Source organism: Kitasatospora sp. NPDC048662, assembly GCF_055587065.1.
Genome location: NZ_JBVJHA010000004.1, coordinates 172,679 through 288,021, shown reverse-complemented (window position 1 = coordinate 288,021; position 115,343 = coordinate 172,679). Strand labels below are relative to the sequence as shown.

The 115,343-nt window shown below is 73.4% G+C and carries 84 protein-coding genes (2 of these 84 running past the window's edge); 40 read left to right on the top strand and 44 right to left on the bottom strand.

The window, feature by feature from the left end; translation table 11 throughout:
- Positions 1-291, top strand: the final stretch of a protein-coding gene (locus ACZ6R9_RS14590) for an acetate uptake transporter family protein (RefSeq protein ID WP_380478085.1). The gene continues 417 nt to the left of window position 1, outside the view; 291 of the gene's 708 nt are visible here — the last part of the coding sequence; its start codon lies off the left edge, out of view; it ends in the stop codon at positions 289-291.
- Positions 292-355: 64 nt separating this feature from the next.
- Here ACZ6R9_RS14590 and ACZ6R9_RS14585 read toward each other — a convergent pair whose 3' ends face one another.
- Positions 356-904: a Dps family protein gene (locus tag ACZ6R9_RS14585; RefSeq protein ID WP_380478086.1), complete on the bottom strand. Its 549-nt coding sequence runs from the start codon at positions 902-904 to the stop codon at positions 356-358.
- Between the two features lie 260 nt (positions 905-1,164).
- Here ACZ6R9_RS14585 and ACZ6R9_RS14580 point away from each other — a divergent pair, with 260 nt between their 5' ends.
- Positions 1,165-2,001: an alpha/beta fold hydrolase gene (locus ACZ6R9_RS14580; RefSeq protein WP_465538409.1), complete on the top strand. Its 837-nt coding sequence runs from the start codon at positions 1,165-1,167 to the stop codon at positions 1,999-2,001.
- Between the two features lie 323 nt (positions 2,002-2,324).
- Here the strand turns inward: ACZ6R9_RS14580 and ACZ6R9_RS14575 are convergent, their stop codons facing one another.
- On the bottom strand, positions 2,325-3,443 hold the full coding sequence (locus ACZ6R9_RS14575; protein ID WP_465538408.1) for a helix-turn-helix domain-containing protein: 1,119 nt from the start codon (positions 3,441-3,443) through the stop codon (positions 2,325-2,327).
- A 446-nt stretch (positions 3,444-3,889) separates the two neighbouring features.
- Between ACZ6R9_RS14575 and ACZ6R9_RS14570 the strand changes: the two genes are divergently transcribed.
- A complete protein-coding gene (locus ACZ6R9_RS14570) occupies positions 3,890-4,339 on the top strand; it encodes an SsgA family sporulation/cell division regulator (protein ID WP_380478089.1) in 450 nt (149 codons plus the stop codon).
- Between the two features lie 3 nt (positions 4,340-4,342).
- Here the strand turns inward: ACZ6R9_RS14570 and ACZ6R9_RS14565 are convergent, their stop codons facing one another.
- Entirely contained in the window at positions 4,343-5,299 is a 957-nt protein-coding gene (locus ACZ6R9_RS14565) for an AraC-like ligand-binding domain-containing protein (protein WP_380478090.1), read from the bottom strand.
- 155 nt (positions 5,300-5,454) lie between these two features.
- The gene (locus tag ACZ6R9_RS14560; RefSeq protein ID WP_465538407.1) at positions 5,455-6,594 is read right to left on the bottom strand and encodes a DUF3103 family protein; all 1,140 of its coding nucleotides are present in this window, start codon (positions 6,592-6,594) and stop codon (positions 5,455-5,457) included.
- Positions 6,595-7,018: 424 nt separating this feature from the next.
- On the opposite strand from ACZ6R9_RS14560, the gene ACZ6R9_RS14555 reads away from it, so the two are divergent.
- Positions 7,019-7,921, top strand: coding sequence for a RimK family alpha-L-glutamate ligase (locus tag ACZ6R9_RS14555; protein ID WP_380478092.1), 903 nt, complete (start codon positions 7,019-7,021; stop codon positions 7,919-7,921).
- Positions 7,922-8,024: 103 nt separating this feature from the next.
- On the opposite strand, the gene ACZ6R9_RS14550 is transcribed toward ACZ6R9_RS14555, so the two are convergent.
- From ACZ6R9_RS14550 to ACZ6R9_RS14535, 4 genes are all read right to left on the bottom strand, one after another.
- Positions 8,025-9,347, bottom strand: a complete 1,323-nt coding sequence (locus ACZ6R9_RS14550; protein WP_465538406.1) for a glutamate-cysteine ligase family protein — start codon at positions 9,345-9,347, stop codon at positions 8,025-8,027.
- On the bottom strand, positions 9,347-10,879 hold the full coding sequence (locus tag ACZ6R9_RS14545; RefSeq protein WP_380478094.1) for a flavin monoamine oxidase family protein: 1,533 nt from the start codon (positions 10,877-10,879) through the stop codon (positions 9,347-9,349). Before ACZ6R9_RS14545 ends, ACZ6R9_RS14550 begins: the two co-directional genes overlap by 1 nt.
- Before the next feature lie 161 nt (positions 10,880-11,040).
- Complete coding sequence (locus ACZ6R9_RS14540; protein ID WP_465538405.1) at positions 11,041-11,346, bottom strand: hypothetical protein; 306 nt, start codon at positions 11,344-11,346, stop codon at positions 11,041-11,043.
- The gene (locus ACZ6R9_RS14535; protein ID WP_380478096.1) at positions 11,343-12,113 is read right to left on the bottom strand and encodes a gamma-glutamyl-gamma-aminobutyrate hydrolase family protein; all 771 of its coding nucleotides are present in this window, start codon (positions 12,111-12,113) and stop codon (positions 11,343-11,345) included. The genes ACZ6R9_RS14540 and ACZ6R9_RS14535 overlap by 4 nt, the downstream gene beginning before the upstream one ends.
- 56 nt (positions 12,114-12,169) lie before the next feature.
- Between ACZ6R9_RS14535 and ACZ6R9_RS14530 the strand changes: the two genes are divergently transcribed.
- Positions 12,170-12,904 (top strand): FadR/GntR family transcriptional regulator, encoded by a 735-nt coding sequence (locus tag ACZ6R9_RS14530; protein WP_465538404.1) that lies wholly within the window; start codon positions 12,170-12,172, stop codon positions 12,902-12,904.
- Positions 12,905-12,983: 79 nt separating this feature from the next.
- Here the strand turns inward: ACZ6R9_RS14530 and ACZ6R9_RS14525 are convergent, their stop codons facing one another.
- The 3 genes from ACZ6R9_RS14525 to ACZ6R9_RS14515 are packed head-to-tail and all read right to left on the bottom strand — an operon-like array spanning position 12,984 to position 15,436.
- Positions 12,984-13,376, bottom strand: coding sequence for a PIN domain-containing protein (locus ACZ6R9_RS14525; RefSeq protein WP_465538403.1), 393 nt, complete (start codon positions 13,374-13,376; stop codon positions 12,984-12,986).
- Complete coding sequence (locus ACZ6R9_RS14520; RefSeq protein ID WP_380478099.1) at positions 13,373-13,663, bottom strand: hypothetical protein; 291 nt, start codon at positions 13,661-13,663, stop codon at positions 13,373-13,375. Before ACZ6R9_RS14520 ends, ACZ6R9_RS14525 begins: the two co-directional genes overlap by 4 nt.
- A gap of 60 nt (positions 13,664-13,723) precedes the next feature.
- Entirely contained in the window at positions 13,724-15,436 is a 1,713-nt protein-coding gene (locus tag ACZ6R9_RS14515; protein WP_465538402.1) for a sialidase family protein, read from the bottom strand.
- A 110-nt stretch (positions 15,437-15,546) separates the two neighbouring features.
- Here ACZ6R9_RS14515 and ACZ6R9_RS14510 point away from each other — a divergent pair, with 110 nt between their 5' ends.
- Entirely contained in the window at positions 15,547-17,343 is a 1,797-nt protein-coding gene (locus ACZ6R9_RS14510; protein WP_465538401.1) for a zinc-ribbon domain-containing protein, read from the top strand.
- Between the two features lie 133 nt (positions 17,344-17,476).
- Positions 17,477-18,049, top strand: coding sequence for a MarR family winged helix-turn-helix transcriptional regulator (locus ACZ6R9_RS14505; protein ID WP_380478102.1), 573 nt, complete (start codon positions 17,477-17,479; stop codon positions 18,047-18,049).
- Here the strand turns inward: ACZ6R9_RS14505 and ACZ6R9_RS14500 are convergent, their stop codons facing one another.
- The 10 genes from ACZ6R9_RS14500 to ACZ6R9_RS14455 all read right to left on the bottom strand — a co-directional run bounded on the left by ACZ6R9_RS14500 (position 18,050) and on the right by ACZ6R9_RS14455 (position 28,090).
- Complete coding sequence (locus tag ACZ6R9_RS14500) at positions 18,050-18,772, bottom strand: gamma-glutamyl-gamma-aminobutyrate hydrolase family protein (protein ID WP_380478103.1); 723 nt, start codon at positions 18,770-18,772, stop codon at positions 18,050-18,052.
- Positions 18,769-20,250: an aldehyde dehydrogenase gene (locus ACZ6R9_RS14495; protein ID WP_465538400.1), complete on the bottom strand. Its 1,482-nt coding sequence runs from the start codon at positions 20,248-20,250 to the stop codon at positions 18,769-18,771. Before ACZ6R9_RS14495 ends, ACZ6R9_RS14500 begins: the two co-directional genes overlap by 4 nt.
- Positions 20,251-20,314: 64 nt before the next feature.
- Positions 20,315-21,763 (bottom strand): APC family permease, encoded by a 1,449-nt coding sequence (locus ACZ6R9_RS14490; RefSeq protein ID WP_380478105.1) that lies wholly within the window; start codon positions 21,761-21,763, stop codon positions 20,315-20,317.
- A gap of 181 nt (positions 21,764-21,944) precedes the next feature.
- The gene (locus tag ACZ6R9_RS14485; RefSeq protein ID WP_380478106.1) at positions 21,945-22,556 is read right to left on the bottom strand and encodes a TetR/AcrR family transcriptional regulator; all 612 of its coding nucleotides are present in this window, start codon (positions 22,554-22,556) and stop codon (positions 21,945-21,947) included.
- Positions 22,557-22,584: 28 nt separating this feature from the next.
- Positions 22,585-23,430: a fumarylacetoacetate hydrolase family protein gene (locus ACZ6R9_RS14480; protein ID WP_380478107.1), complete on the bottom strand. Its 846-nt coding sequence runs from the start codon at positions 23,428-23,430 to the stop codon at positions 22,585-22,587.
- A gap of 14 nt (positions 23,431-23,444) precedes the next feature.
- On the bottom strand, positions 23,445-24,380 hold the full coding sequence (locus tag ACZ6R9_RS14475; RefSeq protein ID WP_380478108.1) for a 3,4-dihydroxyphenylacetate 2,3-dioxygenase: 936 nt from the start codon (positions 24,378-24,380) through the stop codon (positions 23,445-23,447).
- Complete coding sequence (locus ACZ6R9_RS14470; protein WP_465538399.1) at positions 24,373-25,836, bottom strand: aldehyde dehydrogenase; 1,464 nt, start codon at positions 25,834-25,836, stop codon at positions 24,373-24,375. The genes ACZ6R9_RS14475 and ACZ6R9_RS14470 overlap by 8 nt, the downstream gene beginning before the upstream one ends.
- A 30-nt stretch (positions 25,837-25,866) precedes the next feature.
- Positions 25,867-26,676, bottom strand: coding sequence for an acetoacetate decarboxylase family protein (locus ACZ6R9_RS14465; protein ID WP_380478110.1), 810 nt, complete (start codon positions 26,674-26,676; stop codon positions 25,867-25,869).
- A 9-nt stretch (positions 26,677-26,685) separates the two neighbouring features.
- Positions 26,686-27,897, bottom strand: coding sequence for an NAD(P)/FAD-dependent oxidoreductase (locus ACZ6R9_RS14460; RefSeq protein WP_380478111.1), 1,212 nt, complete (start codon positions 27,895-27,897; stop codon positions 26,686-26,688).
- 4 nt (positions 27,898-27,901) lie between these two features.
- Positions 27,902-28,090 carry a ferredoxin gene (locus tag ACZ6R9_RS14455; protein WP_043910603.1) on the bottom strand — a complete coding sequence of 63 codons (189 nt, stop codon included), beginning with the start codon at positions 28,088-28,090 and terminating at the stop codon, positions 27,902-27,904.
- Positions 28,091-28,421: 331 nt separating this feature from the next.
- Between ACZ6R9_RS14455 and ACZ6R9_RS14450 the strand changes: the two genes are divergently transcribed.
- From ACZ6R9_RS14450 to ACZ6R9_RS14440, 3 genes are read left to right on the top strand one after another with little or no spacing between them, the layout of a single operon-like run.
- Complete coding sequence (locus ACZ6R9_RS14450) at positions 28,422-29,777, top strand: glutamine synthetase family protein (RefSeq protein ID WP_380478112.1); 1,356 nt, start codon at positions 28,422-28,424, stop codon at positions 29,775-29,777.
- 16 nt (positions 29,778-29,793) lie between these two features.
- Positions 29,794-31,083, top strand: a complete 1,290-nt coding sequence (locus ACZ6R9_RS14445) for a cytochrome P450 (protein WP_465538398.1) — start codon at positions 29,794-29,796, stop codon at positions 31,081-31,083.
- Positions 31,080-31,472 (top strand): trehalose-6-phosphate synthase, encoded by a 393-nt coding sequence (locus tag ACZ6R9_RS14440; RefSeq protein WP_465538561.1) that lies wholly within the window; start codon positions 31,080-31,082, stop codon positions 31,470-31,472. The genes ACZ6R9_RS14445 and ACZ6R9_RS14440 overlap by 4 nt, the downstream gene beginning before the upstream one ends.
- A 5-nt stretch (positions 31,473-31,477) precedes the next feature.
- On the opposite strand, the gene ACZ6R9_RS14435 is transcribed toward ACZ6R9_RS14440, so the two are convergent.
- A complete protein-coding gene (locus tag ACZ6R9_RS14435) occupies positions 31,478-32,503 on the bottom strand; it encodes an alcohol dehydrogenase catalytic domain-containing protein (protein WP_380478114.1) in 1,026 nt (341 codons plus the stop codon).
- Positions 32,504-32,537: 34 nt separating this feature from the next.
- The gene (locus ACZ6R9_RS14430) at positions 32,538-34,379 is read right to left on the bottom strand and encodes a glycoside hydrolase family 15 protein (RefSeq protein ID WP_465538397.1); all 1,842 of its coding nucleotides are present in this window, start codon (positions 34,377-34,379) and stop codon (positions 32,538-32,540) included.
- A gap of 385 nt (positions 34,380-34,764) precedes the next feature.
- On the opposite strand from ACZ6R9_RS14430, the gene ACZ6R9_RS14425 reads away from it, so the two are divergent.
- The 4 genes from ACZ6R9_RS14425 to ACZ6R9_RS14410 all read left to right on the top strand — a co-directional run bounded on the left by ACZ6R9_RS14425 (position 34,765) and on the right by ACZ6R9_RS14410 (position 41,695).
- Positions 34,765-35,682: an ABC transporter ATP-binding protein gene (locus ACZ6R9_RS14425; protein ID WP_465538396.1), complete on the top strand. Its 918-nt coding sequence runs from the start codon at positions 34,765-34,767 to the stop codon at positions 35,680-35,682.
- Positions 35,679-37,025 (top strand): ABC transporter permease, encoded by a 1,347-nt coding sequence (locus ACZ6R9_RS14420; protein ID WP_465538395.1) that lies wholly within the window; start codon positions 35,679-35,681, stop codon positions 37,023-37,025. Before ACZ6R9_RS14425 ends, ACZ6R9_RS14420 begins: the two co-directional genes overlap by 4 nt.
- A gap of 5 nt (positions 37,026-37,030) precedes the next feature.
- Complete coding sequence (locus ACZ6R9_RS14415; RefSeq protein WP_465538394.1) at positions 37,031-39,769, top strand: alkaline phosphatase family protein; 2,739 nt, start codon at positions 37,031-37,033, stop codon at positions 39,767-39,769.
- 105 nt (positions 39,770-39,874) lie between these two features.
- Complete coding sequence (locus tag ACZ6R9_RS14410) at positions 39,875-41,695, top strand: acyltransferase family protein (RefSeq protein WP_465538393.1); 1,821 nt, start codon at positions 39,875-39,877, stop codon at positions 41,693-41,695.
- 30 nt (positions 41,696-41,725) lie between these two features.
- Here ACZ6R9_RS14410 and ACZ6R9_RS14405 read toward each other — a convergent pair whose 3' ends face one another.
- The 3 genes from ACZ6R9_RS14405 to ACZ6R9_RS14395 form a co-directional block, all read right to left on the bottom strand.
- Positions 41,726-44,635 (bottom strand): AfsR/SARP family transcriptional regulator, encoded by a 2,910-nt coding sequence (locus ACZ6R9_RS14405; RefSeq protein ID WP_465538392.1) that lies wholly within the window; start codon positions 44,633-44,635, stop codon positions 41,726-41,728.
- A 68-nt stretch (positions 44,636-44,703) separates the two neighbouring features.
- A complete protein-coding gene (locus tag ACZ6R9_RS14400) occupies positions 44,704-45,279 on the bottom strand; it encodes a hypothetical protein (protein ID WP_380478122.1) in 576 nt (191 codons plus the stop codon).
- 1,030 nt (positions 45,280-46,309) lie between these two features.
- Positions 46,310-47,572, bottom strand: a complete 1,263-nt coding sequence (locus tag ACZ6R9_RS14395; protein ID WP_465538391.1) for an AfsR/SARP family transcriptional regulator — start codon at positions 47,570-47,572, stop codon at positions 46,310-46,312.
- A 239-nt stretch (positions 47,573-47,811) separates the two neighbouring features.
- On the opposite strand from ACZ6R9_RS14395, the gene ACZ6R9_RS14390 reads away from it, so the two are divergent.
- The 4 genes from ACZ6R9_RS14390 to ACZ6R9_RS14375 are packed head-to-tail and all read left to right on the top strand — an operon-like array spanning position 47,812 to position 50,477.
- A complete protein-coding gene (locus tag ACZ6R9_RS14390) occupies positions 47,812-48,417 on the top strand; it encodes a VOC family protein (protein WP_465538390.1) in 606 nt (201 codons plus the stop codon).
- A gap of 14 nt (positions 48,418-48,431) precedes the next feature.
- Positions 48,432-49,226 carry a helix-turn-helix transcriptional regulator gene (locus tag ACZ6R9_RS14385; RefSeq protein WP_465538389.1) on the top strand — a complete coding sequence of 265 codons (795 nt, stop codon included), beginning with the start codon at positions 48,432-48,434 and terminating at the stop codon, positions 49,224-49,226.
- 28 nt (positions 49,227-49,254) lie between these two features.
- On the top strand, positions 49,255-50,298 hold the full coding sequence (locus ACZ6R9_RS14380) for an alpha/beta fold hydrolase (protein WP_465538388.1): 1,044 nt from the start codon (positions 49,255-49,257) through the stop codon (positions 50,296-50,298).
- Entirely contained in the window at positions 50,295-50,477 is a 183-nt protein-coding gene (locus ACZ6R9_RS14375; RefSeq protein ID WP_380478127.1) for a hypothetical protein, read from the top strand. The genes ACZ6R9_RS14380 and ACZ6R9_RS14375 overlap by 4 nt, the downstream gene beginning before the upstream one ends.
- Before the next feature lie 73 nt (positions 50,478-50,550).
- Here ACZ6R9_RS14375 and ACZ6R9_RS14370 read toward each other — a convergent pair whose 3' ends face one another.
- The 12 genes from ACZ6R9_RS14370 to ACZ6R9_RS14315 all read right to left on the bottom strand — a co-directional run bounded on the left by ACZ6R9_RS14370 (position 50,551) and on the right by ACZ6R9_RS14315 (position 78,395).
- Positions 50,551-50,910 (bottom strand): hypothetical protein, encoded by a 360-nt coding sequence (locus ACZ6R9_RS14370; RefSeq protein WP_465538387.1) that lies wholly within the window; start codon positions 50,908-50,910, stop codon positions 50,551-50,553.
- Positions 50,911-51,065: 155 nt separating this feature from the next.
- On the bottom strand, positions 51,066-52,301 hold the full coding sequence (locus ACZ6R9_RS14365) for a biotin carboxylase (protein WP_380478129.1): 1,236 nt from the start codon (positions 52,299-52,301) through the stop codon (positions 51,066-51,068).
- A gap of 11 nt (positions 52,302-52,312) precedes the next feature.
- Positions 52,313-53,470 carry a hypothetical protein gene (locus tag ACZ6R9_RS14360; RefSeq protein WP_380478130.1) on the bottom strand — a complete coding sequence of 386 codons (1,158 nt, stop codon included), beginning with the start codon at positions 53,468-53,470 and terminating at the stop codon, positions 52,313-52,315.
- A 58-nt stretch (positions 53,471-53,528) separates the two neighbouring features.
- Positions 53,529-55,130 (bottom strand): tannase/feruloyl esterase family alpha/beta hydrolase, encoded by a 1,602-nt coding sequence (locus ACZ6R9_RS14355; protein WP_465538386.1) that lies wholly within the window; start codon positions 55,128-55,130, stop codon positions 53,529-53,531.
- A gap of 195 nt (positions 55,131-55,325) precedes the next feature.
- Positions 55,326-58,040: an AAA family ATPase gene (locus ACZ6R9_RS14350; RefSeq protein WP_465538385.1), complete on the bottom strand. Its 2,715-nt coding sequence runs from the start codon at positions 58,038-58,040 to the stop codon at positions 55,326-55,328.
- A 75-nt stretch (positions 58,041-58,115) separates the two neighbouring features.
- Complete coding sequence (locus ACZ6R9_RS14345; RefSeq protein ID WP_465538384.1) at positions 58,116-59,954, bottom strand: hypothetical protein; 1,839 nt, start codon at positions 59,952-59,954, stop codon at positions 58,116-58,118.
- On the bottom strand, positions 59,947-65,232 hold the full coding sequence (locus ACZ6R9_RS14340) for a hypothetical protein (RefSeq protein WP_465538383.1): 5,286 nt from the start codon (positions 65,230-65,232) through the stop codon (positions 59,947-59,949). The genes ACZ6R9_RS14345 and ACZ6R9_RS14340 overlap by 8 nt, the downstream gene beginning before the upstream one ends.
- Positions 65,214-68,441 carry a hypothetical protein gene (locus ACZ6R9_RS14335; protein ID WP_465538382.1) on the bottom strand — a complete coding sequence of 1,076 codons (3,228 nt, stop codon included), beginning with the start codon at positions 68,439-68,441 and terminating at the stop codon, positions 65,214-65,216. Before ACZ6R9_RS14335 ends, ACZ6R9_RS14340 begins: the two co-directional genes overlap by 19 nt.
- The gene (locus tag ACZ6R9_RS14330; protein WP_465538381.1) at positions 68,438-69,598 is read right to left on the bottom strand and encodes a Kelch repeat-containing protein; all 1,161 of its coding nucleotides are present in this window, start codon (positions 69,596-69,598) and stop codon (positions 68,438-68,440) included. Before ACZ6R9_RS14330 ends, ACZ6R9_RS14335 begins: the two co-directional genes overlap by 4 nt.
- 253 nt (positions 69,599-69,851) lie before the next feature.
- Positions 69,852-74,543, bottom strand: a complete 4,692-nt coding sequence (locus tag ACZ6R9_RS14325; protein ID WP_465538380.1) for a DUF6603 domain-containing protein — start codon at positions 74,541-74,543, stop codon at positions 69,852-69,854.
- Complete coding sequence (locus ACZ6R9_RS14320; RefSeq protein ID WP_465538379.1) at positions 74,536-77,088, bottom strand: hypothetical protein; 2,553 nt, start codon at positions 77,086-77,088, stop codon at positions 74,536-74,538. The genes ACZ6R9_RS14325 and ACZ6R9_RS14320 overlap by 8 nt, the downstream gene beginning before the upstream one ends.
- A gap of 143 nt (positions 77,089-77,231) precedes the next feature.
- A complete protein-coding gene (locus ACZ6R9_RS14315) occupies positions 77,232-78,395 on the bottom strand; it encodes a cytochrome P450 (protein WP_465538378.1) in 1,164 nt (387 codons plus the stop codon).
- Between the two features lie 156 nt (positions 78,396-78,551).
- Here ACZ6R9_RS14315 and ACZ6R9_RS14310 point away from each other — a divergent pair, with 156 nt between their 5' ends.
- The 7 genes from ACZ6R9_RS14310 to ACZ6R9_RS14280 are packed head-to-tail and all read left to right on the top strand — an operon-like array spanning position 78,552 to position 94,757.
- Positions 78,552-79,448 (top strand): sterol desaturase family protein, encoded by an 897-nt coding sequence (locus ACZ6R9_RS14310; RefSeq protein WP_380478140.1) that lies wholly within the window; start codon positions 78,552-78,554, stop codon positions 79,446-79,448.
- 60 nt (positions 79,449-79,508) lie between these two features.
- Positions 79,509-88,790 carry a non-ribosomal peptide synthetase/type I polyketide synthase gene (locus ACZ6R9_RS14305; protein WP_465538377.1) on the top strand — a complete coding sequence of 3,094 codons (9,282 nt, stop codon included), beginning with the start codon at positions 79,509-79,511 and terminating at the stop codon, positions 88,788-88,790.
- A complete protein-coding gene (locus tag ACZ6R9_RS14300; protein WP_380478142.1) occupies positions 88,777-90,411 on the top strand; it encodes a phytoene desaturase family protein in 1,635 nt (544 codons plus the stop codon). The genes ACZ6R9_RS14305 and ACZ6R9_RS14300 overlap by 14 nt, the downstream gene beginning before the upstream one ends.
- A gap of 20 nt (positions 90,412-90,431) precedes the next feature.
- On the top strand, positions 90,432-92,066 hold the full coding sequence (locus ACZ6R9_RS14295; protein WP_465538560.1) for a phytoene desaturase family protein: 1,635 nt from the start codon (positions 90,432-90,434) through the stop codon (positions 92,064-92,066).
- Positions 92,067-92,086: 20 nt separating this feature from the next.
- On the top strand, positions 92,087-93,142 hold the full coding sequence (locus tag ACZ6R9_RS14290) for an MDR family NADP-dependent oxidoreductase (RefSeq protein ID WP_465538376.1): 1,056 nt from the start codon (positions 92,087-92,089) through the stop codon (positions 93,140-93,142).
- A gap of 27 nt (positions 93,143-93,169) precedes the next feature.
- Entirely contained in the window at positions 93,170-94,294 is a 1,125-nt protein-coding gene (locus ACZ6R9_RS14285; RefSeq protein WP_465538375.1) for a Rieske 2Fe-2S domain-containing protein, read from the top strand.
- Positions 94,257-94,757 carry a peroxiredoxin gene (locus tag ACZ6R9_RS14280; protein WP_465538374.1) on the top strand — a complete coding sequence of 167 codons (501 nt, stop codon included), beginning with the start codon at positions 94,257-94,259 and terminating at the stop codon, positions 94,755-94,757. The genes ACZ6R9_RS14285 and ACZ6R9_RS14280 overlap by 38 nt, the downstream gene beginning before the upstream one ends.
- 19 nt (positions 94,758-94,776) lie before the next feature.
- Here ACZ6R9_RS14280 and lysA read toward each other — a convergent pair whose 3' ends face one another.
- Complete coding sequence (gene lysA / locus ACZ6R9_RS14275) at positions 94,777-96,129, bottom strand: diaminopimelate decarboxylase (protein ID WP_465538373.1); 1,353 nt, start codon at positions 96,127-96,129, stop codon at positions 94,777-94,779.
- Between the two features lie 260 nt (positions 96,130-96,389).
- On the opposite strand from lysA, the gene ACZ6R9_RS14270 reads away from it, so the two are divergent.
- Both ACZ6R9_RS14270 and thpR read left to right on the top strand, forming a co-directional pair.
- Positions 96,390-96,743: an SAV_915 family protein gene (locus ACZ6R9_RS14270; protein WP_465538372.1), complete on the top strand. Its 354-nt coding sequence runs from the start codon at positions 96,390-96,392 to the stop codon at positions 96,741-96,743.
- A 188-nt stretch (positions 96,744-96,931) separates the two neighbouring features.
- Positions 96,932-97,522 (top strand): RNA 2',3'-cyclic phosphodiesterase, encoded by a 591-nt coding sequence (gene thpR / locus ACZ6R9_RS14265; protein WP_380478147.1) that lies wholly within the window; start codon positions 96,932-96,934, stop codon positions 97,520-97,522.
- 152 nt (positions 97,523-97,674) lie between these two features.
- Here thpR and ACZ6R9_RS14260 read toward each other — a convergent pair whose 3' ends face one another.
- Positions 97,675-98,340, bottom strand: a complete 666-nt coding sequence (locus ACZ6R9_RS14260) for an ABC transporter ATP-binding protein (protein WP_380478148.1) — start codon at positions 98,338-98,340, stop codon at positions 97,675-97,677.
- Entirely contained in the window at positions 98,337-99,446 is a 1,110-nt protein-coding gene (locus tag ACZ6R9_RS14255; protein ID WP_465538371.1) for an ABC transporter permease, read from the bottom strand. The genes ACZ6R9_RS14260 and ACZ6R9_RS14255 overlap by 4 nt, the downstream gene beginning before the upstream one ends.
- A gap of 103 nt (positions 99,447-99,549) precedes the next feature.
- Here ACZ6R9_RS14255 and ACZ6R9_RS14250 point away from each other — a divergent pair, with 103 nt between their 5' ends.
- The 6 genes from ACZ6R9_RS14250 (at position 99,550) to ACZ6R9_RS14225 (ending at position 105,609) form a co-directional block, all read left to right on the top strand.
- Positions 99,550-100,146, top strand: coding sequence for a TetR/AcrR family transcriptional regulator (locus ACZ6R9_RS14250; RefSeq protein WP_380478150.1), 597 nt, complete (start codon positions 99,550-99,552; stop codon positions 100,144-100,146).
- 44 nt (positions 100,147-100,190) lie between these two features.
- Positions 100,191-100,751: an SUKH-4 family immunity protein gene (locus tag ACZ6R9_RS14245; RefSeq protein ID WP_465538370.1), complete on the top strand. Its 561-nt coding sequence runs from the start codon at positions 100,191-100,193 to the stop codon at positions 100,749-100,751.
- A gap of 332 nt (positions 100,752-101,083) precedes the next feature.
- Positions 101,084-101,725: a hypothetical protein gene (locus ACZ6R9_RS14240; RefSeq protein WP_465538369.1), complete on the top strand. Its 642-nt coding sequence runs from the start codon at positions 101,084-101,086 to the stop codon at positions 101,723-101,725.
- Positions 101,722-103,680, top strand: a complete 1,959-nt coding sequence (locus ACZ6R9_RS14235; protein ID WP_380478153.1) for a GMC oxidoreductase — start codon at positions 101,722-101,724, stop codon at positions 103,678-103,680. Before ACZ6R9_RS14240 ends, ACZ6R9_RS14235 begins: the two co-directional genes overlap by 4 nt.
- Positions 103,677-104,861 carry a ferritin-like domain-containing protein gene (locus ACZ6R9_RS14230; RefSeq protein ID WP_380478154.1) on the top strand — a complete coding sequence of 395 codons (1,185 nt, stop codon included), beginning with the start codon at positions 103,677-103,679 and terminating at the stop codon, positions 104,859-104,861. The genes ACZ6R9_RS14235 and ACZ6R9_RS14230 overlap by 4 nt, the downstream gene beginning before the upstream one ends.
- Positions 104,862-104,940: 79 nt before the next feature.
- Positions 104,941-105,609, top strand: a complete 669-nt coding sequence (locus ACZ6R9_RS14225) for a ribonuclease H family protein (RefSeq protein ID WP_465538368.1) — start codon at positions 104,941-104,943, stop codon at positions 105,607-105,609.
- Between the two features lie 9 nt (positions 105,610-105,618).
- Here the strand turns inward: ACZ6R9_RS14225 and ACZ6R9_RS14220 are convergent, their stop codons facing one another.
- Both ACZ6R9_RS14220 and ACZ6R9_RS14215 read right to left on the bottom strand, forming a co-directional pair.
- Positions 105,619-106,110: a flavodoxin family protein gene (locus ACZ6R9_RS14220; protein ID WP_380478156.1), complete on the bottom strand. Its 492-nt coding sequence runs from the start codon at positions 106,108-106,110 to the stop codon at positions 105,619-105,621.
- A gap of 168 nt (positions 106,111-106,278) precedes the next feature.
- Positions 106,279-108,702, bottom strand: coding sequence for a glycoside hydrolase family 65 protein (locus tag ACZ6R9_RS14215; protein WP_465538367.1), 2,424 nt, complete (start codon positions 108,700-108,702; stop codon positions 106,279-106,281).
- A 156-nt stretch (positions 108,703-108,858) separates the two neighbouring features.
- On the opposite strand from ACZ6R9_RS14215, the gene ACZ6R9_RS14210 reads away from it, so the two are divergent.
- Positions 108,859-109,902, top strand: coding sequence for a zinc-dependent alcohol dehydrogenase family protein (locus ACZ6R9_RS14210; RefSeq protein ID WP_465538366.1), 1,044 nt, complete (start codon positions 108,859-108,861; stop codon positions 109,900-109,902).
- A gap of 20 nt (positions 109,903-109,922) precedes the next feature.
- A complete protein-coding gene (locus ACZ6R9_RS14205; RefSeq protein ID WP_380478159.1) occupies positions 109,923-110,606 on the top strand; it encodes a pyridoxamine 5'-phosphate oxidase family protein in 684 nt (227 codons plus the stop codon).
- 52 nt (positions 110,607-110,658) lie between these two features.
- On the opposite strand, the gene ACZ6R9_RS14200 is transcribed toward ACZ6R9_RS14205, so the two are convergent.
- Positions 110,659-111,531, bottom strand: coding sequence for a universal stress protein (locus tag ACZ6R9_RS14200; RefSeq protein WP_465538365.1), 873 nt, complete (start codon positions 111,529-111,531; stop codon positions 110,659-110,661).
- A 222-nt stretch (positions 111,532-111,753) separates the two neighbouring features.
- On the opposite strand from ACZ6R9_RS14200, the gene ACZ6R9_RS14195 reads away from it, so the two are divergent.
- The 5 genes from ACZ6R9_RS14195 to ACZ6R9_RS14175 form a co-directional block, all read left to right on the top strand.
- Positions 111,754-111,909, top strand: coding sequence for a hypothetical protein (locus ACZ6R9_RS14195; protein ID WP_465538364.1), 156 nt, complete (start codon positions 111,754-111,756; stop codon positions 111,907-111,909).
- Between the two features lie 84 nt (positions 111,910-111,993).
- Complete coding sequence (locus tag ACZ6R9_RS14190) at positions 111,994-112,152, top strand: hypothetical protein (protein WP_380478162.1); 159 nt, start codon at positions 111,994-111,996, stop codon at positions 112,150-112,152.
- Positions 112,153-112,252: 100 nt separating this feature from the next.
- The gene (locus ACZ6R9_RS14185) at positions 112,253-113,416 is read left to right on the top strand and encodes a radical SAM protein (protein WP_465538363.1); all 1,164 of its coding nucleotides are present in this window, start codon (positions 112,253-112,255) and stop codon (positions 113,414-113,416) included.
- A gap of 69 nt (positions 113,417-113,485) precedes the next feature.
- On the top strand, positions 113,486-114,289 hold the full coding sequence (locus tag ACZ6R9_RS14180) for a class I SAM-dependent DNA methyltransferase (RefSeq protein ID WP_380478164.1): 804 nt from the start codon (positions 113,486-113,488) through the stop codon (positions 114,287-114,289).
- A 15-nt stretch (positions 114,290-114,304) separates the two neighbouring features.
- Positions 114,305-115,343 carry the 5' portion of an MFS transporter gene (locus ACZ6R9_RS14175; RefSeq protein ID WP_465538362.1) on the top strand. It continues 272 nt past the right edge of the window, so only the first 1,039 of its 1,311 coding nucleotides appear in the window; its start codon is at positions 114,305-114,307; its stop codon lies off the right edge, out of view.

Here is a 115,343-nt window from a genome sequence, read left to right as displayed (position 1 = left end):
CCGAAGAAGGCCCTGTGGGCGGTCCTGCTGGTCGCCACCCCGCGCTACCTGGTGGCCGGCCTGGCGGGCGTCACCGGCGTCGAATGGCTGGGCCGCGCCGCCGGCGGGCTCGGCATGCTCCTCACCCTGGTCGCGATGTACACGGCGTACGCCCTGATGCTGGAGGAGCTGCGCGGCCGCGACGTCCTGCCGATCGGCCGCAGCGGCCCCGTCGAGCACGCCATGCACGCCGAACTCGCCGAGCAGTTGCACCGTTTGGAGCGCCAGGCGGGTGTCCGCCGCACCCTCTGACCCGGACAGCGGAGAAGGGGCCGTCGAAAGACGGCCCCTTCTCGGTGTGTGCACCGGCGCGTGTCTACAGCTCCGGGGTCTCGACCAGGTGCTCGGCGAGGAACCACACCTGGGTCTCGCCGCCGCGGATGATCTGCGAGACCAGCAGGTCCTGGGTGCCGTCGTCGCCGAGCTCGGCGGTGCGGGTGGCGGCGTCCCGGGCGTCGGTGAGGATGCGCTCGTGCGCGTCCAGCAGCCGGGAGAGCATCGAACGCACGTCGTCGATGCCGTCCGGGGGCCGCGGCACCCCGGTGATCTCGGCGGCGTGCCGCAGGTCGCCGACCGCGACGCCGCCGAGGGTCTGCACCCGCTCGGCGAGCGCGTCGATCAGCTCCAGCTGCTCCTGGGCGTGCTTGTCGAAGAGCAGGTGCAGCTGGTAGGCCGTCGGGCCGCGCATGCCCCAGTGGTACTTCTTGTACAGCCCGTACAGGAACTGGGTGTCCGCGAGGACGCGGTTGAGGCGCTGCGTCGAGTACAGGCGGGCGTCGTGCGACAGCGCGATCGGCAGCTGCGTGACGGTGCCGAACTCCTGGACGGCGGGCCCGCGCTGGTGCAGGCGAGGCTGGCTGGACATGGTGCTCCTGGGGAATCGTCTCGGGGTCGGAAGGGCATCAGCGTAGGAACCCCGCGGCCCGCGGCCTGTCCTGACCGCGCACCGGTCGCAGCCGCTGAGCGCACCCGCCGGGGAAGTTGACGGCCGGTCGGCGAGGAAGGCGCTCTGGGACGACCGGATGTGCTCTCCTGGACGAGCCACCGCCTCCCGGCACTCCTAGCGTGTGACTCGTCAACAGCCCGCCAGCCGGGCCGACTTCCCCCGAACGAGAGTGAACTGCCATGCCGTACATCACCGTTGGCCAGGAGAACACCACCTCCATCGACCTCTACTACGAGGACCACGGCACCGGCCAGCCGGTCGTCCTGATCCACGGCTTCCCGCTCAACGGCCACTCCTGGGAGCGCCAGGAGGCCGCGCTGCTGGAGGCCGGCTACCGGGTCATCACGTACGACCGCCGCGGCTTCGGCCAGTCCTCGCAGACCACCACCGGCTACGACTACGACACCTTCGCCGCCGACCTGAACACCGTGCTGGAGACCCTCGACGTCCGGGACGCCGTCCTGGTCGGCTTCTCGATGGGCACCGGCGAGGTCGCCCGCTACGTGTCGACCTACGGTTCGGCCCGGATCGCCAAGGTCGCCTTCCTGGCCTCGCTGGAGCCGTTCCTGCTGCTGACCGACGACAACCCGGAGGGCGCGGCCCCGAAGGAGTTCTTCGACGGCGTCATCGCCGCGGTGAAGGCCGACCGCTACGCCTACTACCGCGACTTCTTCGAGAACTTCTACAACCTGGACGAGAACCTCGGCTCCCGGATCAGCGAGGAGGCCGTCCGCAACAGCTGGAACGTCGCGGCCGGCGGCGGCGCCTTCGCGGCCTCGGCCGCGCCCGCCACCTGGTACACGGACTTCCGCGCCGACCTGCCCAAGATCGACGTCCCGGCGCTGATCCTGCACGGCACCGGTGACCGCATCCTGCCGGTCGAGAACACCGCCCGCCCGTTCCACCGCGCGCTGCCCGCCGCCGACTACGTCGAGATCGAGGGCGCGCCGCACGGCCTGCTCTGGACCCACGCCGAGGAGGTCAACACCGCGCTGCTGGCCTTCCTGGCCAAGTAGTCCGGCCCGACCGCGCCAGACCCGCGCCCGGCATCCGCATCCCGCGGACGCCGGGCGCGAACCATTTCCCGACAGCCCGCCACCAGCCGCCCGCCACTTCGCGGATCGGCTCGCCCGACGGCGCCCGGCCACGGCGTGCGAGGCGACGGCGAGTTCCCCACCCAGGCACCGACCCGCCCGGCGGCGAAACGGGCACCATCCCGTGGCGGCGCCCGTCACCAGCCGCCCGCCGCTTCGCGGATCGGCTCGCCCGACGGCGCCCGGCCACGGCGTGCGAGACGACGGCGAGTTCCAACACCCGGGCGCCCGCCGGAGGGGGCCGGTCAGGCGGGGTGGGTGCCGTCGGCGCGGGCGGCGGCGTAGGCCTGCCACTGCCGGGGGGAGACGCCGTAGGTCTCGCGGAACGCGCGGGAGAAGTGCGAGTGGCTGACGAAGCCCCAGCGGTGCGCGACGGCGGAGACGCTGGTCTGCCGGCGCGAGGGGCGTTCCAGTTCGCGGCGGCAGGCGTCCAGGCGCCGCTGTCGCACCCACTGGCCGACCGTCGTGCCGTCCTGCTGGAACAGCTTGTGCAGGTAGCGCACCGAGATGTGCTGCGAGCGGGCGATCGACTCGGGCGACAGCTCCGGGTCGGCGAGGTTCTCCTCGATGTGCTCGCGCAGCCGCGCGAGCATCTCGCCCGCGCCGGACGGCTGTTCGGCGCTCTCGCGCTCCAGCAGTTCGGTCACCAGGATCGCGATGATGTCGGAGACGCTGCGCGCCAGGTGGTTGCCGGGCCGCGCCCGGTGGGCCCGGGACTGGCCGGCCAGGGTGCGCAGGAACTGCGAGGCGAGCGCGCCGACGCCCGCGTCGCCGCGCGCCAGCAGTCCGCCGGTGCGCCGTACGTCGGCCTGCCGGACGCCCAGGTAGAAGCACGGGACGCGGAACCGGAGCATCCGGCACTCGGCGTCGCGCAGCAGGCCCGCCGGGTGCGGGGTGGTGCCGATCAGCAGGTCGCCGGGCGCCAGCACGGTGCAGACTTCGCCCTTCCGCAGCGAGGCCGTGCCCTGGAGGTGCAGGGCGAGGTACAGGCAGTCCTCGGGGTCGCTGCCGGGCGGCGGGGCGAGGATGTCTGTGACGCCGCCGAGGAGGGCCTGGTCGAGCAGCGAGCAGTCTTTTTCGGGCATGGGTGAGGAACCCGAGGGGATCACGGGAGTCTCCGACCGGTCGATGGTGGTGCGAATTGCCGGGCCGGGCAGGCCCGGGGAGAGGAACTTCTCCACGGCGGCGTTGACCTCGTCGGGGTTCTCCGGGAACGGGAAGTCGCCGGAGTACCGGCTGGTGCGGATCAGCCGCACCAGCGGGTCGTCCGGGACGACGGAGCGGCCCGGTTCTTCGGCCGGCCCGTCCAGCGGGGCCCCGAGTGCCTCGCCGCCAGGACGAGCGCGATGGATCAACCTCGTCATGATCAAGCCTCCCGCCGCATTCATACAAGAAGCCAAACTCGATGGCCAAACGTTCAACAAACCGAGAAAACCACCCCGCCGACCGCCCCCGACACCCTTCCGCAGCCCGCAGCGAAAGCGCGAAGTCCACTTCGCCCCAAGTGAGTTGACGATCGCCTCCGCTCTCGCGTGCCGCTGCCGCGCCGGGCGGTCCCGCCCCCGGCGGCGGGCGAACGGTGCACGGATCGTCACGTCGCCGTGCATCTCCGGAACATCCGCGCGACCAGCCCGCGCGTAACCTGCCGGAAGGCTCCACCCCCCTCTGACTCCCCGCAGGCAGCTCCAGGACCAGGGGGCGAGAGCACCTCGCTGCCGCCGACCGGCCGCACCTTCGCCCGCGCGCAGCCCGGACGGCCCCGCCCGTCCCCCGCGCCGGGCCCGTCCCGACACCGATCCAGGAGAACCCCATGCCCGCCCCCCACCCGCTGTCCGACCCGCAGCCGGAGGCCATCAGCACCGACCTCGCGCTCGACGCCCGGATCGTCCTCGGCGAGCAGCAGTCCATCGACGTCCCCGTCCGCCTCGGCTACTGCGCCGACGACCCGTACGCCGTCGCCCTTGAATTCCTCGGCCAGGCCGCCGAGGCGGGCGTCTGGCAGTTCTCCCGCGACCTGCTCTGGGACGGCCTGCAGAAGCCCGCCGGACTCGGCGACGTGCGCATCTGGCCGCCCTGCCCCTGCCACGGCCGCACCGAGCTGCGGATCATGCTCCAGGGCGAGGACGGCAGCGTGCTGCTCGACCTGCCGGCCCGCCAGATCCGCCGCTGGCTGCGCCGCGACACCTTCACCCTCGTCCCGCCCGGCACCGAGGACACCCGGATCGACTGGGACGCCGAACTGCACAGCCTGACCGGCTGACGCTCAGCCCTCCGACCGGCCGAGCAGCTGCCACTCCCGCGGTGTCATCCCGAAGGACTCCCGGAACGCCCGGCTGAAATGGCTGGAGTTGACGAAGCCCCAGCGCCGGGCGATCGCCGCCACGCCGAACTGCCCGGCCGTCGGCCGGCGCAGATCCCGGCCGCACCGCTCCAGGCGCTGCGCGCGGATCCATGCCCCGACCGTGGTCCCCTCCTGCTGGAACAGCTTGTGCAGGAACCGCACCGAGACCTGGGTGGCCTCCGCGATGGCGGACGGCGACAGGTCCGGGTCCGGGAGGTTGCGCAGGATGTGGTCCTTGATCCGCTCCAGCGAGGCGGCGCTGTGCGCCTGCTTCGGCCGCCGGCGCCCGCACCGGTCCTCGACCAGCAGCGCCAGCAGGTCGAGCGCGGTCGCCGCGGCCCGCCGCCCGACCGCCTCGTCCAGCGCCGGCGCCTCGCGGGCCATTCCCGCCAGGTAGGTCGCCACCAGTGCGGCGCTGCCCTCGGCGGGGTTGAAGGCGGTCGCGGTCAGCGCGCGCAGATCCCGTTCCTGGACGTCGAGTTCGGCGCGCGGGAACTGGAAGGACGTGAACACGAAGTCCTCGTCCACCCGCTTGCGGAAGGTCCGGGACGCGTCGGTGATCGAGAACGCCCCGGGCCGGATCAGCGACTCCCGGCCGTCCTGCTCCTTGAGCGCGGTGCCGCGCTGCTGGAGCGTCAGGATCAGCGCGGCGGAGTCGTCTTCCGCGATCATGCGCCGGGTGCGGGTCACCGTCTGCGGCCCGGCCTGCACCTGGAGGATCCGCACCGGACCGAGCCGGTGGCAGACGATCGTCCCCGGCGACGGCTCCGCCTCCAGGAACTCCACGGCCATCGGTACGAACGCGGTGGACACCGCCTCGTGCCAGCTCTCCGCACGCTCGGCGGCGGACAGCGGTCCGGTGGAGAGTTCGGCGGGCACGGGGAATTCCTCTCGTTTCGGCGCCGGCCCGTCGGGAGCCGGCGTCGAAATCACACCATCTCCGCACGCCCCGGCCCAATTCGGGGCCCCTGCACGCCAGGGCGCCGGCGGGAGCAGTGCCTCCCGCCGGCGCCCGGCTCACACCTGTCGGCCGGTCAGAGTGCGGACACCCAGTACCGGTCGAAGGTCATCGTCCCGTTGCCCGAGGCGCCGGTGCGGGTACCGGTCGTGGTGGTGGCCAGGGTGTACCAGGAGTCGGCGTAGTCCGGGTCATCGGTCCACCAGGAGGACGGCATCGCGTCGATGACCGCGTTGACCAGCGGGATGTACGCGCCCTGGTCGGTGATGGTCAGCAACACGGCCGCGAGCGCCTTGGCCAGCGAGGAGTAGTTGGTGTCGCCGTCGTCCTCCATCATCACGACGTCGGCCAGGTTGTACTTGTACAGCGACCAGTTCACCAGGATCTGGTTCGGGTAGTACGTCTTGTTGGCGTCGTCCAGGTACGGCATGGTCACGGTGTCGACCCGCACCTTGCCGTCCAGGCCGAAGCCGGTGACCAGGTCGAAGATCTCCGCGGAACCCTTGAACCAGGGCTCCTTGACGTCCTTGACCGTGACGGCGGTGACCCGGCTGGTCCAGAAGCCGGTGGCGGCCGCGGCGCTGTTCACCGGCGCGCTCACCGGCGCTCGGAGACCGGCGGCGGCGAGCTCCTGCTGGAGCACCTTCATGCCGGCCTCGGTGGCCTTGTCGGTGTCCACGTCCACCAGGATGACCGGGCGGTCGGGGGCGTGGTCGGCGGCCAGGTTGTACGCCTTGCCGGTGCTGTCGTACGCGAGGACCACGGCGGCGTTGTCGTCCGAGGGCGAGGAGGCCACCAGCGGCTCCATGCCCTCGACGGCGGCGCCGACCAGACGGGCCTGGAGCAGCGGGCCGACCTCCGCGCCGAGCCCCTTGGCGTCGGCGACCTGACGGTCCGCCTTCGCGAGGTGCGCACCGAGACCGGCCGCGGCGGCGGTCGCCGACCCGGCGGTGAGGCCGCGCAGGCCGACCGCCTTGCCCTCGGCGAGAGCACCGGAGACCTGGCGCTGCCAGGCCTTGTCGCCGAGCGACAGCGCGAGGGAACGCGCGGCGCCGTCCTCGATGGCGTCCACGGCCGAGACGCGCGCCGCGTGCCGCTGGGGGGCGGGAACGGGGGCCGCGGCCGCCAGGCCCGGTGCGGCGGTGACGGCGAGGCCGGTCAGCGTGAGACCGGTCAGCACCGCACGGAACCGCTGTGCAGAGTGCAGGGAGAACATGGGGGAGCCTCCACCTGTGGTGGCCGCCCGGTTCCGGGCAGGCCATGAACGCCGGCCCCGGGTCGGGTCCGGCGTGATGGTTCCAGGAGCGGCACCATGGTGGGGTATCGGACGTCTACGCGAATAGACCCCGCGCGACCGTCCAGTACGACCGGTCACGAAGTGTCCGTAATGTCTGTGCCAAATCGTGACCGTGTCTGCTCAAAATCTCCCGCGGGGCCGCGAACAAAGTGGACGCGAAACCAGGGAGAGCACCACCAGAGGCACGGGAACCGCGCGACGAGGCACACCCGTCCGCAAGGGTCGCGATCACGTGCGAGCGCCCCTGTTTTCGCACCCGATCTGCGTTTCGCACCCGCCGGGACAGCTTCTGCACGGATGATGGGGGCCGCCCGTGCGCCCGTCGATACCAGGAGACCGTCCCGTGCCCGAAGAGCCCCTCCCCGAGGCCGAGTTGTGGCTGCTGCTCGGCCCCGCCGTGCTGGAATCCCCGGTGGCGAAGCGGCTGGCCCGGGATTTCGCCGCGGCGTTCGGCCCGCGGTTCGCGGTCGTGCCGACCGATCGCCTGCTGCTCGGCGTGACGGGCGGGAAGCTGACCCTGTACGACTTGACCGGGCGTCCGGTCACCCCGCCCCGGGTGGCCGTGGTGCGCCTGGCGATGACCTCGCTGAGCAGCGACCGGGAGATCACCCTGCTGCGTCAACTCCAGGCGATGGGGACCGAGTTGATCAACCCGGCGGAGTCGATCCTGACCTGCGTCAACAAGTTCTGGCAGCTCCAGCGACTCGCCGGGGCCGGCCTGCCCGTCCCCGACACCCGCACCTACACCGACACCCGGCCGGACCGGGCGCTGGTCGGGATCCCCGAGCCGTGCGTGGTGAAGGCCGTGCGCGGCAGTGGCGGCCACCAGGTCTTCCTGGCGCGGGACGCCGCGACGGTGGCCGACGTCCAAGGTTGCCTGCGCCCCGATGTGCCGTTCCTGTTCCAGCGCTACGTCGCACATTCGCACGGCCGCGACCTGCGGGTGATCGTGGTGGACGGCCGTCCGGTGGCCGTCGGGCTGCGCAGCTCCGCCAACGGCCTGATGCAGTCGAACGTTTCGCTCGGCGGCACCGTCGAGCCGTGCCCGGGCCGCTACCCTGCGGCGGAGCAACTGGCGGTGCGGGCCGCCGAAGAAGTCGGCCTGGTGCTGGCCGGCATCGACCTGCTCTTCGAGGAGGACGGTACCTTCACCGTGTGCGAAGTGAACGCCAACGTCCGCTGGGGCGAGCGGGTCACGCAGGTGACCGACGCCCTGATCGCCGCGTGCGCGGGCAGGCTGACCTGACGTCCGCCGCGAGCAGACCGCCCTGGTGCCAGACCTGGGGCGAGTGGGTCACACAGGCGACCGACGCTCTGATCGCCGCGTGCGCGGCCACATTGAGGCTGCGTCAGATCCGGAAGGCGGCGATGTACCGGCCCGGGTCGCCGCGCAGGTCGCCGTCCCAGCGGGTCAGGGTCTGTTCGGCGAAGGTGCGGCCGGTGGCGAGGATCTCGTCCAGCGGGTCGAGGTAGCCGGGCACGTGCGGGGGTTCGAGTCCGGCGGCGACCCGGGCGTCCAGGCCGGCCCGGGCCAGGCGCAGCAGTTCGGCGGCGAGCGGGCGGACGGGGGTGTCGCCGAGGCGGGTGGCCAGGCCGTGGACGGGGAGTTGGGTGCGGGCCGCGCGGTGTTCGGCGGCGCTGTGCCGGCCGGTCAACTCCCAGGCGGCGTCGCAGGATTCGCGGTGGTAGCCGAGGCCGGTCCAGAGCGCGGGCAGGGCGGTGAGGTGGGGGTGGGGCGGGCCGTCGGCGCCGCGCAGTTCCAGGGTGCGGCGTACCCGGGTGTCGGTCCACAGCTGGTCGAGGTGGGCGGCCCAGCGCCGGGGGGCGTCGTCGAGGCCGTGGCGCAGCAGTTCGGCGAAGCTGCCGTCGGGGGCGCTGTGGTGGCGGCCGTCGCGGGTGCGGTAGTGGATGAGGGGGATGCCGAGCGCCCAGTCGACGATGTCCTCGGCGGCGACGTCGGGCCGCAGCGCGGGCGGCAGCAGGCCGGTGCGGCGCGGGTCCATCCGCAGCCAGGCCCAGGAGCGGTGGGACAGCAGGCCGCACGGGCGGCCTTCGTGCAGCGGCGAGTTGACGAGCAGGGCGGAGATCACGGGGGCGACGGCGGTCTGCATCCGCAGTTTGCGGGTGAAGTCCTCGGGGCCGAGGAAGTCGAGGGTGGCCTGGGTGGACAGCGACAGGCCCATCACGTGCGGGGCGCGGGCCCCGCCGGGGCCGAGGTCGGCGAAGTACTGGCGCATCAGGGCGCCGCGGGACATCGGCACCCATTCGACGTCGGCGAGCCGTCCGAAGGGCAGGTTGCCGCCGGGGACGAGGGCCAGGCCGTGGCCGGCGGCCAGGTCGGCGAGCCGGGCCAGCGCGGCCCGGACTTCGTCCATGGTCTTGCCGACGCCGGGCCCGGGGGTGGAGGAGTACTCGATCTGCCCGCCGTGTTCGAGCGTGACGGTGGCGCCGTCGGGCAGCCGGACGCCCGTCAGGCAGTCGGCGTCCCACTCGGGTTCGCCGCCCCAGTGGTGGAGCACCGTCTCCAGGACGGCCCGGACGCCGTGCGGGCCCGAGTAGCGGGCGCCGATGCCGGTGGCGGGGTCGAGCAGGCCGCACTCGACCTCGACGCCGACCTGCTCGGTGGTGCCCGGGGCGGGCGTCAGTGGGGCGAGCAGCTGCGCCCGGTCCATCACGGGGCGCTCACCGGGGCGGCGGCACATGCCTGTCGGGCGTGGTCGAGCAGCGCGCCGACGGCGCCGAGCGCGGACTGGGCGGCGCCCTGGCACCAGGCGTGCGCGCCGGACAGGTGCTCACCGGCGAAGAAGATCCGCGGCCGGTGCGCGGGGTGCGGCGCGCCGAGCACCGACAGGTAGCGGGTGTGTTCGCCGGGGGTGAGGTGGGCGAAGGCGCCGCCGCCCATGCCGGTCTGCACGTCCCAGTTGCAGTGCACGATGTCGTCGACGTCGCCGGTGATGCCGGGGTGCAGCTGCTCCAGGCATTCCAGTACCAGCGCCTCCCGGTCGGCCTGTTCCAGCGCGGCGAACCGGCGCGCGTTGGCCCCCCACAGGTAGGCGCCGAGCAGCGCGGCGGGTTCGGCGGAGCGCAGCCGGTCGAGGGCGTCCCAGCGGGGGGTGCCGGAGCCGTTGACGCCGCCGTCGGTGCGCACCGCGTTGTCGGACGGGTACCAGCACTGCTGGATCGGCAGGTCGGTGAAGCTGCCGCCGCCGTGGATGCCGTCCTCGATCTCCCAGCGGCGGCGGGTCACGTGCAGCACGGTCTTGGCGCTGGACGCGTAGCTGATGCCGCGCACCGCGTGGCGCTGCGCGTGCGGCAGGCCGGGGGTGAGGGTGATCTGGTCGAGCGCGGGGGCGGGGACGCAGCAGACCACGAAGTCGGCGTGCTCGTCGAGCCGGCCGCCGATCCGCCGGCCGCCCACCCGCACGCCGTCGGGGCGCAGCGCGAGTTCGTCGATCCGGGTGGACAGCCGCAGGGTGCCGGGGCGCAGCGCCCGGACGAAGGCGTGCACCAGGGAGTCCATGCCGCCGGTGAGTTCGACCTGGCCGCGGTGGAACAGCCCGAAGTAGTCGACGAGTACTTCCAGCAGGGAGGACTGTTCGTAGTGGGCGAGGCCGCTGGCGTGGCCGAACAGGTCCCAGGCGTCCTGGGAGAGGTGCTCGTGGACGAACTGCCACAGCGACACCGAGGCGGCACGTTCCAGGGCCGGGTCGTCCCACCGGCCGTCCAGCGCGCGGCGCTGCTGTTCGACGGTCAGGGCCCGCCAGACGGGGGCGAGGATCCGCTCCAGCAGGGCGGACGGTGCGTGGCGTTCCTCGGGGCGGAGGGCGAAGGCGGGGAACAGCGAGGCGACCTCGCGGACCCGGACCCGGCTGCCGCGCAGGTGGTAGTAGGCCTGCGGGTTGGTGTTGACGAAGGGCCGGGTGGCCAGCCGGAAGCTGGTCACGTAGTGCAGCACGCAGTGGTGGTTGGCCGGGATCCGCATCGCGCCGAGGTCGGCGTGGGTGCCGTCCCAGAACCGGTGGGTGCGGATCCGTCCGCCGGGCCGGTTGCCGCGTTCGTACACCGTCACGTCGAAGCCTCGCCGCTGCAGCTCGTACGCGCACACCAGGCCGGCGATGCCGGACCCGATCACGGCCACCCGGCCGCCCGGGCCGGCCGTCGGCGTCAGCAGGGCGCGGGGGAACGCAAAACTGGTGTCGAACATCGGGACCCCTTCGGTGCGCGAGCCGCACGGCGCCCCCGCCCTGCCCTGCTCGCACCTTCCCCCGACCAGGCGTTGCCGCGTCTTCGGAACACGCTGCCACCGGCCCGCCCGGTTCGCATCCGCACCGTCGGCCGGCCCCCCACCGGCCGCGCTGCGGGTCCTCAGTTCGAGGACGGTGCCTGCCGGTGCTGGAGCCACCGGCCGGCCAGGGACACGGCCACGGTGAGGGCCAGTGCCAGCAGGGTGTCCACGCGGGAGTCGGCGAGTGCGATCAGCACGCCCGGGCCGGCCTGCTGGATGCTCACGCCGGAGCCGACGAACAGCCCGGCGCCGACCGCGCCGCCGATGCTGATCACGGTCATGTGGCGGCTGAGCAGGCTCCGCGACAGCTGGGCCCCGCCGGCCGCGACGGCCGTGTCGTGGGCGTCCAGCAGCTGTGTCCCGGTGTTTCCTGTTGCGTCGCTCACGACCGCAGCTCCACTCCGTGCCGGGCCTCGACCTGGTTCAGCAGCGCGCGGAACAGCGGCAGGCGCAGCTCCTCCACGGGCTCCAGCGCCTCGGGGTGCCACTGGACGCCGACCGTCCAGGCGGCGTCCGCGAGCAGCTCGACGGCCTCCACGCAGCCGTCGTCGGCGCGGGCGGTGACCTTCAGGCCCTCGCCCACCCGGTCCACGGCCTGGTGGTGCCCGGACGCCACCGCGATCCGGCCCTGGCCGAACGCCTGGGCGACCGCGCTGTCGGCCGACAGCGCGACCTCGTGGGTGGCCCACTCGATCCCGGGCTCCGGGTTGTGCGGGACGCCGGTCGGCGCCAGGTCCACGTGCAGGGTGCCGCCCCGGACGATGTTGAGCAGCTGCATGCCCCGGCAGATGCCGAGCATCGGGCGGCCGTGGTCGAGCGCGTACCGCACCACGGCCTCGTCGAGCCGGTCCTGCACGGGGTTGACGTCGTACAGCGACGGGTGGTGGGCGTCCGCGCCGTACCGGGCCGGGTCGACGTCCCCGCCGCCGGGCACCACGAAGCCGGCGCAGTCGGCCAGTTCGGCGTCCGACGGGTTGCCCTCGGCGTCCGGCCGGAGCAGGACGGGGCGGGCGCCGGCGGCCCGGATCAGGTCCACGACCTGGTCGAAGATCCGGTTGGCCTCGCCGATGCGCACGTCGGCGCCCGGAGCGTCGCCGTCGCTGAGGCGGACGGGTATCCCGATGAGGGGTTCCGGGTGATCGGTGACGCTCATAAGCTCTCTCCCTGCTCGGCTTGCGGATGAGATGCGAAATCTAGAAGATAGATTTCATGGATGGCAAGGGGTGGACCCAACACATCGAGCCGGTGCGTGCGGCGGGAGCCGCCGAGGCGATCGCACGCCGGCTCGGCGAACTGATCGGCGCCCGGATCCTGGTCGGGGGTGACCGCCTGCCACCGGAGAAGACCCTGGCCGAACTGTTCGGCGTCGCCGTGATGACGGTCCGGCACTCGATGGCGGTGCTCCGCGAGGACGGCCTGATCGAGACCCGGCGCGGCCGCGGCGCGGGCACCTTCGTGGTCCCCGGCATCCTCACCCGGATCGGCGAACTGACCGCCCTGCACCCGTACACCCGGGCCGACATCGAGGAGTTGACGGCCTGGCGGATCGCGATCTCCGGCGAGGCCTCCGCCCGCGCCGCCCTGCGCGCCTCCGAGGCGGGCCTGGCCCGGATGCGCGGACTCGAGGCCGCCGCCGACGCGGTCGTCGCCGACGCCGAGGCCTACCGCACCGCGGACGCCGGCCTGCACCTGTACATCGCCGAACTCTCCGGCTCCAGGCGCCTGTTGGAGGCCGAACAGGGCATCCAGCACGAGCTGACCCGGCTGCTCGCCGGCCACCCCGGCGGCACCGAATCCCGCAGCACCCCCTCCCAGCGCCACCGCGCCCTCGCCGGCGCCATCGAGGCCCGCGACCCGGCCCGCGCCCGCAAACAGTTCACCATCCACGCGCAGGCCACCGCAGACCTCTGCCTCCCCTTCGCCCAGGAGCCGACCGAGTCCTGAACTCCCCACCGCTTCAGGGGACTTCGGACCTCCCGGGCGCGCCCGGCCGGGCGCCCGCGGCCCGCGGCGGTCGCGGCCCCTACGGCTCCAGCCGGGGGTCGTCGATGCCGACGGTGACGACCCCGGGCGGATAGAGCTCCGGACAGGCCGTCAGGATCAGGTGCTGCTGCGGGCGCACCGGGGTGGGCAGACTCGCGGCGATCGCGTGCGCCAGGCCCTGGCTCCCGTATCCGTCACGGACCATCGTCGCCACCACCACGGCGGTACTCGCATCGAGTGGCTCGAACTCCAGTGAGGGCAGCGCCAGGACCGCGCGAGCGGCACCCTCGTCCTTGATCTCGGCCTCGACCAGGCACAGCACCGGCACCAGCAGGTGCTGGAACGGGCTGTGCAGCGCGGCATCCACGACCCGGTGCAGACGCGGGTGGCCCGCGGCCAGCGCGGCCAGAGCGCCGGAATCCAGAATGATCACGCGCTGCGCCTGGGGGCGACCTTGGCGCGCGCGTCCTGCGCGGCGATGCCGTAGACCCGCTGCAACAGGTCCGGCCCCTGGTCCAGCTCCGTGTCGGTGAGGGCCATCCCGAAGTGCTCCCGCAGCAGCCGGCGGCCCTCGGCAACCCGCTCGGCGATCTGCTCCGCGGTGGGCTGCCGCTCCACCAGCAGCGCCACCTGGGCGCCGATCGTGGTGCCGCCGGCCGCCGCGAGAGCGGCCAGCCGGTCACGCGTCTCGGCGGAGACCTTGATCGTCGCATCAGCCATACCACGAGCGTACACCGGCGGTGTACCGCCGGTGTACGACGAGGGGCCCAAGGGCGGGGCCTAGAAGCCGAGCGGGGTGTACGTGGACATCGTCTGCGCGAACTGCTGCCCGTTGGTGGGTGCGGCAGCGACCGGGAAGACCGGTACCGCGCTGCCGTTGGCGGTCGAGAGGCCCAGGTATTCGCCGAGCATGCGGCCGTGGCTGGTGTCGGGCATGGCGGTCAGTGCCATCCCCTCCGCGAGCGGGGTGGTCCGCTTCTTCCAGGTCAGGCCGCCGTCGGTGGAGGAGAGGTAGTTGACCGAGACGGCGCCGTTCCACAGCTCGTTGTAGACGATCGCGAAGCGCCCGGGGTTGAACGGGTCGGCCGTGATCGACGGGGCGAACTGGTTGGTGGCGGCACACAATGCCTGGTCCGGGCAGGTGTCGATCTCGGTGACCGTCCAGTTCTGCCCGTCGGTCGAGGTGGCCTTGACGAGGTTGTTCCAGGCGCAGCCGGTCGCGGCCCGGCAGCCGTGCCAGACGGCGTTGATCCGGCCGGTGCTGTCCACGTCGGCGGAGACCACGGAGACGTCGCGCAGGCCCGGAACGTCGTACTGGCTGCCGTTGTTGACCGTCACCGGCGCGGTCGAGCCGGTGCCGCCGCCGGTGAGGGTGAAGGCGCCGACGGTGCCGGCCGCCCCGTACAGGACGACCACGCTGCCGTCGGGCCGGACCACCGGGTGGCTCCCGGTGTCGGCCGGCCAGGAGCCGTTGAGACGCGCCCAACTCAGGCCGCCGTCCGTGGACTTGGCAATGTCGATCCGGCCGGTGTCGAACCTGGTGACGGTCAGGTAGCAGGTGCCGTAGTACGGGCTGGAGGTCCAGTTGTCGCAGGTCATCCACTCCTTGTCCCACTCGACGCCGTCGTTGCCGATCGCCCAGGTGGGGGCGGACCAGTGCGCGGCGGCGTCGGTGGAGCGGTTGATCATGATGCCGGCACCGGCGCCCGCGTCGACCGGCAGGCTGGCCACCATCCAGGTGTCGTGCCGGGCGCTGTACGCCACCACCGGGTCGCTGGCGCGTCCGTGGGTGCCGCCGGCCGCGACGGTGATGCCCGGCAGGGTGCCGGACGTCCAGGTGAGCCCGCCGTCCCGGGAGGCCGCGAAGCCGGTGTTGGTCGAGCCGCCGCTGAAGCTCCGGCCGACCTGGTAGGCGCTGACGACCGTACTGCCCCAGCCGAAGCTGTCCGCCTCGACGGCGGTCGAGTGCTGGGTGTCGGCGGTGGTGTACGGGTCCGCGCCGACCGTCTGGAGGCCGCCGGTGAAGGTGCGGCACCCCAGGTTGGTCTCGGCCGACCGGTGCGGCGAGCCGCCGTAGACGTTGACGGCGGCCAGGCAGATCGTCTGCGGGCCCGCCGGGACGGACGTCAGCGTCTGCCAGAAGCCGTGGGCGCCGACGTCGGAGCGGTAGAGACTCGCGGCGAACTGCTGGACCACCGTGCCGTTGCGGCGGACTCTGACCTGCACCGAGCCGCCCGTGTCCGGGTCCGTGGCCCAACCCGACACCACCACGCCGCCGTTGGCGCCGATCATCGCGTCGAACGCGCCTTCGGCGGGCCGGTCGGGATCGGGGTCCGGATCCTGGGAGCAGATCGGCGGCGGATCCGGCTGGTCGCAGAGCGGGGACGCCTGCGCGTGGCCCGGTGCGACGAGGACGGACGCGACGGCGGCGACGCCGGCCAGCAGCAGCGCCACCGACCGGCCGACGCGCGGAAAAACGGAACGTGTGGACAAGGTGGCCCCCTTGTTGTCGGTTGCGATACCCCAGAGAGTGGCAAGCGCGAGTAAACAGTCCATCAACACCCAATCGGCGTCGCGCACCGAGCCTGTGGGAAGATCCGCAGGTGAGTGCCATATCGTCGCCCCCCAAGCCCGTCCAGTTGTGCGCGGCCCCAGGCTGTTCGCAGCCCACCGCCTACCGCACGCGTTCACGCGACGCCTGGTGCGACGAGCACATCACCGAAATCCTGCGCACCGGTGGCCTGGAGCCGCTGGAGCCGTTCCAGAAGCCGACGGCTTGGCGGCTGACCAGGTGTCTGAACTGCGGCTGCGAGGCGCACTACCGCCTCGAGTACACGCTCGACCAGAACGCGGCGGGCCAGGCCACCTGCCGGGCCTGCTACTGGCGGCAGTGGGCGCTGGACGCACGCCGGAACCAGGGCCCGTACGCGGACCTGACGCCCGTCCCGGTGGAGCAGGCGCGCGCCCACGCGGAGCAGCACGGCTACGACTACCTCACCCCACTCACCGACCCGTCGCTCGCGGACGACCCGCACCACGTCCGCTGCCGGTACTGCGGGCGGCAGAGCGCCGAACGGCTGGGCGACATCGCGTTCGGCTGCCGGTGCGGAACCAACCCGAGCCGGGCCCGGCAGACCTCCAACGCCCCGGGCGAGAAGAACCGGGAACTGCTCAAGGACTCGGGGCTGCCGGTCCTCGCCTGGTGGGACCACGAGGCCAACGAGGCCGCGCAGTGGGAGACCGTCACCGTCACCGCCCTGCGCGAGGTGGCCTGGCGCTGCCCCGACTGCGCGCTGCGCTTCACCGCCCGGGTCAGCCACATGCTGCACAACCAGCAGTGCCCGGCGTGCGAACCCCGGCACCGCGCCGAACGGGAGGCCGAGCTGGCGCGGCTGGAGGTGACGCCGGTCGCCGACGTCCCCGAACTCCTCGAAGCCTGGGCCGACGAGGAGGACCCGCACACGGTGTTCGTCGCCGCCGACCTGACGCTGCGCCGCTTCCGCTGCCCGCAGGGCCACCACCCGCGGGTGTCCCCGCTGCGGTACCTGCGTTCGGGCTGCCCGTCCTGCCGGAGCCTGAAGACCTCGGCGGCCCGGCAGGAGATCGAGGCCGTCGAAGCGGCCCCGTTCCGGCTGAGCCCGGAAATAGGTGCCCAGTGGCACCCGACCCGCAACGGCCGGATCAGCCTGGCCAAGATCTCGCCCAAGTCGCGCCGCACCGTCTGGTGGCAGGACCCGGTCTGCGGCCACGAATGGCAGGACACCCCCGAGCAGCGCGACAAGGGGCAGCGGCTGCGCTGCCCCGAGTGCCGCACCATCCTCGACTCGCTGGCCTTCCACTTCCCGGACCTCGCCGCCGAATGGTCCCCCGCCAACCCGCTCTCCCCCTGGCAGGTGCGGCCGACCGCGCAGACCGCGTTCGTCCCCGCCTGGGCATGCCCCAGCGGGCACACCTGGCAGGCGCCGCTCGCCTCCCGCACCAATGGCAGCGGCTGCCCCGAGTGCCGCGAACACGGCAAGTCGCAGGTGGAACTGAGCCACCATCGGGCCGCCGAACGCGCCTTCGGCACCGCCGCGTCCGGCCAGTCCGTGCGGCACAGCGCCTTCGCCCGCCGCGCCCAGTGGTCCATCGACATCACCACCGTCCTGCCCGACGGCCGCAAGCTCGCCATCGAGTACGACGGCGCCTACTGGCACGCCGACAAGACCGCCCTGGACGCCGACAAGTCCCGCGACCTCCTCGCAGCCGGCTACCTGGTCGCCCGCCTCCGCGAACACCCCCTCCCCCCGCTGCCCGTCGAGCACCCCGACTACGCCGAGTTCACCGTCCACTCGACCGCTCCCCGGCCCGAGGAGGTCATCGAGCGGGTGAAGAACTGGGCGACGGGCCAACGGAGTTGAGACGGTTCACGGCGGGAGGGCCGGGTCGCGCTCCGGGCGCCCGTACAATGCGACACCGACAGTGCTTGCGACAGCGAACGGTCGCGGGCCCGGTGGGCCCCGGCCGGTGACGACACGGACGGAGGGAGCGCCGATGCCCAGCCAACGGTCCATCAACGAGGCGGAGCGGCTCGTCGGGGCGAAGCTCGGCGGCATCCCCGTCCGTACGGAGCGGATGGCGGCGGTGGCCAACATCTACCGGGCCGCCTCCGCGGTGCGGCAGCACCTGGAGAACTCGGTGCTGCGCGGCTCGGACCTGACCTGGACCGCGTTCGTGGTGCTGTGGGTGGTGTGGGTGTGGGGCGAGTCGGAGACGCGGCGGGTCGCCGAGGAGGCGGGCATCTCCAAGGGGACGCTGACCGGGGTGTCGCGCACCCTGGAGTCGCGCGGCCTGCTGCGGCGCGTCGACCACCCGACCGACGGCAGGCTGGTGCTGCTCGCGCTCACCGCGGAGGGTGAGGAGTTCATGCGCCGGGTGTTCCCCGCGTTCAACGAGGAAGAGTCGTTCGTCACCGCGCAGTTGAGCGACGAGGAGTGCCACAGCCTGGCCGACGGGCTGCGCCGGGTGGTGCTCCAGGTCGAGGAGCACGGCGAGGACCGGCGCCGGTCGCTGCTGAACGGCGAGGAGCCGGCCCCGCGCCGCAGCGGCCGGCGTCCTCGCGGCTGATCACCCGGCGGCCTCCCGCACCAGCGCGTCGAAGATGCCCTGCTGGACGGGGTCCTGGTCCGCGGTGTCCTCCGGGTGCCACTGCACGGCCACCAACCAGCCGTCGTGGCCCGCGAGTTCGAGGGCCTCGGCGGTTCCGTCGGCGGCCCGGGCGGTGACGGTCAGGCCCTCCCCCGGCCGGTCCACGTGCTGGTGGTGGTAGCAGGACGCCTCCACCACGGCCGCACCGCCGGCGGCCTTCGCGAGCGCGGAGCCGGGCGCGAGCGAGACCGGGTGGCGCAGGTGGCGGTGCTCGCGGCCGGGCCCGCCCATGTCCTGGTGGAGGGTGCCGCCCAGCACGGTGTTGACCACCTGGAGGCCGCGGCAGATCGCCAGTACCGGCAGCCCGCCGCCGATCGCGGCCCGGGCGAGCTCAAGGTCGAAGGCGTCCTGCTCCTCGTCCACGTCGTACACGGCCTCGTGCACCTCGGCCGACCCGTACCGGTGCGGAGCCAGATCCCCGCCGCCGGGCAGCAGCAACCCGTCGAAGCGCGCCAGCCGTTCCCGCACCCCGGCCGGGTCGGCGACCCCGCCGGGCGCATGCGGGTGCAGGCCGACGGGCTCGCCGCCGGCCCGCCAGACGGCCTCGATCAGGGCCCGGGCGTTGACCTCGGCGGCGTACCGCAGCGCGGAGGTGCTGGCGGCGAAGCGGGCGGGTATCGCGATCAGCGGGCGGTGGCTCACAGCTGGATCCAAGTGGTCTTGAGTTCGGTGTACTTCTCCAGCGCGTGCGCGGACTTGTCGCGCCCGTTGCCGGACTGCTTCATGCCGCCGAAGGGCACCGAAAGGTCGCCCTCCTCGTAGCAGTTGACCCAGACGGTGCCGGTCTTGAGGCTGCGGGAGACCAGGTGGGCGGTGGAGAGGTCGGAGGTCCACAGGCCGGCCGCGAGGCCGTATTCGGTGGCGTTGGCGAGGGCCACGGCCTCGTCGAGTTCGTCGAAGGCGAGGACGGACAGGACGGGGCCGAAGACCTCCTCGCGGGCGAGGCGGCTGTCGGGGGCGACCTGGTCGAAGACGGTCGGCTCCAGGTAGGAGCCGCCGGTGTCGGCAAGCACGCGGGCGCCGCCGGTGCACAGCCGGGCGCCGTCGGCGAGGGCGGTGCCGACGTGGCCGAGGACGCGGTTCAGGTGGCTCTCGCCGACCAGGGCGCCCATTTCGGTGGCGGGGTCGAGCGGGTCGCCGACCCGCAGCGCGCGGGCGCGGGCCACCACGGCCTCGGTGACCTGTTCGGCGATCGAGCGGTGCACCAGCAGCCGGGAGGGCGCGGTGCACATCTCGCCCTGGTTGAAGAAGATGCCCCAGGCGGCGGTGGCGGCGGCCCGGTCCAGGTCGGGGGCGTCGGGGAGGATGATGTTGGGCGACTTGCCGCCGAGCTCCAGCCAGACCCGCTTGAGGTTGGAGTCGGCGGAGTAGTGCAGGAATTGGCGGCCGACGGCGGTGGACCCGGTGAAGGCGAGGACGTCCACGTCGGGGTGCAGGCCGAGGGCCCGCCCGGCCACCGGGCCGTTGCCGGCCACGATGTTGAGCACGCCCGGCGGCAGCCCGGCCTCCAGGCCGATCCGGCCGAGCAGCAGCGCGGACAGCGGCGAGTTCTCGGAGGGCTTGAGCACCACCGTACAGCCGGCGGCCAGCGCCGGGGCGATCTTCCAACCGGCCAGCGTGAGCGGGAAGTTCCAGGGGACGACGGCGCCGACCACGCCCGCGGGCTCGCGGGTGACGAGCGCCAGGGCGTCGGACGCGGTGTGCGGGGCCTCGTCGGTGAGCTTGTCGGCGAGGCCGCCGTACCAGCGGAAGGTGTTGATGACGGCGCGCAGTTCGATGTCGTGCGCGTCGGTGACGGGCTTGCCCATCTCCAGGCTGACGGTGAGCGCGAGTTCGGCCCGGTGCTGTTCCAGCAGGTCGGCGAGGCGCAGCAGTACCCGGCCGCGTTCGGTCGGGGACAGCCGGGGCCAGGGGCCGCGGTCGAAGGCCCGGCGGGCGGCGGCGACGGCGGCGTCCACCTCGGCCTCACCGGCGTCGGCGACCTGGGCCAGCACCCGGCCGTCGCGGGGTGACACCACGGCGAACGTCCCGCCGCCGCCGGCCTCGTCGGCGCCGTCGATCAGGTGCGTGGTGACGGGGCGCAGCGCCTCGGCCCGGCGCAGCCAGTCCTCGTGGGTCATGCGGTCCTCCTGGAGCGGGAGCGCGCGCCCAACTGGCGGGCGCGCGCCTTGATGTGACGGTGTATCAGTGCGAACGCCGTTGCCGGATCCGCTGGTTGGCCACGCCGAGGGCCAGCACGACGGGCACCGACAGGACCAGCCAGAGGGCGGTGCTCAGTTGTCCGCCGATCAGGGTGGTGAAGTTGGCCAGGATCAGCCAGATGGCGCCCGCGATGCCGAGCGCGCCCAGTACGGGGGCGAGCACGGTGTTCCACAGCCGGGTGTCCACCCGGTTGCGGCGGAAGAACACCACCACGGAGACCGAGGTCAGCAGGTAGAGCAGCATCATGGCGAGCACGGCGAGTCCGCTGAACCAGGAGAACAGGGTGAGCACCGGGTCCTGGCCGGCCACCGCGAACGGCACCACCAGCAGTACGGCGATGCCGGTCTGCACCCGCCCGGCCATGGCCGGGGCGTGCTTGCCGTTCAACCGGCAGAGTGCGGCGGGGAGTTGGCCGTCCCGGCCGAGGCAGAACAGGTAGCGGCTGGCGGAGTTGTGGAAGGTGAGGACGCCGGCGAACAGCGAGGTGGCGAGCAGCACCGGCAGCACGCTGTTCACCCAGCCGCCGAACAGGTCGGCGATGGGCGCGAACACGAACCCGGCGGAGTCGCCGCCGGCCAGCGCCTGGTTGGCCGCTTCCGGGGCCTTGGAGGCGCCGTGCGCGGAGATCAGCGACCAGGAGGTGAGTGCGAAGAATCCGGTGACCACCAGTACCGAGAGGTAGGTGGCCCGCGGCACGGTCTTCTTGGGCTCGCGGGCCTCCTCGCCGTAGATGGCGGTGGCCTCGAAGCCGAACATGGACGCCAGGGCGAACATCACGGCGATGCCGGGCGCGCCCTGGAGCGCGGCCGACGGGGAGAAGCTGTCGGCCAGGCCGAGCCCTTCGGGGCCGCCGCCCTTGAACAGCGTGACCAGGCTGAACACCAGCAGGATGCTGAACTCGGCGAGGACGAACGCGGCGAGCACCTTGGCGCCCATCTCGATGCCCGCGGCGCCGAGTGCCTGCACCACCGCCATGGTGACCAGGGTGTAGACCCACCACGGCAGATCGACCGACGTATTGTCGGCGACCAGGGAGCTGACGATGGAGCCGTACAGGCCGTACATGCCGGCCTGGATGACGCAGTAGGCGAACAGCGCGACGCTCGCGCCGCCCGCGCCGGCGGCCCGGCCGAGGCCGGTGCCGATATAGGTGTAGAAGGCGCCGGCGTCCACGACGTGCCGTCCCATCGCGATGAAGCCGACGGAGAACAGCAGGATCACGGCGCCGGCCACCACGTAGGCGGCGGGGGTGCCGGAGCCGTTGCCGATGGCGACCGAGATCGGGGCGGCGCCGGCGATGCCGGTCAGCGGCGCCTGGCCGGAGAGGACGAAGAAGAGGATGCCCAGTACGCCGAGGGCGTTGGGCTTGAGGGTGGCACTGGTGGGGGCGTGCCGCACGGTCCGTTCACGGGAAGCCGTCTGACTGTCCACACGGATCACCTGCCAGATCAAAGTGGGGGAATCGTTTCAGGTCAAACGAGTTGCCTCATCGTGGAGGCAGGCAGTCCGTTTGGCAAGGGTTCGGGGCCGCTCCCGCGATAACGGTTTCGAAGCGGCCTTCGAGGCGGCCCTGGGGTGGCCTTCGACGCGGCCTGTGGGGCGGCCGCGCAGGTCAGCGGTCCGACAAGCCGTCGAGGAGCGCGCGGAGTTCGGCCAGCGCGTCCTCGGTGGCCGCCCGCTCGCCGAACACCAGCTGGTGCAGCACCAGGCCCTCCAGCGCGGCGAACACCAGCCGGGACAGGCCGGGGCTCACCGCCCCGGGCAGCAGACGGTCCAGCTCGCGCCGGCTGGCCTCGAAGTACTCCTCGTACAGCCCGCGCAGGTGCGCCAGCAGCTCGGGGCGGCGGCGCGCCTCCAGCAGCAACTCGTACTGGAACACCTGGAGTTCGGGCCCGGCCTCGACCATGTCGGCCAGGCCGGTGGCGAACTCCTCCGGCCTCTGCGCGCCGGCCTCCAGCGCGCTGCTGCTGATCGAGGAGCGCACCGCGTGCGCGACGGCCTCCTCGATCAGCGCGTCGCGCGAGCCGAAGTGGTGCACGACCAGGCCGTGCGTCACCCCGGCCTCCTCCGCCACGGCCCGGTAGGTGAGGTTGCGCAAGCCCCCCCGGGCCACCACCCGCACCGCCGCCTCCAGCAGCGCGGTACGCCCCGTCCCGTAGTTCGTCACGCGCTTGCGGGTGGCGCGCTTGGCTGCGGGCGCGTCGGGCCGGTCGGGGTCGGTCATGGCCGTGACCCTACCGGGAGGCACCGGTTCAGCGCTTCGGCGGCCGGATGCCGCGGAACTCCCAGTCCCCGCCCAGCGCGGTGGACAGCACCTCCTCCGACTCGGTGGGCTGCGCGCCCACGTCGGTGCGGATCGCCGTCGGGCCGGTGACGATGCGGTTGGTCAGCCGGCCGAGGCCCTCGACCTCCACCTCGACGACGTCGCCCGGCTGCACCGGACGGGAGTTGGCGGGCGTGCCGGAGAGCAGCACGTCGCCGGGGTACAGGGTGATGGTGCGGGCGATGTCGGCGACCAGGTAGTGCATGTCCCAGGTCATCTCGTCGGTGGAGCCGTCCTGCACCACCTCGCCGTTGACGTAGGTGCGCAGCTGCTTGCCGCGGAAGTCCCAGTCGGTGACCAGGCCGGGGCCGAGCGGGCACAGCGTGTCGGCGCCCTTGACGCGGAGCATCGAGCCGGCGTCGGTGTCCCGGAAGTCGTGCAGACCGTAGTCGTTGGCGACGGTGTAACCGGCGATGTAGTCACCGGCCTCCTCGGGAGAGATGTTGCGCGCGGTCTTCCCGATGACGATCGCCACCTCGCCCTCGTAGTTGAGCCACTTGCAGCCCTCGGGGCGGACGATCGCGCCGCCGTGCGAGTTCAGCGAGGAGGTGGGCTTGTGGAAGTAGGTGGGGGTGTCGGGCAGGCCGATCTGGAACTCCTCCACCCGGCTGCGGTGGTTGAGGTGGACGGCGATCACCTTGGAGGGCACCACGGGCGGCAGGTGGTGGGCGTCGGCGATGGCGACCCGGCGGCCGTCACCGGCGACCAGCTCCTCGCCGTCGCGGACGGTCTCGACGACGGCGCCGTCGAGGAGGATGCGGCGGTACTCGGGCATGGCGGGGGCCTTTCTCAGGTGAGGCTGTGGGGGTTGCGGGGGGCGGGTTCGGCGGGCAGGCCGGTGCCGGTCCAGCCGTCGGCCGGGCGGTCGAACCAGAGATGGACCTGGCCGGTGCCGATCGAGTTCTCGTACTCGCCGTACTGGCGGGCCTTCGCGGTGCACTCCCGCTCGCCGAGCGCGCCGGCCATCATCAGGTAGTGGGCGAACCTGGCCTCGGGCTTGAATGTCCCGAACTCGTCCATGGTGTCCAGGACCTGGTCGTGGCGGCCGTCCTTGAACCACTCGATCCGCTGCTCGTCGGCGGCCCGCGCCTCGGGGGTGAAGATGTGCGAGGGGTCGCTGGACTCGTGGGCGCGCAGCTCGCGCAGCGGCCAGAAGGTGTGCGAGAGCGCGCCGGAGGCGATCAGCAGCACCCGGCGGCCGGGGGTGGCGGCGATGCCGTCGGCCAGCGCGCGGCCGAGCCGCAGGTGGTCCTCCGCGTCGCCGGTCTGGCAGACGCCGATGGTCACCCAGCGCTTGTCGGGCAGGCCCTCGCCGAGGTACTTCCACAGGTTGACGGTGGCGTAGAAGATCGGCAGGTACGGGTCGTCGATCGGGGTGATCCAGGTGCCGTGCTTGTCCGCGAACTTGCCGATGTTGTGGGCGAGTTCGGGGTCACCGGGGAAGTCGTAGGGCATCCGGCACATGCCGCGCGGCAGTTCCTCGGAGGTGAACAGCCCGGCCCGGCGCTGCTGCGCGGTGACCACGAACTCGACGGTGGTCGCCCAGTGCGAGTCCAGCACCACCACGGTGTCGTAGTCGTCCCGCCCGAACACCTCCTCGCGCAGCTGGCGCAGGCCGGTGACGAGGGTGATCTCCTTGCCCTCGTTCAGCTCCCGCCGGATCTCCTCGGGGAGTACGACGGTGGGGACGTGGGCCAGCAGGCCGGCCCCGACGATCTCACCCATGGTCCTTCCACCCCTTCGGCGCGGTGACGGTGTTCTTGACGTCGCAGTAGAAGTCGAAGCTCCAGGTGCCGCCCTCGCGGCCGACGCCGGAGTGCCGGGAGCCGCCGAACGGGGCCTGCAGGTCGCGGACGAAGAAGCAGTTGACCCAGACGGTGCCCGCGACCAGCTGCTCGGTGACGCGTTCGGCGCGCTCGCGCGAGCCGGTGGCGAGGGTGGCGGCCAGGCCGAAGCGGGTGTCGTTGGCGAGCCGGACGGCCTCCGCCTCGTCGCGGAAGGTCTGGAGGGTCAGGACGGGGCCGAACACCTCCTCCTGGACGATCTCCGAGTCCTGTGCCACGCCGGTGAGCAGGGTCGGCGCGTAGAACTGGCCCGCCCGGCGCTCGCCGCCGATCACGGCGCGGGCGCCGGATGCGATCGCCCGCTGCACGAAGCCGTCGATCTTCTCCAGCTGGCGGGGGTGGATGTTCGGGCCGATGTCGGTGGGCAGTTCGCGCGGGTCGCCCTGCTGCAGCCGGGCGGCCTTCTCGGTGAACCGGCGGGTGAACTCCTCGGCGACGGACTCCTCGACCAGCAGCCGGGTGGCGGCCAGGCAGACCTGCCCGGCGTTGTCGTACTGCTCGACGGCGAGCTCGACGGCCAGGTCGAGGTCGGCGTCGGCGAACACCAGCAGCGGGGACTTGCCGCCGAGTTCGAGGCTGAGCGGGGTGAGGTTGGGCGCGGCCGAGGCGGCGATGTGCTTGGCGGTCGGCACCGAACCGGTGAAGCTGATCCGGCGCACGTCGGGGTGCGAGGTCAGTGCGTCGCCGATCTCCGAGCCGAGGCCCTGCACCACGTTGAACACGCCGGCCGGCAGCCCGGCCTCGGCGGCGATGTCGGCGAGCAGCGAGGCCGTCATCGGCGTCCACTCGGCGGGCTTGAGGACGACCGTGTTGCCGGCCGCCAGCGCCGGGGCGATCTTCCAGGTGGCCAGCATCAGCGGCGCGTTCCACGGGGTGATCAGCACGCACGGGCCGGCCGGGTCCCAGCTGACGTGGTTGCTGTGGCCGCGGGTGTCGAAGTCCTCGTGGTCGAGCGTCAGCAGCCAGTCGGCGAAGAACCGGAAGTTGTGCGCGACCCGGGGCATGACGCCGCGTCGGTGCGAGCGCAGCAGCGCGCCGTTGTCGGCGGTCTCGACGACGGCCAGGTCCTCCAGCCGCCACTCGACGCCGTCGGCGATGGCGTGCAGCAGGCGGGCGCGCTCCGCGCGGGGGGTGGCGGCCCAGGCGGGGAAGGCGGCCTTGGCGGCGGCGACGGCCGCCCGGGCCTCGGCGGCGGTGCCGCGGGCGATCTCGCCGAGGACGCTGCCGTCGATCGGCGAGTGGTCGGTGAAGGTCGCGGCGGAGGCGACGCGTTCGCCGCCGATCCAGTGCCGGGTGTCGACGGCGACCCCGGCGACGGTGGTGAGGTGTCCGCTCATGGCGTCAATTTCCTTGCTGAGCACGGGAGTTCACTGATCGACGATGGTGGTGCCGGAGGCCAGCAGCCGGCCGCCGTCCCAGACCACGCCGACCTGGCGGTAGTAGGCGGCGATGGGCTCGCGGATCTCCAGCCGGGCGAGTTCCTCGGTGGGCGACTCGAACAGCTCCAGGTCCGCGTCGCCGACCCAGGCCGGTCCGGCTTCGAAGGAGGCGGCGCCGGAGGCGACCAGCTCGTCCAGGGCGAGTCCCTGGCCCTTCTCGATCGAGGGCAGCCAGCGGTGGTGGGCCATCGGGTGGCCGTTGACGAACCCGTTGGTCTCGGACGGCTCGCGCAGCGTCACGACGGCCTGGGCCAGCCGCCGGTCGGCGGCGGCGAGGGTGGCGCCGAACCGGGCGCCGGCCTCGATCCGCGGCGCGGGGCCGTAGGGGTGCGGGCGGGTCTGGTGGATCGAGCCGAGCTTCTTCGGGTAGCCCTGGTGCAGGCCGCGGGCGATCGCGAAGTCCTTGTCGACCCAGATGTACACGCAGCGCGAGTACGTCTGACCCTGGAACTTGCAGCGCACCACGGCGAACGCCTCCTTGTACTGGGCGAGCACCGGGTCGAGCAGTTCCTGGCCGGAGGCGGAGCAGGACTGCCAGTCGGCCCAGATCAGCGCGACCGCGCCGGGGTCCTCATCGGCGAGTTCCAGCGGCTCGGGCAGCAGTTCGCGCACCCGCTCCGGGTCGGTGCGGTACTCGATGGTGAGCAGGTCGCCGGAGTAGCGCCACGGCGGCGAGGGGATCAGCGACGAGGAACCCGTCGCGGTCTTGGGGTGGAAGTACCCACGGACACTGGCCACTTGGATTCCTTACGCGGTGGGGGCGGGCTGCTGGAGCAGCTCGGCGCGGTAGCGGGCGGCGGCGGCCGCGGCACGCTGGCCGCCGAGGGCGACGACGCCGATCAGGCGCTCGCCGTGGTGGTAGCCGACCAGGACGTCCCCGTCCGGGTCGCCGTCCAGGACGCGCACGTCGGCGCGGCCGAGGGCGGGGGAGCCGAAGGACTGGAGGCGGAAGTCGTGCTGGTCGCTCCAGAAGGTCGGCAGCGGGGCGAACGGCGCGAGGCCGTGCTCGGTGCCGGTGAGGTGGGCGAGCAGCACCTTGGCGGCGTGCTTGGCACTGTCGGTGGGGATCGACCAGTGCTCGACGCGGCGCGGGACGCCGTCGTAGCGGGCGTTGGGGAAGCGGGCGACGTCGCCGACGGCGACCACCTCGGGCCGGCCGCCGACCCGCAGGTGCTGGTCGGTGAGGACGCCGTCGGTGAGATCGAGGCCGTTGCCGTCGAGCCACTCGGTGTTGGCCACCGAGCCGACCGACTCCACCACCACGTCGGCGGGCAGGACGCGGCCGTCGGCGAGCGCCACGCCGGTGACGTGGTCCTCGCCCTCGAAGCCGGTCACTCCGCAGCCGAGCGCGAAGCGGACGCCGCGCTCTTCGTGACGGCGCTTGAGCGCGCCGCCGAGCAGTTCGCCGAGCGGTCCGGCCATCGGCAGCGGCAGCGGGTCGACCACGGTGACCTCGGCGGCGCCGAGGGCCACGGCGGTGGCGGCGACCTCGCAGCCGATGAAGCCGGCGCCGACCACCACCACGCGCACGCCGGGCGCGGTCAGTGCGGAGCGCAGGCCCTGGGCGTCGTCCAGGGTGCGGACGGTGTGCCGCCCGGCGGTGGGGCCGGGGCAGCGCAGGCGGCGCGAGCGCATGCCGGTGGCGGCGACCAGCGCGGCGTACGGCAGGCTCTCGCCGTCGGAGAGTTCGACGCTCCGCTGTGCGAGGTCGGCGCGGACCACCGCGGTCCCGAGGCGCCACTGCACGTCGGCGACGGCGGCCCGGGGGCGGAAGGCGAGCGAGTCGAAGCCGGCCTTTCCGGCCAGGACTTCCTTGGACAGCGGGGGCCGGTTGTACGGCGCGTGGGGCTCGTCGCCGACGAGGGTGATCGGGCCGGTCCAGCCGGCGGCGCGCAGCTGTTCGGCGGTGCGCAGGCCGGCCATGGAGGCGCCGGCGATCACGACGGGTGCGGCGTTCACCGGCTCAGCCTTCGATCCGGATGGCCTGCAGCGGGCACACGTCGGCGGCTTCCTCGACGTCGGCGCGCAGGGCCTCGTCGGGGTCGGCGACGTACGCGAGTCGGCCGGTTTCGTCGAAGGAGAAGACGTCGGGGGCGGCGAAGACGCACTGGCCGTGGTCCTGGCACTTGTTCATGTCGACGACGACCTGCATGGCCGGTCCTCCTGGGGGTGGGTGGGGCTGAGGGGGCGCCGGAAAGTCATTTGGCGTCAAACAACATAGGAACCGGTCGGCCCGGGGTCAATAGCTATACGGATGGATAAATTTATGCGCCAGACCCCTTGCGGGACGGTGACCTGCGTCCCTACGGTTGGCCACCAACAGCGAGCGGTTCCTGCGCCTGGCCGCAGTCCGAAGCCGCCGCTCCCCCTCCCCCCAGGGCCGTGAACTCCGGTTCTTCTCCGTCGGCACAGCCCAGCGCCGCGAGCTCCCGCACCCCCGCGCGCCCTGGGCGGCGCCCCACACTTCCCCACAGGAGACACCGGTGAGCGCATCCGACACCCCGCCCGTCCGCCACCACCAGGAGCGGCTGGCCACCCAGGGCATCGACGTGGTCCGGGTGACCTATCCCGACCTGATCGGCACCGAACGGGCCCGGGACGTGCTGCTGGACCACCTGCCCTCGGCCTGCGACCACGGCCTCGCGTTCTGCCGCGCCGTCTACCACACCAGCCCGCAGGGCGACGTCGTCCCCGTCCCCGGCGGCCTGGACGCGGGCCTGCCCGACATCTGCGTGCGCCCCGACCTCGACACCCTCACCCCGCTGCCGTGGGAGCCCGGCGTCGCCACCTGCCTCGGCGACGTCACCGACCCGGCCACCGGACACCCCGCCCCCGAGTCGCCCCGCGACCTGTTGCGCGCCGTCGTCGAACGGGCCCGCGAGGCGGGCCTGCACCCGATCGTCGGACCGGAACTCGAGTACTTCCTGTGCGACCCGGCCCCCGACACCGCCCGCGGCTGGCGCCGCTACAGCGAGGCCGCCGGCGTCGTCTACACCGCGGGCCTGCGCGCCGACGGCGACAACCACCTGCTGCGCACCCTGCGCCTGCTGCGCGAGCTGAACATCGGCGTCACCAGCGGCAACCACGAGTTCGACGGCGGGCAGTTCGAGATCAACCTGACCCACTCCGACGCCATGTCGGCCGCCGACCGGGCCTTCCGCTTCAAGTCCGCCGTCAAGGAACTGGCCCGCCAGGAAGGCCGGCTGGCCACCTTCATGGCCAAGCCCTTCATGGGCGCCGGCGGCTCCGGCTTCCACCTGCACCTGTCCTGCACGGACCAGGACGGCGGCAACCTGTTCGCGGACCCGTCCGCGCCGTACGGCCTGAGCACCACCGCCCGGCACGCCGTGGCCGGCATCCTCGCCCACGCCCCCGCGCTCGCCGCGCTGTCCAACCCGACGATCAACTCCTACAAGCGCTTCGGCCCCGACACCCTCGCCCCGTGGCTGATCGACTGGGGCCTGGACAACCGCAGCGCCATGGTCCGCATCCCCCCGGAGCGCGGCGCCGGCTCCCGCTTCGAACTGCGCCTGGGCGACGCCAGCGCCAACCCCTACCTCCTGATCGCCGGCACCGTCGCGGCCGCGCTGCTGGGCGTGCTGGCCGGCGAGGAGCCGCCCGCCCCGCTGGAGGGCTACGGCTACGACCCCGCCAAGTCCCCCGTCCTGCCGCAGTCGCTGCCCGACGCGCTCGACGCGCTGGAGGCCGACACCGCGCTGACCGAGGTGCTCGGCAAGGACTTCACCGCCGCCTACCTCTCGTACAAGCGCGACGAGGTCGCCCGCTTCCATCGGCACGTCACCGACTGGGAGTTCACCGAGTACGCCTACCACCTGTAAGCCGAGGAGCGAACCCATGACCACCGCACCCGACCGGTCCGCCGCCGCGTCCGAGCCGATGCCGCTGGACCAGGTGAACCTGGCCGATCTCGACAACTTCACCGACGGCGTCACCCCGTGGCGGATGTTCCACACCCTGCGCCACCAGGACCCGGTGCACTGGCAGGAGGAGGAAGCGCCCAACTCCGGCTTCTGGGCGCTCACCAAGCACGCCGACATCGCCCGCGTCGACCGCGACGCCGAGACCTTCACCTCCGCCCGGTTCGTCAACCTGGAGGAGGTCGACGACGACCAGATCAAGAAGCGCGCCTCCATCCTGGAACTCGACGGCGTCCGCCACCGCGCCCTGCGCAGCCTGCTCCAGCGCCAGTTCGGCGCGAGCGTCATCAACAGCTACGCCGACTTCCTGCGCGGCCTGACCGCCACCACGCTGGACGCCGCCCTCGCCAAGGGCACCTTCGACTTCGTCAAGGAGGTCTCCGCCGACTTCCCGATCAACGTCCTGGCCCGGCTGCTGGACGTCCCGCCGGAGGACAACCAGCAGCTCATCGACTGGGGCAACCGGATCATCGGCAACACCGACCCCGACTACGCCGACGTCCTGCTGCACAGCGCGGAGAGCGAGAAGTACCGCGACCTGCCGTTCCGCTCCCCCGCCTCGCTGGAGGTGTTCGCCTACGGCCGCGAACTCGCCGCCCAGCGCCGCGGCGGCTCCGGCACCGACCTGATCTCCCGCCTGGTCAACGAAACCCCCAAGGACGGCGTGCCGCTGACCGCGCAGGACTTCGACAACTACTTCCTGCTGCTGGTCGTGGCCGGCAACGAGACCACCCGCCACACCATCAGCCACTCCATGCTGGCCCTGCTCCAGCACCCCGAGCAGCTCGCCCGCCTCCAGCAGGACCCCTCGCTGATCCCCGCCGCGGTCGAGGAGTTCCTGCGCTGGTCCTCCCCCGTCTACCACTTCCGCCGCACCGCCACCCGCGACGTCGAACTCGGCGGCAAGCGGATCAAGGAGGGCGACAAGGTCGTCATGTGGTTCGCCTCCGGCAACCGCGACGAGGAAGTCTTCGGCAACCCCTACGACTTCGACGTCACCCGCCAGGACAACGACCACATCACCTTCGGCAAGGGCAGCCCCCACCTCTGCCTGGGCAACCTGCTCGCCCGCACCGAGATCCGCATCATGTTCGAGGAGCTCATCCCCCGCCTCGCCTCCATCGAACTGGCCGGCGACGTCCCCCGCGTCCGCTCCAACTTCGTCAACGGCATCAAGAAGCTCCCGGTCTCGGTCACCCTCGCCTGACAGCGGGCCGCCGGCCGACCCCGAGCCGCTCCCCCGGACCGGGGGGAGCGGCTCGGGGCGCTGCTGCACCTTGCCGGTCGTCCAGGGCCTGCAAGGAGACCCTCTGGCCGGTCCTGATGTCCGAACCGCAGCGCTCGGTCTTCGAGGAGCACGCCTGGGCCGCCTACCGCACTGTCAACGCCCGCTTCGCCGACCACATCACCGCCCGGGCCGCCCCCGGCGCGACCGTCTGGCTGCACGACTACAACCTCTGGCTGGTCCCGGGACTCCTCCGGGCCGACCGCCGCACCCGCATGGCCACCCTCTCCACCCTCCTCGGCCACGACCGCCCGGCGGACTGGGCCACCCGCGTCCTCGACGCCATCCGCCGTTCCCCGCAGGGCAGTTGAGGCCGTCAGCCGGTGGTGAGGACCATCCGGAAGCGGGCCCGGCCGTCGAGCATCTTCTGGTAGGCCTGCTCGGCGTGGTCGAGGGGGACGGTCTCGATCATCGGGCGGATGCCGTGCAGGAGGCTGAACTCCATGGTGTCCTGCACGTCCTGGGAGGTGCCGGAGGGGTGGCCGCGGATGATCCGGCCGGCCATCAGGAGCTGGGCCGGGGTGATGCCGAGGGGTGCGGTGTCGGCTCCGATGACGACGAGTTCTCCGCGTGGGGCGAGGCCGTCCGCCGTGGCGGTCATGGCGTCGGCGTTGGCGGCGGTGGCCAGGACGACCCTGGCTCCGCCGAGGGCCTGGAGTGCGGCGGCAAGGGGGGTGTCGGAGGTGCTGTCCAGGTAGTGGTGGGCGCCGAGTTGCTCGGCGAAGGCGGCCTTCTCCCGGCCGCGGGCGATCGCCACCGTCTCGAAGCCCATCGCGGCGGCGTACTGCACGCCGAGGTGTCCGAGGCCGCCGAGGCCGAGTACCGCGACCAGGTCGCCGGGGCGGGCGGAGCTGCGCCGCATGCCGTTGAAGACCGTCACGCCCGCGCAGGCCATGGGTCCGGCATCGGCCGCCGCCAGCCCTTCGGGGATGCGGGCCAGGGCGTCCACGGGTGCGATCACCTTCTCGGCGAAGCCGCCGTCGTACGCCCAGCCGGGGACCTTGAGGTTGGGGCAGACGATGAAGTCCCCTTCCCGGCAGGGCCGGCAGTGCCCGCAGCTGCCGCCGAACCAGCCGACCGCCACCCGGTCCCCGGGCTGCCAGCCGGCGATGTCGGCGCCCGCGCCCAACTCCTCGATCCGGCCCGCGATTTCGTGCCCGGGCACCTCGGGGAAGGACACGCCCGGCAGCACGCCGCTCAGGAAGAGCGCGTCGCTGTGGCAGACCCCGCACGCCTCGACGGCGATGCGGACCTGCCCGGGGCCCGGCGGCGGCACCGCGCGTTCGGCCGGCTCCAGCGGGCCGTTGGGGGCGGTGGCCTGCATGACGCGATAGGTGCCCATGTCAGCACTCCAGGGAAAGGGGAGGTCCTTGCGGTCAGCCGAGCGCGCGGTCCAGGTTGAAGGCGGCGCTGATCAGCGAGAGGTGGGTGAACGCCTGCGGGAAGTTGCCGAGTTGCTCGCCGGTGCGGCCGATCTCCTCGGCGAACAGGCCGACGTGGTTCGCGTAGGTGAGCATCTTCTCGAACGCCAGCCGGGCCTCTTCCAGCCGGCCTGCCCGGGCCAGTGCCTCGACGTACCAGAACGAGCAGATCGAGAAGGTGCCTTCGGCGCCCCGCAGGCCGTCGGGGCTGGCCTCCGGGTCGTAGCGGTACACCAGGGAGTCGGAGACCAGGTCGGCGGTGAGGGCGTCCAGGGTGGACAGCCACTTGGGGTCGGTGGGCGAGATGAACTTGGCCATCGGCATCATCAGCAGGGACGCGTCGAGAACCTTGTCGTCCAGCCCCTGGACGAACGCGCCGCGCTCGGCGGACCAGCCACGGGCCATGATCTGCCGGTAGATCGCGTCCCGGGCCCGCTGCCAGCGCGGCAGGTCGGCGGGCAGGCCGCGCCGGTTGGCCATCCGGATCGCCCGTTCCAGCGCGACCCAGCACATCAGCCGCGAGTACACGAAGTCGCGCCGGCCGGCCCGGGTCTCCCAGACGCCCTCGTCGGGCTGGTCCCAGTGGTCGCAGAGCCAGTCCACCACGGCGCCGACCTCGTCCCAGTGCGCGCTGCTGATCGGCTGCCCCCACTTGTCGTACAGATAGACGGAGTCGATCAGCGCGCCGTAGATGTCCAGCTGGAGCTGCCCGGTGGCCGCGTTCCCCACCCGCACCGGCGCCGAGCCCAGGTGGCCCTCCAGATGCGACAGTTCCCGCTCGGGAAGGTCGCGGCGGCCGTCGATGCCGTACATGATCTGGAGCGGGCCGCTCTCCCGGGTGCCGCGCATGATCCCGTGCTCGGAGATGAAGCCCATGAACGCCTCGGCCTCCGAGGTGAAGCCCAGCCGGAGCATGGCGTAGATGCAGAACGCCGCGTCGCGGACCCACACGTAGCGGTAGTCCCAGTTGCGCTCGCCGCCGAGCTGCTCGGGCAGGCTGGTGGTCGGGGCGGCGATGATCGCGCCGGTGGGCGCGTAGGTGAGCAGCTTCAGCAGCAGCGCCGAGCGGTGCACCATCTCCCGCCACCGCCCGTGGTAGCGCGAGCGGGACAGCCAGTGGCGCCAGAACCGGACGGTGGCCTCGAACTCCTGCTCGGCCTCCCGGTTGGGGCAGCCGCGCGGGCCGATCTCCTCGGTGACCCGGTCGAGGGCGAACACCGCGGACTCGCCCTCCAGCAGCTTGAAGTGCGACCACACGTCCTGCCCGTCGCTCTCGACCGGCACGGTGGCGGTCAGCGCGATGTCCAGATCCGGTGAGCGGAACACCATGTGGCCGCCCTCCGACTCCACGGTGTGTTCCTGCGTCCCGTAGCCGAAGCGCGGCGCGACCCTCGCCCGGAACGGCAGCGTGCCACGAACGCTGATCACCCGCCGGATCAGCCGGTGCCGGCCCGCCTCGCGCGACTCGTCCACCACGGGCATGAAGTCCTGGATCTCCGCCACCCCGTCGGCCGCGAAGAACCGCGTGATCAGGACGTTGGTGTCGGGGAAGTAGAACTGCCGGGTGCGGGCCGGCACGTCCGCGGCCAGTTCGAAACGGCCGCCGCGGTCCACGTCCAGCACGGACGCGAACACGCTCGGGGCGTCGAAGCGCGGACAGCAGTACCAGTCGATGGTGCCGTCCGTCGCCACCAGCGCGGCGGTACGCAGGTCGCCGATCAGTCCGTGTTCGGAGATCGGCAGGTACCGGTCACCGCCCAACTCTCCGAATCCGCCAGTACTGCCTGGCCGTCCCATACGGCCTCCTCACCCAAGTGGTGCGGGGCATCGAGCCGAACCTTCCGTTTCATGCTAGATCGCGGCCCGCCGGAGCGCCGCAGAAGACCGGAACGCGGTGTCGGGGGCGTGGAGGCGCAGCGTGACGGAGAAGTTGCCGACGGTCGGGATGGGCAGCCCGCCCCCGGCCCGGCCGTCCGGAGTCTCTGACCCGAAGGGACGGGCGCCGCATATGCCCCGTGGCGGAAATCGCGCGATCGGGCCAGGGGCATCCGCAGATCCGGATGACGGGTGGTCAATTCCCCTTCCGGGCGCCGCTTTCCGTTCCATGAATGTTCAGGAAGCGGTTCCTGATCGCGTTGCGTCAAGTGCCTAGGGTCTCCAACGGTTTCGGAGGAAGGGACTCATGGACACACTGCTCGCGGTCCGGGCCCGGGGGATCACCAAGCGCTTCGGTGAGGTGATCGCCCTCGACGGCGTCGACCTCGATGTGACGCAGGGGCGGATCCACGGCCTGGTGGGGCCCAACGGCGCGGGCAAGACGACGCTGCTGGGCCTGCTGCTGGGGCTGGCCGTCGCCGACGGCGGCAGCCTGGAGATCCTGCGCACGCCGGTCGGCCGGGCGCTCGCGGCGCCGGACGGGGTGGCCGGGTTCGTGGACGGGCCGGGTCTGTACCCCGCGCTGACGGCCCGGCAGAACCTCGCCGCGCTGGCCGCCCTCCGGGGCCGGGCCCGGGGGGTCGGGGAGGCGCTCGACGAGGTCGGGCTCACGGAGGTCGCCGACGACCGGGTGGGCGGATTCTCGCTCGGTATGCGCCAGCGGCTCGGTCTCGCCGCCGCCCTGCTCAGCGGGCCCCGGCTGCTGGTGCTCGACGAGCCCGCCAACGGGCTGGACCCGGCCGGCAAGCGGCAGGTGCACGGGGTGCTGCGGCGGCTGGCGGCGGACGGGAGCGCCGTCGTGCTCTCCAGCCACCGGATGGACGACTTGGAGGCGCTGTGCTCCGAGGTCACCGTCCTCGCCACCGGGCGGGTGGTGTTCTCCGGCCCGCTGGACAAGCTGGCCGCCGAGAACGGTGAACTCGACTACCGGCTGCTCACCTCCGACCCGGCGGCGGCCCGGCTGATCGCCGCCGGAACGGCCGGGGTCCGCCTCACCGACGACGGCGCCGGGCGCCTCGTGGTGCGCGCGCGGATCCCCGCACTGGACGCGCTGGTGGTGCGGCTGGTGCAGGCCGGCGTCGCGGTGCGTGAGCTCGCGCCGGTGGTGTCGCCGCTCGAAGCCGCGTTCCTCGCCCTCACCGACCAGCAGCAGGACGCCCGATGACCACGACCCTCACGCCCCCCGCCATCCAGGTGCCGGTGTCCCGCACCTACCGCTTCGAGCTGCTCAAGCTGGTCGCGCAGTGGCGGATCCGGCTGCTGCTGCTGGCCTGCTGGCTGGCCCCGGCGCTCTTCGTCGCCGGGGTGAGCGGGCAGAGCACCCTCCCCACCGACACCCTCTTCGGCCGCTGGATGCACGCGACGGGCTGGGCGGGTCCGCTGGTGACGCTCGGGTTCGCGGGCAGTTGGGCGCTGCCGCTGCTGACCTCGGTGGTCGCCGGTGACGTGTTCGCCGCCGAGGACCGGCTCGGCACCTGGCGCCACCTGCTGGTGGCGGTCCGCTCGCCGCGCCGGATCTTCGCCGCGAAGGCGCTGGCCGTCCTCACCGTGCTGGTGCTGCTGGTGACGGGGCTGGCGGTGTCCGCCACCGCCGGTGGCCTGCTGGCGGTCGGCCACCACCCGCTGGTGGGTCTCGACGGCCACCTGCTGTCGCCGGGCGACGCCGCGTTCAAGGTCCTGCTGGCCTGGCTCTGCGCACTCGCGCCGACGCTGGCGCTGGCCGGGATCGGGCTGCTCGGTTCGGTCGCCCTGGGCCGCTCCCCGATGGGACTGCTGCTGCCCGCGCTGGTCGCGCTGTCGATGCAGCTGGCCCAGCTGTTGCCGCTGCCGGTCGGTGTGCGGCTCGCCCTGCCCGGTTACGCCTTCGTCTCCTGGAGCGGCCTGTTCACCGGACCGGCGCAGCTCGGCCCGCTGCTGATCGGTGTGGCGGTCTCCCTGGTGTGGGCGGCGGCCGCCACGCTGCTGGCCCACCTGCTGTTCCTGCGGCGCGACTTCACCAACCCCGCGCACGACGGCTCCGGTGGCCGCGCCCTCGGCTTCGGTGCGCTGCCGCTGGCCGCCCTGCTCGCCGTCACCGTCGGGGTACTGACCCCGGCGCTCGGGGCCACCGGCTCCGGGATCGAGCAGGACAAGGTGCAGCGCTCGGTGGCCACGGCCTTCGCGCACCTGTACCGCCTGCAGACCGCCGAACTCCACCGTCCCGAGGTCACCGAGGCGCAGTTGCAGGTCACGGCGGCCTGCGACAAGGGCAGCACCGAGGTCGAGCCCGAAGGCCCGGGCAACGACTGGCGCTGCGTCGTGTCCTGGCACCTCCCGGGCGTCGAGGCCACCGGGACGGCCGTCTACCAGCTCGACATCGCCCCCGACGGGCGGTTCGTCGCCGACGGCGACGGGCCGAAGGAAGTGAACGGCTACTTCCTGGTGCGCACCCCCACCGGTGACGCCCCGAACCCGCTCTGGCAGTTCGACGGCAACGTCGGGCTGCTTCCGGCACCTTCGAAGGGATAGCAACGATGCAGGTCACACGTCGTCGTGTGGATGACACGCAGAGCACGTCCGGCCGCAGGACCCGCCGCCGGACGCTCGTCACGGCCGCCGCCACGGCGGTGGTCGTCGCGGCCGGCGCCGGTGTCGGCTGGGCCAAGTCGGACACCTTCGGCACCAACCGGGTCGGCCAGGTCTACGAGCAGGGCGAACTGGTCTCCAGCAACCAGTACCTCGCTCCCTACGGCGAGCGGCTGGTGATCAACAACGGCAAGATCATGTCGTCCACGGTGAGCCCGGACGGCACCCACCTGGCGGCCTCGGTCACCGACGGCGGCGCGGCGCTGGCGATCGTGGACGTGCGGAACTGGAAGGTGCAGCAGCTGGTCGGCAGCGGCGCGTCCGCCACCCCGAGGATCAGCTCCAACAACGTGGGCCAGGAAGGCCCGACGTACTCCCCCAACGGCAAGCAGCTGTGGCTGGGCCAGCCGGACGGCTTCACCCGGTTCGACGTGAACCCGGACGGCAGCGTCACCAACCCGACCGTCGTCAAGATCGCCAAGAACGGCTCGCAGCGGGCCCTGGTGGCCGGCCTGGTCTTCTCGGCAGACGGCGCGAGCGCGTACGCGGCGGTCAACGGCCAGAACCGGGTGGTGGCGATCGACACCGCCAGCGGCACCGTCAAGCAGAGCTGGGCCGTCGGCAACGCCCCGCGCGGCCTGGTCCAGGCGGGCGGCAAGCTGTACGTCAGCAACGAGGGCGGCCGCCCGGCGAAGCCCGGCGAGAGCACCATCAACTCGTACGGCACCCAGGTGCCGGCCGATCCGAACACCGCCGCCACCACCTCCGGCACGGTCAGCGTGATCGACCTGGCGAACCCGTCCGCCACCCCCGCGAGCATCGACGTCGGCCTGCACCCGACCGCCGTGTACGCCAGGAACGGCGCGGTGTTCGTCACCAACACCGCCGCCAACAGCGTCTCGGTGATCGACACCCGGGGCGACAAGGTCGTCCAGACCATCGCCACCCAGCCCTGGTCCGAGGCGTCGATCGGCTACGAGCCGAACGCGGTGACCCTCACCGACGACGGCCGCCTGCTGGTGACCCTGGGCCGGGCCAACGCGATCGCCGTCTACCGCTTCCGCGGCCCGCAGGAGCCGGCGAGCTACGTCGGCCTGCTGCCGACGGACTACTTCCCCTCCGGGATCTCCTCGTCCGGCAACCAGATCCTGGTCTCCAACACCCGCGGCATCGACGCCCGCCGGGTGGACGGCGCGCACGGCACCCACGACACCACCTCCAGCGTGGTGCGGTTCACCCTGCCGAGCGACAAGGAGATCCGGAAGCAGACCGCCAAGGTCTTCGCGCAGAACAACTGGACCACCAACGCGGCCAAACTCGCCACCGGCAACAAGGCCAAGGCGGTGCCCGTCCCCAACCGGATCGGCGACCCGTCGACGATCAAGCACGTGTTCCTGATCGTCAAGGAGAACCGGACCTACGACCAGGTCTTCGGCGACCTGCCGCAGGGCAACGGCGACCCGTCGCTGGCGCAGTTCGGCGAGAACGTGACGCCCAACCAGCACGCGCTGGCCCAGCAGTTCGGGCTGTACGACAACACGTACGACATCGGCACCAACTCCGCCGAGGGCCACAACTGGCTGATGCAGGCGGACAATCCGGAGTACACCGAATCCTCGGCCGGCGAGTACATCCGCAGCTACGACACCGAGGACGACGCCCTCGGCCACCAGGCCAGCGGCACCCTGTGGAGCGGCGCCCAGGCCACCGGCCGGAGCGTGCGGGACTTCGGCGAGTTCCACCAGTTCCTGACCAAGCCGGCCGACGCCACCTGGCAGAACCTGTACTGCGACGCCAAAACCATGCAGGCGACCGGCAACAACTCGGCGTACAAGCTGAACTCGTCCTCCCCGATCCCGTCGCTGAACAGCGTCTCCGTGCCCGGCTTCCCGATGTTCGACACCAGCGTCCCGGACATCTACCGCGCGCAGATCTGGAAGCAGGACTTCGAGAAGAACGGCCCGGCCAACCTGAACATGCTCTGGCTCTCCAGCGACCACACCGGCGGCCCGGCCAACGGCGCCGCCCAGGTCGCGGACAACGACCTCGCGGTCGGCCAGATCGTCGACGAGATCACCCACAGCCCGTACTGGAAGGACTCGGCGATCTTCGTCGTCGAGGACGACTCCCAGGCCGGCCTCGACCACGTGGACGGGCACCGGGCACCGATCCAGATCATCAGTCCGTACGCCCGGCGCGGCGTCGTCGACAGCCACTACTACTCGCAGATCAACATGATCCGCACCATCGAGCAGATCCTCGGGATCAAGCCGATGAACCAGAAGGACACCGCGGCCACCCCGATGACCTCGGCGTTCACCAGCACCCCCGACTTCACCCCGTTCAGCGTGCAACCGAACCGCACCTCGCTCACCAACGGCCTGGCCACCGCACCCTCCTGCGGCCTGGACGTCCCGGCCGCACAGAACCCGGCCGCCACCCCCGCCGCGACCGGGTCCGTCCCGGCCGAACAGACGGACCTCGCGCGGAAGTGGTCCGACTGGAAGCAGCAACAGCACCTGACCGGCCCCGACGCCGCCCCCGACCGCGCCAACCCGTCCCAGATGAACCACCTCACCTGGTACGAGGCCCACGACTGGAAGACCCCGTACCCCGGCGAACAAGCGCTGCTCGCTCCGACGGACGTCCCGGGCGCGTACCTGCCCTCGGCCGAACTCGACGGCTGACGAGCACGAACGCCGCCTGCGCTCGCGCCCTCCTCCACCCTCTTGCGCAGCGCCGGATAATGAGGTGTACAGGCCAACACCTCCCGGATCCGGCACTGATCCCCCATGTCCCCCCGTCCCACCGATCACAATCACTACGCGGATCTCCTGCGGGTGGCCGCGATCTGCGCCGTGGTCCTGGGGCACTGGCTGCTGACCGACCTCACCTACCGCGCCGGGCGGGTGGCGGGGCATGATGCCCTGGCGTATGTCGGCTGGGGGCGCTGGGTGACGCTGCTCTTCCAGGTGATGCCGATCGTCTTCCTGGTCGGCGGCTACGCCAACGCCGCCTCCTGGACGGCGCACCGCCGCCGCGCGGAAGGCTGGACGGGCTGGGTGCACCGCCGCACCTTGCGGCTGTTGTGGCCGACCGCGGTGTACGTCGGCATGGTCTCGTTCGCGGCCGCCGCGGCCTGGGCGGGTGGGGTGAACGCGGGTGAACTCGCGCAGGCCGGTTGGTACTTGGCTCTGCACCTGTGGTTCCTCCCGGTCTACCTGCTGCTGATCGTCCTGACCCCCGCGCTGTACGCCGCGCACACCCGTTGGGGGCTCGCCGTGCCGGCTGCCATGGCGGTTGGCGCCGCGCTGGTGGACGTGGCGATCCTGGGTCCGCGGCTGCCGCTGCTCGGGTTCGCCAACTACCTGCTGGTCTGGGGCGCCATGCACCAGTGGGGATTCGCCTGGCACGACGGCAGCCTCACCCGGGGACACCGCCCCCTCTGGCTCGCGCTCGCGGGCGCACTGCTCCTCGCCGGCCTGCTGACCTGGGGCCCGTTCCCGGTGGACATGGTCGGCGCGGGCCTGCACGCCGGCAACACGACTCCACCTTCGATCGCCCTGCTCGCCTTCGCCGCCGCCCAGTGCGGCCTCCTGCTGGCGGCCGAGCCGGCCGCGCGGCGCTGGCTGGCCGCCCCAATGCGACGAGCCCGCGTCACCCGCCTCAACCGGGCGGCGATGACGGTCTACCTCTGGCACCCCGTCCCGGTGGTCCTGGTCGCCGCCACGCTCTACCCTGCCGGGCTCGCCCCGCAGCCGTCCATCGGCTCCTGGCAGTGGTTCGCTCTCCGCCCGACCTGGTTCGCCGTCCTGACCGCACTCCTCGTCCCCCTGGTCGCCGCCCTGCAACGGGCTCAGCGCCCCCTGCTCGGTCTCGCCCGCAGCACCGGCCACTCCCCCGCCCTGCTCCTCTGCGGCCTCGCCACGACTCTCCCCGCCCTGGCCTGGCTCGCCGTCCACGGCTTCGCCCCGTCCGGCCACCCGCCCGCCCTCGCCCTCGCGGCCTTCGCCTGCGGCTTCTTCCTGGTCCTGCGCTCCGGCCGCCGCCGCTCGGCCCCCGCCCGGTCCTTACCGCCGGTCGGCCCGCTGGGGGGATGGGCGGGCCGACCGGTGGGAGGTGGCTCAGAAGTGCAGGTCGGGGCTGGTCTGGTAGGTGTAGCCGGTGCCGGGCTGCCAGTAGAAGCGGGCCTCGGCCTTGTAGTCGTGGCCGTAGGTCGGGTTGGAGAGGGCCCAGGTGAAGGTGAACTGGCCGGAGCGGCAGGGGAACGAGGTGGAGATCGCCTGGGTGTTGGTGGTGTAGTCCCAGATGATGACCTGCTCGGTGCAGTTGCTGTTCGCGAAGTTGGTGGTCACCGAGGTGTTGATCTGGGTCCACCCGTCGCTGATGCAGACCTGCTGCCAGCCCGGCCCGTCGCAGCCGCCACCGGTCGTCGCCGAGGCGGACCCGGCGCCCGTCAGCGCGATGCCGCCGGCCATCGCCATCGTCGCCAGGGCCAGCGTGGTCTTCCGAAGTCCCTTGATGGACATGGTCGTTCCCCTCTCTCGGACGTCCCGGCCGGAGGTGGCCGGGCACGGGGAAGAGGTTCGCCGAGCACGATGGACATCCGATGAGCATGGGCATGCCCACCCGCCCGGACCGACTCAGCACAGCCCGCGAAGCAGTTCCTCCACCTCCGCCGCGTCGCCCGCCAGCTCCAGCTGCCGGTAGTGGCCGAGCGCGTGCTGGAGGCAGATCCGGGCCCGGTCGGTGTGGCCCAGCCTGGCCAGCGCCTCGCCGAGGGCCCGCAGCAGCCCGCCCTCCAGCAGTCCGCCGACCTGCCGGGCCTTCGGCAGTGCCTCCTCGGCCGCCCGGACGGTGGCCCGGTCGCGGGCGGCCGACAGGTGGATGCGGGCGATCAGGCTCCCGGTGGCGGCCTCGAAGGCCAGCATGCCGAAGGAACGGAACCGCTCCACCACGTGCTCGGCCTGCTCCAGCGCGGGGCCGAGCTCACCGCACAGGTGCAGCACCCGGGCCAGGTAGTACCGGCCGATGGACTCCGGGATCGAGACCTGACGGCCGGTCAGTTCGACGCACCGTTCGGCGGCGGCGCGGGCCTGCTCCAGGCGCCCGCACTGGGCGTGGTTGAAGGCCAGTTCGCCGAGGACGAGCCCCTCGGCGGTCTCGTCCGCCTGCTGCCGGAAGAGCTCCGCCGCCTCCTCCAGGCAGCCGACGGCCTGCTCGAAGTCCCGCAGCGAGCGGGCGTTCGCACCGAGGAGTTTCAGGGTGTCGGCCCGCAGTTTCAGCCGGTCCGGGCCGTCGCACAGCGCCAGGCAGCCGCGCAGTTCCTGGCCCGCCTCCGCATAGGAGTTGGCGTGCCAGAGCATGCCGCCGCGCACCGAACGGGCCAGGGCCTCGGCGTCCCGCTCGCCGCGAGCCATGGCCGCGGCCGCGACCTGGCCGGCCAGGTCGGCGACCGTGGTGACGTAGCCCCGGCCGAACAGGATCGAGCCCATCGCGTCCAACAGATCGACGGTCTGCGTCAGCGACAACTCCGCGTCCTGGCAGGCCCGTTGGATCACCGCGCGGTGCAGCGCGGTCCGCTCCCGCAGCCAGGCGGCGGCCTCCTCGGCACCGGCGAAGCCGTGACCGTCCGGGCCGCGGTGCGCGGCGCTCTCGGCGTTGCGGGCGCCGGTCACGCAGAAGTCCAGCAGCCGGGCGAACGCGGCCGTCACCTCGGCGGCGGTGTCCCCGCCACGCTGCCGGGCGAACACCTTCAGCAGGTCGTGGAAGCCGTACCGGTCGGCGGCCGGCGACTGGAGCAGGTTGAGGTCGACCAGTGCGTCCAGCAGTTCACGGGTCTCGGCGGGGCCGCGGTCCAGCAGCGCGGCGGCGTCCGCAGGGCCGAGGTCGGGGGCATCGGGCAGGGCCAGCAGCCGCAGGGCGCGGGCCTGCTCCTCGGTGAGCCGGGCGTAGGAGAGTGCGAGGACGGGCTCCACCGAGGCCTGTTCGTGGGTGAGTTCACCGAGGCGGGTGCGTTCGTCGGCGAGGCTATCGGCCAGCTGGGCCAGCGACTGCGCGGGGTCGGCGGCCAGCCGGGAACCCGCGACCCGTACCGCCAGCGGCAGGCGGCCGCAGGCCGTGACGATCGCGGCCGCCGCCACGGGCTCGGCCTCGATCCGGGCCCGGCCCGCGACGGCGGCCAGCAGGTCGAGCGCCTCCTGAGCCGCCATCGCGTCGAGCGGCAGGTGACGGGCGCCCGGCAGCGTGGTGAGCCAGGCGCGGCTGGTGACCAGCACCGCGCAGGTCCGGGAGCCCGGCAGCAGCGGGGCGACCTGCTCGGGGCCGGCCGCGTTGTCCAGCAGGATCAGCAGGCGGCGGCCCGTCACGGTGGTGCGGAACAGCGCGGCACGCTCGGCCAGGTCGGCGGGGATCTCGCGGTCCGCCACGCCCAGCGCCGTCAGGAAGCCCGCGAGCGCCTCACCCGGGTCGAGCGGAACGGGCTGCGCGCCCCGCAGGTCCACGTGCAGCCGTCCGTCGGGGAAGCGCGCCCGCAGGGCGTGTCCGACGTGCACGGCCAGGCTGGTCTTGCCGACGCCGCCGAGGCCGTTGATCGCCGAGATGACGACAGCGCCCGGGTCCGGGTGGGAGAGCGCCTCGGTCAGCCGGGCGACGTCGGCCTGACGTCCGGTGAAGTCCGGTAGCGGGCAGGGCAGTTGCTCGGGCACGGCGGCGGGCGCCGGGCCGGCCGGCCGCTCCTCGGCGAGGGCGGGGCGAGCGGCGGCGACCAGGCCCGGGTCGTTGCGGAGGATGCGCCGGTGCAGCGCGTCCAGGTCCGCGCAGGTCAGCCCCTCACCGAGGTAGAACCGCCGGGCGTCCTCGTACACCGCCCGGGCCTCCTCGGGCCGGCCCGACAGGTGGTACTCCAGCATCAGCAGAGCCCGGAACCGCTCCCGGAAGGGGTGCGCGAAGACCGCCTGGTCGAGCTCGACCAGGCAGGACGGGCCGCTCCCGAGCTCGACGTCCAGGCCCAGCTTGGTCTCCAGCGCGTCCAGCCGGCGCTCGGTCAGATGGCGGCGGAGCTCGTCGGCGTGCCGACCGGGCAGGCCGGCCAGCGGCTCGCCCTCGTGCAGGGCCAGCGCCTGGGCCAGCAGGTCCCGCGCCCGGGGCCGCTCACCGGCGGCGAGGGCCTCGCCGGCCCCGGCGACCAGGCGGTCGAAGGCGACGAAGTCCAGTGCCCCGGCCGGGACGTCCAGGCGGTAGCCGCCGTCCACGGTGACCAGCAGGTGGCCGGCCGCGTGGCTCCGGAGCTCCCGGCGCACCCGGTAGGCGTGCGTGGCGAGCACGGACTTGGGGTTGCCCGGCGGATTGTCCTCGTCGAAGATCCCGTCCCCGAGCCGATCGGTGGTCAGCACCCGCCCGGGAGCGGCGATCAGCATGGCGAGGAACGCCTGCTGCTGGCGGCGGCCCAGCGCCAGGGGCTGCTCGCCCACCCACCCGGCGAGCGGGCCGAGCAGCCGGAAGCGAAGCCCGGCCTCCCCCGCCAGGTCGGCTGCGACTGCGGCTGTCTCCATCTTCGGCTCTCCCGTGGTTGCCCCCGGTCCGGCGCGGGCGGCGGCACAGGGGGGTGGTGCGTGGTGGCTCAGCAGTTGGTCGGCGGCGGCATCACGACGTACGGGCTCTCGACCGAGCTGGGGGCGAAGATCCCGCCGTGCGTCTGCCCGGGGACGTACGTCGTCCCGGGCTGCCGCTCGAAGACGGTGCGGTTGCAGGCGTCGGTGATCAGCAGGTCGCCGCTGCGCCAGAGCGTCACCCGGGCGTGCGGGTACCCGGCGGTGCCGCTCTCCCAGCACAGGCCGCCGTTCGCGTTCAGCACGACCAGGTTGCCGTCGGTGCGGATGACGGCGTTGACGCCGCAGCCGACGGTGCCGGTCGCCCAGGTCGGGTACTGGCGCGAGAAGTCGTGGTCCGGCGCGTAGTAGGTGACGAGGTTGCCGTCGGACTGCATGATGAGCCGCGCCGTGCCGAACTGGCCCCGGTTGTCGATGTGCGCGCCATTGTTGGCGAGCTGTTCGCCGTCCCAGATGGTGGCGGTCGGCTGGTCGTAGGCGGCATGGGCGGTGCCCTGGGCGGTCAACACGCCCGCCGCCGCGAGGGCGAGGGCGACGGCGGCGAGAGCGCCCAGCCCCCGGGTGGTTCCTGCGGTGGTCCGGCTCAACGTATCGGTCCTTTCGGCGGTGCTGTTCACGACGGCTGGCGACACCCGTGACCTGCGGCTCCGGGCGGATGATCACGTCGCACTCGGGATTCTGCGGCGCACGGATTGACACGCGATGAACGGTGGCGTTTACGGCCCGACGGACGGCCGCGTCGCTGGCACTGGGAGCACAGCGGAAACCGGCCAGGCAGGACGGCTCACCAGCCGATCGGCCAAGTGCCCCAGCGCGCGGGGCAGGTGGCCGCAGGCAGCGGGTGGTGGCGTTTACGGCCCGGCGGACGGCCCCGGCGCGGTCGCGGGTGCACAGGGGAGACCGGCCAGGCAGGGCGGCGCACCAACGGGCTGGCCGCGTCCCGCAATACGCGCGGCAGGTGGCCGCAGGCAGCGGCCAACGCGCGGGCAGTGGCGTCTACCACCCGGCCGACAGCCCCGGCACGGACGCGGGGAGCACAGCGGAGATCGGCCGGGGAGGGCGGCGCACCAACCGGCCGGCCGCGTCCCGCAACGCGCGGGGCAGGTGGCCGCAGGCAGCGGGTGGTGGCGTTTACGGCCCGGCGGACGGCCCCGGCGCGAACGCGGGGAGCACAGCAGAGATCGGCCAGCCAGGACGGCTCACCAGCCGATCAGCGGCGTCCCGCAGCGCGCAGGGCAGGTGGCCACAGGCAGCGGGTGGTGGCGTTTACGGCCCGGCGGACGGCCCCGGCGCGGACGCGGGGAGCACAGCAGAGATCGGCCAGCCAGGACGGCTCACCAGCCGATCGGCCGCGCCCCGAAACGCCCGGGGCAGGCGGCTACAGGCAGCAGCCAACGCCCGGGCAGTGGCGTCTGCCACCCGGCCGGCGACCTCGGCACGGGCGCGGGAGCACAGCGGAGTCCGACCAGGCGGAACGACTCACCAGCCGATCGGCCGCATCCCGCAGCGCGCGGAGCGTCGCACCAACCGGCCGGCCGCATCCCAACACGCGGCGCAGCTGACCACAGGCGACGCAGCTGACCACAGGCGACGGCCAGCGCGCGGGCAGCGCGGCGTTCACCACCCGGCCGACGGCCCCGGCACGGTCGCGGGGAGCACAGCGGAGATCGGCCAGGCAGGGCGGCGCACCAGCCGATCAGCCGCGTCCCGCAGCGCGCGGGGCAGGTGGCCGCAGGCGGCGGCCAGTGCGCGGGCGGCCTCCGGCTCACGTTCGGAGCGCTCGCGGCCGATCATCCGGCCGAGCAGCTCCAGCGCCTCGTCCGGGGCCAGCGGCCCGACCGGGACCTCGATCGAACTCCCCTGCCCCGCAGGACCGTTGAGGACGATGATCGCCGCGCTCCCGGGCGTCTCGGGCAGCAGCGGCCGGATGCCCATGACGTCGGCGGCGCCGTCCAGCACGACCAGGATTCGGCGGTCGGCGAGCAGCCGGAGGTACAGGGCGCGGCGCTCGGCGAGGCTCGCCGGTACTGCCTGTTCCTCGACGCCCAGCGCGCGCAGGAAGGGCGCCAGGTAGCCGGGGGCGTCCTCCGCACCGTGCAGGTCGGCGTACAGCTGCCCGTCGGGGTGGTCGGGGCCCGCGAGGTGGGCGGCGCGGACCGCCAGTGCGCTCTTCCCGGCGCCCGGCGGGCCGGTGACCGTGACGACCTGCGACTGCGTCCGTCCCGACGTGGTCAACAGCTCGGCGATGATGGCGAGTTGGGCGAGCCTTCCGGTGAAGTCGGCCGGGTCGGGCGGCAGTTGGAAGGGCCGCAGCACCGGCCGGGCGGCCCCGGCCCTGAGCTCGGCAGAAGGCCCGGCCCCCGACAGGTCGGCTTCGCGAAGTGCCCGCAGCGCCTCCTCCCGGCGTCCGGCCAGCATCCGGCGCTCGTGGTCGGCGAAGGGGCCCGGTACGCCGTCCAGGGCCGCCGGGCCCTGCCAGAGGCCGAGCGCGGTGGTCAGCAGCTCGCGGGCGCGCTGCGGCTGCCAGTTCAGGCGGGCGGTGGCGGCGTCGGCGAGCGCGGACAGGAAGACCGTCCGGTCGATGAGTGCCGGATCGACGTCCAGGCAGTATCCCTTGCCGACGTGCCGCAGCAGGTTCCCGTCGCCGCCCAGCGCGCTGCGCAGCCGGTACATGTTGCCCGGGAGCGCCCCGGCCCGGTCGGGCGCCTCGTCCCCCTCCTCGCCCCAGACCCCGTCGATGATCTCACCGACTGTCACCGGCCGGCCGGCGTGCGCGAGGAGTACGGCGAGCACGGCCCGGTCCCGGGCCCGGTTGATGCGCAGCTCCTGGCCCGCGCGCCGGGCTTTCAGGGGGCCGAGGGTGGTGAAGTGGAGCTCCAACGCGCCCTCCCCGCAGTGATCATGTTGACGTTCCGTCATGTTATAGCTCTGCCCCGCACCGCCCCTGGGCCCGCACCCGGGAACCCAGGCCCAGCAACCCGCACCCGGCAACCCGCACCCGGGAACCCGGGCCCGGGTACGGGCCAGGGTTCGACACGGGCTCGACGGGCCCGCGTTCCCGGGATCGTCTGCGGTGGAGGCCGAAGGACGGCTTCCCGCACAGCACAGGGAGCCGACTGATGACGGAATTCAAAATCGAGGTTCTGGTCCTCCCGGTCTCGGACGTGGACCGGGCCAAGGAGTTCTACACGCGGATCGGGTTCCGCGAGGACGTCGACCACTCCGGCCCCGGCGGCTTCCGGGTCGTGCACCTCACCCCGCCCGGCTCGGCCGCCTCGCTGATCATCGGCAGTGGTGTGACCGACGCGGCGCCCGGCTCCGAGCGCGGCGTGCACCTGATCGTGGACGACATCCTCGCGGCCCGCGCCGAACTGGTGGCGGCCGGGGTCGAGGTCAGCGAGGTCTTCCACGACGCGGGCGGCGTCTTCCACCACGCGGGCACCGCCGGGCGGGTCGCCGGCCCGCACCCGCAGCGGCGCTCGTACGGTTCCTTCGCCTCGTTCGCCGACCCGGACGGCAACCTCTTCGTCCTGCAGGAGGTCACCACCCGCGGGCCCGGCCGGATCAGCCAGGTGGTGCACCGCTCCGCCGCCGAACTCGAATCGGCGCTCCGCGACGCGGCGGCCGCCCACGGCAGGTACGAGGAGGAACTCGGCCACCGGGACGCCGACTGGCCCGCGTGGTACGCCGCGCACATGGCCCGCGCGGCCGGTCTCGACAGCTGAACGGAGGAAACGGCATGGCCGAGCGGGCCGAACTCACGGCGTTCGTGACCTCCGCATCGGGCGGTGCCCTCCTGCTGCGCGGCGAGGCGGGGGCGGGCCGGAACGCGCTGCTGCAGCACGCCGCCGCGCTGGCGGAGCAGCAGGGCCGAACTGTCGTCCGGGCGGCGGGCGTCGAAGTGGAGTCCGCACTGCCCTGGGCGGGCCTGCACCAGCTGCTCCACCCGCTGCTCGCCGAGCTCGCGCGGCTGGACGACCGGACCCGGGAAACCTTCGACTCGGTGTTCGGCGGGCCCCGGAGCTGCCCGCCGAACGTCATGACACTCGGCATCGCCGTCCTCCGTCTGCTGGAGCTCGCCACCGAACAGCGGCCGCTGCTGCTGGTCCTCGACGACGGGCAGTGGCTGGACGAGTCCAGCGCCGACGTCTGCGGCTTCGTCGGCCGGCGCCTGGCGGGCCGCCCGGTGCAGCTGCTGGTCGCGGTCCGCAGCGGCCTCCCGTCCCGCTTCGACGCCGCCGCCCTGCCCGAACTGTCGCTCACCGCCCGTCCCGGCGAAGACGCGCCGGCCCCGGACGAACTGCGCGCCGCCCGGGCGGCCCGCCGCGCCTGCGCCCCGGAACCGGGTGCGCTGACCTGGCAGGAACGCCGGGTCGCCGACCTGGCGGCCGGCGGCCTGACGAACAAGCAGATAGGCGTGCGGATGCACCTGTCACCGCGCACCGTCAGCTCGCACCTGTACCGCGTGTTCCCCAAGCTGGGCGTCACCAGCCGGGCGGCACTGCGCGACGCACTGAGCCGCGCCGCCGGATGACACCTCCGCCACCGAAAGGCATCCAGACATGATCAGCAGGCGTACCTTCACCACGGCGCTCGGCCTCGGCCTGGGCGCCACCGCCCTCCCGTCCGGCGCGCACGCCGCCGCACCGGCCCCGACCGTCCCGAGCAGCACGCCGGGCACCCGCACCGGCTTCACCGACCTGAGGCGCGTCCAGGCCGGCGTGCTCGACATCGGCTACGCCGAGCTCGGGCCGCAGCACGGCCCGGTGGTCATCTGCCTGCACGGCTGGCCCTACGACATCCACAGTTTCGTCGACGTCGCCCCGCTCCTCGCGGACGCCGGCCACCGGGTGATCGTGCCGTACCTGCGCGGCCACGGCACCACCACCTTCCGGTCGCCGACCACACCCCGCAACGCGCAGCAGTCCGCGATCGCCCTCGACATCCTGGCCCTGATGGACGCCCTGAAGATCCGCCGGGCGGTCCTGGCCGGCTTCGACTGGGGCTCGCGGACCGCCGACATCATCGCCGCGCTGTGGCCGGAACGGGTCAAGGCCCTGGTGTCGGTCAGCGGCTACCTCATCACCAACGTCCCCTCGCAGCAGAACCCGCTGCCCCCGAAGGCCGAACACACCTGGTGGTACCAGTACTACTTCGCCACCGACCGCGGCCGCCTCGCCATGGAGACCCGGCAGAACCGGCACGACCTGTGCCGCCTGGTGTGGAACGAGGTCTCCCCCACCTGGGACTTCGACGACGCCACCTTCGAACGCACGGCCGCGTCCTTCGACAACCCCGACTACGCCGCCATCGTGATCCACAACTACCGCTGGCGCCTCGGCCTCGCCGACGGCGAACGCCGCTACGACCACTACGAACAGCTCCTCGCCGCCCGCCCGGAGATCACCGTCCCGACCATCACCCTGGACCCGGCCCTCGACCCGTTCCTGCCCTCCACCGACGGCAGCGCCTACCGCAGGTTCTTCACCGGCGCGTACGAACACCGCGTGCTCCCCGGCATCGGCCACAACGCCCCGCAGGAGGCCCCGGCGGCCTTCGCCCGGGCCGTGCTGGACGCCGACCGCCTGACGACGGTGCGCGGGTGACCGGCCCCGAGCAGGCCGCGGAGCTGCGCCGAATCCGGTTCGGCGCCCTCCCGCAGCGGATCCCTTTCGCGGACATGGTCGAGGAGCGGCCCGTCCCCCCGACGAACCCGGCGGCCGCCTTCGACCCCGACAGCCAGGCAGTGCGCTTCTCCTGCCTGGCCGCCGACCTGGGCCTCTGAGCCCCCCACTGACCGGCTGTCACCGTGAAGGGGTCGCTGGACGGACGCCGCCGACGGCGCATCGGAGTGGGGATCAGGCGGGGACCACCCGGTAGCTCAGCGCCGGCCGCGGCAGGTCGGACTGGGCCAGCGAGCCGGTGGCCCACGGGTTGGCGTCGGTGCAGCCCGCGCCGGAGTACAGCACCACGGACGCGGAGCCGGAGGCGACCTGGACCGACCGGGCGGGCGTCGCCAGCGTGTGGCACATGCCGAAGTCGTCGAGGTCGACCACGGTCACCGCGCCACTCCCGCCGGTGCCCAAGTAGAGGTGGGCGCCCGGCTGCAACGGGGGCCAGCCACCGGCCTGGGCCGATCCGGCACCGAGGCCGATCACGGCCGCGAGGAGGGTCGCCGCGACGGCCGAACCGCGGAGCATTGCCTTGGGTGTGAACATGTGAACCACCTTTCCGTGGGTGTGAGGGTGTTGCTGAAGGGTGCTGCTGCAGGGATCGGCCGGTACTCCGCCCGGAGCCTCCAGCCCTGCTTCTCCGGTTCGGCGATCAGCCCGATCGGCAGACCCGGAGCCGGGCCTCCGGGCCCGGAGGCCCGTCACTCGATCTCGTACATCCCGGCTCCGTCGAGGTACCGCACCGTGTTGAGGTCGCGCTGGAGCACCGCGTCCACCGGGTGCTCCAGCGTCAGGGTCGCCGGGTAGCCCCGGTCGTAGACGGTCGGGGTGATGGGGTCGCCGGGTTCGACGTGCACGGTGAGGTCGCGGAAGCTCTCCAGCTCCCGGATCCGGTCGAGTGCCCGGTAGCGGACCAGCCGCCCGGCCGCCGGGGCGACCAGTGCGGCCCAGGCGAACGCGTGGCGCCGCCGGTAGCCCCGGCCGGCCCGGGCCCGGAACCGCTCCGGGCGGGCACAGGCGTCCACGATCCACTCCAGCTGGCCCTCGCCCAGCACGTGGGCGGTGTAGTACGGGAGTCCGGACATCCGGGCGCCCGCCTCGATCAGCCGCGGGCCGTCCGGCGTCAGCTTGATCTCCAGGTGGGCGGCGCCGTGCCGGATGCCGAGCGCGTCGAGTACCTGGCGTCCGTACGCGGCGAGTTCGGCCACCGGCGGTTCGTCGGAGCGCAGCAGCACCTGGGCCACGACCAGGTCCCGTACCCCGTTGGCCGTGATCCGCTCGGTGCGCCAGGCGTCGGTCAGGTGGTGGATTCCCCCGCTGCCGACGGTGTTCAGGATGTACTCGGTGCCGACCAGGTACTCCTGGGCCACCACCTCCTCGATCGGCTCGCCGTGAACCGTTCCCCGGCTGCGGAGCCCGCGCAGCGCCGCGGCCGACTCCTCCGGCGTGTCGCAGCACGTGACGCCGTCGCCCCAGTAGCTGCGCAGCGGCTTGACCACCGCCACCCCGCCCAACTGTTGGTGCCAGGCGCGCAGTTCGCGCTCGTCCCCGGTGCGGAGCTGCCGCATGACGGGGACGCCCCGGGCCCTGAGCGTCTCGATCTGCAGGTACTTGTCGCGCCGCGCCGCGCTCAACTCCGTGCCGTTGGTGGGCAGTTGGAGCTTCTCGGAGAGCGCGTCGGCGAGTTCCACCCCGGTCTCCCGGCCCGCCAGCACCGCGAGCGGCTTCAGCGCTTCCAGCTTCGCGGCCAGGGCGTCCACCTCGCCGTCGTGCACCAGCACCTCGCTGAACCGCGAGGAATCCACCGGCTCGACCCCGAAGGGGAGTTGGGGCGTGCTCTGCACCTGGACGACCTCGCCGCCCACCGCCCCGAAGGCGTCGATGTGGCCGTAGGCCGCCCCGAACGCGTCGACCACCGCCACCCGGAACGCGGACATTCTTCTGCCTCCTACTGATCGGTCGGAACTGCCGTGAGCGAAAGAACCTCCCGGCGCAGCGCGAGCAGCCGGTGGACGGCGTTCGTGAGCACCTGCCGCACGCCGAACCCCGAGGTGCCGGAGTGATCGGCGTGCAGGATGTCGCTCTCCCCGGCCTGCGCGCCGATCGCCCGGCGGGTCAGCCCGGTCCGGTCCGGGAACGCCTCGGGCACCATGCGCCGGGTGATACCCAGGTGCACCATGCGGAAGTCCACGAATCTGTCGATGAGTTGGACCAGCCGGGCGGTCCCGGCCTGGTCGAGCACCAGCCTGCCGTCCCGTACCGCCTGCCACACGTTCACGCCCAGGCTGGAGGCGCTCCGCCACTGGGCGACGACCGGCCGGGCCCAGGACGGGAAGTAGGACATCGCCTGGTCCAGGTAGCTGCCGTAGTCCACGGTCGGGGGCTGCAGGACCAGTTCGAGCAGCTGGACGCTGGGCATGAACGCCCCGCTCGCTCCGCGCGGCCCGCCGGGGTGGCCCAGGTGGAAGTGCCGGAAGTGGCCGAACGCTTCCCCGGACAGTCTGCGGTAGCTCGCCATGTGCGAGGTGAACTCCGCGACGCAGCGCGCGGCGTCCTCCAGGGCCGCCGCCGGCTTCACGGCATCCGGCGCCGTGACCAGCGCGCGCAGGCCGTAGGCGGCCGACCTGGCCCACGGCTCGGAGAGGTAGTGGCCGAGGTAGAAGTCCCGTTCCAGGGTGCCGAGTCGGCCCTGCGAGAACACCCTGATGTCGCCGCAGCGTTCGTACTCCTCGCTGTTCACGTCGATCAGCAGCTCGTAGCTCAGGTACGGGTCCAGCGAGGGGAACCTCGCGCACTGCGCGGAGATCAGCTCCGTCAGCTCGCGGGGCGCGGCCCGCGGCCCGGCGGGAGCGAATCCACCGCGCATGAACAGCAGGTCGAGCTGCGTGACCCGGGCCGCCCGCGGGTCGTCACCGAGCGCCCCGAGACCGGCCACCATCTCCCGCTGTTTGCAGGCGAGTTGGCTGTACGTCAGGCCGCCTCGCCCGAGCTCGGCCAGGTCTCCTGGAAGGTCGTGCAGAACGTAGTCGCGAAACGGCGAGGAGGACCGGACGAGCGCACGAGGTCCGGAGTCCGCGGAACCGTTGAAGAGATCGTTGCTGTCCACTTCCACTCCTTGTCCGCAACCGGAACGGGGGCGGGCCGCCGACCCGCCCCGGCTCAGCTCAGGGCTTGACGCAGCGGAAGCTGCTCGCGGCGGTCGGGTCTCCGTAGGCGTAGCGGGAGACCATCGGGTAGCGGCACACCTCGCGGGCGAGGTTCCGGCCGTCGGCGGTGGGCAGAGTGGCGTGCAGCACGCCGGGGGCCTGCCCCCGCTCGACCCAGGCGGTCAGCGCTGCCAGGTCGTCCGCACCGTTCAGCGCGCAGTGCGCGACGCCGGGCGCCAGGAAGAGCCGGTAGAAGTCGTCGACCTTCGCGCTGCCGCCCATCCTGGCCTCGACGCGCTTGCGGTAGTCGACCGTGCCGGCGGTGGGGATCACCGGGTCGGCGTCGCCGTGCCAGGTGAGCAGCTTGCCGCCGGCGTCGCGGAACGCGGAGAGGTCCGCGTCCCGGCTGCCGATGACGGTGTCGTACTCGGCGCGGGCCTTGCGGAAGATCTCCTCGAACTGCGGGTACGTCAGGTTCGCCGAGCTGAACCCGGGCTGCTTCTGCACGAACGTGGCGACCCACTGGGCGGGGACGATGAACGGCCGGCCGGTGGTGACGCCGTCCGTGGTGGTGCTGGTGGCGAGGGGGCCGAAGTCGGCGCCGACCGGCAGTCCGTACCAGAGCCGCTTGCCGTCGCTGGAGCGCGGGCCGTCCCAGATCCGGCGGACCACGTCGGCGTCGGCGGCGCTGATCGTGTACTCCTTGCCCTCGCACACCACCTTGGTGCCGATCAGCCGGCGCGGGTCGAAGTCGCAGCGGTTCGGGTTGCTGATCAACCCGTCGGCGACGCCGTCGAACTTGTCGCAGGCCTTCAGCGCGGCCTGGTTGAACGCGTTGAACTCGCACGTGGTGGGGTACGTGTGCTGCTGGCTCATCACCACCTGCGGCCACAGCGTGGCCACCTCGAACTGGTTCCAGTTGATGGCGGGGGCGGCGGCGTTGATGCCGTCGAAGTCGGTGGGGTGGCGCTGCGCCTCCAGGTAGCCCTGGCGGCCGCCGGTGGAGCAGCCGTTGAAGTAGGAGCGGAACGCGGTGTGGCCGTACACGCCGTCGACGACCTGCTTGCCGACGACCGCCATCTCGTGGACGGAGCGCGAGGCGAAGTTCTCCAGCAGCGCGGCGTTGACCTCGCCCTCGGGGTTGAGGCCCCAACTGCTGTCCAGGCCACTGGTGTCCACGCCCGCGTCGGTGGTCGCCGCCGCGTAGCCCTGCTTGACCGCCCCGGCCACCGAGCCGATGCTCCCGGCGGCGTACGCGGCGCCGCCGACCGCCTGGAAGCGCCCGTTCCACCCGGACTCCGGCAGCCAGATCTGCAACGTGGCACGGTCGTTGGCGCCCGGGTGCGTCAGCGTGACGGTCACCTCGCAGTGCGCCGGGACGTCCTCGACCTGCCCGCCGCCCAGCGGCGGGGAACCGGGCACCTGGAACGTGCCCGCCGGCACGGCCGCGGCCGTCACCGACTCCACGGCGACACCCTCCGGGGCCGCAGGCCGCAGCGGGCCGCAGGTGAACGGGGCGGGGCCGGAGGCGGCCGGAGCCGCGCTCGCCGGCACGTTGACGGCCGCGGCCGCCGCCAGCGAGAACCCTGCTGCGGCGAGCCTCAGAAGCCGTCGGTCCATGTCTCTCTCCTCGAACTCGGGAATCGCGCGACCACTGTCACCGACCCACCGACTCGGGCACATCAGTCATCTGACGGCAGACTTCCGCGGGCCCGGGCGGCCGTGGACACCTCGGACGCCCGCTCTGCTCCTCCTGGCGGGTCACGAGGGGCGGCTGGACATCCGGTCGCTGTCGCGACCCCGCTTGACGGTCCCTCAGCGGGCGGCGAGGGCCCCGTCGAGCTCGCGACGGCTGGAGATCCCCAACTTGCCGAACACCTTCCGCAGGTGCCACTCGACCGTCCGCGGGCTGAGGAACAGCTGGGCGCCGATCTCCGCGTTGGGGTGCCCACCGGCCGCGAGACGGGCGATCCGCGCCTCCTGCGGGGTGAGTTCCGGCCCGCCGACCGTGCGCTTGCGCACCGTCTCGCCGGTGGCCAGCAGCTCGCGCCGGGCCCGTTCCGCGAACGCCTCCAGGCCCGTCCGCGCGAACTCCTCGTGCGCGGCCCGCAGTTCGTCGCGGGCCCGGGACCGCCGGTTCTGCCGGCGCAGCCACTCGCCGAACAGCAGCCGGGCCCGGGCCTCGAACACGCCGAGCCCGCCCGCGCCGAAGTGCCCGACGGCCTCGCGGTAGCGCTCCTCGGCCTGCCCGGGCTCCCCGGCCAGGGCCTCGGCGACGGCGTGCGCGCCGAGCGCCCACGGCGTGCCGGCCCGGGCCCAGTCGGCCAGCCGCTCCCGGGCCCCGGCCGCCGCGGCCGCGTCGCCGACCCGGACGGCCGCCTCGACGAGCTCCCCGCACGTCCAGTGGTGCACGGCCAGGTCCTGGTACCGCGCACCCCGCAGCGCCGCCTCCAGTGCGAGCGGGTAGCCGCCCAGGCCGTTGTGCAGCACCGCCCGTGCCCACGCCGCACTCGCGGTGAGCCGTCCGAGGCCGCGCCGCTCGCCCTCCCGTTCGGCCGCCCCGATCGCGGCCAGGGCCGGGTGTTCCCGGCCCTGGTACGCACCGAGCAGGGCCGTCACGGCCAGGCGCGTCGCCGTGCCCGCCGCGTTCTCGACGGCGCTCGCCCCGGCCAGCAGTTCGCGGGCCTCGTCGAAGCGCCCCGCGAAGCCCAGCGCGGCCGCCCGGTACGGCAGCGCCACCGCGAGCGTCGACAGCGTGCCCGTCGTCCGGGCGGAGCGCACGGCCCGGTCGGTGACGTCCAGCCAGGCCCCGAGGTCGCCCAGTTCGGCGGCGGCGTTCGCGGCCGCCCACAGCAGGGCCGGGTCCTCGGCCTCGGTGACCTCGCGCAGCGCCCGCGCCAGCAGCGGGCGGGCAGCGGCCGGCCCGTCCGTGGCCCACCCGGCCAGGGCGCGCAGCAGGGCACCGGCCGCCTCCCCGCCGGGCGGCAGTGCCCGTGCCACCTCGCTGACCCGCCGCAGCGCCGAGTCGTCCGCCCGCCCGGCCCGGACGGCCGCGCCGAACGCCGTGAGGCAGGTCTCCCGCGCGGCGGCCGGGTCGAGCCCGCCGAGCCGCTCGGCCGCCTCCAGCAGCGGCCGCACCACGCCGGGCCCCTGATCGGTCAGGTCCGACGCCTTGGCCCGCAGCCGGTGGACGCCGGCCTGCTGCAAGGGGTCCAGCGCCCCGAGTTCGGCGGCGGCGAGCAGGTCGGGCACCCGGGCCGTCAGACCGGCGGCCAGGTACGCCGACGCGGCCGCCAGCGCCCGCCGCGCCCGGCCCTTCGGGTCGGGGGTGAGCGCCGCGGCCCGCTCCAGGAACGAGGCGGCGGCGGCCCGGCCGCCGCGCGCCAGCGCCCGGTCGGCGGAGCACTCCAGCCCGTGGGCCACCTCCTCGTCCGGCCCGGGCGCGGCGTGCGCCCGGTGCCAGGCCTGCCGGTCGGGGTCGCGCCCGCCGTCGGTGGCCTCGGCCAGGGCCCGGTGCGCCGCCCGCAGCGTGGCGGCGTCCGCGCCGCGCCGGACGGCCGAGCGCACCAGCGGGTGCCGGAAGCGCACCACCGCCCCCACGGTGATCAGGTCCCCGGCGGGCGCCGCCGTTTGCGGCCCGATGCCCATCCGGCGCAGCGCGTCCCACAGCAGCGGCCCGTCGCCGACCGGTTCGACCGCGGCGACCAGCAGCAGGGCGCGGGTGTCGGCGGGCAGTGCCTCGATCCGCCGCCGGAATCCGTCCTCGACCCGGGTCGCCAGCGGCCCGGCCCCGGGTTCGCCGAAGCCGAACGCCAACTCGGCGGCCGACAGGCCCCGGGGCAACTCCAGCAGCGCCAGCGGATTCCCGCCGGTCTCGGCCACGATCCGGTCCCGCACCCGGGCATCCACCGGCCCGGGCAGCACGCTGTCGAGCAAGGTCCGCGCCTCGGCGTCGGCCAGCCCGCCCAGCAGCAGATCCGGCAGCCCGGCGAAGCCCTCGTCCCCGGCCCCGTCGGCGGCCCGCTCGGCGAACACCAGCGCCACCGACTCGGCATCCAGCCGCCGCCCGACGAACGTCAGGATCCGCTGGGACATCAGGTCCAGCCACTGCGCATCATCGACCAGACACACCAGCGGCACCTCCGCCGCCGCCTCCGCGAACAGCCCGAGCACCGCCATCCCGACCAGCAGCATCTCGGGCGCCGCCCCGCCGCTCAGCCCGAACGCGACCCGCAGCGCGTCCTGCTGCACCTGCGGCAGGCGTTCCAGCCGGTCCAGCAGCGGCGCGCACAGCCGCTGCAGCGCCGAGTACGCGAACTCCGCCTCGGCCTCCACCCCGGCCGCCCGCACCACCTGCAACTGACCTGCCAGCGCCGCCAGTTGATCCAGCAGCGCGGACTTCCCGACGCCCGCCTCCCCGCGCAGCACCAGCACCCGGCTGCGCCCGCCGCGCACCTCGCGCAACAGCCGCTCCCACTCCGCCGACTCCCGCGCCCGTCCGAGCAGTTGACGCTTCCCCAGTTCCGCCATGTCCCCTCCGGTGCAGACCCCCTCCCGGAGGAACTGCACCCATCCTACGAACCCTGCCCGGAAGCCGGGCCGGCGTCAGTGCGGCGGCTCCGGAGTGTCCACCAGCAGGTCGAACGCCAGCCCGCTCGCCCCCTCGCCCCGCCCCGCGCCGCGCTTGGCGCCGAGCCATACGCACACCCGGCCGCTGCGCCACCGCGTCCGGTGGTAGGCGACGGAGAGCCGGGTGCCGGTCTGCGGGACTTCCTCCTGGTTGACGAAGTACCCGTGCGGCGTCGCCGCGTCCAGGCCCTCGCGCAGCAGCGAGGTCCTGGGCTGGACGGGCGGCAGGACGTCCACCACGTCGGGCATCGCGGCGCGTTGCAGTTGGACGGTGCGGTTGTCACCGGGGACGTGCACGGGGATGAACGGGATCCAGTTCTCGGGGACGGAGTTCATCGCCTCGTAGGCGATCGGCGCGAGCGGCGCGTCCGGCGGGGCGGGCGGGTGCAGGCGCAGGTGGTGGGCCCGGATCTCGGCGGCGACCTCGCTGCCCCGGCGGCCCGGGCCGGTGGGGCGCGGGACGGTCAGCTCGATGCCCCAGACCAGGTCGGCGGCCTCGTCGCGGATCAGCGACACCTCCTCCAGGGCGGGGCCGTCGGCGACCTTGGGGACACTGGCGGGCAGGAGCAGGCTGGTGTCGGCGGCGGTGCCGGGGCCGGCGTCGATGGTGTCGAGGGCGTACATCGACCAGCGCTGCCAGTCCTCGTCCAGGCCGGTGCCCGCCGGGGTGATCCACCGCCGCTGCCCGAACACGTCGGTGATCGCCAGGCCCTGGATCGACGCCAGGGTGCCGACCGGCAGTTCGCACGGGAGCTGGAACCAGTTGTTGCTGTAGACCAGCGCGAACTCCAGGAAGATCAGCCGGGCCAGGTCGGTGCTGTCCGGCGACACCGCGGCGAAGTTGGTGCCGCCGTCCTCCACCGCCCACCAGCGCGGCAGCGGCATGCCCGCGTAGCGCAGCGGCGCCGGGAAGACGGTGCGGTTGATCGGCGGGAGCGGCGGTTCGGCGCCGCCCACGGGGTGGTCGGGGTCGATCGAGAAGGCGTGCCAGTCGAGTTCGCCGCCGGGGAACTCCTGCGCGGTGAGCACCTTCTCGGTGCCGTCGGGGGCGGTCCCGGCCACCGAGAAGCGGTGTTCCAGGCGGCGCGGGTCCCAACTGGCGTCGCCGTTCGGCTGGTCGATCAGGTCGTCGAACCAGGCGACCAGGCGCTTGCCGAGAGCGTCGAGGGCGGGGTAGTGCAGGTGCAGGATGTCGTTGATGCCGTCGGAGGCGTGGCCGCCGTCCTTGATGTGCCGGTAGAGCTGGTAGCCGTCCATCCGGCGTCCGGCGACGGCCTGCAGGGTGGCCCAGGTCTCCGGGTCGGACACCCGGGGCGCGTCGGTGTCGGTGGTCGGGTCGGGCAGCGCGATCGGGTACAGCCGGACGTACTGGCCGCGGAAGTCGAAGGCGATGTTGGCCAGCACCTGGTCGCGGCCCAGCAGTTTGAGCCACCGGCGGCCGATCGCCAGCCTCAGGTCGAAGGCGATCCGGTCGCTTCCGGCCGCGAACGCGGGTGGGCGCCGCTCGGCGAGCGCCTCCAGCGGCCGGTCCGGCGGCAGCGGCTCGGCGGCGCCGCCGGCGGGGCGGAAGCGGCTGGGCCGGGCGCCGGCGATCGAGTAGGTCGCGGTGACGGGTGAGCCGCCGTCGGTGGCGCGGAACTCGCCGAGCTGCCACTGCCGGGTCAACAGCCAGAGCGGGTCGCGTACTTCGGCCCGCAGCGCCCGCTGGAAGTCGGTGGTGCGCGGCCGTCCCTCCAGCCGGTTCCACACCCCGACGGCCGGGTTCGACCGTCCGGCGAGCGCCTTGGGCAGGTCGGCGATACGGGGCTCAGGCATGGGCGGCCTTCCAGCGCTGGTTGGCGGTCGCGAGGTCGGTGGAGATGGTGATCGGCTGCCGGGTCGCGGACATCACGGTGGCGGGCAGCAGTTGGGCGTAGGCGGTGTTGTCGAGGTGCTCGGGTTCGACGCCCCGGGCTTTCGCCAGGTCGAGGGTCTCGCCGATCGCGGCGATCAGGTCGTCGGTGTTCCAGGTGCCGGTGCGCACCGGCGGCACGACCAGCAGCATGGCCTGCGGCGGCTGGGAGTCCGGCCCGTCGTAGTGCAGCGCGATCCCGGTGGTCTCGCGGTCGGCGGGAATCACCTCCGTCCATTCGTCGAACAGCAGGCCGACCTGGGTGCTGGAGGGGATCGGCGGGGCGGGCGCGTAGTGGGCGGTGAACAGCACCTTGTCCTCGGTGATGGCCGCGCCGGAGGCGAACTCCATGGCCAGCCAGTGGTCGTTCGGCCGGTAGGGCAGCTGGATCGGCGTCAGTTGCGGTTCGGCGGACTGGAGCAGGTTGCCGAGCAGGCCGCCGGGCCCGCGCAGGGCGTCGCTCAGCAGGACGGCCTGCTCCCACAGCCGGGGCTTGTCGCGGACCCGGGCGATGCCGTGCGCCCAGTCGTCGATCGGGAAGTCCCGTCCGAACGGGGGCTGGGTGAGGTGCTGGACGAGCGTGCCGCTGTCGGCGAGGGCGTTCTTCCAGTCGGCGGCGAGCTGCGGGCCGGGCGTGAACTCCGGTACGGCGAGGACGTCCTGGCCGATCAGCGCCTTGAGCGCCTCGGTCGCGGCGGCGACCTGGTCCGGCCCGGTGACGGCCGCGTCGTACGCGGCGAGCGCCCGGTCCGCGCCCGCGAGCCGGGCGAGGACCTCGGTGTGCAGCGCGCCCGCCCGGTCCAGCAGGTCGCGGCAGAACAGCACCACCCGGTCCTGGAACGGCTGGAGGCTGAGGTCGGTCGGGTCGAAGGCGGTCAGCGGGAGCTTGCCGGCGACTTCGGCGAGCAGGCCGCTGAGCGTGGTGCGGACGGTCCTGGCCTCGGCCCGGAGCGAGGCCAGCTTGTTGGCGAAGGCCTGCCGCCGTCCGGTGATGATCCCGCGCAGGACGGCGGGCAGCGCGGGCAGCGGCGTGGTGGGCGTGGTGGCGATCAGCCGTTCCGCCTGTTGCAGCAGCCGGAACCGCTCGGCGGCGGACGTGGGAGGCGGCAGCGCGTCGTAGGCGGCGAGCAGCGCGTCCGCCCGGGCCAGGGCCCTGGTCATCCGGTCCGCGGCGTCGGCCACGGCGGCCAGCACCTCGGTGAAGACGCCGCGCCGCCACATGGCGAGTTCGCCCCAGCCGCTGCGGACCATGCCGAACCCGGCGGCGGTGGTGACCAGGTTGGCGTACCCGGTGAGCAGGGTGTCGACGGTGGCGAGGATCTGCTCGCGCTGCGGCGGGGCGCCCGCCGGGTAGAGCGGTGCCAGCGTGGCGAGGTAGCTCTCGACGTCCGTGCGCAGCACGTCGAGGGAGGCCCGGACGGCGGCGGGGCGTTCGCGGGGCAGCGAGACGGCCTCGTCGGCGGCCCGGTCGGCGGGGGCCGGTCCGGCGGCGGGCATCAGGTCGGTGGGGCGCAGCGGCCGGGCGGTGGTCAGCAGCGGACGCAGCACGCCGATCAGCGGGGCGAGTTCGAAGAAGGTGAGCTTCCCGGCGACCCGGTCGGTGTAGTGGATGGTCAGTGCGGCGTCGGGCCGCGGGTTGTCGAGGGCGATGACGGCGCCGGTGATCCGGTCGTCGAGGTCGGTCATGGCGCTGTCGCCCGCCGGGCGCACCGCCCAGAGCAGGTCGATGGGTTGCAGGTGGAGGTCGAACTGGCTGAGGGTGCGGCTGCGGGGCTGTCCGGTGATCGGGTCGGTCCAGGTGACTCGGGCGACGACGCCGGTGGCGGGCGGCAGCAGTGCGGGCAGCCAGGCGTTGACGGCGGGTTCGGCCTGGGCGCGCGGGGTGTTGTGGGACAGCGGCGGCGCGCCGGTGTCGGGTTTGAGGCCGGGAGTGAGGCGCAGGCCGAACCGGTGGGTGAGGGTGGTGCCGCTGCGGGGGGTGGTGACCACGGCGGGTTCCGGCGGCAGTCCTTCCTTGGCGTACGCGTCGAGGGTGGCGGAGGCGCGTTCGGGGTTGCCGAGCAGTGCCTGGTGGGTGCTTTCGGCGATCGCGAGGTCGGAGAGCGCGTCGTGGACGTCGAGCAGGTCCTGGACGGAGCGGTCGACGACGGCCTGCTGGGTGGCGTCCACGGCGGGCAGGCCGTCCAGGCCGAAGGGGTAGGTCTGCGGTGCGTCGCCCCTGGTGAGCAGGCGGACCAGGGCGAGGCCGTCGATGACGTTGTGGGCTTCGATCTGGCCGATCGCGAGGGGTGTGGCCGGGTCGGGCCGGTCGGCCTGGCCGGGGACGGTGTCGGCGATCCGCCCGGCCCGCAGCGGGAACTCGAGGCGCAGCGCGGAGATCAGGAAGTCGACCTCGGCCTGTTCGTGGGCGTCGTGCAGGGCGCGTTCCAGCCGGTAGCCGAGCAGGGCGCCCAGGGACTGCCCCTGGCGCATGCCGTCCAGCAGGCCGAGGGCGATCCGGACCCGCCCGGAGCTGAGGTTCACGGCGAACGAGCCGGGGTTCTGCGGTGAGCCGTTGGCGAGGTAGCCGGCCCGCAGGACGGCGGCGGTGCGGGCGTGGCCGGGTGACGGGGCGTGCAGGTGGCCGCCGTTCCTGGCGTCGTGCAGCAGCGGCCCGCTGCCCTGGAAGACCTGGGCGAGCGGCCCGGTCAGGGTGATCTCGGTGAGGGTGCTGGTGTCGCGGCGGCGGACGTCCTCCAGCCAGCCGTAGACGCCCAGGTGGAGGCCGCGGGTGGCGGGGGCGGTGCCGTCGGGGCCGTAGCGCAGTTGGGCGAGGCGCTCGTTGGCGAGGCCGAGGCGCCAGGCGTCGAGCCGGTAGGTGGCGCAGTCCAGGTGTTCGGCCAGGACGCGTTCCAGCCGGGCGGTGGGCAGGGTGGTCAGCAGGTCGAGCGCGGCGGCCTGTTCGGCGAGGCGGGCGGTGGCGGGGGCGGTGCCGAGGATGCGGGGGATGTGGTCGACGACCAGGCGGGTGGGGTCTCCGGTGATCTCCGGTGCGGGCGAGTAGAGCCGCCGGAACCGGCTCTCGCTGGGCAGGCTCTGGCCGGGCGCCGGGATCCTGACGTGGATGAACGCCGGGTCGGCGGCGGCCTGTTCGGCGGGGCCGGCGATACCGGCGGCGATGGCGAGTTCGGTGGCGGCGTCGGCCCAGCCGAGCAGCAGCGCGTGGCGGGCCAGCAGGTACAGCAGCGCGGACGGCAGGTCGTCGTCGGGGAAGCCGGCCTCGGTGCGGATGGTCTCCAGGTCGGTGCGGGCGTGCGCGGCCAGCCACTGGAGGTAGTTGGCGCCGTCGGCGGTGTAGGGCCGGATCGGGTCGGTCTCGGAGAGCGGCCGGTCGTCGACGGGCGGGGCGAGCAGCGGGTGCTGGGTGTCGGCGAACAGGCGGCGGGTCAGGTCGGGGTCCTGGGCGTTGCCGGTGTCGGGGTGGCCGAAGCGGGTCAGCAGGGCGCGGATCGGGCCGGGCTGGTTGAGCCGTTCCAGGGCGGGCAGGACGGTCGAGCCGAGGGCGCCGAGGTTCTCCCGGTTGAAGACGTCCTCGACGCTCAGCGCGTACCGCTGGTAGTACTCGGCGGAGGTGGGGTGCGCGGCGAGGATGTCCAGCAGGTGCTGGTGGGCGTCGGCGCCCTGGGCGCCGAGATGGGCGACCTTGCCGGTGGCGGCCTGCCAGTCGGCGGCGGCGGCCTGGAGCACGGTGTACAGGCCGCGGCGGTGGGGCGCGACGGGGTCGGTGTCCGGCCAGGCGAGCCGGGAGAACGCGGTGGTGGGCAGGATCCCGTAGGGCTGCCGGCCGATCTGCACGGCGGGGAGGGGGCCGCGGCCGGAGACGTGGCCGAGGAAGTACTGCCGGGTCTGTTCGACGGCGGCGCGGCCGAACACCGGGTGCAGCACGGTCTGCAGGTGGTTGCCCCAGGTCGCGGGCCACAGGGCGGTGTCGGCGGCGCGGGCGTCGCGCTGGTCGGTGGTGTCGGCGCCCGCCATTCCGGCGAGGTCGGCGGGGTCGAGGCCGAGCAGTTCGGCGAACCACTGGCCGTCGGTGCGGGTGGTCCAGTCCGCCCCGGCGGGGGCGGCGCGCAGCCCGGTGGCGGAGCGCAGCCCGGCGTCGGCCTGCTGGGTGGGGTCCACGCCGGCGGGTGCCTGGGCGCTGTTGTTGGTGGGGGTGCCCTGGGGCAGCAGGCCGAGCCCGGCGGGGCTGCGGAGTTGCCGGGTGAGCCGGTCGGTCAGGTCGGCGGCGGACTGCTCCGGGGTGGACTGGGCGCGCAGGCCCAGCACCACCAGCCGGTCGAGGCCGCCGGCCAGGTCGGCGGTCAGCGGGATCCGGAAGCCCATGCCGTCGGTGACGGCCCGGTCGAAGTCGGTCAGCCAGCGCAGTGCGTCGGGGACGGTCAGCACGCCGGTGGTCTCGTCGGCCTTCAGCGGGTCGGTGGAGCCCGGGTCGGGGCTGACCGCGAGGCTCGCCGGGACGGGGTTGCCGACCAGGTCGAGCACCTTGGTGCCGCCGGCCCAGCCGAGCAGCCGCAGCCGGTCGGGCAGCAGGCCGGCCGTGGCGGCGACCGTCCAGGACTGCGGGGCGATGCCGGTGTCCGGCGGCCGGGGCACCACGGGGAAGGCCACCAGGACGGCGTCACCGCTCTCCAGCGGGGCGGCCTCGATCCCGGCGGGCCGGCGGGCGCGGATCACCGCCGCCCTGGCCTGGCCGACTGCGGCGAGCAGCGCGGTGTCGGCGGCCCGCAGTTTCAGGCGGTCGCCGTGGGCGCGCCAGACCGCCGTCCAGTAGTCGACCGTCGGCTGCCGGTCGGCGGCGGGCAGCGCGGTGGTGGTGAGGACGACGAGGACGGTGGTGCCGGCGGGGACGGGCATCGGCCGGTCGCCGGGGTTGGCCGGCCGGTGGTTGCTCAGCAGCCAGGTGGCCCGCCCGGGGGCGATCCGGCCGACCAGTTCGTGCCAGGCCGCGCGGTCGCCGACGGGGTTGCCGCCGGTGCGCCACAGCGCCGTCCAGTAGGCGTCGAGCGCGCCGAGTTCTGCCTCGGTGGGCCGGGGTTCGAAGGTGTCGACGGACCAGTCGTCGGGGAAGACGCGCACCAGCAGTTCGGTGGCGGTGAACGTGGTCTCGATCCGTACCGGGCCGAGCAGGACGGGGAAGTCGTCACTCAGGGCGTTGTCGGCCATACCGGGAGCATCTCCTGTGCGTGAATGGCGACCATGATCGGCGCCCGGAAGAGGATGTAGGCGATGTCGGCCGAGCTCAGCCGCGAGTACCACAGCGGCAGTGCCGCGTCCTCGGTGTGCTGCTGCTTGGTGTCCGGGTCCTCCTCGGCGGGGTCGAGGGGTGCCAGCGGGACGTGCGTGGTGTCGGTGAACTCGACGAAGCCGAGCTGGTCCGGGTCCACGTGCTGCCAGCCGAGGTCGTTCCACAGCTCGACCGGCGGCGGCGGGCCGGGCTCGGGTTCGTTGAGGCCGAAGCGGGGTTCGCCGGGGCGTTCCTTGATGACGAAGAACCAGCCGGGGTCGCCGGGCGGGTTGCCGCGCGCCTCGGCGGCGTCCAGGTCGAAGCCCAGCAGGTAGATGTCGGGTTCGACCTTGGCCTCGTAGAGCGGCAGCCGGACCAGGTCGGGCGTCGGGTGGTCCTCGTCGGGCAGCGGCGCGGGGATGCGTTCCCCGGTGGTGATCGGGTTTCCGGCGTCGTCCAGCGGCCAGGCCGCCCGGTGCGCGTACACGGCGGTGTTCGGGTACTTCTTCAGCAGTTCGCCGCGGATCACCAGCACCAGGTCGTCCTTCTGCGCGGTGCCGGGCAGCTGCCGGTTGTCGTTCTCGCCGAGCAGCGCGGCGGGGCCCCAGCGGTGGATCGGCTTGATGTCGTAGAGCCGCTCGCGGCGCTGCTCGGGGCTCTCGCCGGGCGGGGAGAGCGCGGCGCGCGGGTCCCAGAACTGGCGGAACGGGGTGCCGCGCTGGTCGGTCGGGTACTCGCGCCACAGCATCAGCCGGGCCATCTCGTGGTTGAGGCCGACCAGGAAGGACTCGATGAAGCGGCGGTTGTTGGCCAGCAGGGTGATCGAGTTCGCCGGGATCAGGCCGAGGTTGGGCGCGAACACGTCCGTCGACAGGTCGAGCAGCGACCGGTACATCGGCAGGTCGATCACCGGGTAGGCCATCGCCTCGATGAACTCCTCGGCGAACGGACGCAGCCGCTCGGGCACGTCCACCGAGCCGAGCAGGCAGCGGGGGACGGTGGTGTCCGCACGCAGCCCCTGCAGCACCGTGTCCGTCGTCCCGGCGACACCGAGCGGTTCCCGGGCGGGGGCCTGCCCGACGGCGGTGGCCGCGTCCCAGCCCTGGTAGAGCTCGGTCAGCGCGTCCTTGAACCGCTGTGCCTCGGGGCTGTCGATGGTGCCGCCGGTGGTCGGCGGGACGGGGTCGCCGAGGTCCTTGAGGACGAAGTCCGGGCTGTGCGGCAGCGCGCCGACCGGGTCCGCCGCCGCCAACAGGCCGACGCCGGGGTGCAGTTCGTGGTCGAGCTGGTCCGGGGTGACCAGGGCGGCCGGTTTGACCTTGGGCGCGGCGGCGGTGACGGCGCCGGTGTCGGCGTCCATCCGGGGCAGCAGCGCCTCGGGGGGCTGGTCGGGCGGGAAGGTCAACGAGCGCATCAGCCGGGCGCCGGGGCGGGTGAGGCGCCGCATCGTCGCGGACAGCGGCGCGGCCGCGACCCGGCTGGCCGCCACCTGGAAGCCGACGGCCAGCTGCTCGGCGCCGGGGTCCGCCCCCGCGAGCAGGGCCGGCCCGGGCCCGGGGGTGGTGACGCGGGGGTGCGCGGGCGCGGTCAGGGTCAGGTACTTGCCGGTGGGCGGCGGCGCCACCGCACCGGCCGGGGCGGCGGGCGGGGACAGGTGCTTGACCTGGAGCCGGTGCCCGACCTCGCGGGCCAGCTGGGCGGCGCGGATCTTCGCGTTGGCCGCCAGGACGTCGCCGATCTGGGCCCACGCGGCGTCCATGAACTCGTCCTGCCGCGCCTGGACGACCTTGGTGCCGAAGTTCGCGGCGACCCGGTGGCGCGGGTCGAGGTTGAGCCGGTGCACCCAGTTGCGGTTGGCGGGCGAGGGCAGCGGCTGCCCGGCGCCGTCGATCAGCAGGTGGTTGGTGAGCGCGTGCCAGCGGCCGTACAGCGGCGGGGTGATCACCGGATCGACGCCCGCCGACAGCGACCGGGCCTGGTCGGCGGGCAGCGCGGCGTGCACGGCCGCCGGGGTGGCGGACTGGTACGCCTCGGCCAGGTTGACCAGCTTCGCCAGCGCCTGCTCGAAGGGGTGCGGGTACGGCGCGGCGGGCGGCGGCTTGTCGTACCAGTTGTCCCAGTTCTCCCAGTCGTCGATGGGCTGCTCGGGCACCTGGAGGGCGCCGCCGAGCTTCAGCACCCCGCCGATCGCGGCCGGCGTGGTGATCGGCGGCAGGCCCGGCCCGGCCGAGCGGTGCACGTCCAGGTCGCGGCGGCCGACCGCGGGGTCGGGGCGGCGCGGCTTCAGCAGCCGGACCAGGTACTCGAAGTCACCGGTGGCACCGGTGGTGAACGACCAGCGCAGGTAGTAGGGCAGCTGGCCCTCGCCCTTGCGGTCGGGGTAGTGCGGGCCCCAGCTGGAGTACAGCGCGCCCGGTGCCTGCCCCGGATCGAAGCCGAGCCCGGCGAGCCGCCCGGTCTCGAACGCGGGCACCAGGAACGCCTCGTACGCCCGGTCGTGCTGAAGGTGGCGCGGGCAGACCAGCCGCGAGCAGGCCCGGTCCGGGTCGGTGCGCAGGATCCCGGCGAGCGCCCCGAGCACCGGGTCGCCGGGCCCGGTGAGCTCCCGGGCCACCGCGTCGTCCAACGAGCCGTTGACGTGCACGTGCGCCCAGGCACCGAGCTGGTCGGGCGGCGGGAGGGCGTTCGGGTCCTTGACGGTGACGAACGGCAGCGGGGTGCCGCCCCCGCCCTCCTCGAACTCGGCGGGCGCGCCCGTCGCGTCGGTCCGGGCAGCGAGCACGACGAGCGCCAGCCAGGGCGCGAGGCGGTCGGTGGAGCCGTCGGCCACCGCGGGGCTGTAGCGCCAGGGGAAGTCCTCGTCGTAGAACTCGATGTGCGCGAGGTAGTTGGGCTCGATGTTGGTGGTGCCCGGCAGCGGCTCCCGCCGGGAGACCGCCCGGGCCTCGACACCGACCACGTCACCGGGCCCGTAGAGCTGCACCGCCCGCTCGACGCTCCGACCGAGCGGGGTGCCGTCCAGCGCCTCGCCGCTCAGCAGCAGCTTGACGGGGATGGTGGCGCGGGCGGCGGCGCCCGGGTCCTGGGTGATCCGGGTGGACAGGCCGGAACGCAGCCACGGCAGGAACGAGTAACCGTTCGCGGTCATGCGCCGCTCCCCTGGAACAGCTCGGTGGCGGCGGTGAGTTCGGTGGCCGTCGGATCGGCGGCGGCCAGTCCGGAACGGGCGGCGCCGCCCGCGACGAGCACCCGCTTGTCGGGCAGAACCGCCGCGGCGAACCCCCACCGGCCGGTGAGCAGGCCCGGTTGGGCCGTCCAGCTGTCGGTGGCCGCGTCGTACTGGACGACGCTGCGGTACCCGGCCTCGTCCGCCTCGCTGCCGGTCCCGCCGACCACCAGCACGGTGCCGGTGCCGACGGCGACGGCGCGGTGCTGGGCGCGTCCGGCGGGCATGTCCTTGGCGGCCGTCCAACTGCCGGTGGTGAGGTCGTACTTCTCCGCCGTCCGCCGGCTGACCGGGTCGAAGGTGCCGTCGTCCCCGGCCCCCGGAGCGCGGCCGCCGGTCACCAGCACCGTGGTGTCGGACAGCGCGGTGGCCTGGTGCAGCGCGCGCGGACGCAGCAGGCTGCCGGTCGGACTCCAGGTGCCCGTGGCCGGGTCGTACAACTCGCAGAAGGCGAGCGCCGGATCCTGGCCCGTCCCGACGGCGGCGGCGCCACCGACCACCAGCACCTTGCCGTCCTTGAGCACCACCGCGACATGCCCGGACCGGGCGTCCGTGAGCTCCCCGGCCGCCGTCCAGCTCCCCGCCACCGGGTCGTACAGCTCTGCGGACCGCAGCGCCTTGGTGGTGCTCCCGGACCGCACGGCGCTCCCCCCGGCAACCAGCACCTTGCCACTCGGCAGCAGCACCGCGCTGTGCCCCCAGCGGGCCTGGCTCATGCTGCCGACCGGGCTCCAGGTGTCGGCCGCCGGGTCGTACACCTCGGCCGTGGCCAGCCCCGGCGCGGTGGAACCGCCGATACCGCCGCACACCAGCACCTTGCCGTCGGCCAACGCGACCACGGCGTGCAGCCGCCGGGGCGAGGGCTGGGTGGCGGTCGCCGTCCAGGTGTCGGCGGCCGGGTCGTAGGCGACGGCCCGCCCGAGAGCGGCGCCACCGGAATCGGTGCCGCCCACCACCAGGACCTTCGAGGTCCCCTTGAGCACGACCGGCCCGTCGTGCTGCCCGTACCAGGCCGTGGCCCCGGTCAGATCATGGGCGGCGGTCCACTTCGCTGCGGCCGGCGCGATGGTGCTGATCATGGGAGTCGAACCTTCCGTCATGGGGACTTGCGAGTTCACCGGGGAGCGAGCCGGACCGGTCATGGTGGAAGAACCTCCGCCGCGGCGAGACGTAGCCGGCAAGCACCGGAACCCTCCGGCACCGGGCGACCGACGCTCCGGCGGCACCAGCGAGTCGGACCGCCCACCGACCGCCGCCCCGAACACCGGACCGCCACCGCCGCACGCCCCCACCCCGCCGCAGGACCGGCCATGCTCGCGCAGCCCTCCGTCATCAGGGGACGTACACCTCGGCGGTGACGGCGAGCTCGACCGGCTCCGGCCCGGGTGCCGCCGCGCCGGCCCGCGCGGTGCCGCCGGCCACCAGCACCCGGCCGTCCGTCAGTTCCGCGACCGCGAAGCCGAAGCGGCCGGTGCCGAGCCCGCCGGTGAGCGTCCAGCTGCCGAGGGCGGGGTCGAGGACGGCCACCTGGCGGAAGCCCGTCTCGAAGGCCGGCCCTCCCGTGCCGCCGAGGAGCAGGACCAGGCCGGAGCGCAGGGCCAGGCAGCGGTGTCCGCGGCGGCCGCCGCCCGGCATCGGGCCGAGGGCGGTCCAGGTGCCGGTGGCCGGGTCCCAGACCTCGGCGGTGGCGAGGCTGCGCGGGTCGTAACCGCCTGCCGGGGCCGTCGCGTCGCCGCCGGTGACCAGCACCCGGCCGTCGGGCAGCAGCGTGGCCTGGTGGCCCTTGCGGGCGGTCAGCAGGCTGCCGGTCGGTGTCCAGCTGCCGGTGGTCGGGTCGTACAGCTCGCAGTGGGCGAGGGCGGCGTCCGGTCCGCCGGTGGGCAGCGCGCCGCCGACCACCAGGACCTTGCCGCCCGCCAGCAGGACGGCCCGGTGCCCGGTGCGGGCGTCGGTCATCGCGGGGCCGGTGGCGGACCAGGTGAGGGTGGCCGGGTCCAGCAGTTCGACGGTCGCCAGCGCCCGGCCGTCGGCGCCGGTGCCGCCGGTGACCAGCAGTCGGCCGTCGCCCAGCGTGGTGGCGGCGTGCCCGTGGCGGGCGGTGGCGAGCGCGGCGGTGGACGACCAGGTGCCCGGCGCCGGGTCGTAGACCTCCGCCGAGGCGAGAGCGCCCGCGGCGCCGAGGCCGCCCGCGACCACCACCCGGCCGTCGCCGAGCCTGCTCGTGCTGTGCCCGGAGCGGGCGGTCGCCAGCGCGGGCGCGGCCGTCCAGGCACCGGCCACCGGGTCGAACAGGGCCACCGAGCCCTGCGCCGCCGCCGCGGCATCCGCTCCCCCGGCCACCAGCACCTTCCCGTTGGCCAGCCGAACCGCCTCGACCTCCCCGGCGGGCACCGGCAGCCCTCCGACCGCACTCCACGCACCCGGCGCGGCGGGCGACCCGACGGCCTCCTCCTCCGGGATGACGTGCAGCCGGCCCGCCAGCGCCCCGTCCCGCCCGATCCAGTCGGCGAGCGCGTCCTCGGCGGTGGCCCGGCTGCGGAAGGTCCCGCCGACGCCCCCGGCGGGCGGGTGCGCCTGGACGTTGTTGCGGAGGTTCGCGACCACGAAGCGCCGGTCGGTGAGCCGCACGGTCTGCTCGGCCGCGAACGGCTGGCGCAGCTGGGCTTCCCGCTGCGAGATCGGCGAGCGGCTGGTGCTGCTGCCCTGGAGCAGTTGGCCGAAGATCGCGGGGCTGACGTCGTGGAAGCGTTTCGGCGCGGCGACGGCGGAGCGGGCCGCCATCGGGACCACCCGGCGTGCGGCGGCGGCCGTCGCGGGCGCGCCGCTGTCGATGATGTGCAGTTCGTACCGGGCGCTGCGGCGCACCACCCGCGGCGAGAGCAGGGTGCCGGCGGCTGCGGTCAGCTCCAGTCCGGCGTCCTGGGTCTCGTACGCGGGGCGGGAGAGCTTGGCGGCGTCGTCCAGGTCCTGGAACTGCGCCATCGCGAACCTGTCGCCGGTGACGGACACCCTGGCGAGGCCGCTGTCGGGGGCGGGCGCGATGCCGAACCGCCGCCCGTCGCTGGGCCGTTGGGCACCGATCCGGTCCAGCCGGACATCCAGCGGGACCGCTCGCTGACGGACGAACAGGGTGCCGAGCGGGTGCAGCACCAGCTGGTCGGTGGGGGGCAGCTGCCGAAGGGTGACCAGCGGGTTGAAGCCGCCCGAGGGCAGTTGGGTCTGCCAGCTCTCGATCTTGCCGAACTCGCCTGCCAGCAGCGGGAGTACGGCCACCGGGGGCAGGGTGGTGTTGTGTTCCTCGCCCCAGGTGATGTCGAAGTCGGCGGAGATCTCGAAGAACAGCAGCGAGATGGAGCCGCGGCCGTGCGCCCGCCAGGGCGCGGGGCCCTCCAGCGCGAAGTTCAGGTCGATGCCGAACACGCCGACGCCGAAGGCCTTCAGGGTGACCCCGGCGGAGATCCGGATGGTGAACGCGAACGGCGAGAAGCGGAACAGCGCGTCGAAGGAGAGGTGCCCCTCGATGCCGAACCCGCCGAAGCCCAGCCGGAGTTCGGCGGCCGCGCCGAACTGCACGGTGTTGCTGGTGACGGCGAAGTAGCCGGAGACCCGGATCAGTTGGCCGGGCCGGTTGAGGATGTCCACGGAGAGCCGCTTGGGCACCGGGAACGGCAGCGGCGGCGGCTTGAAGGACGGGTGGAAGCCGCCGACCGTCAGCACGAAGTCCGGCGCGTCGCCCCAGGCGACCAGCAGGCCCATCCCGCCGTCGATGGTCATGGTCAGTACATGCGAGTCGAAGAGTTCGGCGAAGAACCAGAGCCTCGATTTGTCGACCTCCAGCGCGCCCACGAAGTTCACCTGGAGCGCCAGCAGCGGCAGGTCCTTGCTGGGCAGCAGGCACTGGAGCACGCCGAGGATGGCGATGTCCCCGGGCGGGATCTCGATGACCACGCCGAGCGAGACGCTGACCAGCGTGGGTGTCCCCCAGCCGATCCTGGCCATCGGCCCGATCAGGAACCGGCCCTGCTCGGGCGGGAAGAAGCGGCGCAGGTCGGAGAGGATCCGGGGGGCGTTGGCGATGACGTCCTTGGGGAACATCACCGATTCGACCGAGCCGGTCCGCACGCCCTCCGCCAGGGCCTGCAGGTTCATCGCCCGGTTCAGCCCGATCAGGCCGCCGACCGCCAACAGCGTGAATCCGTAGCCGAGTTGGATACCGGTGGAGCCGAAGTCGGTGGTGATCACGATCAGCAGCGAGAAGCCGCTGCTGCCGTCGGGCATCCGGGTGCTGATCAGGCCGATCGCCTTGAGCTCGACCAGTCCGGCGAAGTCCAGGTCGAGGGCGCCCGCGTACTCGCCGCGGTCGGGATCGAAGGACAGGAACCCGCCGCCCTTGACCGCCCCCGCGTCCACCGACAGACCCACGCCCTTGGGCGGTTTGAAGCCGAAGGTGAGATCGACGGGGCCGAGGTTGCCGTCCCCGCCGGAGCGGAAGGCCACCTCGGCGTTGAGCCCGATCTGCTCCACCACGGCGGTGACGGGGCCGAGTTGGGCGCGGAAGGACGCGCCGAGGCCGATCGGCAGCCCGTCCGGTCCGGGCGCGACGGAGATGGTCAGGCCCTGGATCTCCAGCGGGCCGAGCTCCAGGTGCGCCGGGAGCTGGAGCTCCAGGTTGGAGGTGCCGCGGAAGTAGAAGCCCTGCCGGTAGGAGAGACCGACCGTCAGATCGGTGCCGAGGGTGAACCCGCCGGCGGGCAGCACGGCGCCGACGAAGCCGTCCGCACCGGCCGGGGAGAAGACGAACTCCAGCCCCTCCAGGCCGAATTCGGCGAAGAAGTCGACGGCGTCCCCGACCAGCCGCACCCCGCCCGCGCCGGAGATCCGGCTCAGCTGGAGCCGCGTGCCGTCGGCCTGGCCGAACAGGATGCGCGGCTGGTCGGCCGGGCCGGACCGGTCCACCTGGACGTCGATCGAGCCCTTGGCGTGCACCGGCGCGGAGGAGGACTCGAAGCCCAGCACCATGTCGATGCCCCGGCCGGGCCGCACCAGCAGCGCCACGCCGCCCTGCAGGTCGAGGTCGCCGCGGATGGTGACGGCGATGTCCGGCCCGAGCTCGAACCGGAAGCCCTGCGTCCCGGTGAACGAGGGCAGCAGCGCCAGCCCGGGCGGGGCCCCGTCGGCGGTGGCGGGCAGCGGCAGCAGCCGAATCGCGGCGGCCATCTCGGCCGAGGGCTGGACGCGCTGGAACAGCACGGCGGCCAGCGCCCTGGTCCGCGGCCCGAACGGGTCCGGCGTCGCGCCCTGGACGGCCAGCGCGGTGGACGGCACGACCCGCTGGCCCTGGACGTTGGCGCCGATGCTGCGCAGCAGGTTGTCGAGCTGGTTGAGCAGCTCCGGCTGGTCGAAGTTCGCGGTGCCCCAGCCGAAGGCGTCCTTCAGCACCTGCGCCGGGTCGGCGAGCGTCCGCGGCAGGTCGCCGAGGTCGAGCGCGAGGTGTTGGTGGGGCGGCCGGTTCCCGGTGGGCGGCGCGTAGGCGGACTTGACCACGCCGAGGCCGCGCAGCGCGAAGCCGAGGTTGGGGTGGTAGCGCTGCAGGTAGCTGACGATCAGGTGGTCGAGCAGCTGGCCGGGGAAGAGCGTGAGGAAGCCGTCCGCGCGGAGCGTGTCGGGGATGGCCGAGGCGGGCGCGTCCGCGATCGCGTGGATGCCCTTGATGAGTGCCTGGACGGCGCCGAGGGCCCGCTTGACGTCGTCCGGGGAGAACGACACCGCCGCGGAGGCCCCGCCGTCGCCGACCGTGCCGTCGACGTTCAGCCCGCCGTCGCCGAGCAGCGAGTGCAGGCTGTCGTAGAGCGTCTCGACGGCGGCCCGGAGGTCGACGAACGGCTGCGGGATCGCGGTGACCGTCCAGCCGAGGCGGCGCAGCAGTCCGATGAACGCGGCGGGGGTGGCCAGGCCGTCGCGCAGTGGCAGCAGCGCCTGGCCGATCTCCGCCAGGATCCGTTCGAAGGTGCCCGGCTCACTCATGCTTCCTCTTCTCCGCCTTGGACTCCGGGTAGAACTTCCGGTCGAGGAGCGCGTGGAAGGTCGGGTCGACCCGGTTGACGATCAGCCAGGCGCAGACGTGGCAGAAGTCGGTCTCGTCCTGGCGCATCTTGCAGCGGCCGGTGGGCCGGTAGTGGGCGCCCGCGAAGGTGGCGCCGCCCTCGAAGATCCCGATCGTCCGGGCGCCCTTGCAGGGCGGGCTGAAGTCCGGGATGTCGACCGGGGTGTCCTCCTTGGGGTTGGTGTCCTCGTGGTTCGGATCCTGGTTGAGCGGGCTCTGGTTGAGCTGGAGGAACCTCAGCACCTCCGGTTCCACCACCTGGAGCGGCTGGTGCTGCTTGTCCTTCAGCGGGACGAAGACGATCGAGCCCTTCGCGAAGGTCGGGAACGGGGCGCTGCCCGCCCGGGTGAGGATGATCGCGCCCTCGCCGGGCAGCACCTGACCGACGATCAGCCCTTCCAGGTAGTGCGCGGGGTCGGTGTCCAGCGGGAGCTGTCGGCCGCCCGGCGCGATGCCGAAGTTGCGCACCCGCACCTCGGACAGGAGGGTCTTGGCCTGCTGCCACTCCGCCGTGTTCCGGCTGCCGATGGTGAGCTTGAGGCCCTGGACGGGGCTGGTCACGTTCACCGAGTCGGCCAGCAGGACCGCGGCGGTGCCGATCCGGGGCAGTTGGAACCACTTGACCTTCGCCGGGTCGATGCGCCGGTCCGGGGCCGCGGCGACCCGCAGGAAGCCGAGCCTGGACACGTTGTCCCCGATCAGGTCCTCGGGTCGTTCCTCGTCGGGCCCGCCGTCGCCGCGGAACTCCTCGTACTCGTCGAGCAGGTTGAAGCTGTGGCCGAACTCGTGGGCGATGGTGTCGATGACTTCGGCGAAGTTCACCGGGATGTCGGCGACCGGGTCGCGGCGCTGTTCCCGCTTGTCCGTGGCGTTGGCGTAGACGTACGCGACGCCCTGTTCGGTGTTGACGGTCTGGGCGGTCACCGTCCGGACGTTGAAGTTGGTGCCGCCGTCCACGCTGTCGTTGACGATCAGGGCGATCAGGCCCCGGCTGGGCTGGAAGTGCTGGTCGTCGGGCTGCCACACGGCGCCGACGGCGGCCGTGGAGCCGGTGATCTTCAGGCTGCCGACGTAACGCATCAGCGTGGTGGCCGGGTTGAGCTCGGTGGGGTCCATGTACAGCTCGGGCGGGTGCCGGCGCGGGTCGAGGGTCAGGTTCCGGGTCGGCCTGTTCCGGTAGAACTCGTACACCCGGGCGACGAAGGCCTGGACCGCCGGGTCCTTGACGGCGTCGGCGGCGGGCCTGGCCACCGGGCCGAAGCCCGAGAGCCGGTCCGCGAACCGGGGGCCCAGGCGGAGGCCGAAGAAGGTGTCGCGGGCGTGCAGGTACCCGACCGACTGGTGCAGCTTCCAGGCCTTGACGAGGTCGTCGTCGATCTTCTTCGGGTCGAAGACGAGGTCCTGCGCCTGCCATTTCGCCACCAGGCCGGTCCGCTGGTCCCCGCGCATGGGCAGCCCGACCAGGCGGACCAGCTCCTCCAGGCTGTAGAGGTTGCCTCCGCCGATCTGGTTGGTCGGGATCGGGAAGCCGGTGCCCTTCGCCTGGCCGGCCTCGGTCCGTTCCTCGCCGGCCGCGACCCGGAAGCCGCAGGTGACGGTGTGCTGCTGGGAGGCGGTGAAGGACTTGAAGGCGTTGAAGCTGGTGCGCAGCATGCTGTACGGCTCGTGCGCGGGCTTCTCGAACATCTCGTGGATGGCCCGGGTGACGAGCTCGTCGAACTTCGGGCGGTCCTGTTCGCGGAACCCCTCGGCGAGGAACAGCACGTTGTGCTTGTCGGCGAGGGCCGCCGGGTCGCCGCCGCCCAGCTCCCAGGTCAGCGCGTGGTCGGCGCCGTAGTCGACCACCCACACGTTCAGCAGCTGTGCGCCGCCCAGGCCGGGGAACAGCCCGGACAGCACCCACGGGGTGCCCGGCTGGGTGGGCAGCACGCCCCGCAGGCGGCCGGTGGGCGACACGGCGAGATGCCGGGCGTCGGCCGGTACCAGCTGGACGTACCCGTGGCCGGTGATGTCGCCGATCAGGTCCGTCCCGGCGCCGGCGTCGTCGCTGAACTTCGCGTACAGCGACGGCTGGGCGTGCGCCACGGTGGTGTCGAGCGCGGTGGTGATCGAGTCGTTGCCGAACCACCAGCCGACCACCGACCGGTGGACCTGGAGCCGGCCGACGACGTACTGGTCGGCGGTGTGGGCCTGGAACAGGAAGACCCCGGGGGTGGTGGCGGTGACCTGCCCGGTCGTGCTGTTGTACGTGGGCAGGCCCTCGAACCGGTGGCCCTTGTCGTTGAACGGGGCGAAGAAGTCGACCGTGACCTGGCCGGGCGGGACCGGGGTGAGCACGAATCCGTTCGTCGCGGGCACCGCCACCTGGCGGGTGGCCAGCGTGAGGGTGAGCGGCGGCGTTCCGCTCAGCGCCAGGTGCAGGTCGCTGTGCGGGAAGATCAACAGGTCGGGGGTGGGGTCGGCCACGGGGGACCTCCTGTCCAATGCTTCGCAACCGTACTGACCGGCGCGGGGAAATTCGACACGAACGCGGCGTCAATGCCTCGAAAGGGGTCACTCGCCCGACCGATCGTCAGATCATGTCCCACACAAGGGAGTTGACGCCCGGCCTACCACTCCACCCGCAGGACGCGCGGGCTGCGGGTGGTGCTGCCCAGGCGCCACTCGACGGCCGCGCCCGGCCCGGCAAGCCGCAGGCCGGGGAGCCGGGCGGCGAGCCGCTGCAGGACGACCTGGAGCTGGGTGCGCGCCAGCCAGGTGCCCAGGCAGTGGTGCGGGCCCGCGCCGAAGGCCAGGGTGGGTGCGGGCAGCGGCGCGAACAGGTCCCCGGACAGGCCGTCCGGGAACACCGCCGGGTCCCGGTTGGCGCTGCCCAGGCAGACCGCGACCGTCGCGCCGCCCGGGATCCGCACGTCGCCGACCTCGACGGCCTCCACCGCCCGACGGGTGGTGAACTCGTCGTCGCCCAGCGGGATGTGGTGCAGCAGCCACTCGGTGGCCAGCCGCGCCCGCTCCGCCTCCGCGAGCCGGGGCCAGCTCTCGGGCCGCTCCCCCAACAGGTACAGCAGGGCGTTGGCGAGGGTGCCCGCGACGCTGTCGCTGCCGCTGGCCACCAGACCGCCGAGCAGGTACGTCAGCTGCTCCTCGGGAATGCCGCCGAGCCGGTCGGCGGCCTGCACCAGCCGGCTCGCCAGGTCCTCCCCCGGCCGGCCCCGCCGCCCGGCCAGCAGCTCGGCCGCGAACCGCGCGAACTCCCGCTGCTCGGAGGCCACTTGGCCCTCCGAGTCGGAGGCGTCGACGGTCACACAGGCGGCCCACCGCTGCAACCACCCGGGCTCCAGGCCGTCCACCCCCAGCAGCCGCTCCGCCACGGCGAACGGCAGGACGGAGGTGAGATCGGCGACCAGGTCGGCCGGCGGTCCGGCCGCCACCAGGCCGTCCAGCAGCAGCTCGGCCTCCGCCTCCACCCAGGGCCGCCAGTGGGCGACGGCCCGGGGCGTGAACGCGCCCTGCGCGGTGCGCCGCAGCCGCTGGTGGCCGGATCCGTTCTGGTTGTAGAGCGACGCCGGATCGGTGGACACGTTGAGCGCGCCACCGCCCCCGGGCTCCAGGTCGCGGACGAACCGCGGGTCGGTCAGCACCTGCCGCACCTCGTGGTACCTGGTCACCACCCAGGCCGCCGAGCCGTCCCGCAGGGTGGCCGACCGCGGCGGGGCCGGCTCGGGAAGGTCCAGGGCGTGCAGCGGCGGAAGTTGGGCGATCGGGCCGGGCATGGCACCTCCACGTGGGCGACCGGAATTTTCCGATTACGCTAGCTGATGGATCGTCAGCTTTTCTTCAGCCGTGCCACGTCGGTTCCGCAGCGACCGCCCGCCCTGCGGTTAGCATCGAATCCCGTTCAGTTCGGTGACGATTCATCTGGAGGGCCGTTGAACCGGGAAAGATCCTTTGGTCCGGCGGCCGGATTTCGCACCGTTCTGCGGTACGCCTCCTATCCGGTCCTGCTGTGCACCGTACCCGCCTGGGCCACGGCGACCCTCCACGAACACTGGGACATCGGCCGCGTCCTCGCCCTGTTCCAGGTCGGCACCATCAGCTACCTCTGGGCCCTCGAACGGCTCATCCCCTACCGGCGGGACTGGCACCCCGGCGCGCGTGAACTCCGGTGCTACGGCGTCTACTTCGTCCTGACGATGGTGGGCGGGGCGCTCGGCCAGCTGCTGGTCGCGGCGCTGGTCGCCCGGCTGGCGCCGCCGCATCCGGCCCTTCCGCTCCGGGCGGAGATCCCGCTCGCCCTGCTCACCGGTTCGCTGGCGAAATACCTCTTTCACCGATGGTCGCACCACCAGCCGTGGCTGTGGCGGCTGCACGGCGTCCACCACGGGCTGGACAAGGTGAACGTCACCAACAACGGCGTCAATCACCTGCTCGACGTCCTGCTCGGGCAGGCGGTCGTGCAACTCGCGCTGGCCTGGCTCGGTTTCTCCCGGGAATCCGTTTTCTGCACCTCCCTGTTCGTCGTCGCCCAGGGATATTTCGTCCACGCGAACATCGATGTCCGAATCGGCCGGCTGAACCACGTACTGGGCAGCCCGGAACAGCACCGGCTGCACCACAGCACCGAGTTGGCCGAGTCCGGGCACTTCGGCGCGGACCTCGCGATCTGGGACCACCTGTTCGGCAGCTTCACCTGGCGGCCGGGGCGCCGCCCGGTGGCGGTCGGACTGCACGACCCCGCCAGTTTCCCGCCCACCACCAGCGTGCTCGCCAGCCTGCTGCACCCCTGGCGCCCCGCTCCCGACGCCACCACCGGATCCTCCAGCTGACCCGGTCCTGCCACCCCCCACCCGTCCCCTGCAGGGGCGCCACGAGACACGGATTGGATCATGACGGACTCGACCGACCAACCCCAGGACCGGATCGCGATCATCGGCATCGGCTGCCGGTTTCCCGGCGGAGTCCGCGACCACCGAAGCTTCTGGCGCAACCTGATCGAGGGCCGGGACTGCATCGTGCCGACCCCGGCCGACCGCTACGACACCACCACCCTGGCCAGCCGGGACCGGGCCAAGCCGGGCCGCCTGATCGGCGCGCGCGGCGGCTACATCGACGGCATCGACGAGTTCGACCCCGAGTTCTTCGGCATCAGCCCGCGCGAGGCCGAACACATGGACCCGCAGCAGCGCAAGCTGCTGGAGGTGGCCTGGGAGGCCCTGGAGGACGGCGGCCAGCTGCCGAGCCGGCTCGCCGGAACCGAAGTCGGCGTGTACGTCGGCGCGTTCACCCTCGACTACAAGATCCTCCAGTTCGCCGACCTCGGCTTCGACACCCTGGCCGCGCACACCGCGACCGGCACCATGATGACCATGGTGTCGAACCGCATCTCGCACTGCTTCGACTTCCGCGGCCCCAGCGTCTCGATCGACACCGCCTGCAGCTCCTCGCTGGTGGCGCTGCACCTGGCCCGGCAGAGCCTGTTGCGCGGCGAGACCGATCTCGCCCTGGCCGGCGGAACCCTGCTGCACCTGGCACCGCAGTACACCATCGCCGAGACCAAGGGCGGCTTCCTGTCCGCCGAGGGCCGCTCGCGCGCCTTCGACGCGACGGCCGACGGCTACGTCCGGGCCGAGGGCGTCGGCGTGGTGGCGCTCAAACGCCTCTCGGACGCGCTGCGCGACGGCGACCCGATCCACGCGGTGGTGCTCGGCAGCGGCGTCAACCAGGACGGCCGCACCGACGGCATCACGGTGCCCAACCCGGACGCCCAGGTCACCCTGGTCCGCCGGGTCTGCGCCGAGGCGGGCATCGCCCCGGGCAGCCTGCAGTACGTGGAGGCGCACGGCACCTCCACCCCGGTCGGCGACCCGATCGAGGCACAGGCGCTGGGACGGGTCCTCGCCGAGGGCCGGGAGCCGGGCGCCCGGTGCTACGTCGGCTCGGTGAAGACCAACATCGGGCACACCGAGGCGGCCGCCGGCATCGCCGGGCTGGTCAAGACGGTGCTGGCGCTGAAGCACCGCCGAATCCCGCCGCACATCAACCTGGAGCGGCCCACCGACGCGATCGACTGGGCCGCGCTGCCGTTCGAGGTCCCGACCCGGGCGGTGGACTGGCCCGCGCACGAGGGCCCGGCCCGGGCGGGCGTGAACTCCTTCGGCTTCGGCGGCACCAACGCCCATGTGCTGCTGGAGGAGGCGCCGGTGCGCCCGGCCGCCGCCCCGGCCGCGCGCCAACCGGCCTGGAGCGTCCTGCCGTTGAGCACCCGGGACCCGGCCGGGCTGCCCGAGCTGGTCGCCGGGATCCGGCAGGAACTCGCCGGCGCGGACGGCCCTCCGGTGGCGCCCGCCGACCTCGGCCACACCCTGGCGCGGCGCCGCGAGCACCACGAGCACCGGCTGTCGGTGGTGTACCGGCCGGAGTCCGGGGAGTCGCTGGACGAGGCGCTCGCCGCCCACCAGCGCGGCGAGCCGCACCCCCGGGTACTGACCGGCCGGCGGCTGGAGCGCGCCCAGCGCCGGCTGGTGTGGGTGTTCACCGGGATGGGCCCGCAGTGGTGGGGCATGGGCCGGGGCCTGTTCGAGACCGAGCCGGTGTACCGCGAGACGGTCGAGCGGTGCGACGCCGAGATCCGCCGCCAGGCCGGCTGGTCGCTGCTGGACGAACTCGCGCGCGGCGAGGCCGAATCGAGGATGGCCGAGACCTGGCTCGCTCAGCCCGCCAACTTCGCCGTGCAGCTCGGCCTGGCCGCGCTCTGGCGCAGCTACGGGGTGCGCCCGGACGCGATCGTCGGGCACTCCACCGGTGAGGCCGCCGCCTTCCACGAGGCCGGGGTCCACGAACTCGCCGAAGCGGTCCGGGTGATGCTGCACCGCAGCCGGCTCCAGCACCGCCTGGCCGGGACGGGCGGGATGCTCGCCGTCGGCCTGACCGAGGCGGAGGCCGCCCGCCGGATCCGGGCCTGCCAGGACCGGGTGTCGGTGGCCGCCGTCAACAGCCCGTCCTCCGTCACCCTCTCCGGAGACCTCGACGCCCTCGGGCAGCTGGCCGCCGAGCTGGAGCGGGAGCAGGTCTTCGCCCGCTTCCTGCCGGTCCAAGTGCCGTACCACAGCGTGCGGATGGACCCGATCCGGGACGAGCTGCTCGCCGCGCTGGCCGATCTGAAGCCGCGCCCGGCCGAGGTTCCGCTGTACCTGACGGCCCGTGAGGGGCGCGCCCACGGCACCGAACTGGACGCCGACTACTGGTGGCAGAACGTCCGCGAGCCGGTCCGGTTCCGCTCCGCCGTGGACCTGCTGGCCGAGGACGGCCACCAGGTGTTCCTCGAGATCGGCCCGCACCCCGTCCTCGGCCACGCGATCCGCGAGTGCCTGGACGGCCGGGAGGCAACGGGCTGGACGGTGCCCTCGATCCGCCGGGAGGAGGACGAGCCGGAACGTTTCGCCAGGTCGCTGGCCGAACTGCACAACCTGGGCGTCGAGTTGGACTGGGAGGCGCTGCAGCCGGGCGGCCGCCCGGTGCCGCTGCCGGGCTACCCCTGGAAGCGGGACCGGTACTGGGTGGAGCCGGCGCCGGTCGAACAGATCCGGCTCGGACGGCTCGACCATCCGCTGCTGGGCCGGCGCACCGCGAACATCCGGCCGACCTGGGAGGTCCAGCTCGACCTGGAGCGGCTGCCCTACCTGGCCGACCACCGGATCGAGGACGCCGCGGTGTTCCCGGCCGCCGGCTACCTGGAGATGGCCACGCAGGCGGTGCGGGTGCTGACCGGCGCCGACCGGGCGGTGCTGGCGGACATCGAGCTGCCCAAGGCGCTGTTCCTCTCCGAGTCCCTGCCGCCGACCGTCCAACTGGGCTTCGACTCCGACGGCGTGAGCTTCTCCGTCGCCTCCGTCGGCGCCGAGCGCACCATCCACGCGACCGGCGTGGTCCGCACCGATCAGCGCCGCGGGCCCGCCGCCGCGCCGGATCTGTCGGCGCTCCGGGAACGCGCCGCCCGGCGGCTCGACCGCTCCGGCTGCTACCGGGAGCTCGCCGACCTGGGCTACCGGTACGGCCCGGCGTTCCAGCGCATCGAGGAGGTCTGGATCGGCCCCGGGGAGGCGCTGGCGCGGATCTGCCCCGCCGAGCCGCGCCCGGCGGACGCCGACGCCGCGCACGTCCACCCGACCCTGCTGGACGCCTGCTTCCAGGCCCTGCTGACGCCGCAACTCCTCGACGGGGACCGCCAGGAGAGCGGCATCCGGCTGCCGCTGTCGATCGGGGAGGTGAGCCTCGACCAGGTCGGCCACCGGCCCTTCTGGGTGCACGCGACCGTCACCCGGGAGAGCGCGGACGAGCTGATCGGTGACCTCGCCCTGTACGCCGAGGACGGGAACCCGCTCGGCCGGGTCACCGGGTTCCGGGCGGCGGGCGTCGAGGGCGCCTCGGCCTCCGCGGGCCTGGCCGCCATCGACGGCTGGCTGGCCGAACCGGTCTGGATCGACCAGCCGTTGGAGAGCGCCGACGCGCCGCCGCCGCAACGGCTGCTGGTGTTCGCCGACGCGCACGGCCTCGCCGAGGAGCTCGCCGCGCAGCTGCGCGAGCGCGGCGGCGCCTGCCACCTGGTGCGCCCGGGCGCGGAGTACCGGCACGGCGGCGACAGTTCGACCGTCCGGCCCGGCTCCGCCGCCGACCTGCGCGAGCTGTTCGCCGACCTCGACGGCGGCTTCGACACCGTGCTGCACCTGTGGAACCTGGACCTGCCGTCGATCGACGCGGTGGGCCGGGAACAGTTGGCGCACTGCGGCACCCTCGGCGGCTGGTCGCTGATCACGCTCGCCCAGGTGCTGCCGTCCGCCCGGCCCGGCGGGCGGCTGCACATCGTCACCCGGGGCGCCCAGGCGGTGGCCGAGGGCGATCCGGTGGAGCCGCTGGGCGCGCCCGCCTGGGGCATCGGGCGGGTGCTGTGGCAGCAGGAACTCGTGGCGCAGCGCGGCAAGTTGATCGACCTGGGGGCGGCGGCCGAGCCCCGTGAGGAGGCGGCGGCGCTGCTGCGGGAGCTGGCGGTCGCCGACGTGGAGGAGATCGCGCTGCGCGGCGAGCGGCGCGCCACCTGCCGGCTGCGCCGGCCCGCCGGGCTCACCCGGCCGCTGCCGCTGCGGCTGCGCGCCGACGGCAGCTACCTGGTGACGGGCGCGTTCGGCGCCCTCGGGCAGTTGCTCTGCCGGACGCTCGTCCGGCGCGGCGCGCGGCGGCTGATCCTGGTCGGCCGCACCGCGCTGCCCGCTCGCGAGCAGTGGGCCGGGCTCGACCCGCACAGCCCGGCGGGCAGGCGGGTGGCGTTCCTGCGGGAGTTGGAGGCGCTGGGGGCGCACCCCGTCCCGGTGCCGCTGGACGTGACCGACGAGGCCGCGCTGGCCGATTGGCTGGCGGACTACCGGCGCCGTCAACTCCCGCCGGTGCGGGGCGTCTTCCACCTCGCGGGGCAGGTCTGGGACGCGCTGGTGCCCGAGCTGGACCGGGAGGTGTTCGACGCCGCCTGGGAGCCGAAGGTGGTCGGCGCGCACATCCTGCACCGGCAGCTGCGTGACGAACCGCTGGACCACTTCGTCCTGTTCGCCTCCATCGCCTCCGTGCTGACCACCGCCGGGCAGACCAACTACGCGGCGGGCAACGCCTTCCTGGACGCGCTGGCCCACCACCGCCGGGCCCGCGGGCTGCCCGCGCTGAGCATCGACTGGGGTCCGTGGGCGACGGGCATGATCGAGGAACTGGGGCTGGTGGGCCACTACCGTGATGCGCGCGGGATGAGTTCGCTGCCACCGGCGGCGGGCATGGCCGTGCTGGAGCGGGTGGTCGGGCAGGACCGGGCGCAGCTGCTGGTGGCCACGGTCGTCGACTGGCCGGTGTTCCAGGCGTGGTACGCCTCGCCGCCGGCGCTGGTGGCGGAGCTGGCGGCCGCCGCCGACGTCCCGCAGGCCGCCCCGGCGGGCGGGTTCCCGGCCGCTTTCCGGGCCGCGGACGCCGGGGTGCGGCGGCAGTTGGTGGCCGAGCGTTTCACCGAGCTGGTGGCGAACGTGCTGCGGGCGAAGCCGGAGCGGATCGATCCGGCGGCGGGCCTGAACAGCCTCGGTCTGGACTCGCTGCTGGCGATGGAGCTGCGCGCCCGCGTCCACGCCGAGCTGGGCGTCGCGCTGCCGGTGGTGACGCTGCTGAGCGGCGACCCGTTCGACGAGCTGGTCGAGCGGCTGTACACCGGGCTGCTGGAGTCCGCGGCGGCCGACGGGCCCGTGCCGGAGGCGGAGGTGGAGGTGCACACCGACGAGCACCGGTATCCGCTGACGCACAACCAGAAGGCCCTGTGGTTCCTCAAGCACCTCAACCCGGACGCCTTCGCCTACAACATCGGCGGTGCGGTGGAGATCCGCACCGAGCTCGACCCGGAGCTGATGTTCGAGGCCTTCGGGGTGCTGCTGGAGCGGCATCCGTGCCTGCGGGCCAACTTCGTGCTGGAGGAGGGCCGGGCCGTCCAGCTGATCTCCCCCGAGGCCCGTCCGGACACCGGCCTGTTCGACGTGCAGGACCGGGAGTGGGACGAGATCCACGACATGATCGTCCGCGAGTACCGCAAGCCGTACGACCTCGAACGGGACCCGCTGGTGCGGCTGCGGCTGTTCAAGCGCGGCCCGGACCGCTGGGTGATCATGAAGGCGGTGCACCACATCGTCTCCGACGCGATCTCGACCTTCACCTTCATCGACGAGCTCTTCACCCTGTACGAGGGGCGGCGGCACGGCCGCCCGGTCGAGCTGCCGCCGGTGCCCGCGCGCTACCTGGACTTCCTCAACTGGCAGAACCGGCTGCTCGCGGGGCCGGAGGCGAAGCCCATGCTGGACTACTGGCGCGGCCACCTGCCGGCCGAGGCGCCGGTGCTCGGCCTTCCCACCGACAAGCCGCGCCCGTCCGTGCAGACCCACAACGGGGCGTCCGAGTTCTTCCGGCTGGACGAGGAACTCAGCTCCCGCGTCCAGGAGTTGGCCCGCGAGCACGACGTCACGGTGTTCATGGTGCTGCTCAGCGCGTACTACCTGCTGCTGCACCGGTACTCCGGGCAGGACGACATCATCGTGGGCAGCCCGGTCACCGGCCGCACCCGCGAGGAGTTCGGCTCGGTCTACGGCTACTTCGTCAACCCGCTGCCGCTGCACGTCACGCTGGCCGACCGGCCGTCGGTGGCCGAGCTGCTGGGCCGGGTCCGGGAGACCGTGCTGGGCGGGCTGGACAACCAGGAGTACCCGTTCGTCCTGCTGGTCGAGCAGCTCGGGCTGCAGCGCGACCCGAGCCGCTCGGCGGTGTTCCAGGCGATGTTCATCCTGCTCACCCACAAGGTGGCCACCGACAAGTACGGCTACCACCTGGACTACATCGAACTCCCGGAGGAGGAAGGACAGTTCGACATCACGCTGTCCGCCTACCAGGACCGGGCGGACGGCTGCTACCACTGCGTGTTCAAGTACAACACCGACCTGTTCGAGCCCGCGACGATGGAGCGGATGGCCGGGCACTACCGCAACCTGCTGGACGCGCTGACCCGGGCCCCCGCCGGGCAGCCCGCCGACCGGCTGCCGCTGCTCGACGACGCCGAGCGGGAACGGCTGCTCGACCGGTGGAGCGGCGCGAGGCGCACCGAGCCCGCCGAGGTGCCGGTGCACGAGCTGATCGCCCGGGTCGCCGCCGAGCGGCCCGAGGCCGTCGCCGTGACCCTCCCGGCGCCGGACGGCACCGCCAGGCGGCTCGACTACGGCGAACTCGACCGCCGCAGCCGCCGGGCCGCCGGGCAGCTGCGTGAACTCGGCGTCCGGGACGGTGCGGTGGTGGCCCTGTGCCTGGACAAGTCGCCGGAGCAGATCGTCGCCCTGCTGGCTGTGCTCCGGGCCGGCGGCGCCTACCTGCCGCTGGACCCCGGGCACCCGGTGGACCGGCTCGCCTACATGACGTCGAACGCCGGCGCCGTGCTGCTGCTGACCGACCGCACCCGGCCCGAACTGGCCGGCCTCGCCCCGCGGATGCTGACCCTCGACGAGCTGGACCGGGCGCCCGGGAGCCCGGCCCCCGAGCCCGCCGTCGCACTGGACGCCCCCGCGTACGTCATCTACACCTCCGGCAGCACCGGCCGCCCCAAGGCGGTGCGGGTCAGCCACCGCAGTCTGGCTTCGGTGTACGCCGGCTGGCGCGCCGAGTACCGGCTGGACAGCGAGGTCCGGGTCCACCTCCAGATGGCCGCCCAGTCCTTCGACGTCTTCACCGGCGACCTGGTGCGCGCCCTGTGCTCGGGCGGCCACCTGGTCCTGGCCGACCGTGACCTGCTGTTCGACACCGCCCGGCTGTACCGGACGATGCTGGACGAACGGGTGGACTGCGCCGAGTTCGTCCCGGCGGTGGCCCGCGGCCTGCTGGCGCACTGCGAACGCGCGGGCCACCGGCTGGACTTCATGCGGCTGCTGATCGTCGGCTCGGACGCCTGGAAGGTCGAGGAGCACCGCCGCCTGCACGCGCTGTGCGGCCCCGGCACCCGGCTGGTCAACTCCTACGGGCTGACCGAGGCGACCATCGACAGTGCCTGGTTCGAGGGCCCGGCGGACGGCCTCGAACCGGGCCGGATGGTGCCGATCGGCCGGCCGTTCCCGAACAGCGCGCTCTACGTCCTGGACGAGCACGGCGAGCCGGTGCCGCCCGGGGTGACGGGCGAACTCTGGGTCGGCGGCGCGGGCGTCGCCGACGGATACGTCGGCGACCCGGAGCAGACCGCCGAGCGCTTCACCGTGCGCACCCCGGGCGGCCGGCCGGTACGGCTGTACCGCACCGGCGACCTGGCGCACTGGGCGGCCGACGGCACCGTGCGGCTGCTCGGCCGGGCCGACAACCAGGTCAAGGTGCGCGGCCACCGCATCGAGCCCGGCGAGATCGAGACCCAGCTGGCCGCGCTGCCCGGCATCGCCCAGTGCGCCGTGACGGTGCGCCAGGTCGACGACGGCGGCGGAGTGCTGTGCGCCTACTACGTCCCCGAGCCCGGGGCACGGCCGGACCAGCGTGAGCTGCGCCGCCTGCTCGCCGACCGGCTGCCCGCGTACATGACGCCCTCGCACCTCACCGAGCTGTCCGTGCTGCCGCTCACCCCGAACGGAAAGGTGGACACGGCCGCCCTGCCGTCGCCCCGGTTCGACCCGGACGACAGCGAACCCGAACCGCCGGCCACCCTGTTCGAGGTGCGGATGGCCGCGCACTGGGAGTCCCTGCTCGGCGTGGAACGGGTCGGCCTGCAGCACGACTTCTTCGAGGCGGGCGGCAGTTCGATCAAGCTGATCGAACTGATCCACCACCTGCGGACCGAGTTCAACGTCTCCATCCCGGTCAGCCTGCTGTTCGAGTCCACCACGCTGCGCGGCATGGCCCGGACCCTGGAACACGTCATCACCGGCCGGATCGCCGGCGCCCAGCCGTACCTGTGCTTCAACCCCGGCGAGGCCGCCGACGGGACGGTGTTCTGCTTCCCGCCCGCCGGTGGGCACGGCCTGGTGTACCGGCAGCTCGCGGCGCACCTGACGGAGTACCAGTTCGTCGCGTTCAACTTCCTGACCGGCGAGGACAAGGTGGCGCGCTACGCCGACCTGATCGAGTCCTTCCGCGAGCAGGGCCCGTACACGCTGCTCGGCTACTCGCTCGGCGGCAACCTCGCCTTCGAGGTGGCCAAGGAGCTGGAGCGCCGGCACCACGAGGTGCCGCACGTGCTCATCGTGGACTCCTACCGGATCACCGACTCCTTCGCCCTCGAGGACGAGCACCTCGACGCGTTCGAGCGGGAACTGCGCGAGCACCTGCACCGGCACACCGGCTCGGACGTGGTCGCCGAGGAGACGCTGAGCCAGGCCCGGGAGTACCTGCACTTCTGCGCCCGCACCCCGAACCTCGGCGCCGTCCGCTCGCTGATCAGCGTGATCTCCGACCAGGAGAAGGTCCCGTTCTACGCGGCCGGCAACCAGGGCACCTGGCACGGCAGTTCGACCACCCGGACCACGGTGTTCCGCGGCTTCGGCAGCCACGCCGAGATGCTCGACCAGGACTTCGCCGCCCGCAACGCGGAACTGACCCGCGACATCCTCACGGGAGGAGCGACCGGTGCCGCGGGCTGAGGACGGACCCCGGGTCATCATCATCGGCGGCGGGGTCGGCGGGCTCGCCACCGGCTGCTACGCCCGGATGAGCGGGATGCGGACGCAGATCTTCGAGAAGCACGTCCTGCCGGGCGGCTGCTGCACCGCCTGGTCCCGCAAGGGCTACCTGTTCGACTACTGCATCGACTGGCTGATCGGCACCGCCCCGGGCAACGACGCGAACCGCGTCTGGCGGGAACTCGGCGCCCTCGACGGCAAGACCGTCACCAACTTCGACCTGTTCAACCAGGTGGTCGACGAGCACGGGCGGGCGGTGAGCTTCTACAACGACCCCGACCGGCTGGAGCGCCACCTGCTCGACCTCTCGCCCGCCGACGCCCGGCCGATCCGCGCGTTCTGCCGGGACCTGCGGCGCTTCGCCGCGCTCGACCTGCACCCCTTCCTCAAACCGTCCGCCCTGATGACGCCCCGGGAGAAGCTCGCCACCCTGCGGACGGTGCTGCCGTCGTTCCGGCTGCTGTGGCGGACGGCGGCGACCCCGCTCAACACCTTCGCCGACCGCTTCCAGGACCCGCTGCTGCGCCAGGCGTTCCGCAACATCCTGTTCCAGGACCCGGACGGCTTCCCGCTGCTGCCCTACCTGTACAGCATGGCCGCCGCCCGCAACCTCAACGCCGGTTTCCCGCAGGGGGGTTCGCTGGGCCTGGCGCGTTCGGTCGAGCACCGCTACACCTCGCTCGGCGGCGAGATCGCCTACCGCGCCCGGGTCGAGCGCGTCCTGGTCGAGGACGGGCGCGCGGTCGGCGTGGAACTCCGCGGCGGCCGGCGGCACTACGCCGACCACGTGGTGGCGGCCTGCGACGGCCGGACCGCCATCTATCGCCTGCTGGAAGGCCGTTACACCGGGCCGCGGATCGACCGGCTCTACCAGGACGTGCTGCACCAACCGGGCACCCTGTTCCCGGCCGTGGTCTCGGTCTTCCTCGGCATCGACGGCGAACTCGACGCCGGCGGCCCGCACTGCACCACGTACCTGCTCCCCGCCGAACAGGCCGCCGAACTGCCCGGCGCACTCCAGCGCGGCCTGGTGGTGCAGCAACGCTCGCACTACTCGGACGGCTTCGCCCCGCCGGGCAAGTCGGTGATCCACTGCACCTACTTCAGCGACTACGACCACTGGAAGTCGCTGCGCGGCCGGGACCGCCGGGCGTACCGGGCGGAGAAGCAGCGGGCCGCCGACGTGGTCCGGGGCTTCCTGGAGCGGCGCTACCCGGGGATCGGCGGGCGCATCGACCTGATCGAGGTCGCCTCGCCGGCCACCATGGAGCGCTACACCGGCAACAGCTTCGGCAGCATCCTCGCCTGGAAGGCGTTCTCCGGCGCCGACGACCTGGTGACCAAGCTGATCAACCGGGACCGGATGCGCCTGCCCGGGCTGAGCGGGTTCTCCATGGCCGGCCACTGGGCCAGCCTCGGCGGCCTGATCCGCGCCGCCTCCAGCGGCCGGTTCGCCGTCCAGTTCCTCTGCGAGGAACTCGGCCTGGAATTCCGGGCCTGGGAGAGCGACAACCAGGACCCCTGGCAGCCCGGCCAGCTCGGACACCTGCCCCAACTCGCCCGCTGGAGCGCCTCGGCATGACGGAAGCACGCAGACAGACCATGATCGTCATCGGCGGTGGCCTGGGCGGACTGTCCACCGCCTGCTACGCGCAGATGAACGGCTACCGCAGCACCGTCCTGGAGATGCACGAACTGCCCGGCGGCTGCTGCACCGCCTGGGACCGCGGCAACTTCACCTTCGACTGCTGCATCAGCTGGCTGCTCGGCTGCGGACCGGGCAACGAGATGCACCAGATCTGGCTCGAACTCGGCGCGCTGCAGGGCAAGCAGATGCGGCACTTCGACGTCTTCAACATCGTCCGCACCGAGCACGGCGAGGTGTACTTCTACTCCGACCCGGACCGGCTGGAGGCCCACCTGCTGGGCATCTCTCCCCAGGACGCCCGCCCGATCCGGGAGTTCTGCGCGGGCCTGCGCAAGTTCCGGGCCTGCCTGGCGAGTTACCCCTTCCTCAAGCCGGTCGGGCTGATGGGCACGATGGAACGCTGGCGGATGCTGGCCGGCTTCCTGCCCTACTTCAACGTCGTCCGGCGCTCCATCGGCACCCTGATGACGGACTACTCGGCGCGGTTCCGGCACCCGCTGCTGCGCGAGGCGTTCAACTACATCCTGTACGAACGCCACCCGGCCTTCCCGGTGCTGCCGTTCTACTTCCAGCTCGCCTGCCACGCCGACCTCTCCGCCGGCGTGCCCGAGGGCGGCTCGCTCGGGCTGGCCCGCTCGATCGAGCAGCGCTACCTGCGGCTCGGCGGCGAGATCCAGTACAACGCCAAGGTGACGGAGGTACTGGTCGAGGACGACCGTGCCATCGGCGTGCGGCTCAGCGACGGGCGCGAGCTGTTCGCGGACATCGTGGTCTCCGCCGCCGACGGCCGCACCACCCTGATGGACCTCCTCAAGGGGCGCTATCTCGGCGACACCTACCGGGAGTTGTACACCAGCACCATCAAACAGCCGGGCATGGTCTTCCCCGGCTACGTCACCGTGTTCCTCGGCCTGCGCCGCCCCTTCCCCGAGGGCGAGCCGTGCACCACCTACCTGCTGGACCAGGACCGGGCCGCCACCCTGACCGGCATCCGCCACCCCAGCATCAACGTCCAGTTCCGCAGCCGGCACTACCCCGAGCTGTCACCGGCGGACACCACCGTCGTCTACGCCAGCTACTTCTGCGACATCGCCCCCTGGCGGGCCCTCAGCACCGGCCCGGAGCAGCAGAGCCGGATGCGCAGGGGCGAGGAACTGCACACCCTGCCGACCGGGCGCGGCCGCGCCTACCAGACCGCCAAGCGCCAAGTCCGGGACACCGTCGTGGACTTCCTCGACCTGCGCTACCCGGGTCTGAAGGCCGCCGTCGCGGTCAAGGACGTGTCCACCCCGCTCACCCAGGTCCGCTACACCGGCAACTACGACGGCACGGTGCTCGGCTGGCAGCCGTTCGTGACCAGCGGCGAGACGCTGGAGCAGGAGATGAAGCGCAACGGCCCCGTGCTGCCCGGGCTGCGGAACTTCTACCTCTCCGGCGTCTGGGCGACCACCGGCGGCCTGATCCGCGCCGCTGCCGCCGGACGCCACGTCATGCAGTTCGTCTGCCGTGACGACGGCGTGCCGTTCCGCGCCGAGATCGACCGCAGCGCGCCGCCGCCCACCCATCTCGTCGTCCCCGTAGGCCGTTGAGCCGTTGAGGAGAGCGCACCGTGCAGATCGCCAAGTGGGTCGTCCAGGAACACCTCGACGGAGTGCCCGACGCCCGTCGGATGTACCGGAAGGTGGTGGAGGACATCGACGTCAGCCTCCGGGACGACGAGATGCTGTTCCGCACCCGCTACCTCTCGCTCGACCCCTACCTGCACGGCATCACCCTGGACACCCCGCTCGGCGACCTGATGGGCGGCGACGCCGTCATGGAGGTGCTGGCGGCCGGGCCGCGCGCCCGGTTCGCGGTCGGCGACCTGGTCCAGGGCTACGGCGGCTGGTGCACCCACCTGGTGGGCACCGGGGAGGCCCGGCTGTGGCAGACCGGGACCTTCCCGATGGTTTTCCCGGCCTACCGCCGCCTCGACCCCGCGCACTACGACGACACCCTGCCGATCAGCACCGCGCTGGGCGTCCTCGGCGGCCCCGGTATGACCGCCTGGGGCACGCTGACCAAGTTCATGACCGTCCGCCCCGGCCACACCGTGCTGGTCAGCGGCGCGAGCGGCGCCGTCGGCTCGCTGTTCGGGCAGCTCGCCGCCCGGGCGGGCGGCCGCGTCATCGGCACCACCAGCTCCGAACAGAAGGCCGAGCACCTGGCCGGCCTGGGCATCGAACCGCTGGTCTACCGGCACGGCGACCACCCCGAGCGGATCGACGGCCTGCTCCGGAAGGCCGCCCCCGACGGGATCGACCGCTACCTCGACAACCTGGGCGGTGCGATCACCGACGCGGCGTTCACCATGCTGAACGTCGACAGCCAGGTCGCGGTGTGCTGGCAGTGGGCCACCCAGGTCGGCAACGACCACACCGGGCCCCGCCTGCTGCCGTACATCCTCTTCCCGCGCACCACCATCCGCGGCATCTTCGCGCCCGAGTGGTTCACCGAACCCAACTGGACCGCGCTCCGCACCGAGGTCGGCGGGCTGGTCCGCAGCGGCGAGATCGTCCACCGACAGACCGTCCACCACGGCTTCGACGCCATCCCCACCGCCTACCAGAGCCTGTACGGCGACGCCCGCTCCGCGAACCGGGGCAAGGTCGTCGTCGGACTCTGAACCGGGCGACCAGAATCAGGAGGACTCATGCGACCGTCCCGGACCTTCGGGCAGGTCACCCAGCAGGGCCCGACGCCGGGCGACGCCGCACTGCCGCCGGCCCTGCCCTGCCCCGACGGCTGGTCCGCGCTCGCGTTCGGCGCCGAGCTGCGGCCCGGCACCGTGCTGACCCGTCAACTCGCGGGCGAGGACGTCGTGCTGTACCGGCAACGCGACGGCCGCGTCCGCGCCACCCGCCCCTACTGCCCGCACCTGGGCGCCCACCTCGGCCTGGCGAAAGTCACCGGCAACAACCTGGTCTGCCCGTTCCACCGCTTCGCCTTCGGCCCCGACGGACGCTGCGTGCGCACCGGCTACGGCACCCCGCCGCCCAAGGCCGCGCTGACCCACCTTCCGGTGCGCGAGGTGAACGACGCCGTCTTCGTCTGGCGGCACCACGACGGCCGGGAGCCCGACTGGGAGATCCCGGCCTGGCACGTCCTCGGCCACCTGCCGGCCCGGCACGCCACCTGGGAGATGGCCGGCTACGCGCAGGACGTCATGGAGAACTCCGTGGACGTCGGGCACTTCCGCACCCTGCACGGCTGGTCGCGCGGCGAACTCGCCGCCCCCGTCCGCTTCGACGACAAGACCTTCCACGTCTCGATGCGGGTGCAGGAGCAGTTCCCGCTGCTCGGCCGGCGCCAGGTGGACGTCGAGGTCGACGGCTACGGCCTCAGCTGCCTGCACACCGACATCCACACGCCGGCCCTCGGGCTGAAGATGTGTTCGCTGGTGATGGCCACCACGACCGCACCGGGCCGGATGCAGTTCCGGCAGGCCAGCCGGTTCCTGGTGACCGAACCGTCCCGGCTGTCGCCCGCGCTGGCCCGGACGGTCAGCCGGTCGCTGTCCCGGCTGCTGGCCGGCCCGATGTTCCGCTTCAGCTGCGAGTTCACCGCCGCCGACTTCCCGATCTGGTCCACCAAGCAGTACCTTGCCAGGCCCCGGCTCGCCGCCGGTGACGGGCCGATCGGTCCGTTCCGGCGCTGGTCCCGGCAGTTCTACCCGCCGGCCGCCAACGGCCGGCTTCCGCTGCCCACCACCCTCGCCACCTCCGAGGAAGGACACCACGATGGCCAGAGCGCCCGAACCGGGCACGCCCGCCCCTGACTTCACCCTGCCCGGCGTCCAGCTCGACCAGGACACCGCCCACCGCCGCGAGTTCCGGCTCGCCGACGCCGCGGGAAGCCCGCTGGTGCTGGTCTTCTACCCCGGCGACGACACCCTCGTCTGCACCAGGCAGCTCTGCTCCTACAACTCCGAGCTCCACCAGTTCACCGAGCTCGGCGCCACCGTCTGGTGCATCAGCGGCCAGGACCTCGACAGCCACGAACGCTTCGCCCGCAAACGCGGCCTGCACCTGCCCCTGCTGTCCGACACCGGGGAGGCCGTGGCCAGGGCCTACGGCATCACCGCACCGGGCATCGGGCTGCGCCGCTCGGTGTTCGTCCTGGACGGCGCCGGGACCGTCCGCTGGCGGCACGTCGCACTGGCCGGGCTGACCTTCCAGCGGCCGGACACGCTGCTCAGGCAGCTCGCCGCACTGGGCTCCTCACCGGCCACCCGGGGGTGAGTCCCGGGCCGTGCACCGGTCAGCGGCCGACCTCGCGGGCGCGGAAGTCCTCGACGCTCTCGCGGCGGATCAGCAACCGGGCCCGGCCGTCGCGGACCGCGGCGACGGCCGGGCGGCCCACCAGGTTGTAGCTGGAGGCCATCGACAGGTGGTAGGCGCCGGCGGCGGGGACGGCCAGCAGGTCGCCCGGCCGCAGGTCGGCGGGGAGCGGCGCGTCCCGGGCCAGCACGTCACCGGCCTCACAGTGGCAGCCCACCACGTCGAACGGCCTGCTCGGGGCGGTGCCGCACCGGCCGAACGCCCGGACCGTGTAGGCGCAGCCGTAGAGCGCGGGCCGCGGGTTGTCGCTCATGCCGCCGTCCACGGCGGCGAAGGCCCGCCCGTCGGCGGTGTGTTTCACGGACAGGACCCGGTAGACGGCGACCGCCGCCGGGGCGGCGATCGCCCGCCCCGGCTCCACCGTCAACCTCGGTACGGCCAGGCCGTGTTCGGTGCAGCGGGCGGCCAGGTGGGCGGTGGTGTCGGCGGCGAAGCGGTCGGGGGTGAGTTCCGGGTCGTCGGGGAGGTAGCGCACGCCGTGGCCGCCGCCGAGGTCGAGTTCGGGCAGTTCGACACCGTGCCGGTCGCGGATCCCGGCGAGCAGGCCGACCAGGCGGTCGAGGGCGGCGAGATACGGCCGGGTGCCGGTGATCTGGGAGCCGAGGTGGCAGTGCAGGCCGGCCAGCCGGAGGCCGGGTTGGCCGAGGATGCGGCGGACCGCCTCGGCGGCCTCGCCGCCGGCGATCGAGAAGCCGAACTTCTGTCCGCCGATGCCCGTCCGGACGGCACGGTGGTGTCCGGCCGCGACCCCCGGCAGCACCCGCACCAGGACGCGCTGCGAGGTGTCGGCGGCGGTGAGGGCGGCCAGGCGCGGGATCTCGGCGAGGTTGTCGACGACGATCCGGCCCACCCGCAGGCGGCGGGCCAGACGCAGTTCCTCCGGCGTCTTGGCGTTGCCGTGCAGCAGGATCCGCTCGGGCGGGAAGCCCGCGGCGGCGGCCAGCCGCAGTTCGCCGGCCGAGCAGACGTCGAGGCCCAGCCCCTCGTCGGCGATCCAGTCGGCCATCGCCGTGCACAGGAACGCCTTCGCCGCGTACAGCACCTCGGCGTGCGGCAGGGCGCGGCGGTAGGCCCGGGCGCGGGCCCGGACCTCGGCCTCGTCGAGCACGTACAGCGGGGTCCCGAAACGCTCGGCGGCCTCCCGCAGACCGACACCGCCGACCGTCAGATCGCCGCCGGGCCCGGGCGCGGCGGACGCGGGCCAGGGGCTGCCGAGCGGCCGGGGTGCGCGCGGCTCCGAGAGGTCGTGCGGGCGGTCGGACCGGGTGGTCATCGCGGGGTTCTCCTGGTCGGGAGGGTTCGGGCGGTGCCTCCAGTGCACGCCCGCCGCTGCTCGCCCGTGCCCGTCCTTGACGCAGCGGCTACACGGATCGGGCCTGCCCTGACGGGACGTTGACGGCCTGGCGAGGCACGCGTCAACAGGCCGTACGGATCGCCCCGGGAGGTGACGGCCCCGGTGGTGAGCGGGGATAGCGTCACTGCTGCGCCCGCGAGCGGCGCCTGGTGCCCCCAACCGTTGCCTGGAGGTATGCCGTGAAGCGGCAGCTGTGCCCCGACCGTTCGAAGCCCTCGGAACGCACCCCGGCCGGACGGCTGGTGGTACCCGTCCGGCCGGGCCCGCTGGGCCACGCGGTCCGCGTCTTCCGTACCGCCCTCGGTGACCGGACCGCGGTCGCCTTCTCCGGCGAGCGGCGCCTGATCGCCGTGCTCGGCCCCGAGCAGCCCTGGATCGTCCTCGCCGAGCCCGCCGTGCGGGCGCTGTTCGAGCCGCTGGGTGTCACCGTGCTCACCATCGACCCGCAGCTCGCCGCGCCCGCACCGGCCCCGCTGCCGGCCGGCGGCCCGGCTGTGGTGCTTCCCCGGGAGCTCGGGGAAGTCGCGGCCTGAACCGCCACCGCGTCGGCCCCGGTTCCGGACGGCCCGCTGTCCCAGTTGAACCACCCGTTCGGGAGACGCCCATTCGTTCGGATCCGGCCACCGCTCCCGCCGGGGAGCAGCGGGGCGCGCGATGTGTACGGTGGGTGGGGGTGGTGGCCGTACGGAGGCCGCTCGGGAACTGAAGGCGGTGCTGGGCGGTGAGCCTCCCGGAGTCCCCGACCCGGCGCATCTTCGTGGCGCTGGCCCCGCCCGACGAGGCCAAGAACGAACTGGCCCGCGCCCTTGCGCCGGCCTACGCCGCCCACCCGCAACTGCGCTGGAACCGGATCGAGGACTGGCACATCACCCTCGCCTTCCTCGGCGAACTCCCCACCACCGCCGTGCCGTTGCTGCTCTCCGCGCTGTCCGGCACCGCCGCCTCGCAGCCCGCCCTCGCGCTGCGCCTGCGCGGCGGCGGCCACTTCGACGACCGGCTGCTGTGGAGCGGCATCGACGGCGACCTGGAGGGCCTGCATCGCCTCGCCGCCGAGATCCGCCGCCTCGTCCGGTCCTGCGGCATCGACTTCCTGGAACGCCCGCTGCGCCCCCACCTCACCCTGGCCCGCGCCCGCCGCGACGACCCCCTCGGTGTCCCGGCCGTCGCCGCCGCCCTGGCCGGCTTCACCGGCCGCACCTGGCACACCGAGCACCTCCACCTGGTCGGCAGCAACATCGGCCGCGGCCCCGGCCCGATCCACTACCGGGACATCACGGCCTGGCCGTTCGCCACCGCCACCACCCGCCCGTAGTCGGATCGCCTCGACCGGCGGGGGCCGGGGCCGGGGCCCCCGACCGCCCAGCGCCGCCGAGCTCGACGAGAACCCGGAGCAGGCGCTCGGGGCGCTGCGCGACGGCCTTTCGCCGGGGCTGCTCGGGACGGCGTTGGGTGGCTGACGCCGTCTCAGTTCCGTCCGGCCGCCATGTCGATCGTGTCCCCCGCCGCGTCGGTCACCACCGGGTCGTGGGTGGCGACCAGCGCCACGCAGCCGCGGGCTTTCGCGGTGCGGGCGATCAGGTCGGTGAGGGTGCCGGCCTGCTCGCGGTCCACGGCGGCGGTGGGCTCGTCGATCAGCAGGAGCCGGGGTTCCAGGAACAACGCCCGGGCGAGGGCTACGCGTTGGCGTTCGCCGCCGGAGAGCTGGTCGGCGCGGTGGCGCAGCCGGTGGCCGAGTCCGACCTCGTCGAGGGCCGATTCCGCTGCGGCGCGCAGCCGCCGCGCGGGGCGGCCGGCGATCGAGGCGGCGGCGAGGAGTTGTTCGACCGTGGTGAGTCCGCCGAGCAGGTTGCCGCTCTGGAACATGTAGCCGATCCGTTCGCGGCGGACCTTCGCCCGCTCCGCGTCCCCCAGCGCCGCCAGGTCGGTGTCGCCGAGCAGTACGTGGCCCTCGTCGGGGCGGAGCATCGCGCCGGCCACGGCGAGCAGCGTGGACTTCCCGGAGCCGGAGGGTCCGACGAGTGCGGTGAGGATGCCCGGGCGGCAGGTGGCGTCGATGCCGCGCAGTACGGGTGTGCGTGCGTCGCCGTGTCCGAGCGAGACGGTGATGCCGCGCAGGGTCAGTGAGGTCATCGTCCGGCTCCCAGCATGGTCATCGGGTCGGCGGTGGCGACCCGGCGGAGGGTGAGGGCGGCGCCGGCGAGGGCGGCCAGGGCGACGGTGCCCATGGTGACGGCGAGCGCCAACCCGGGGAGGCTGAACGGGACTTCGGCGCCGACCAGCAGCCCGACGGCCGAGGCGAGTGCGGCGCCGGCGACGGTTCCGCCGAGGACGACGGCCGCGGCCTGGACCAGGGTGTGGCCGAGGAGCCGGCGCCGGGAGGCTCCCATCGCGCGCAGCAGGGCGAGTTCGGGCCGGCGTTGGACGGTCCAGACGCCGAAGAACGCGCCGACCACCAGGGGGGCGATCAGGTACAGGAAGAACTGGATGGACGTCATGGTGACCCGTTCGCCGGTGTAGCCGGGCGCGGCGGCGAAGGCGTCGGCCAGCGGGACGGTACGGGTCCCGAGCTCGCGGTCGGCTCCGGTGAGGTCCGAGGTGCCGGCCCGCAGGGCGATCGCGCTGTACTGGTGCGGGAGTTCGGCGGCGGGGGTCTTCGCGCCGGGCGTGGTGAAGCGGATCCGCTGCCAGGTGGCGGTGGTGACGTAGCCGGCCGGGACGTGGCCGTAGGAGGCGCGGCCGGTGATGCCGGTGACCTTGAGGACGATGCCGAGCCGGTCGATGGTGAGGGTGTCGCCGATCGCGACGCCTTCCTCGGCGAGCTTCCGGGAGATCACCAACTGGTCGTCGCCGCCGAGGCGTTGACCGTCCTCGGCACCAGGGTCGAGGAACGATCCGGGTTCGACGCCGAACGCGGCGAGATCGACCTCGGTGTGCCGGTCGGTGGTGCCGCGGGTGATGCCGACGCCGAGCGGGGTGGCCTGGACGCCGGGGCGCTGCTGCCAGCCGGTCAGGGTCTCGGCGGGGACGAGGCTGCGGGCGAACTGGTCGGACTTGGCGTCCGGGGAGAACGCCAGGTGGGTGGCGGGCAGGCGGCGCAGCGCGGAGACGGTGTCGTCGCCGAGTCCGGTGGTGAACCCGGAGACGATTCCGACCAGGGCGGCGACCAGCAGGACGACGCAGCCCATGAGCAGGAAGCGGCCGCGGGCGGCTTTGAGTTCGAGCAGGGCGAGGTACACCGTGCTCCTTCCAAGATGGGGACAGGGTGTCCCCAAGATAGGTCATGGCGACGCCGCGTCCCCAAACCGGGGTGCGGGTCGCCCGGGCTCCTACACTGTCGGGGTGCCGAAGATCAGTGCCGCCACGGTCGCCGACCATCGCGCCCAGCAACGCCGGGCGCTGGTCGCGGCTGCCCGCGACCTGCTGGAATCCGAGGGCGACGCCGCCGCCGTCACCTTCACCGCCGTCGCCCGCCGCACCGGCCTGGCCCGCAACAGCGTCTACAAGTACTTCGCGGACCGCACCGAACTGCTCGCCGCCGTGGTGCGGGAGTCCACCCCGCGCTGGACCGAGCGGATCACCGCCGCGATGGCCGCCGCCGACACCCCCGAACAGCGGGTCGCCGCCTACGTCCGGGCCCAGTGCGAACTGGTCCGCGACGGCGAACACCGGATCGCCCGCGCCCTGGCCGGCGACCGCGACGCCGCCACCCTCCGCGAGGCCGCCGGCCACGCCCACCACCAGTTGCTCGCCCCCCTGGTCGCAGCCCTCACCGAACTCGGCGACACCTCACCGGAGTTCACCGCCCGCCTGCTCCAGGGCCTGGTGAACGCCGCCGTCACCGCCCTCGAAGCCGGCGCCCCCTACCAACCCACCACCGACCGCACCACCACCCTCGCCGTCGCGGCCCTCACCGCCCTGCGGCCTCCCGCGACCTGACGCCCCCGCCCAGATCGGTGGGTACATCAAACAAGGAGTGACAGATGCTGGTGTCGGTCGACTGGCAGGCCGTCGCAGCGCAGACACCGGCGGGCGGCCTGCTCCGGCTGCGGCCGGATGCCGCCGCCCGGATCTGGCCGGACGAGGCCGACGCCCGGTTCGCCGCGGAGTTCGGAATCCCGTACTCCGACGGGCTGTTCCGGCTCCTGGCCGACCTGGCGGAACGGGACCCGGCGAGCCCCGGGACGGCCTTCGTCCACGCTGACGGTCCGGCGCCGATCGACACCCCGCACGGACAGCTCCAGCCCCTGGGAATGGCCTACCAGGCAGACGTCTTCGTCAGGCTCGCCGACGGCACGATCTGGGTCTCGGACCCGGACGCGGAGGCCGAGTTCGAGCTGGTCCACCAGGACCTCTCCTCGCTGAGCTACCTGGTGTACAAGTTCGCCGCGGAGAAGCCACTCCCCGAGGAACGCCCCACGCCCCACGACTGGGCCGACGTCGAAGAGATCATCCGCGAGGACATGACCGCCTGGGACCACCTCCCGTTCGAAAGCGGCGCGCGCTTCTGGGAGGCGTACCTGGAGTCCTACCCGATGCTGTGAACCAGCGACGAGTGCAGCACAGCCGACCGACACGCCGCGGGCCGGTGCTGGATGACCTGCCGGCCGGATCCTCGCCCCACTCTCCTGACGAAGCGCCGCCCGGCCGGAAGTTCGCGGCTCACGGCGCGGGCGTCGTGCCCCGAGCCCCGTTCGGGGCGTGCGCTCCGCTGCCGCACGGGTGAATACGGGGGCTCCTGCTGGCGGGGACAGTGACGGGGGGCCGATGTGGGCGAAGAATCAGGGCGGTTCGCCTGAGGACTGTCCGAGTTCACGGCATCCCGCCCCGGGCCGGGCGACCTCCCCGTGAGAGGAGTGCGATGACAGTTCCCGCTGTGACGGCAGAGGTTGAGGAGTTCGTCGGTCTGTGCGTGCCGCTGACCGGGTTCTCCGCGTTCGACCTGTATGCCACCGGTATGGCCGAGCGCTATTTGGAGACTGCCCAACAGCAGGTCGGGGCAGGGCGGTTCGCCGAGTTCTGGGCTGCCTGGACGGTCGCCGTCTCGGAGGGTGGCGGCCCGCAGGGCCTCTCGCCCGTGCACCTGGAGGTGGCCCGGGCGCTCGCCTATCTGTGGCTCACCGGGGCCTGGCCGCGCCTCGCACCGGCCGCCCATGCGGCGCTGCGGCGGCAGGTGGGCAACGAGGAGTTCGTGGTCGCCCCGGAGTCCTACGTCGAGGGGCTGGTCTGGCGCACCTTTCACGGGCACCCGTCCGGTGCCAAGCCGCCGGGTTTCGGCACCTGGGCGGTCAAGCCGCCCGACCAGCCCGACACTTCGGCGCTGCGCCGGGACCTCGGTCTCGGCGAGCGCCCGTTCCGCACCGGGCTGACCGCCGAAGTCGCCCTGGACGCCGTACCCGTGCACCTGCTGCCCGGGTTCCGCGCTGCTCGCCGCATTCCGCCGTCCGCCGTCCCCACCGCCGAAACCGCCGCCGGGACGGCCGTCGAACGGCCCGGCAGTTCGAAGGAGCGCGCATGACCGGGGCCGTTGGCGCGGACGAGGCGGCCCGTCGCCGGTACGACGTCGTCATTGTCGGCGGCGGCTGGGCCGGCAGCCTGCTCGCCAAGGACCTCGGCGACCGGGGCTGGCAGGTGCTGGTCCTGGAGGCCGGGAACGGCGGTACCGAGACCTGGCCCGGTTATCTGGGATCGCTGTCCACCTTCTACTCCGCCGTCGCCAAGGTGCCCAACTCCGGCTACCGGCGCAGCACCGCCGCGCCCTTCCCCGACGTACTCGACCTCGCGCCGGTGACCGATCCGAAGCCCGGCGAGCGGGAGTACACCGCCAACGGCTACTTCGTGCAGAACGGCCGGCTGCCCTACGGCACCGACTACCTGCGGGAGTTGGGCGGCAGCGCGATGCACTGGCTGGGGGCGGTGCCGCGCATGCACCCCGAGGACTTCGCCACCAGGGAGCTCTTCGGCTACGGCCGCGACTGGCCGATCGGTGCGGCGGATCTGCAGTACTGGTACGCCCGGGCCGAGTACGAGATCGGTGTCGCGGGGGACGCCGCAGGCCAGCGCGAGATCGGTGTCGTCACGGACCCCGACTACGTCTACCCGATGCACCGGATCCCGGCCAGCTACATCGACCAGTACTGCACCGGCCTCGACGGCACCCGGATCCCGGACGAAGTCGCCCACGACTCCTACCCGTTGCGGGTGCACAGCCTGCCGCAGGCCCGCAACTCCACGCCGAACCCGGACTACCGGCCGGGGCCGTACCGTCCGGCGAGCGCGGTGGGCCTGCCCAACTACGGCGAGCGCTGCGTGGGCAACGCGAGCTGTGTGCCGATCTGCCCGGTGCAGGCCAAGTCCCACCCGCTGCGCCAGCAGGCCCGGTTCGCGGAGTCGGTCACGCTCGCCACCCGCTGCGTGGCGACCCGGGTCCGCCTGGCGGGCCCGACCAGGGGCGGCCGGGTGAGCGGCGTCGAGTTCCGCACCTACACCGACCCGGTCTCACCGGTCGGCCGGTCGTACGTGGTCGAGGCGAACGTCGTCGTACTCGCCGCGCACGCCATCGAGAACGCCCGCCTGCTGCTGTTCTCCGGGCTCGCCAACGGCAGCGACCAGGTGGGCCGCAACCTGATGGACCACCCCACCCTGCTCAACTGGGCGCTCGCCGACGAGAAGCGCGGGCCGGTCGGCCCGTTCCGCGGGCCCGGGCACACCTCCGGCTGGGAGGTCTTCCGCTTCGGGGACGGACGCCGGCGGCGCGCCCCGTTCCGGATCGAGATCGGCAACTGGGGCTGGGGCTGGGCCACCGGCGCGCCGATGAGCAACGTCGCCACCGCCCTCGGCATCGGCGGCGACCGGCAGGGCGAGATCCGCCCGGACGGCGTCTTCGGCCCCGAGCTGCGCCGGCTGCTCGGCTCCACCATCGGCCGGCAACTCCAACTGCAGATCGCCGTCGAGCAGTCGGCGAACCCGGGCAACCGGGTCACCATCGACCGCCGCCACCGCGACGCGATGGGCAACCTGCGCCCGGTCCTCACCTACGACCTCGACCGGCACACCCGGGACGGCATCTACGCGGCCCGCCTGGTCGCCGGCCGGATCTTCCACCACCTCCACGCCACCGACTACACCGACCACGCACCCCGCGACGGCGTTCCACCGCTCGGCCACTTCACCCACACCATCGACGGAACGACGCTGGACCTGGGCTACAGCGGCGCCGGACACGGAGCCGGCACCCACCTCATGGGCAGTTCCCCGAACAACTCCGTGGTCGACGGATTCCAGCGCACCTGGGAGCACCCCAACCTGTACGCCGTCGGCTGCGGCAGCATGCCGTCCATCGGCACCAGCAACCCCACCCTCACCATGCTGGCCCTCGCCCTGCGCAGCGCGGAGCAGATCCACACGGACCTGGTCCTCGACCGCCGGCCGGCCGACATCAGTGGCGCCGACGACGTGGAGGTACCCGCATGAGGACCGCCCTTGCCGTGGAGCAGGCGGGCTTCGCCGTCCCGAAGACCCTGGACGAGCTGCGCACCTACCTCCAGGCGGCCCTGGAGGTCGAGCACCTCACCATCCCGGTGTACATGACCGGCCTGTACACCATCCGCCCCGGCACCAACGCCACCGCCTTCTACGCGATCCGCGCCGTCCTGATGGAGGAGATGCTCCACATGACGCTGGCCGCCAACCTGCTCAACGCGGTCGGCGGCGCCCCGGTGGTCGACTCCCGCGTCGTCGCCGAGTACCCGGCGAGGCTGCCGTTCAGCGGCGAGAGCGTCCCGTCGATCGGGTTGCGGCACTTCTCCCCCGAGGCGCTGAAGACCTTCCTGCGGATCGAACAGCCGAAGAGCATGACGCCCGCGCCCGCCCCCGGTGACGGCTGGACCTCCATCGGGCAGTTCTACGACACCGTCCGGGAGGGGCTGGAACACCTCATCAGGACCCTCGGCCCCGCTCAGGTCTTCACCGGGGGCCCCGAACGCCAGGTCGGCCCGGAGGACTTCTACAACTCCGGCGGCGAGGTCTTCCGGATCGGGGACCGGGCAACCGCCCTGCTGGCGATCGAGACCATCACCGAGCAGGGCGAGGGCGTCCACGACACCATCTGGAACAGCAACGAGGTGTTCGGCGAGGAACGCGAACTCGCCCACTGGTTCCGCTTCAACGAGATCTTCACCGGCCGCAGTTACGGCCCGCACGACCGCCCCAAGGATCCGCCCAGCGGCCCGCTGATCGACGTCACCTGGGACGACGCCTACCCGATCCACGGCGACTCCAAGGTCGCCGACTACCAGCGGTACGAGCGGACCAGCGACGTCCATCGGCAGGCCGTCGCCTTCAACTCCCGCTACGCGGTGCTGCTGCGTTACCTCGACTCGGCCTTCAACGGCCACCCCCGCCACCTGGCGCTGGCCATCCCCACCATGCTCGAACTGCGCGACCGCGCGCCGCAGTTGTACCACAACCCGCACCCCGACCCGGCCCTCGCCGCCCAGGGCCGCTACGCCAGCGCCACCTTCGAGATCACCGCCCCCCAGTTCGCCGCCGCCGACGCGGAAGTCGCCCGCAATCTCCGAACCGCTTCCCTGCGCCCCGGCGCCCCGATCGACCTGACCGCCGTCACCTCCGCCTCCGCCGAGGCGTTCACCTGACCGCCGGCCGCCCGGCCGCAACGGTCTCCCGCCACCCCGCCCGCGACCGTCCCGGCGCCGCGGCTGGCATGATCGACACATGCTTGAACGAGTGATCGCCGCATGTGACGGAGCAGCCAAGGGCAACCCGGGGCCGGCGGGCTGGGCGTACGTGGTCGCCGACAGTGCTGCCGTGCCGCAGCGGTGGGAGTCCGGGGCCCTCGGGCACAGCACCAACAACGTCGGGGAGTTGACCGCGCTCCAGCGGCTGCTGGCGTCCACCGACCCCGGGGTGCCGCTGGAGGTGCGGCTGGACAGCACCTACACCCGTGACGCCGTCACCAAGTGGCTGGCGGGGTGGAAGCGCAACGGGTGGAAGACGGCCGCGGGCAAGCCGGTCGCCAACCAGGAGCTGATCCAGCGCATCGACGCGCTGCTGACCGGGCGGGACGTCACCTTCGTCTATGTCGCGGCCCACCAGGTGAACGGCGATCCGCTGAACGCCATCGCGGACAAGGCCGCCAGCGACGCCGCGCGGACCCAGCAGGGCGCGGCCGGCACCGCGTCCGACCTGCCCGATCCCGACCCGCAGCGAAACACCGCGCCCGCGAGCAAGCCCCGCCGCTCCACCGCCGCGAAGAGCGGGGGCCGCACCCTCGCCGCCCGCTTCCCGGGCACCTGCCCGTGCGGCGGCGCCTACCCCAAGGGCGCGACCATCACCAAGGTCGGCGCCGGCTGGGGACACCCGGACTGCGCCGCCGCCCACTGACCCGCGTCGTCAGGCCAGCGCCGCGCCCCATTCCTTGGCCCGGTCCAGCTCGCCGTCGCGCAGCGGTCCGTTGATCTCCTCCACCAGGAAGCCGACGGGCTCGGCCGTGAGGTCGTAGTGGTGGCGGGTGAGGCGCGCGGCGATGCCCTCGGCCGCCGCTCCGGAGTGCTTCCCCTCGACCCGGGTGTCGAACGCGGCGGCGCGAACGCCCGCGCCGTCGGCCGGCAGGGAGCGGAACCAGGAGCGCAGGCCGGGGCTTTCCTCCGGTGCGCCCGTCTTCGCGGCCACGGTGCGGCTGAGGCCGGTGGACATGCCCCGCATGTGGGTGGGGCCGCCGACCACCAGCAGGTCGGCGTCCCCGAGGGCCTCGGTCTCGGCCTCGGCGACCGGTAGGCACCGCACGTCGGCGTCCGGCTTGGTCGTCCGGATGCCGTGGGCGATCGCCGTGGCGACCTGCTTGGTGTTGCCGTACATGCTCTCGTAGACGATCACGGCACGCATCGTTCGTTCACCTCTCTCCGGATCGGGCTCTCCACCGGATCGGACGGCCGCACGCCGTTGCGGCGGCCGTGGTCCGGTGTGGCCTGGTCGCTTTCCACGCTAGGCGCGCCCGGCGGGACGGGCGAGGGCCGACCGGCCCGGCCCGGTGGGGCATCGGGCCCCACCGGGTCAGAGCGTGAAGGTGCGGCTCTCGCCGGGCCCCACCGGGACGGCCGCGCCGCGAAAGCGCACCGTGACGGGTTCCTGCCGGTCCGTGCCGAGGGCGACGGTCGCGGTCTGCCGGTCCACGGTGATCCGCACACCCCAGTGGCCGCGGTAGTGCAGGTCGAGGGCGAGGCCGCTGAGCGCGGCGGGCAGCCGCGGGTCGAGCCACAGGGCGTCCTCGCGCAGTTCCAGGCCGGTGTAGCAGCGTTGCAGCAGGTCGGCGGCGCCGGCCATCGCCCCGAGGTGGATGCCCTCCCGGGTGGTGCCGCCCTGCGCGTCCCGCAGGTCGGCGGTGAGGGCGTCGCGGAAGTGCTTCCAGGAGGCGCGGCGGTCGCAGCGGGTCAGTACCCAGGCGTGCACCACGGAGCTCAGGGTGGAGCCGTGGACGGTGCGGTGCAGGTAGTAGGAGACGGTGCGGCGCATCAGTTCGTGTCCGGCGGGGTGACCGAGCCGGCGCAGCAGGTCGCGGACCTCGTGGGCGGAGAACAGGTACCAGAGCATCAGCACGTCTGCCTGCTTGGAGACCCGGTAGCGGTTCGCGCTGTCGCCCTCGGCCTCCAGGATCCGGTCGAGCCGGCGCAGGTCCGGGTAGCGGTGGCGGTAGGCGTCCCAGTCGAGTTCGGCGAGCCGGTCGTAGCCGTCGAACTGGCTGATCACCCCGTCGTGGAAGGGCACGTGCAGGTGCCGGCCGATGTCCTGCCAGCGCTGGAGTTCCGTGGCGTCCAGGGCGAGGCGCTCGGTCAGCTCGCCGCGGCGGCGGCCCGGCAGGAGGCCGAGGGTGTCCAGGGCCCGGGCGAGCACCCAGGAGGCGAGGACGTTGGTGTACGCGTTGTCGTCCAGCCCGGGCCGGTCCGTCCAGGGGTAGGCGTCGTGGTACTCGTCGGGGCCGAGCACCCCGCGGATCGACCAGTGCGCGCGGGACGGCACGTACTCGGCGGCCGACGCCCAGTAGCGGGCGATCTCCAGCAGGGTCTCGGCGCCGGCTTCCGCCAGGAAGTCGAGGTCGCCGGTGGCCTGGTAGTACTGCCAGATGTTGTAGGCGACGGCGGAGCCGATGTGTCGTTGCAGGTGGCTGTGGTCGGGCAGCCAGCGGCCGGAGAGCGGGTTGAGGTGGACGCGGGCGGACTGCTCCTGCCCGTCGCTCCCGCTCTGCCACGGGTAGCTCGCGCCCTGCCGGCCCTCGGCGCGGGCGGCGCGGCGGGCGGCGTCGAGGCGGCGGTGGCGGTGGCGCAGCACCGCGCGGGCGAGTTCGGGGAAGCGCAGGTCGAGGACCCGCAGGACGAACAGTTCGTCCCAGAAGACGTGGCCCCGGTACGCCTCGCCGTGCAGGCCGCGGGCCGGGACGCCGACGTCCAGGTCGGCGGAGTGCTCCGAGTAGGTCTGCAGCAGGTGGAACAGGTCGAGGTGCAGCGGTCCGAGGCCGGGGAAGTCCGCGTCGATCCGGCAGCGCCGCCACAGTTGTGCCCAGCGCAGGGCGTGTTCGGCCAGCAGGTGGTCGAAGTCCTCGGCTTCGGCGACGAGTTGCCGGGCGGCGTCGAGCGGGTCGCCGGTGGCGGGGTCGTGCGAGGTGTGGACGGCGACGGCCTTGTCGACGGTGACGGCCAGGCCGGCGGCCGTCTCCACGGTCAGGGTCCGGACTGCCAGGCCCTCGCGGGCGCGGGTGGCGGACGCGGCCTCGACGGGCCGGCCGCCGAGGCGGACGCGGTGGCGGGCGGCGAGCGCGATGCGTCGGCCCGCGCCGGTGGACACCTCCAGCCACAGCGTCCCGTCCGGGTCGTGGCCCTGGCGCAGTGGGGTGAGGTGTCTGCTGGTCAGGCCCGTGTAGCGGGGCACGCCGGTGTTGGCGACGGTGCCGTCGAGGGCGGAGCGGACCTCCAGCGGGCCGGACCAGTTCTCGGCGGTGAGGACCGTCTCCAGTGCCACGAGGTGCGGCCGGGCCTGGCTGGCGATCCGGCGCTGGACCAGCCGGGTGCGCCGCCCGGCGCCGTCCACGCACACGGCGCGGCGGGTCAGGACACCGCGGCGCAGGTCGAGTTCGAGTTCCTGCTGTTCGGGCGGGCCGGTGAACCAGTCGCCGCCCGCGCAGCGGAAGGTCACGGGCAGCCAGTTCGGGCAGTTGACCAGGTCCTCGTGGGTGAACACCCGCCCGCCGATCTCGGAGTCGGTGCGGTCGTAGCAGCCGGCCAGGTAGGTGCCGGGGTAGTGCACGCCGTCCGCGACCGCCTCGGGCGCGGCCCCGCGGGTGACCAGGTAGCCGTTCCCGACGGCGCACAGTGCCTCGCGCAGCCCTTCGTCCAGTGGCGCGAAGCCGCTGTAGCGCAGCGTCCAGGCGTCCGGCATCAGGCGGTGCAGGGCCTCGGCCTGCCGCTCCGGGGAGTCGGACCGCACGCGACCCACCTCCGTTCGTGTGCGTCACCCGGCTTCCAGTGTGCCCACGGGGCGTCGGCCGTGCCGGGCGGGCCGAAGCGGGGCCCGTGGCAGGGGCGGGCCGAAGCGCCGAGGCTGATAGTGGAAGCAACCGCGATCGCGGAGGGCGTGAGAGCGATGAAGGCACTGACCTACCACGGGCCCGGCCGGCGCACCTGGGGCGAAGTCCCCGACCCGGTGGTCCGTGACCCGGAGGACGCGGTCGTCCGGGTGGACGCCGTCACCATCTGCGGCACCGACCTGCACATCCTCAAGGGCGACGTGCCCGAGGTCGCCGAGGGCCGGGTGCTCGGCGACGAGGCGGCCGGGACGGTCGTCGAGACCGGCAGCGCGGTGCGCACCGTCAAGGTCGGCGACCGGGTGCTGGTCTCCTGCATATCGGCCTGCGGCCGCTGCGCGTACTGCCGGCAGGGCAGGTACGGGCAGTGCACGGGTGGTGGCGGATGGATCCTGGGGCACCTGGTCGACGGCACCCAGGCCGAGTACGTGCGGACGCCGTTCGCCGACAACTCGCTGCACCCGCTGCCGGACGGCGTCGACAACGAGACCGCGCTGATGTTCGCCGACATCCTGCCCACCGCGTACGAGGTGGGGGTGCTGAGCGGCCAGGTGGGGCCGGGCGACACCGTGGCGGTGATCGGCGCCGGACCGATCGGCCTGGCCGCGATCGCCACCGCCCGCCTGTACAGCCCGCGCCGGATCGTCGCCGTCGATCTGGCGCCGAGCCGGCTGGCCGCCGCCGAGCGGGCCGGGGCCGACGAGGTGCTGCGCGGCGACGGCGACCCGGCGGAGGCGGTGCGCGCGCTCAGCCCGGACGGGCTCGGCGTCGAGGTGGCGATCGAGGCGGTCGGCGTCCCCGACACCTTCGAACTCTGCACCCGGGTGGTGCGGCCCGGCGGGCACGTCGCCAATGTCGGCGTGCACGGCAGGCCCGCCGTGCTGCACCTGGAAGACCTGTGGATCAAGGACATCACCATCACCACGGGCCTGGTCGACACCGACAGCACTCCCCTGCTGCTCGACCTGCTCGCCACGGGCCGGCTCGATGTGACCGGCCTGGTCACCCACCGGTTCGGGCTCGACGAGATGCCGGACGCCTACGACGTGTTCGGCAACGCCGCCGAGACCGGGGCGCTCAAGGTCGCCCTGTTCCGGGCCTGACCGCCAGGAGGTGCAATCCCATGGACCCGCAGCCCCGGCCCGGCCCGCCGTCCGCCGAAGCGATCGCCCGCCGGATCGCCGACCGCCGGGCCCGGCTCGGCCTCGGCCCGGACGCGCTGGCCCACCAGGCCGGCATGTCGCGCCGCTACCTGGAGTTCCTGACCACGGCCGGTCCGGGCTTCGACCCCAACGGCTTCCTGCGGATCGCCGCCGCGCTCGGCCTGACGTACCACGAACTGGTCGCCGGCCGAGCCGACGCGCCGCCCGGGCAGGCACCGCCCGCGCCCCGGCCGGTGCTGGCGCGGCTCACCGAGGAGGAATGCTGGGACCAGATGGGCACCCGGGGCGTCGGGCGGATCGCCCTGCCCGGCGAACACGGCCCGGCGATCTTCCCGGTGAACTACGCCGTCGATCACGGCACCGTCGTCTACCGCACTCACCACCACAGCGCCGCCGACCCGCCGCCCGGCACCGAGGTCGCCTTCGAGGTCGATCGGATCGACGACCACCGCAGCAGCGGCTGGAGCGTGCTGATCGCCGGCACCGCCGAGCCGATCGAGGACGAGCCGACGCTCCAGCGGCTGATGCGGGACCTCGCCGTCCAGCCCTGGGCGGGCGGCCCGCGCACCAGCTGGGTGCGCATCCGGCCCGTGTCCGTCACCGGCCGCCGGATCACCAGCATGCCCGCCGGGGACGAGGACTGAGCCGGGGCGCCGCGCCCGCCGTGGGGCGCCGTCGCCTTCCGGTGTCTCGCCGTCAGCTCCGGTCGGGCGCGCCGGGCACCGTGACGACGGGACAGCTCGCCTCGTGCAGCAGCCCCCGGGGGACGGAGCCGAGCCGCATGCCGGTGAAGCCGCCGCTGCCGCGTCTGCCGATGACGACGGCCAGGGCGTGCCGGGACTCGTCGGCGAGCACCCGGACCGGATGGCCGCTGACGACCTCGCTGGTGACGGCCACGTCCGGGTTCTCGGCCCGGGGGCCGGCCGTGGTCCCGTCGAGCGTGCGGCGCAGCTCGTCGAGTGTGGCTTCCTCGTCGAGGCGTGCCAGGCGCGGTCGCTGCCACACCCACACGGCGTGCACTGTCGCGCCGTGGTGCCGGGCCAGCTCCAGGGCGGCCGCGAAGGCGATGGCCGAGGACGGGCTGCCGTCCACTCCTACGACGAGCCGGGGCGGGTCGTCCGTCTCGCCCTGCCGTTGAGGGACCACGACCACCGGGCAGTGGGCCTGCGCGCTCACCGGCACGGTGATCGAGTAGCCGCTGAGCAGTTCCTCGATCCGGCTGAGCGACCGCGAGCCGAGGACCACGAACGCGGCCTCGCGGGAGACGTGGACCAGGACCGGTCCCGGCGCCCCCTGCTGGATCTCGGCGGACACCTCCAGCTCCCGGTGCCGCGCGCGGGCGAGCCGGCCGGCGAGGTGGAGCTGACGGCGCCCGACCCGTACCTGGTCCTGCTGGAAGGCCGTCCCGAGCACCCGCATGCTCCGGGGGGACGGCTGCACCACGTGGATCATGCGCAGCGGGAGACCGCGGTGGGCCGCCTCGTCCGCCGCCCAGCGCAGCGCGTCGTCGTTCTCGCCGAGCGCGTCGACGCCCAGGACGATCGAACGGCCCGGATCGGTGGCTGCCATCACTCCTCCAATGCGCTTATCGACATGTCGGCCTCCCTTTCGCACGGTATGCGGCGCCCGGGGACGGCGCGCGGCGGAGCGGGTGGGGCGCCACCGGGGCGGCCACGACCTGCGCATTAGCCGGTGGTTAAGCGATCGCAGACCGCTTTTGAACCATGCGCGCCAATGCTGGTACCGCGCCGGTACGGCATCCCGCCGCGCGGCCGACACAGGAGGAACCAGGTGATCGAGAAGTTCGAGCTCGGGTCCGGCCTGGCCGGTTGCCCGCTCTACATGGAGGCCATCGGCGTCTCGGACGACGAGGTCATGGCCCACGGCATCGAGCTGCCCGAGCCGGCCCCCGAGCCGGACGGCAGCCGCCCCGAGGACCCGGCCTGACGGGCCGATTTCCCGCCCGCCGCGACTGCCGAGGTACTGGCGAACGACACCCGGAACATCCGCTTCCACTCCCTGGAGAGACTCATGTCCGAGAAGTCCGAGAAGTTCGAGACCCCCGAGGTCGTCTGCGGCATCTACGACAAGGCGCCCGCCAACTCCGACGACGTCCTGGCCCACACCGCCGAGATGCACGAGGGCGCCGAGGTGCTCTGCGGCATCTACGACAAGTCGCTCGAGAGCTGATCGTTCGCGGCGCCGCGCGGCCGGATCCCCCGGGTCCGGCCGCGCGCCCCGCTCCCCGCGGCTGCCCCGTCCGACTCGTCACAGGAAGCACAGGCCATCCGTGAGAATCATCGAAGGCACGTCCGGCGTCTGGCACTTGGGTCCCGGAGGGACGCTGCTCCTCCCGCACCGCTACTACCAGGACGGTGTGCTGACCGAGGAGGGCGCGCAGGAGCTTGCGCAGGCGGACATCGCGCGGCGCGCGCCGAGGAGCGCCTACAGCCTGACCGTGGTCACCTCGACGGCCTGCAACCTCGGCTGCCCGTACTGCTTCCAGAACACCGACGCGGCGGCGCCGGGGCGGTTCGACCCGCCGCGGATCGACAGGCAGGTGCTCGACGGCCCCACCATCGACCGGATCGTGGAGTTCACCCGGCCCCGGATGGCCCGCGCGGCGGCCCGGCGGCTGTTCGTCCTGCTGTTCGGCGGCGAGCCGCTGCTCAACCCCTGGGCCTGCCGTGAACTCCTGGTCCGCCTGGCCGCGTTGGGGCCGGTCACGGCCTCGATGGTCAGCAACGGGGTGCTGCTGACGCCGCGCAGGGCCGGGAAGCTGGAGGAGGTCGGGCTGCGTTCGGTGCAGGTCACCCTGGACGGCCCCAGGGACCTGCACGACTCCCTGCGCGCGACCCGCTCCGGGCGCGGCACCTACCAGTCGATCCTGGACAATCTCGCGGCCGTCCAGGACGCCACCGCCCTGCGGTTCGGCCTGCGGCTCAACACCACCGCCGAGGGCCTGCCCCGCCTGAGGGGCCTGGTCCAGGAGCTGGCCGAGCGGGTGGACCCGTCCCGCTGCACCCTCGACATCGCCCCGGTGCTCAACTACGAGGGCATGTTCGGCGACGTGCTGGACCGCTCCGGCGGCGAGGTGGAGACCATCCTGGCCGCCTACACCGCCGCCCTGGAGGCCGGTTTCACCGTGAACTGGCCCGGCGGCGGCGAGTGCGGCTTCTGCGGCGAGCAGGACGGCACCTCCGGCGCGGTCGTCAACGCCGACGGGACCCTGTACAGCTGCTGGGAGACGATCGGCAAGCCCGGGTACGAGGTCGGGGACATCGACGGCGGCTACACCTCCTACCCGCAGGACCGCTGGGTCAGCTGCGGCGAGTTCGCCGAGCAGTCGGCGACCGAGGCGGCCTCGCGGGCGTTCGACGACACGCTCTCGGTGGGCCTGCTGGAGCTGCTGCGCGCACACAAGCGCCGCGCCGGGGCCGCAGCGGCCGGGTGAGGACGCCGGTCCGAGCACCGCGTCGGCCGCTGCGGCCCATGACACATCCACCCCGAACAGGAGTCGCTCATGAGCACCGTCCCCACCGACCACGCGGCCGTCGCCTACGACGCCACCGCCCCGTTCTACGACGCGCTGACGCGCGAGGACAACTACACCGTCTTCGGCGACCTGCTGGAGCAGCTGATCAAGCGGGCCGACCCGCCCGGCGACCGGCTGCTGGACGCGGGCTGCGGCACCGGGCGCAGCACCGTGGCGTTCGCGCAACGCGGCTTCCGGCCCACCGGGACGGACATCAGCCCCGCCATGATCGAGATCGCGCGGACCACGCACGCGGACACCGGTATCGACTTCCACGTGCACGACATCCGGCTGCCGTTCGCGCACGGCGGGCCCTACGACGTGGTGCTGTGCATGAGCGACATCGCCAACTACCTGGCCGACCCCGCCCACCTGGCCGAGGCCCTGGTCAGCCTGGGCCGGGTGATGAGCCCGGGCGGTGTGCTGGTCTTCGACGCCAACACCCGGCGCGGCTACCGGCTGATGCACGAGCCGCACGTCTTCGAGTCCCCGGGCCTGCACGTGACCCTGCGCGGCCGCTACCTGCCCGAGGAGGGCGACCCGGAGCGGTTCCGGCTGAACATGACCGCCTTCCGGCAGTCCGCCGAGGACCCCGGGGTGTGGTCCCGGGAGAGCATCGACCACCTCCAACGGCACCACTCCGTCGAGGAGTTCACCCGTCTCCTGGACGCGGCCGGACTGGACCTGGTCGCGGCGCACGGCCTGAACCGCGACGGCAGCATGGCCGACTCGGTGGACGAGGACAGCCACACCAAGGGCCTCTACGTCGCCGTTCGCCGCACCACCGGCTGACCCCGGGGACCGGCCGTGATCAGCAGGGGTTTCCTCAACAGGAGCCGCATCAGCCGGAGTTACACGCTCATCTGGGTCAGCCAGGCGATGTCCGACATGGCGAGCGAGATGACCTCGCTCGCCCTGCCGCTGGCGGTGCTGGCCTCCACCAGGTCGCCGGTGGACGCGGCCCTGGTGGCCACGGCCGTGGGTGTCGCCCAGCTGGTCGCCAAGCTGCCCAGCGGCCTGATCGCCGACACGGTCAACCGCAAGTCGCTGATGCTGCTCTGCGACGCCGGCCGGGCCGTGATCGCGCTGCTGCTCGTGCTCACCCTGGCGACCGGGCAGCTGACCACGCTCTTCGCGGTGGCCGCCGCGGCGGCCACCGCCGTGGTCTCCACCCTGTTCTCCTCGGCCGAGGCGGGCGTGCTGCGGCAGTCCGTCCCGGTCGAGCGCCGGCGGGAGGCCATCACCCGCACCATCGTCCGCACCAACATCGCCATCGCGGTCGGCCCACCGCTCGGCGGGCTGCTGCTCATCCTCGGCGCACCGATCGCCTTCCTGGTGGACGCCGTCTCCTACCTGCTCTCCCTGGCGCTGCTCTCCCAGGTGGTGTACCAGCACCTGCCGCGCCCGGCCCCGGCCGGGAACGGCGCGGGTCCGGTGCGCCGCACCGCGACCGAGCTCACCCGGGGCTTCGGCTGGGTGGCCCGGCGGCGGTCGCTGCTGTTCCTGGTGGGCGTCGTCGCCTACATCAACCTGCTGGGCCGCGCCGTCGAACTGCTCGCTGCCATCGACGCCTCGGACGTGGGCCGGCACCCGGTCTCGGCCGGCTGGGTGCTGACCGCCGCCGGCTGCGGCGGGATCGCCGGCGGGGTCTGCACCGGGTGGATCCTGCGCCGGTTCCGGCCGGTCACGGTGCTGCTGGGCGTCACCGCGGTGTGGCTGTCGATCACGCCCCTGGTGGCGCTCGGCCCGACCCTGCTCACCGTCACGGCAGTGGGCGTGATCGTCTTCTTCCTGCCACCGATCGGCTCGCTGGTCTTCCTCCAGGTCAGCCTGGACTCCCCGGCCC

What these genes read in the sequence shown, in the direction of transcription:
- ACZ6R9_RS14570 (WP_380478089.1), top strand. Translation starts at nt 3,890, where the DNA reads ATGCCCGCCCCCCACCCGCTGTCCGACCCGCAGCCGGAGGCCATCAGC.
- ACZ6R9_RS14485 (WP_380478106.1), bottom strand. Translation starts at nt 22,556, where the DNA reads ATGACCGACCCCGACCGGCCCGACGCGCCCGCAGCCAAGCGCGCCACC.
- ACZ6R9_RS14285 (WP_465538375.1), top strand. Translation starts at nt 93,170, where the DNA reads ATGCGACCGTCCCGGACCTTCGGGCAGGTCACCCAGCAGGGCCCGACG.
- ACZ6R9_RS14495 (WP_465538400.1), bottom strand. Translation starts at nt 20,250, where the DNA reads ATGACCCACGAGGACTGGCTGCGCCGGGCCGAGGCGCTGCGCCCCGTC.
- ACZ6R9_RS14335 (WP_465538382.1), bottom strand. Translation starts at nt 68,441, where the DNA reads ATGACCGCGAACGGTTACTCGTTCCTGCCGTGGCTGCGTTCCGGCCTG.
- ACZ6R9_RS14355 (WP_465538386.1), bottom strand. Translation starts at nt 55,130, where the DNA reads ATGGACCGACGGCTTCTGAGGCTCGCCGCAGCAGGGTTCTCGCTGGCG.
- ACZ6R9_RS14365 (WP_380478129.1), bottom strand. Translation starts at nt 52,301, where the DNA reads ATGTCCGCGTTCCGGGTGGCGGTGGTCGACGCGTTCGGGGCGGCCTAC.
- ACZ6R9_RS14505 (WP_380478102.1), top strand. Translation starts at nt 17,477, where the DNA reads ATGCCCAGCCAACGGTCCATCAACGAGGCGGAGCGGCTCGTCGGGGCG.
- ACZ6R9_RS14230 (WP_380478154.1), top strand. Translation starts at nt 103,677, where the DNA reads ATGAGGACCGCCCTTGCCGTGGAGCAGGCGGGCTTCGCCGTCCCGAAG.
- ACZ6R9_RS14330 (WP_465538381.1), bottom strand. Translation starts at nt 69,598, where the DNA reads ATGATCAGCACCATCGCGCCGGCCGCAGCGAAGTGGACCGCCGCCCAT.
- ACZ6R9_RS14235 (WP_380478153.1), top strand. Translation starts at nt 101,722, where the DNA reads ATGACCGGGGCCGTTGGCGCGGACGAGGCGGCCCGTCGCCGGTACGAC.
- ACZ6R9_RS14415 (WP_465538394.1), top strand. Translation starts at nt 37,031, where the DNA reads ATGCAGGTCACACGTCGTCGTGTGGATGACACGCAGAGCACGTCCGGC.
- ACZ6R9_RS14430 (WP_465538397.1), bottom strand. Translation starts at nt 34,379, where the DNA reads ATGGGACGGCCAGGCAGTACTGGCGGATTCGGAGAGTTGGGCGGTGAC.
- ACZ6R9_RS14560 (WP_465538407.1), bottom strand. Translation starts at nt 6,594, where the DNA reads ATGTTCTCCCTGCACTCTGCACAGCGGTTCCGTGCGGTGCTGACCGGT.
- ACZ6R9_RS14305 (WP_465538377.1), top strand. Translation starts at nt 79,509, where the DNA reads ATGACGGACTCGACCGACCAACCCCAGGACCGGATCGCGATCATCGGC.
- ACZ6R9_RS14340 (WP_465538383.1), bottom strand. Translation starts at nt 65,232, where the DNA reads ATGGCCGACAACGCCCTGAGTGACGACTTCCCCGTCCTGCTCGGCCCG.
- ACZ6R9_RS14520 (WP_380478099.1), bottom strand. Translation starts at nt 13,663, where the DNA reads ATGGCTGATGCGACGATCAAGGTCTCCGCCGAGACGCGTGACCGGCTG.
- ACZ6R9_RS14325 (WP_465538380.1), bottom strand. Translation starts at nt 74,543, where the DNA reads ATGAGTGAGCCGGGCACCTTCGAACGGATCCTGGCGGAGATCGGCCAG.
- ACZ6R9_RS14380 (WP_465538388.1), top strand. Translation starts at nt 49,255, where the DNA reads ATGATCAGCAGGCGTACCTTCACCACGGCGCTCGGCCTCGGCCTGGGC.
- ACZ6R9_RS14410 (WP_465538393.1), top strand. Translation starts at nt 39,875, where the DNA reads ATGTCCCCCCGTCCCACCGATCACAATCACTACGCGGATCTCCTGCGG.
- ACZ6R9_RS14315 (WP_465538378.1), bottom strand. Translation starts at nt 78,395, where the DNA reads ATGCCCGGCCCGATCGCCCAACTTCCGCCGCTGCACGCCCTGGACCTT.
- ACZ6R9_RS14295 (WP_465538560.1), top strand. Translation starts at nt 90,432, where the DNA reads ATGATCGTCATCGGCGGTGGCCTGGGCGGACTGTCCACCGCCTGCTAC.
- ACZ6R9_RS14425 (WP_465538396.1), top strand. Translation starts at nt 34,765, where the DNA reads ATGGACACACTGCTCGCGGTCCGGGCCCGGGGGATCACCAAGCGCTTC.
- ACZ6R9_RS14435 (WP_380478114.1), bottom strand. Translation starts at nt 32,503, where the DNA reads ATGGGCACCTATCGCGTCATGCAGGCCACCGCCCCCAACGGCCCGCTG.
- ACZ6R9_RS14190 (WP_380478162.1), top strand. Translation starts at nt 111,994, where the DNA reads ATGTCCGAGAAGTCCGAGAAGTTCGAGACCCCCGAGGTCGTCTGCGGC.
- ACZ6R9_RS14220 (WP_380478156.1), bottom strand. Translation starts at nt 106,110, where the DNA reads ATGCGTGCCGTGATCGTCTACGAGAGCATGTACGGCAACACCAAGCAG.
- ACZ6R9_RS14225 (WP_465538368.1), top strand. Translation starts at nt 104,941, where the DNA reads ATGCTTGAACGAGTGATCGCCGCATGTGACGGAGCAGCCAAGGGCAAC.
- ACZ6R9_RS14180 (WP_380478164.1), top strand. Translation starts at nt 113,486, where the DNA reads ATGAGCACCGTCCCCACCGACCACGCGGCCGTCGCCTACGACGCCACC.
- ACZ6R9_RS14575 (WP_465538408.1), bottom strand. Translation starts at nt 3,443, where the DNA reads ATGACGAGGTTGATCCATCGCGCTCGTCCTGGCGGCGAGGCACTCGGG.
- ACZ6R9_RS14370 (WP_465538387.1), bottom strand. Translation starts at nt 50,910, where the DNA reads ATGTTCACACCCAAGGCAATGCTCCGCGGTTCGGCCGTCGCGGCGACC.
- ACZ6R9_RS14210 (WP_465538366.1), top strand. Translation starts at nt 108,859, where the DNA reads ATGAAGGCACTGACCTACCACGGGCCCGGCCGGCGCACCTGGGGCGAA.
- ACZ6R9_RS14470 (WP_465538399.1), bottom strand. Translation starts at nt 25,836, where the DNA reads ATGAGCGGACACCTCACCACCGTCGCCGGGGTCGCCGTCGACACCCGG.
- ACZ6R9_RS14585 (WP_380478086.1), bottom strand. Translation starts at nt 904, where the DNA reads ATGTCCAGCCAGCCTCGCCTGCACCAGCGCGGGCCCGCCGTCCAGGAG.
- ACZ6R9_RS14580 (WP_465538409.1), top strand. Translation starts at nt 1,165, where the DNA reads ATGCCGTACATCACCGTTGGCCAGGAGAACACCACCTCCATCGACCTC.
- ACZ6R9_RS14260 (WP_380478148.1), bottom strand. Translation starts at nt 98,340, where the DNA reads ATGACCTCACTGACCCTGCGCGGCATCACCGTCTCGCTCGGACACGGC.
- ACZ6R9_RS14545 (WP_380478094.1), bottom strand. Translation starts at nt 10,879, where the DNA reads ATGTTCGACACCAGTTTTGCGTTCCCCCGCGCCCTGCTGACGCCGACG.
- lysA (WP_465538373.1), bottom strand. Translation starts at nt 96,129, where the DNA reads ATGACCACCCGGTCCGACCGCCCGCACGACCTCTCGGAGCCGCGCGCA.
- ACZ6R9_RS14405 (WP_465538392.1), bottom strand. Translation starts at nt 44,635, where the DNA reads ATGGAGACAGCCGCAGTCGCAGCCGACCTGGCGGGGGAGGCCGGGCTT.
- ACZ6R9_RS14200 (WP_465538365.1), bottom strand. Translation starts at nt 111,531, where the DNA reads ATGGCAGCCACCGATCCGGGCCGTTCGATCGTCCTGGGCGTCGACGCG.
- ACZ6R9_RS14530 (WP_465538404.1), top strand. Translation starts at nt 12,170, where the DNA reads ATGGATGGCAAGGGGTGGACCCAACACATCGAGCCGGTGCGTGCGGCG.
- ACZ6R9_RS14550 (WP_465538406.1), bottom strand. Translation starts at nt 9,347, where the DNA reads ATGGACCGGGCGCAGCTGCTCGCCCCACTGACGCCCGCCCCGGGCACC.
- ACZ6R9_RS14455 (WP_043910603.1), bottom strand. Translation starts at nt 28,090, where the DNA reads ATGCAGGTCGTCGTCGACATGAACAAGTGCCAGGACCACGGCCAGTGC.
- ACZ6R9_RS14345 (WP_465538384.1), bottom strand. Translation starts at nt 59,954, where the DNA reads ATGCCTGAGCCCCGTATCGCCGACCTGCCCAAGGCGCTCGCCGGACGG.
- ACZ6R9_RS14535 (WP_380478096.1), bottom strand. Translation starts at nt 12,113, where the DNA reads ATGAGCGTCACCGATCACCCGGAACCCCTCATCGGGATACCCGTCCGC.
- ACZ6R9_RS14445 (WP_465538398.1), top strand. Translation starts at nt 29,794, where the DNA reads ATGACCACCGCACCCGACCGGTCCGCCGCCGCGTCCGAGCCGATGCCG.
- ACZ6R9_RS14385 (WP_465538389.1), top strand. Translation starts at nt 48,432, where the DNA reads ATGGCCGAGCGGGCCGAACTCACGGCGTTCGTGACCTCCGCATCGGGC.
- ACZ6R9_RS14245 (WP_465538370.1), top strand. Translation starts at nt 100,191, where the DNA reads ATGCTGGTGTCGGTCGACTGGCAGGCCGTCGCAGCGCAGACACCGGCG.
- ACZ6R9_RS14280 (WP_465538374.1), top strand. Translation starts at nt 94,257, where the DNA reads ATGGCCAGAGCGCCCGAACCGGGCACGCCCGCCCCTGACTTCACCCTG.
- ACZ6R9_RS14480 (WP_380478107.1), bottom strand. Translation starts at nt 23,430, where the DNA reads ATGCCCGAGTACCGCCGCATCCTCCTCGACGGCGCCGTCGTCGAGACC.
- ACZ6R9_RS14390 (WP_465538390.1), top strand. Translation starts at nt 47,812, where the DNA reads ATGACGGAATTCAAAATCGAGGTTCTGGTCCTCCCGGTCTCGGACGTG.
- ACZ6R9_RS14475 (WP_380478108.1), bottom strand. Translation starts at nt 24,380, where the DNA reads ATGGGTGAGATCGTCGGGGCCGGCCTGCTGGCCCACGTCCCCACCGTC.
- ACZ6R9_RS14350 (WP_465538385.1), bottom strand. Translation starts at nt 58,040, where the DNA reads ATGGCGGAACTGGGGAAGCGTCAACTGCTCGGACGGGCGCGGGAGTCG.
- ACZ6R9_RS14205 (WP_380478159.1), top strand. Translation starts at nt 109,923, where the DNA reads ATGGACCCGCAGCCCCGGCCCGGCCCGCCGTCCGCCGAAGCGATCGCC.
- ACZ6R9_RS14420 (WP_465538395.1), top strand. Translation starts at nt 35,679, where the DNA reads ATGACCACGACCCTCACGCCCCCCGCCATCCAGGTGCCGGTGTCCCGC.